The 114032-nt window shown below is 72.5% G+C and carries 96 protein-coding genes, 2 tRNA genes and 5 pseudogenes (2 of these 103 cut by a window edge); 42 read left to right on the top strand and 61 right to left on the bottom strand.

Annotation, left to right across the window (positions count from 1 at the left end; translation table 11 throughout):
• The 3 genes from QHG49_RS20565 to QHG49_RS20555 all read right to left on the bottom strand — a co-directional run.
• A protein-coding gene (locus QHG49_RS20565) for a PQQ-binding-like beta-propeller repeat protein (RefSeq protein ID WP_301490626.1) crosses the window boundary here: on the bottom strand, positions 1 to 900 show its 5' end (the start). The gene continues 990 nt to the left of window position 1, outside the view; 900 of the gene's 1890 nt are visible here — the first part of the coding sequence; it begins with the start codon at positions 898 to 900; its stop codon lies beyond the left edge, outside the window.
• Between the two features lie 76 nt (positions 901 to 976).
• The gene (locus QHG49_RS20560) at positions 977 to 2995 is read right to left on the bottom strand and encodes a PQQ-binding-like beta-propeller repeat protein (RefSeq protein WP_301490625.1); all 2019 of its coding nucleotides are present in this window, start codon (positions 2993 to 2995) and stop codon (positions 977 to 979) included.
• A gap of 271 nt (positions 2996 to 3266) precedes the next feature.
• Positions 3267 to 5075, bottom strand: coding sequence for an ABC-F family ATP-binding cassette domain-containing protein (locus QHG49_RS20555; protein WP_301490624.1), 1809 nt, complete (start codon positions 5073 to 5075; stop codon positions 3267 to 3269).
• A gap of 170 nt (positions 5076 to 5245) precedes the next feature.
• On the opposite strand from QHG49_RS20555, the gene QHG49_RS20550 reads away from it, so the two are divergent.
• Positions 5246 to 5851 (top strand): Uma2 family endonuclease, encoded by a 606-nt coding sequence (locus QHG49_RS20550; RefSeq protein WP_301492866.1) that lies wholly within the window; start codon positions 5246 to 5248, stop codon positions 5849 to 5851.
• Between the two features lie 4 nt (positions 5852 to 5855).
• Here the strand turns inward: QHG49_RS20550 and QHG49_RS20545 are convergent, their stop codons facing one another.
• From QHG49_RS20545 to rsmI, 6 genes are all read right to left on the bottom strand, one after another.
• Positions 5856 to 6749: a 4-(cytidine 5'-diphospho)-2-C-methyl-D-erythritol kinase gene (locus tag QHG49_RS20545; RefSeq protein WP_301490623.1), complete on the bottom strand. Its 894-nt coding sequence runs from the start codon at positions 6747 to 6749 to the stop codon at positions 5856 to 5858.
• Between the two features lie 31 nt (positions 6750 to 6780).
• Positions 6781 to 7650 carry a 16S rRNA (adenine(1518)-N(6)/adenine(1519)-N(6))-dimethyltransferase RsmA gene (gene rsmA / locus QHG49_RS20540; RefSeq protein ID WP_159702172.1) on the bottom strand — a complete coding sequence of 290 codons (870 nt, stop codon included), beginning with the start codon at positions 7648 to 7650 and terminating at the stop codon, positions 6781 to 6783.
• A 134-nt stretch (positions 7651 to 7784) separates the two neighbouring features.
• Positions 7785 to 9038, bottom strand: coding sequence for a resuscitation-promoting factor (locus QHG49_RS20535; RefSeq protein ID WP_301490622.1), 1254 nt, complete (start codon positions 9036 to 9038; stop codon positions 7785 to 7787).
• A 41-nt stretch (positions 9039 to 9079) separates the two neighbouring features.
• Complete coding sequence (locus QHG49_RS20530) at positions 9080 to 10036, bottom strand: TatD family hydrolase (RefSeq protein ID WP_301490621.1); 957 nt, start codon at positions 10034 to 10036, stop codon at positions 9080 to 9082.
• A 59-nt stretch (positions 10037 to 10095) separates the two neighbouring features.
• Positions 10096 to 10500 carry a hypothetical protein gene (locus QHG49_RS20525; RefSeq protein ID WP_301490620.1) on the bottom strand — a complete coding sequence of 135 codons (405 nt, stop codon included), beginning with the start codon at positions 10498 to 10500 and terminating at the stop codon, positions 10096 to 10098.
• A gap of 260 nt (positions 10501 to 10760) precedes the next feature.
• Positions 10761 to 11609, bottom strand: a complete 849-nt coding sequence (rsmI, locus tag QHG49_RS20520; RefSeq protein WP_301490619.1) for a 16S rRNA (cytidine(1402)-2'-O)-methyltransferase — start codon at positions 11607 to 11609, stop codon at positions 10761 to 10763.
• Between the two features lie 105 nt (positions 11610 to 11714).
• Here rsmI and QHG49_RS20515 point away from each other — a divergent pair, with 105 nt between their 5' ends.
• The 3 genes from QHG49_RS20515 (at position 11715) to QHG49_RS20505 (ending at position 15487) form a co-directional block, all read left to right on the top strand.
• Positions 11715 to 13463, top strand: a complete 1749-nt coding sequence (locus QHG49_RS20515; protein ID WP_301490618.1) for a dolichyl-phosphate-mannose--protein mannosyltransferase — start codon at positions 11715 to 11717, stop codon at positions 13461 to 13463.
• A 26-nt stretch (positions 13464 to 13489) separates the two neighbouring features.
• Entirely contained in the window at positions 13490 to 13672 is a 183-nt protein-coding gene (locus QHG49_RS20510; RefSeq protein WP_301490617.1) for a hypothetical protein, read from the top strand.
• Positions 13673 to 13822: 150 nt separating this feature from the next.
• A complete protein-coding gene (locus QHG49_RS20505) occupies positions 13823 to 15487 on the top strand; it encodes a penicillin-binding transpeptidase domain-containing protein (RefSeq protein WP_159702187.1) in 1665 nt (554 codons plus the stop codon).
• A gap of 21 nt (positions 15488 to 15508) precedes the next feature.
• Here the strand turns inward: QHG49_RS20505 and QHG49_RS20500 are convergent, their stop codons facing one another.
• Positions 15509 to 15847, bottom strand: coding sequence for an SsgA family sporulation/cell division regulator (locus QHG49_RS20500; protein WP_145490756.1), 339 nt, complete (start codon positions 15845 to 15847; stop codon positions 15509 to 15511).
• Positions 15848 to 16008: 161 nt separating this feature from the next.
• Here QHG49_RS20500 and QHG49_RS20495 point away from each other — a divergent pair, with 161 nt between their 5' ends.
• The 4 genes from QHG49_RS20495 to QHG49_RS20480 all read left to right on the top strand — a co-directional run bounded on the left by QHG49_RS20495 (position 16009) and on the right by QHG49_RS20480 (position 19915).
• Entirely contained in the window at positions 16009 to 17055 is a 1047-nt protein-coding gene (locus QHG49_RS20495; protein ID WP_159702190.1) for an energy-coupling factor ABC transporter permease, read from the top strand.
• A 1-nt stretch (position 17056) separates the two neighbouring features.
• Positions 17057 to 17818, top strand: coding sequence for a cobalt ECF transporter T component CbiQ (gene cbiQ / locus QHG49_RS20490; protein WP_159702193.1), 762 nt, complete (start codon positions 17057 to 17059; stop codon positions 17816 to 17818).
• Between the two features lie 7 nt (positions 17819 to 17825).
• On the top strand, positions 17826 to 18653 hold the full coding sequence (locus QHG49_RS20485) for an energy-coupling factor ABC transporter ATP-binding protein (protein WP_159702196.1): 828 nt from the start codon (positions 17826 to 17828) through the stop codon (positions 18651 to 18653).
• 74 nt (positions 18654 to 18727) lie between these two features.
• Positions 18728 to 19915 (top strand): serine hydrolase domain-containing protein, encoded by a 1188-nt coding sequence (locus QHG49_RS20480; protein ID WP_145490747.1) that lies wholly within the window; start codon positions 18728 to 18730, stop codon positions 19913 to 19915.
• A gap of 18 nt (positions 19916 to 19933) precedes the next feature.
• Here QHG49_RS20480 and QHG49_RS20475 read toward each other — a convergent pair whose 3' ends face one another.
• Together QHG49_RS20475 and QHG49_RS20470 are read right to left on the bottom strand one after the other, a co-directional pair.
• Complete coding sequence (locus QHG49_RS20475; RefSeq protein ID WP_145490874.1) at positions 19934 to 20209, bottom strand: DUF1876 domain-containing protein; 276 nt, start codon at positions 20207 to 20209, stop codon at positions 19934 to 19936.
• A gap of 112 nt (positions 20210 to 20321) precedes the next feature.
• Positions 20322 to 21221: an NAD(P)-dependent oxidoreductase gene (locus tag QHG49_RS20470; RefSeq protein WP_301490616.1), complete on the bottom strand. Its 900-nt coding sequence runs from the start codon at positions 21219 to 21221 to the stop codon at positions 20322 to 20324.
• A gap of 76 nt (positions 21222 to 21297) precedes the next feature.
• Between QHG49_RS20470 and QHG49_RS20465 the strand changes: the two genes are divergently transcribed.
• Positions 21298 to 21774 carry a hypothetical protein gene (locus tag QHG49_RS20465; protein ID WP_301490615.1) on the top strand — a complete coding sequence of 159 codons (477 nt, stop codon included), beginning with the start codon at positions 21298 to 21300 and terminating at the stop codon, positions 21772 to 21774.
• A gap of 9 nt (positions 21775 to 21783) precedes the next feature.
• Here QHG49_RS20465 and QHG49_RS20460 read toward each other — a convergent pair whose 3' ends face one another.
• The 6 genes from QHG49_RS20460 to QHG49_RS20435 all read right to left on the bottom strand — a co-directional run bounded on the left by QHG49_RS20460 (position 21784) and on the right by QHG49_RS20435 (position 26631).
• Entirely contained in the window at positions 21784 to 22296 is a 513-nt protein-coding gene (locus QHG49_RS20460) for a YbaK/EbsC family protein (RefSeq protein ID WP_301490614.1), read from the bottom strand.
• Positions 22297 to 22336: 40 nt separating this feature from the next.
• Complete coding sequence (locus QHG49_RS20455) at positions 22337 to 22528, bottom strand: DUF397 domain-containing protein (RefSeq protein WP_136100871.1); 192 nt, start codon at positions 22526 to 22528, stop codon at positions 22337 to 22339.
• 4 nt (positions 22529 to 22532) lie between these two features.
• Positions 22533 to 22724, bottom strand: coding sequence for a DUF397 domain-containing protein (locus QHG49_RS20450; protein ID WP_159702211.1), 192 nt, complete (start codon positions 22722 to 22724; stop codon positions 22533 to 22535).
• Complete coding sequence (locus tag QHG49_RS20445; RefSeq protein ID WP_301490613.1) at positions 22721 to 23566, bottom strand: helix-turn-helix transcriptional regulator; 846 nt, start codon at positions 23564 to 23566, stop codon at positions 22721 to 22723. The genes QHG49_RS20450 and QHG49_RS20445 overlap by 4 nt, the downstream gene beginning before the upstream one ends.
• Positions 23567 to 23715: 149 nt before the next feature.
• Complete coding sequence (locus QHG49_RS20440) at positions 23716 to 25926, bottom strand: MMPL family transporter (RefSeq protein ID WP_301490611.1); 2211 nt, start codon at positions 25924 to 25926, stop codon at positions 23716 to 23718.
• 111 nt (positions 25927 to 26037) lie between these two features.
• On the bottom strand, positions 26038 to 26631 hold the full coding sequence (locus QHG49_RS20435) for a TetR/AcrR family transcriptional regulator (RefSeq protein ID WP_145490730.1): 594 nt from the start codon (positions 26629 to 26631) through the stop codon (positions 26038 to 26040).
• 221 nt (positions 26632 to 26852) lie between these two features.
• Between QHG49_RS20435 and QHG49_RS20430 the strand changes: the two genes are divergently transcribed.
• On the top strand, positions 26853 to 30140 hold the full coding sequence (locus tag QHG49_RS20430) for a S41 family peptidase (RefSeq protein ID WP_301492864.1): 3288 nt from the start codon (positions 26853 to 26855) through the stop codon (positions 30138 to 30140).
• Positions 30141 to 30295: 155 nt separating this feature from the next.
• Here QHG49_RS20430 and QHG49_RS20425 read toward each other — a convergent pair whose 3' ends face one another.
• From QHG49_RS20425 to QHG49_RS20410, 4 genes are all read right to left on the bottom strand, one after another.
• Complete coding sequence (locus QHG49_RS20425; protein WP_301490610.1) at positions 30296 to 30550, bottom strand: hypothetical protein; 255 nt, start codon at positions 30548 to 30550, stop codon at positions 30296 to 30298.
• A gap of 95 nt (positions 30551 to 30645) precedes the next feature.
• Positions 30646 to 31530: an SDR family oxidoreductase gene (locus QHG49_RS20420; protein WP_145490723.1), complete on the bottom strand. Its 885-nt coding sequence runs from the start codon at positions 31528 to 31530 to the stop codon at positions 30646 to 30648.
• A complete protein-coding gene (locus tag QHG49_RS20415; protein ID WP_159702217.1) occupies positions 31527 to 32477 on the bottom strand; it encodes an alpha/beta fold hydrolase in 951 nt (316 codons plus the stop codon). The genes QHG49_RS20420 and QHG49_RS20415 overlap by 4 nt, the downstream gene beginning before the upstream one ends.
• Complete coding sequence (locus tag QHG49_RS20410) at positions 32474 to 34057, bottom strand: NAD(P)/FAD-dependent oxidoreductase (RefSeq protein WP_301490609.1); 1584 nt, start codon at positions 34055 to 34057, stop codon at positions 32474 to 32476. The genes QHG49_RS20415 and QHG49_RS20410 overlap by 4 nt, the downstream gene beginning before the upstream one ends.
• Positions 34058 to 34203: 146 nt before the next feature.
• Here QHG49_RS20410 and QHG49_RS20405 point away from each other — a divergent pair, with 146 nt between their 5' ends.
• Positions 34204 to 34884, top strand: coding sequence for a MerR family transcriptional regulator (locus QHG49_RS20405; RefSeq protein WP_159702223.1), 681 nt, complete (start codon positions 34204 to 34206; stop codon positions 34882 to 34884).
• Between the two features lie 44 nt (positions 34885 to 34928).
• On the opposite strand, the gene QHG49_RS20400 is transcribed toward QHG49_RS20405, so the two are convergent.
• Positions 34929 to 35723 carry an exodeoxyribonuclease III gene (locus tag QHG49_RS20400; protein ID WP_167532419.1) on the bottom strand — a complete coding sequence of 265 codons (795 nt, stop codon included), beginning with the start codon at positions 35721 to 35723 and terminating at the stop codon, positions 34929 to 34931.
• Between the two features lie 85 nt (positions 35724 to 35808).
• Here QHG49_RS20400 and QHG49_RS20395 point away from each other — a divergent pair, with 85 nt between their 5' ends.
• Positions 35809 to 36285, top strand: coding sequence for a GNAT family N-acetyltransferase (locus QHG49_RS20395; RefSeq protein ID WP_145490712.1), 477 nt, complete (start codon positions 35809 to 35811; stop codon positions 36283 to 36285).
• A 161-nt stretch (positions 36286 to 36446) separates the two neighbouring features.
• Here the strand turns inward: QHG49_RS20395 and QHG49_RS20390 are convergent.
• From QHG49_RS20390 to galU, 7 genes are all read right to left on the bottom strand, one after another.
• Positions 36447 to 36520, bottom strand: a tRNA-Ala gene (locus tag QHG49_RS20390).
• 90 nt (positions 36521 to 36610) lie between these two features.
• Complete coding sequence (gene glpR / locus QHG49_RS20385; protein WP_301490607.1) at positions 36611 to 37783, bottom strand: gephyrin-like molybdotransferase receptor GlpR; 1173 nt, start codon at positions 37781 to 37783, stop codon at positions 36611 to 36613.
• Between the two features lie 121 nt (positions 37784 to 37904).
• Positions 37905 to 38513: a GNAT family N-acetyltransferase gene (locus QHG49_RS20380; RefSeq protein WP_301490605.1), complete on the bottom strand. Its 609-nt coding sequence runs from the start codon at positions 38511 to 38513 to the stop codon at positions 37905 to 37907.
• A gap of 20 nt (positions 38514 to 38533) precedes the next feature.
• Positions 38534 to 39034, bottom strand: a complete 501-nt coding sequence (locus QHG49_RS20375; protein ID WP_159702226.1) for a molybdenum cofactor biosynthesis protein B — start codon at positions 39032 to 39034, stop codon at positions 38534 to 38536.
• The gene (moaC, locus tag QHG49_RS20370; RefSeq protein ID WP_159702229.1) at positions 39031 to 39543 is read right to left on the bottom strand and encodes a cyclic pyranopterin monophosphate synthase MoaC; all 513 of its coding nucleotides are present in this window, start codon (positions 39541 to 39543) and stop codon (positions 39031 to 39033) included. The genes QHG49_RS20375 and moaC overlap by 4 nt, the downstream gene beginning before the upstream one ends.
• Positions 39544 to 39647: 104 nt before the next feature.
• Positions 39648 to 40970 (bottom strand): gephyrin-like molybdotransferase Glp, encoded by a 1323-nt coding sequence (glp, locus tag QHG49_RS20365; protein ID WP_145490705.1) that lies wholly within the window; start codon positions 40968 to 40970, stop codon positions 39648 to 39650.
• Entirely contained in the window at positions 40967 to 41878 is a 912-nt protein-coding gene (gene galU / locus QHG49_RS20360) for a UTP--glucose-1-phosphate uridylyltransferase GalU (protein ID WP_301490601.1), read from the bottom strand. Before galU ends, glp begins: the two co-directional genes overlap by 4 nt.
• Before the next feature lie 122 nt (positions 41879 to 42000).
• On the opposite strand from galU, the gene QHG49_RS20355 reads away from it, so the two are divergent.
• Positions 42001 to 42615 (top strand): 5-formyltetrahydrofolate cyclo-ligase, encoded by a 615-nt coding sequence (locus tag QHG49_RS20355; protein ID WP_370530489.1) that lies wholly within the window; start codon positions 42001 to 42003, stop codon positions 42613 to 42615.
• Between the two features lie 67 nt (positions 42616 to 42682).
• Here QHG49_RS20355 and QHG49_RS20350 read toward each other — a convergent pair whose 3' ends face one another.
• Positions 42683 to 45598 carry a penicillin acylase family protein gene (locus tag QHG49_RS20350; protein WP_301490598.1) on the bottom strand — a complete coding sequence of 972 codons (2916 nt, stop codon included), beginning with the start codon at positions 45596 to 45598 and terminating at the stop codon, positions 42683 to 42685.
• Between the two features lie 215 nt (positions 45599 to 45813).
• On the opposite strand from QHG49_RS20350, the gene QHG49_RS20345 reads away from it, so the two are divergent.
• The 6 genes from QHG49_RS20345 to mscL all read left to right on the top strand — a co-directional run bounded on the left by QHG49_RS20345 (position 45814) and on the right by mscL (position 51778).
• Complete coding sequence (locus QHG49_RS20345; protein WP_301490596.1) at positions 45814 to 47391, top strand: potassium/proton antiporter; 1578 nt, start codon at positions 45814 to 45816, stop codon at positions 47389 to 47391.
• 290 nt (positions 47392 to 47681) lie between these two features.
• Positions 47682 to 48977: an MFS transporter gene (locus QHG49_RS20340; RefSeq protein WP_159702238.1), complete on the top strand. Its 1296-nt coding sequence runs from the start codon at positions 47682 to 47684 to the stop codon at positions 48975 to 48977.
• A gap of 67 nt (positions 48978 to 49044) precedes the next feature.
• Positions 49045 to 49362 carry an FmdB family zinc ribbon protein gene (locus QHG49_RS20335; RefSeq protein ID WP_159702241.1) on the top strand — a complete coding sequence of 106 codons (318 nt, stop codon included), beginning with the start codon at positions 49045 to 49047 and terminating at the stop codon, positions 49360 to 49362.
• 114 nt (positions 49363 to 49476) lie between these two features.
• Complete coding sequence (locus tag QHG49_RS20330) at positions 49477 to 50310, top strand: S-methyl-5'-thioadenosine phosphorylase (protein ID WP_145492524.1); 834 nt, start codon at positions 49477 to 49479, stop codon at positions 50308 to 50310.
• Between the two features lie 244 nt (positions 50311 to 50554).
• Complete coding sequence (locus QHG49_RS20325) at positions 50555 to 51181, top strand: hypothetical protein (protein ID WP_301490591.1); 627 nt, start codon at positions 50555 to 50557, stop codon at positions 51179 to 51181.
• A 138-nt stretch (positions 51182 to 51319) separates the two neighbouring features.
• Positions 51320 to 51778 (top strand): large conductance mechanosensitive channel protein MscL, encoded by a 459-nt coding sequence (gene mscL, locus QHG49_RS20320; RefSeq protein ID WP_159702244.1) that lies wholly within the window; start codon positions 51320 to 51322, stop codon positions 51776 to 51778.
• Positions 51779 to 51794: 16 nt separating this feature from the next.
• Here the strand turns inward: mscL and QHG49_RS20315 are convergent, their stop codons facing one another.
• Positions 51795 to 51971: a hypothetical protein gene (locus QHG49_RS20315; protein ID WP_145492520.1), complete on the bottom strand. Its 177-nt coding sequence runs from the start codon at positions 51969 to 51971 to the stop codon at positions 51795 to 51797.
• 94 nt (positions 51972 to 52065) lie between these two features.
• Between QHG49_RS20315 and QHG49_RS20310 the strand changes: the two genes are divergently transcribed.
• From QHG49_RS20310 to QHG49_RS20295, 4 genes are all read left to right on the top strand, one after another.
• Positions 52066 to 53316 (top strand): low temperature requirement protein A, encoded by a 1251-nt coding sequence (locus tag QHG49_RS20310; protein WP_145492519.1) that lies wholly within the window; start codon positions 52066 to 52068, stop codon positions 53314 to 53316.
• Between the two features lie 140 nt (positions 53317 to 53456).
• Positions 53457 to 54482, top strand: a complete 1026-nt coding sequence (locus QHG49_RS20305) for a P1 family peptidase (protein ID WP_301490590.1) — start codon at positions 53457 to 53459, stop codon at positions 54480 to 54482.
• Between the two features lie 150 nt (positions 54483 to 54632).
• Positions 54633 to 55847: an Ig-like domain-containing protein gene (locus tag QHG49_RS20300; protein ID WP_301490589.1), complete on the top strand. Its 1215-nt coding sequence runs from the start codon at positions 54633 to 54635 to the stop codon at positions 55845 to 55847.
• A 157-nt stretch (positions 55848 to 56004) separates the two neighbouring features.
• Positions 56005 to 56751 carry a DUF6227 family protein gene (locus QHG49_RS20295; protein ID WP_301490588.1) on the top strand — a complete coding sequence of 249 codons (747 nt, stop codon included), beginning with the start codon at positions 56005 to 56007 and terminating at the stop codon, positions 56749 to 56751.
• A 70-nt stretch (positions 56752 to 56821) separates the two neighbouring features.
• Here the strand turns inward: QHG49_RS20295 and QHG49_RS20290 are convergent, their stop codons facing one another.
• Positions 56822 to 57070: a hypothetical protein gene (locus QHG49_RS20290; protein WP_086808321.1), complete on the bottom strand. Its 249-nt coding sequence runs from the start codon at positions 57068 to 57070 to the stop codon at positions 56822 to 56824.
• 177 nt (positions 57071 to 57247) lie between these two features.
• Here QHG49_RS20290 and QHG49_RS20285 point away from each other — a divergent pair, with 177 nt between their 5' ends.
• Positions 57248 to 58225, top strand: a complete 978-nt coding sequence (locus QHG49_RS20285) for a YafY family protein (RefSeq protein WP_201300584.1) — start codon at positions 57248 to 57250, stop codon at positions 58223 to 58225.
• A 543-nt stretch (positions 58226 to 58768) separates the two neighbouring features.
• On the opposite strand, the pseudogene QHG49_RS20275 reads toward QHG49_RS20285, so the two are convergent.
• The 3 genes and pseudogenes from QHG49_RS20275 to QHG49_RS20260 form a co-directional block, all read right to left on the bottom strand.
• Positions 58769 to 59162, bottom strand: a pseudogene (locus QHG49_RS20275) (TetR/AcrR family transcriptional regulator); the annotation flags it as partial.
• Positions 59163 to 60032: 870 nt separating this feature from the next.
• The gene (locus QHG49_RS20270) at positions 60033 to 61034 is read right to left on the bottom strand and encodes an RNA polymerase sigma factor RpoD/SigA (RefSeq protein WP_159702256.1); all 1002 of its coding nucleotides are present in this window, start codon (positions 61032 to 61034) and stop codon (positions 60033 to 60035) included.
• A gap of 466 nt (positions 61035 to 61500) precedes the next feature.
• Complete coding sequence (locus tag QHG49_RS20260; RefSeq protein ID WP_159702259.1) at positions 61501 to 62295, bottom strand: dioxygenase; 795 nt, start codon at positions 62293 to 62295, stop codon at positions 61501 to 61503.
• A gap of 95 nt (positions 62296 to 62390) precedes the next feature.
• Between QHG49_RS20260 and QHG49_RS20255 the strand changes: the two genes are divergently transcribed.
• Positions 62391 to 62900, top strand: a complete 510-nt coding sequence (locus QHG49_RS20255) for a MarR family winged helix-turn-helix transcriptional regulator (protein ID WP_159702262.1) — start codon at positions 62391 to 62393, stop codon at positions 62898 to 62900.
• A 37-nt stretch (positions 62901 to 62937) separates the two neighbouring features.
• On the opposite strand, the gene QHG49_RS20250 is transcribed toward QHG49_RS20255, so the two are convergent.
• Together QHG49_RS20250 and QHG49_RS20245 are read right to left on the bottom strand one after the other, a co-directional pair.
• The gene (locus tag QHG49_RS20250) at positions 62938 to 64473 is read right to left on the bottom strand and encodes an MFS transporter (RefSeq protein WP_145492509.1); all 1536 of its coding nucleotides are present in this window, start codon (positions 64471 to 64473) and stop codon (positions 62938 to 62940) included.
• Between the two features lie 193 nt (positions 64474 to 64666).
• Positions 64667 to 65326 carry a TetR/AcrR family transcriptional regulator gene (locus QHG49_RS20245; protein ID WP_301490586.1) on the bottom strand — a complete coding sequence of 220 codons (660 nt, stop codon included), beginning with the start codon at positions 65324 to 65326 and terminating at the stop codon, positions 64667 to 64669.
• A 321-nt stretch (positions 65327 to 65647) separates the two neighbouring features.
• On the opposite strand from QHG49_RS20245, the gene QHG49_RS20240 reads away from it, so the two are divergent.
• Positions 65648 to 66958: a M6 family metalloprotease domain-containing protein gene (locus QHG49_RS20240; protein WP_145492506.1), complete on the top strand. Its 1311-nt coding sequence runs from the start codon at positions 65648 to 65650 to the stop codon at positions 66956 to 66958.
• A gap of 74 nt (positions 66959 to 67032) precedes the next feature.
• The gene (locus QHG49_RS20235; RefSeq protein ID WP_159702265.1) at positions 67033 to 68193 is read left to right on the top strand and encodes an alpha-hydroxy-acid oxidizing protein; all 1161 of its coding nucleotides are present in this window, start codon (positions 67033 to 67035) and stop codon (positions 68191 to 68193) included.
• Between the two features lie 81 nt (positions 68194 to 68274).
• Here the strand turns inward: QHG49_RS20235 and QHG49_RS20230 are convergent, their stop codons facing one another.
• The 6 genes from QHG49_RS20230 to QHG49_RS20205 all read right to left on the bottom strand — a co-directional run bounded on the left by QHG49_RS20230 (position 68275) and on the right by QHG49_RS20205 (position 77889).
• Positions 68275 to 69537 carry an MFS transporter gene (locus tag QHG49_RS20230; RefSeq protein ID WP_301490584.1) on the bottom strand — a complete coding sequence of 421 codons (1263 nt, stop codon included), beginning with the start codon at positions 69535 to 69537 and terminating at the stop codon, positions 68275 to 68277.
• A 59-nt stretch (positions 69538 to 69596) separates the two neighbouring features.
• Complete coding sequence (locus QHG49_RS20225; RefSeq protein ID WP_301490582.1) at positions 69597 to 71756, bottom strand: AMP-binding protein; 2160 nt, start codon at positions 71754 to 71756, stop codon at positions 69597 to 69599.
• Positions 71753 to 75247 carry an FAD/NAD(P)-binding protein gene (locus QHG49_RS20220; RefSeq protein WP_301490581.1) on the bottom strand — a complete coding sequence of 1165 codons (3495 nt, stop codon included), beginning with the start codon at positions 75245 to 75247 and terminating at the stop codon, positions 71753 to 71755. The genes QHG49_RS20225 and QHG49_RS20220 overlap by 4 nt, the downstream gene beginning before the upstream one ends.
• Positions 75244 to 75705 carry a cobalamin B12-binding domain-containing protein gene (locus tag QHG49_RS20215; RefSeq protein ID WP_201300585.1) on the bottom strand — a complete coding sequence of 154 codons (462 nt, stop codon included), beginning with the start codon at positions 75703 to 75705 and terminating at the stop codon, positions 75244 to 75246. Before QHG49_RS20215 ends, QHG49_RS20220 begins: the two co-directional genes overlap by 4 nt.
• 145 nt (positions 75706 to 75850) lie before the next feature.
• On the bottom strand, positions 75851 to 76738 hold the full coding sequence (locus QHG49_RS20210; RefSeq protein ID WP_159702274.1) for a DMT family transporter: 888 nt from the start codon (positions 76736 to 76738) through the stop codon (positions 75851 to 75853).
• 113 nt (positions 76739 to 76851) lie between these two features.
• On the bottom strand, positions 76852 to 77889 hold the full coding sequence (locus QHG49_RS20205; protein ID WP_268982712.1) for a LysR family transcriptional regulator: 1038 nt from the start codon (positions 77887 to 77889) through the stop codon (positions 76852 to 76854).
• A gap of 157 nt (positions 77890 to 78046) precedes the next feature.
• Here QHG49_RS20205 and QHG49_RS20200 point away from each other — a divergent pair, with 157 nt between their 5' ends.
• Both QHG49_RS20200 and QHG49_RS20195 read left to right on the top strand, forming a co-directional pair.
• The gene (locus QHG49_RS20200) at positions 78047 to 78676 is read left to right on the top strand and encodes a TetR/AcrR family transcriptional regulator (protein WP_167532466.1); all 630 of its coding nucleotides are present in this window, start codon (positions 78047 to 78049) and stop codon (positions 78674 to 78676) included.
• Positions 78677 to 78749: 73 nt separating this feature from the next.
• Positions 78750 to 78825 (top strand) — tRNA-Arg (locus tag QHG49_RS20195).
• 80 nt (positions 78826 to 78905) lie between these two features.
• Here QHG49_RS20195 and QHG49_RS20190 read toward each other — a convergent pair.
• Together QHG49_RS20190 and QHG49_RS20185 are read right to left on the bottom strand one after the other, a co-directional pair.
• A pseudogene (locus QHG49_RS20190) lies at positions 78906 to 79247 on the bottom strand (UTRA domain-containing protein); the annotation flags it as partial.
• 236 nt (positions 79248 to 79483) lie between these two features.
• Positions 79484 to 80140, bottom strand: a complete 657-nt coding sequence (locus tag QHG49_RS20185) for a hypothetical protein (protein WP_301490579.1) — start codon at positions 80138 to 80140, stop codon at positions 79484 to 79486.
• Positions 80141 to 80412: 272 nt separating this feature from the next.
• On the opposite strand from QHG49_RS20185, the gene QHG49_RS20180 reads away from it, so the two are divergent.
• A complete protein-coding gene (locus tag QHG49_RS20180; protein WP_301490578.1) occupies positions 80413 to 82956 on the top strand; it encodes an amino acid permease in 2544 nt (847 codons plus the stop codon).
• On the opposite strand, the pseudogene QHG49_RS20175 reads toward QHG49_RS20180, so the two are convergent.
• Positions 82910 to 83569 (bottom strand): annotated as a pseudogene (locus QHG49_RS20175) (MFS transporter); the annotation flags it as partial. The gene QHG49_RS20180 and the pseudogene QHG49_RS20175 sit on opposite strands and share 47 nt — an antisense overlap.
• On the opposite strand from QHG49_RS20175, the pseudogene QHG49_RS20170 reads away from it, so the two are divergent.
• The 3 genes and pseudogenes from QHG49_RS20170 to QHG49_RS20160 all read left to right on the top strand — a co-directional run.
• Positions 83553 to 83828: pseudogene (locus QHG49_RS20170) on the top strand (ArsR/SmtB family transcription factor); the annotation flags it as partial. The pseudogenes QHG49_RS20175 and QHG49_RS20170 overlap by 17 nt on opposite strands.
• A gap of 44 nt (positions 83829 to 83872) precedes the next feature.
• The gene (locus tag QHG49_RS20165) at positions 83873 to 84361 is read left to right on the top strand and encodes a glutathione peroxidase (RefSeq protein ID WP_145485971.1); all 489 of its coding nucleotides are present in this window, start codon (positions 83873 to 83875) and stop codon (positions 84359 to 84361) included.
• Between the two features lie 77 nt (positions 84362 to 84438).
• A pseudogene (locus tag QHG49_RS20160) lies at positions 84439 to 84976 on the top strand (MerR family transcriptional regulator).
• Between the two features lie 129 nt (positions 84977 to 85105).
• Here QHG49_RS20160 and QHG49_RS20155 read toward each other — a convergent pair.
• The 3 genes from QHG49_RS20155 to QHG49_RS20145 form a co-directional block, all read right to left on the bottom strand.
• Positions 85106 to 85297, bottom strand: coding sequence for a DUF397 domain-containing protein (locus tag QHG49_RS20155; protein ID WP_159702303.1), 192 nt, complete (start codon positions 85295 to 85297; stop codon positions 85106 to 85108).
• Positions 85298 to 85487: 190 nt separating this feature from the next.
• Positions 85488 to 86345 (bottom strand): helix-turn-helix transcriptional regulator, encoded by an 858-nt coding sequence (locus tag QHG49_RS20150; protein ID WP_145485969.1) that lies wholly within the window; start codon positions 86343 to 86345, stop codon positions 85488 to 85490.
• A 271-nt stretch (positions 86346 to 86616) separates the two neighbouring features.
• Complete coding sequence (locus QHG49_RS20145) at positions 86617 to 87369, bottom strand: GPP34 family phosphoprotein (protein WP_145485968.1); 753 nt, start codon at positions 87367 to 87369, stop codon at positions 86617 to 86619.
• Positions 87370 to 87550: 181 nt separating this feature from the next.
• On the opposite strand from QHG49_RS20145, the gene QHG49_RS20140 reads away from it, so the two are divergent.
• Positions 87551 to 90379, top strand: coding sequence for a D-alanyl-D-alanine carboxypeptidase (locus QHG49_RS20140; protein ID WP_301490574.1), 2829 nt, complete (start codon positions 87551 to 87553; stop codon positions 90377 to 90379).
• Between the two features lie 194 nt (positions 90380 to 90573).
• Positions 90574 to 92454 carry an MFS transporter gene (locus tag QHG49_RS20135; RefSeq protein ID WP_186337742.1) on the top strand — a complete coding sequence of 627 codons (1881 nt, stop codon included), beginning with the start codon at positions 90574 to 90576 and terminating at the stop codon, positions 92452 to 92454.
• A gap of 16 nt (positions 92455 to 92470) precedes the next feature.
• Here QHG49_RS20135 and QHG49_RS20130 read toward each other — a convergent pair whose 3' ends face one another.
• Complete coding sequence (locus QHG49_RS20130) at positions 92471 to 93583, bottom strand: ADP-ribosylglycohydrolase family protein (RefSeq protein WP_159702309.1); 1113 nt, start codon at positions 93581 to 93583, stop codon at positions 92471 to 92473.
• Positions 93584 to 94053: 470 nt separating this feature from the next.
• Entirely contained in the window at positions 94054 to 94902 is an 849-nt protein-coding gene (locus tag QHG49_RS20125; RefSeq protein WP_301490573.1) for a helix-turn-helix domain-containing protein, read from the bottom strand.
• A 426-nt stretch (positions 94903 to 95328) separates the two neighbouring features.
• Between QHG49_RS20125 and QHG49_RS20120 the strand changes: the two genes are divergently transcribed.
• The 3 genes from QHG49_RS20120 (at position 95329) to QHG49_RS20110 (ending at position 96992) form a co-directional block, all read left to right on the top strand.
• Positions 95329 to 96141 carry a helix-turn-helix transcriptional regulator gene (locus QHG49_RS20120; RefSeq protein WP_159702315.1) on the top strand — a complete coding sequence of 271 codons (813 nt, stop codon included), beginning with the start codon at positions 95329 to 95331 and terminating at the stop codon, positions 96139 to 96141.
• Entirely contained in the window at positions 96138 to 96326 is a 189-nt protein-coding gene (locus tag QHG49_RS20115; RefSeq protein WP_370530488.1) for a DUF397 domain-containing protein, read from the top strand. The genes QHG49_RS20120 and QHG49_RS20115 overlap by 4 nt, the downstream gene beginning before the upstream one ends.
• A gap of 138 nt (positions 96327 to 96464) precedes the next feature.
• Positions 96465 to 96992 carry a DUF2165 domain-containing protein gene (locus tag QHG49_RS20110; protein WP_145485964.1) on the top strand — a complete coding sequence of 176 codons (528 nt, stop codon included), beginning with the start codon at positions 96465 to 96467 and terminating at the stop codon, positions 96990 to 96992.
• Here QHG49_RS20110 and QHG49_RS20105 read toward each other — a convergent pair.
• Positions 96985 to 97551: a hypothetical protein gene (locus tag QHG49_RS20105; protein ID WP_159702318.1), complete on the bottom strand. Its 567-nt coding sequence runs from the start codon at positions 97549 to 97551 to the stop codon at positions 96985 to 96987. The genes QHG49_RS20110 and QHG49_RS20105 overlap by 8 nt on opposite strands.
• A gap of 124 nt (positions 97552 to 97675) precedes the next feature.
• On the bottom strand, positions 97676 to 100264 hold the full coding sequence (locus tag QHG49_RS20100) for a bifunctional FO biosynthesis protein CofGH (protein ID WP_301490572.1): 2589 nt from the start codon (positions 100262 to 100264) through the stop codon (positions 97676 to 97678).
• A 124-nt stretch (positions 100265 to 100388) separates the two neighbouring features.
• On the opposite strand from QHG49_RS20100, the gene QHG49_RS20095 reads away from it, so the two are divergent.
• A complete protein-coding gene (locus tag QHG49_RS20095; protein WP_301490571.1) occupies positions 100389 to 101921 on the top strand; it encodes a CehA/McbA family metallohydrolase in 1533 nt (510 codons plus the stop codon).
• Between the two features lie 92 nt (positions 101922 to 102013).
• Positions 102014 to 102406 (top strand): nitroreductase/quinone reductase family protein, encoded by a 393-nt coding sequence (locus tag QHG49_RS20090; protein ID WP_159702324.1) that lies wholly within the window; start codon positions 102014 to 102016, stop codon positions 102404 to 102406.
• 41 nt (positions 102407 to 102447) lie between these two features.
• Here QHG49_RS20090 and QHG49_RS20085 read toward each other — a convergent pair whose 3' ends face one another.
• From QHG49_RS20085 to QHG49_RS20060, 6 genes are all read right to left on the bottom strand, one after another.
• Positions 102448 to 104037 carry an aldehyde dehydrogenase family protein gene (locus tag QHG49_RS20085; RefSeq protein ID WP_159702327.1) on the bottom strand — a complete coding sequence of 530 codons (1590 nt, stop codon included), beginning with the start codon at positions 104035 to 104037 and terminating at the stop codon, positions 102448 to 102450.
• A complete protein-coding gene (locus QHG49_RS20080) occupies positions 103932 to 105662 on the bottom strand; it encodes an amidohydrolase family protein (protein WP_301490570.1) in 1731 nt (576 codons plus the stop codon). Before QHG49_RS20080 ends, QHG49_RS20085 begins: the two co-directional genes overlap by 106 nt.
• 15 nt (positions 105663 to 105677) lie before the next feature.
• Positions 105678 to 106796, bottom strand: a complete 1119-nt coding sequence (locus QHG49_RS20075; RefSeq protein ID WP_159702333.1) for an LLM class flavin-dependent oxidoreductase — start codon at positions 106794 to 106796, stop codon at positions 105678 to 105680.
• A gap of 85 nt (positions 106797 to 106881) precedes the next feature.
• A complete protein-coding gene (locus QHG49_RS20070; protein ID WP_301490569.1) occupies positions 106882 to 107649 on the bottom strand; it encodes an SDR family NAD(P)-dependent oxidoreductase in 768 nt (255 codons plus the stop codon).
• A gap of 11 nt (positions 107650 to 107660) precedes the next feature.
• Positions 107661 to 108602, bottom strand: a complete 942-nt coding sequence (locus QHG49_RS20065) for a TIGR03619 family F420-dependent LLM class oxidoreductase (RefSeq protein WP_370530487.1) — start codon at positions 108600 to 108602, stop codon at positions 107661 to 107663.
• Positions 108584 to 109819, bottom strand: coding sequence for an amidohydrolase family protein (locus QHG49_RS20060; protein ID WP_159702342.1), 1236 nt, complete (start codon positions 109817 to 109819; stop codon positions 108584 to 108586). Before QHG49_RS20060 ends, QHG49_RS20065 begins: the two co-directional genes overlap by 19 nt.
• Positions 109820 to 110007: 188 nt before the next feature.
• Here QHG49_RS20060 and QHG49_RS20055 point away from each other — a divergent pair, with 188 nt between their 5' ends.
• Positions 110008 to 112971 carry a BTAD domain-containing putative transcriptional regulator gene (locus tag QHG49_RS20055; RefSeq protein ID WP_301490567.1) on the top strand — a complete coding sequence of 988 codons (2964 nt, stop codon included), beginning with the start codon at positions 110008 to 110010 and terminating at the stop codon, positions 112969 to 112971.
• A 204-nt stretch (positions 112972 to 113175) separates the two neighbouring features.
• On the top strand, positions 113176 to 113382 hold the full coding sequence (locus QHG49_RS20050) for a hypothetical protein (RefSeq protein WP_145485956.1): 207 nt from the start codon (positions 113176 to 113178) through the stop codon (positions 113380 to 113382).
• A 402-nt stretch (positions 113383 to 113784) separates the two neighbouring features.
• Here QHG49_RS20050 and QHG49_RS20045 read toward each other — a convergent pair whose 3' ends face one another.
• Positions 113785 to 114032, bottom strand: the 3' portion of a protein-coding gene (locus QHG49_RS20045) for an XRE family transcriptional regulator (protein WP_145485955.1). It continues 91 nt past the right edge of the window; only the last 248 of its 339 coding nucleotides appear in the window; its start codon lies beyond the right edge, outside the window; its stop codon occupies positions 113785 to 113787.

The raw sequence follows: 114032 nt of genomic DNA, 5'->3' as shown, positions 1-114032 counted from the left end.
CTTGTTCGTCGGCTGGTAGGTGATCGCGGTCTTGTCGTCGTCGGTGATGTGCCGGCTGGCCGCGCAGACCGGGCCGGGCAGCTCGACCGTCCACAGCTTGGTGCCCTTGACCGGGTCGTAGCCCACGATCTCGTTCACGCCGGTCTTGGCGTACACCTTGCCGGTCAGCCAGGAGCCGGAGGTGCTCACCGTGTCCTTCACCGAGGGCGAGGGGACCTGGAAGAGGACCTTGGCCGCCGTGTTCGCCGGCACCTTCTCCTTGCCGCCGGTCGAACCGCCGGAACCCTTGTCCTGACCGCCGCCGTTGCCGCCGCCGGAGGAGGCGGTGCCCTGCTTGGTGCCGCCGTCACCGGAGCCCGCGTACCAGATGCCGCCGCCCACGATCAGCGCGATGACGACGACCGCCGCGATGACGATGTACAGCGCGGTGTTGTTCCGGCCGCCGCCACCGCCCTGCTGCCGCATCGGCATGGTCGGGGGCTGGCCCGGATAGCCGTAGCCCGGCTGCCCGGACTGCTGCATCGGCTGGGTGGGCATGGCGTACGGGTTCTGCTGCGGCGCCCCGTAGGGGGCGGGGGGCTGCTGGCCGTACGGGTTCGGGGGCGCGGCGGGGTAGCCGTAGCCGGCCGGCGGGGGCGCCTGCTGGGGGTAGCCGTAGCCGGGCGCCGGCTGCGGGGGGCCGGGCGGCGGGGTCTGCTGGGGCGGCTGCGGGGGCTGCCCGCCCGGGCCGTCCTGCGGGGGCGGCGGGGTCGGGGCGCCCTGCGGGGGCGGCGGGGCCGCGGGGGGCTGCTTGTCCAGCGAGGGCGAGGGGGTGGACGGCGCCGGCTGCGACGGGGGCGGCGGGCCGAAACCCCCCTGCTGCGGGGGCTGGTTCGGCGGGGGCGGGGGCGGCTGGGTCATGGCTCGGGTACCTCGGTGACACTCGGAAGGCCGGACGGCGGACGGATCGGGCGGAGAGCGGGGAAGCGGGCCGGGCTCAGTTGCCGAAGGCCATGATCAGCTTCTCCTTCGACTCGTCGTTTCCGTTCAGCCGGCCGGCCGAGATGATGAAGCGCCCGTCGGCCCAGTCGACGACGCCGTTGTAGAAGGTGTCCTCGATCTCCGCGGTGCCCTGCGGGTTCTGGAGCAGCTTCGTGGGGGTGTGGGCGGAGCCGGCGGTCGGGATCGAGACGACCTGGCCGCCCGCGTCGTACGACGGCTGCACATACGCGATGAGCTTGCCGCCCTCGACCTTCATCGGGGCCATCGGCTCGTCCGCCGGGGACTTGACCCGCCACTTCGCGGTGCCGGTGGAGAGGCTGATCGCGACGATCTCGTTGGCGCTGGAGGTCGCGGACGTGGGCAGGTAGAGCGTGTCGGCGTCGGCCGCGACGCCCTGGCAGCCCTGGAGGTCGCGCTCCAGGATCGCCCAGCCGCAGCTCGGGGAGAACTTCTCGTCGACCTTGACCTGGGAGCGGAACTTGCCGGTCGAGGTGAAGGTGGAGATGTTCCACGTCTTCTTGTCCTGGTTGGTCAGATAGACCACGAGCGGGTTCATCGAGTACACCCGGCTGACCTGCCAGCCCTTCTTGAGGGACTGGGTCCACTTCACCTTGCCGGTGGCCGGGTCGAGTTCCCGCAGCTCGTCGTGCTCGGTGCTGGTCGAGGCCGCGCAGGACGCCACCTGGACGAGCCGGCCGGCGCCGCCCGCGTACCCGGCGGGGAAGCAGGCGTTGCCGTAGCGCTTCTTGTCGTACAGCTTCTTGCCGCTGTCGATGTCGTAGGCGGTGCCCGACTCGGAGCGGCCCACCATCAACGTGCTGCCCGCCACGCTGAGTTCGACGTTGAGCGCGCTGTCGAACAGCCCGCCGTCGGCGACCTGGGCGCTCCAGCCCTTCTTGCCGGTGGCGAGGTCGAGCTGGGTGAGCTGGTTGCACTTGGCGTTGTCGCCGGCGCCGTTCATGTACGCCACGACGACCTTGCCGTCGTCCGACTTCTGCGGGGTCACCGCGCAGATCTTCTGCGGGAAGGCGAGGGGCCCCCAGGGGGAGGAGCCGTTGCCGGTGTCGTACGCGAAGACCTGCTTGTACGCCGCCTTCACCACGGTGTTCCCGGCGATCCACATGCCCGGGGCGTCGGCGCCCGCGCCGGGGGCGTCCGGTGCCGACTTGTACCAGAGCACCTTCGCCTCGCCGGACGCGCGGCCCTTGTTGAGGTCCTCGGGGTCGTCGCCGCCGGTGGCCGGCGAGGAGGCCGAGGGGGCGCCGGACGAGGTCGGCGCGCCGCTGCCGCTCTGCTCGGCCACGGGCTTCTTCTTGCCGTCGCCGCCGCTGGTCACGGCGTAGACGGTGCCGGCTATGACGAGCAGCGCGGCCGCCGCGGCGCCCACGATCAGCACCGTCTTCTTCTTGCCGCCGCCGCCCTGGGGCGGGAAGGGGCCGCCGGGGGCGGTGCCCGGGGCGCCGGGGTACGGCGGCTGCGGCGGGAAGCCGTAACCGGGCTGGGGCTGCTGCCCGTAGGGGCCCGGCTGCTGGGGCTGCTGCGGGTAGCCGTAGGGGCCGGGGGTTCCGGGGGCGGCGGGGGCGGCGGGGGCACCGTAGGGGCCGGGGGCCGCGGGGGTTCCGTAGGGGCCGGGGGTGCCGGGTGCCGTGGGGGCGCCGTAGGGGCCGGGCTGCTGCGGGTAGCCGTAGCCGGGCGCCGGCTGCTGCGGGGGCTGGGGCGGCTGCCCCGGCTGCGGCGGCGGGCCGGGCTGGGCCTGGGGCGCGGGCGGGACCGGGGCCGCGGGCGGCTTGGAGAGAACCGTCGGCGGCGGGGCGGCCGGGGTCGCGGGTGCGGCGGGCGGCTGGGCCGGGACCGGAGGCTGGTTCCCCGGGCTCTCCGGACTCCCAGGACTTCCCGGGCTCCCAGGACCTCCAGAACTTTCCGGATTCCTCGGGTCCCGGGGGTCCCTGGGATCTCTCGGATCCTGCGGTGCTCCGAAGCCGCCGCTGGGCGACTGGTCGGGCGGCTGAGTCATCAGCGCTCTTCCCCCTCGTTCACTGATTTTTAGCCACGCCCTGAGGTTCTTGACGGACCCAAGGTCGTTGTGGAGACAGTTTTCAGACGGCTCTTTCTATCACCCGGTACGGACAGCACAACGGGCCGGATCCGCCCTGTTCCCAAGGGAGAACCGGCCCGTGATGCCTCCGTTACGCGTCTTCACGCCCCCTTCACCCGGCGCACGCGCTCCCCGGTGCGCGCCGGGGAGCGGCCGTCCGCCGCACTGGCTGATTCGCGGCGGCGAAGTGCTACGCGTCCTCGGCCAGTTCCAGCCAGCGCAGCTCCAGTTCCTCGCGCTCGCCGGCCAGCGACCTCAGCTGGGCGTCCAGTTCGGCCACCTTCGCGAAGTCCGTCGCGTTGTCCGCGATCCGGGCGTGCAGCTTGGTCTCCTTCTCGGAGACCTTGTCCAACTGCCGCTCGATCTTCTGGAGTTCCTTCTTGGCGGCGCGCTGGTCGGCGGCGCTCTTCTCCTGCGTGGCCGGCTTCGGCGCCGCGGCGGCGTTGCGCTCGGCGACCGCCTCCTCCATGCGCTGCCGCCGCTCCAGGTACTCGTCGATACCGCGCGGCAGCATCCGCAGGGCGCCGTCGCCGAGCAGGGCGAACACCCGGTCCGTGGTGCGCTCCACGAAGAACCGGTCGTGGGAGATGACGATCATCGAGCCGGGCCAGCCGTCGAGGACGTCCTCCAGCTGGGTGAGGGTCTCGATGTCGAGGTCGTTGGTGGGCTCGTCCAGGAAGAGGACGTTGGGCTCGTCCATCAGCAGCCGCAGCAGCTGGAGGCGGCGGCGCTCACCGCCGGAGAGGTCGCCGACCGGCGTCCACTGCTTCTCCTTGGTGAACCCGAAGGTCTCGCAGAGCTGGCCCGCGGTCATCTCGCGGCCCTTGCCGAGGTCGACGCGCTCGCGCACCTGCTGCACGGCCTCCAGGACCCGGCAGGCGGGGTCGAGTTCGGCGACCTCCTGGGAGAGGTAGGCGAGCTTGACCGTCCGGCCGACGGCGACCCGGCCGCCGGCCGGCTGCGCCTCGCCCTCGGTGCGGGCGACCTCGGCCATCGCGCGCAGCAGCGAGGTCTTGCCGGCGCCGTTCACGCCGACCAGGCCGATCCGGTCGCCGGGGCCGAGCTGCCAGGTGACGTGCTTGAGCAGCACCTTGGGGCCGGCCTGGACGGTGACGTCCTCCAGGTCGAAGACCGTCTTGCCGAGCCGGGAGGAGGCGAACTTCATCAGCTCGCTGCTGTCGCGGGGCGGCGGCACGTCCGCGATCAGCTCGTTGGCGGCCTCCACCCGGAAGCGGGGCTTGGAGGTGCGGGCGGGCGCGCCGCGGCGCAGCCAGGCCAGCTCCTTGCGGATCAGGTTCTGCCGCTTGGCCTCTTCGGTGGCGGCGATGCGCTCGCGCTCGGCACGGGCGAAGACGTAGTCGGAGTAGCCGCCCTCGTACTCGTACACGTCGCCGCGCTGGACGTCCCACATGCGGGTGCAGACCTGGTCGAGGAACCAGCGGTCGTGGGTCACGCAGACGAGCGCCGAGCGGCGGTTCTGGAGGTGCAGGGCGAGCCAGGAGATGCCCTCGACGTCGAGGTGGTTGGTGGGCTCGTCCAGGACGAGCAGGTCCTGGTCCTCGATCAGCAGCTTGGCCAGCGCGATGCGGCGCCGCTCACCGCCGGACAGCGGGCCGATGACCGTGTCGAGCCCCTTGGGGAAGCCCGGCAGGTCCAGGCCGCCGAACAGGCCGGTCAGTACGTCCCTGACCTTGGCGTTGCCCGCCCACTCGTGGTCGGCCATGTCGCCGATCACCTCGTGGCGGACGGTGGCGGCGGGGTCGAGCGAGTCGTGCTGGGTGAGCACGCCGAGGCGCAGCCCCCCGAGGTGGGTGACCCGGCCGGTGTCGGCGTCCTCCAGCTTGGCGAGCATCCGGATCAGGGTGGTCTTCCCGTCACCGTTGCGGCCGACGACCCCGATCCTGTCCCCTTCCGACACACCGAGCGAGACGCCGTCCAGCAGGGCACGGGTGCCGTACACCTTGCTGACGTTCTCGACATTGACCAGGTTGACGGCCATTTCACTCCTGCTCGCGGGGCGGTATCGACATGCGGCTCCGCCGCGTGGGTCAGCCTTCTAGCGTAGGGCCTCGGGGGCGGGGGGTGACGCGCGAGGGGATGGTCACTCTTTGTGATGACGTGATCGGGAATTGGCCGCTATCCCCAAGGGCGGGCGGCAAGATCCCGTTCATGGGAGAAACCAGGACCGCTGAGTCCGCAGGGCACCCGGTCCACTGGCCGGTGCCGCCGCACGATGGCTACACCGTGGACGACTTGTTCACACTGCCTGATCTCCCGCCACACACCGAGATGATCGACGGGATCCTGGTTCTCGTGAGTCCGCAGCGCTACTTTCGCGTCGCAGTCATCGACCTGCTGGTCAGCGGCCTGCGCCGCACGCTGCCGTCCGACATGAGGGTCGCGCGGGAGATGACCGTCGTGCTCGACAAGCACAACGGCCCGGAGCCGGATATCTGCGTCGTCCGTGGCGAAGCCCTCACCGACCGGCGCCAGACTCGCTTCGAGGCGGCCGACGTGCTGCTCGTCGTCGAAGTCGTCTCACCCGACTCCGAGGCCCGCGACCGTGACACCAAGCCGCGCAAGTACGCCGCGGCAGGTATCCCCCACTTCTGGCTGGTCGACATGGCGGGCGAGGACGACCACCCCGTCGTCCAAGTCTACGAACTCGGCAAGGCCACCGGCACGTACGCCCTGACCGGCATCTACCACGACCACGTCAAGATCACCGTCCCCTACGACATCGACATCGACCTGACCGAGATCGACGCCCTCTGAGGCCCTAGAGAACCGTCGCCCCCGCCACCGGCCCCGCCGCCACCCGCACCGCGCGGCAGGTGCCGGAGGCGGTGAGGGCCCCCGCGACCTTCTCGGCCGTGGCGGCGTCCCGGGTGAGGAAGGCCGTCGTGGGGCCCGAGCCCGAGACGAGCGAGGCGAGGGCGCCCGCGGCGCGGCCCGCCGCCAGGGTGGCCGCCAGCTGCGGGAAGAGGGACAGCGCGGGCGGCTGGAGGTGGTTGACGACGGCCGCGGCCAGCGCGTCGGCGTCGCCCTTGGCCAGCGCGTCCAGCAGATCCTGCGAGGCCACCGGCTCCGGGATCTCCCGGCCTTCGGCCAGCCGGTCGAACTCGCGGAAGACCGCCGGCGTGGACAGCCCGCGCTCGGCCATCGCGAACACCCAGTGGAACGTACCGCCGACATCGAGGGCGGTCAGCCGCTCACCGCGGCCGACGCCCAGCGCGGCCCCGCCGACCAGACTGAACGGCACATCACTGCCCAACTCGGCGCAGATCGCGAGGAGTTCGGCCCGGGACGCACCCGTGCCCCACAGCCTGTCGCAGGCCAGCAGCGCACCCGCGCCGTCCGCGCTGCCGCCCGCCATGCCGCCCGCGACGGGGATGTCCTTGTCGATGTGGAGGTGCACGTTCGGCTCGATGCCCCGGCGCGCGGCGAGCGCGAGGGCGGCGCGGGCGGCGAGGTTGGTGCGGTCCAGGGGGACCTGGGCGGCGTCCGGGCCCGCGCAGGTGACGCGGAGTTCGTCGGCGGGGGTGACCGTGACCTCGTCGTACAGGCCGACGGCGAGGAAGACGTTGGCGAGGTCGTGGAACCCGTCGGGGCGGGCCGCGCCCACCGCGAGCTGGACGTTGACCTTGGCGGGGACGCGGACCGTGACGCTCACTGCGCTCCTTGGGCTGTGCGGACGGCCGGCGTCAGGCGCCGGTCTGGGCGTGCTCGGCGATACGGGCGAACTCCTCGACCGTCAGCGACTCGCCGCGGGCCTGCGGGGAGATCCCGGCGGCGACGAGGGCGGCCTCGGCGGCGGCCGCGGAACCGGCCCACCCGGCGAGCGCGGCCCGCAGGGTCTTGCGGCGCTGCGCGAAGGCCGCGTCGACCACCGCGAACACCTGCCGCTTCGTGGCCGTCGTCGCGATCGGCTCGGTGCGCCGGACCAGGGAGACGAGCCCGCTGTCGACGTTCGGCGCGGGCCAGAAGACATTGCGGCCGATGGCGCCGGCCCGCTTGACCTCGGCGTACCAGTTGGCCTTCACGGACGGGACGCCGTACACCTTCGAACCGGGCGCGGCGGCGAGGCGGTCGGCGACCTCGGACTGCACCATCACCAGGGTGCGCTCGATGCTCGGGAAGGTGTCGAGCATGTGCAGCAGCACGGGGACGGCGACGTTGTACGGCAGGTTCGCGACGAGCGCGGTCGGGGCGGGGCCCGGCAGCTCGGCGACGTGCATCGCGTCGGAGTGGACCAGCGCGAAGCGGTCGGCGCGGGCGGGCATGCGGGCGGCGACGGTCGCGGGGAGCGCGGCGGCGAGGACGTCGTCGATCTCCACGGCGGTGACCCGGTCGGCGGCCTCCAGCAGCGCGAGGGTGAGCGAGCCGAGCCCGGGTCCGACCTCCACGACGGTGTCGTCGGGGCGGACCTCGGCGGTGCGGACGATACGGCGGACCGTGTTCGCGTCGATCACGAAGTTCTGGCCGCGCTGCTTGGTGGGGCGGACACCGAGCGCGGCCGCGAGCTCGCGGATGTCGGCGGGGCCGAGGAGGGAATCGGGGGCGGGGCTACTCACGGGACAAGGGTACGGGGCGCCGGGGGCGGCCCTGACAAACGCCCCTGCGCGGCAGCGCCCCGGACCGGGCGCGGGAAACGGCGCGACCGGCCACGACGCGCCCGCACCCGGGATCCCGCAGGTCTGCCCCGCGCCTACCCGTGCAACCGCTCCCCGCAATGCGGCCAGGGGCTCTCCCCCCGTCGCGCGTACAGCTTCTTCGCCCGGTACGTCTGTTCCGACTCCGACGCGTCCTGGGGCAGCCCCGTGCCCCCGAGCGTGTGCCACGTATGCGCGTCGAACTGGTACAGACCCCCGTACGTCCCCGAGGCGTCCACCGCGTGCGGATCACCGCCGGACTCGCACTCCGCGAGCCCCTGCCAGTTCAGCGCGTCGGCCCCCGCGACCGAGCGCGGCGCCGCCTTCGTGCCGACCTTCACCACCTGCCGCCGCGGCCGCCGCACCACCTCCGCCCCCTCCCGGCGCGGCTCCTGGCGCACCCCGTTGACCGTGCGCAGCAGATACGTGATCCGCCGCAGTCCGGGGCGCCCGGGGCTGGCGACGACCTCGGTGCCCTTGAGCAGCGTGGGGTCGTACGTCCGCTCGGTGTGGAACGGGATCTCCTCCTCGCGGACCTCCCGCCCCCCGGTCACCCGCATCACGGTGACGGTCTGCCCGTCGCGCGGGAAGCTGTCGGCGGGGACGGAGAGCGTGTCGTCGGCGCCCAGGGTGACCCCGGCCTCCTCCACGGCCTCCCCGACCGTCGCCGCGTTGGTGCGGATGGTGCGGGCCCGCCCGTCGGCCATGACCGTGACCGTCCGCTCGGTGCGCACATCGAGCGCGAGCCCGGCGCGGCCGATGCTCTGGGAGCGCGATGCCGACAGATACGCGCCCTCGGCGCGCACCCCCAGTTCCCTGAGCGCCCCGTCCACGGTCTGCGCCGTCGTCCACACCTGGTGCCGTCGGCCGTCCAGGGTGAGCCGCACGGGGCGGCCGTAGCGCACCGCGATCGCGTCGCCGCCGGCCAGCGGTGTGTCGGGGGCGGGCGCGACCAGGTCGTGCTCGCCCACCCGCACGCCCTCCTCGGCGAGCAGCGCGTCCACGTCGTCGGCGAAGGTGTGCAGCGCCCGCGGCCGGCCGTCGACGTCGAGCCGGATCGCCCGGTCCTGCGCGACGAACGCGGTGGTGCCGCCGGCCAGGAAGGCCACCACCAGGGCCTGGGGCAGCAGCCGGCGCAGCACGGAGTCCGGCCGCTCGGCCGCCCGCGCCCCGCGCCGGCGCGCACGCCTGCCACCGCGCCGTTCCGGCGACGCGCCCGTCTCCAACCGCCGTTTACCGCTCACGCCGACACGCTCCACAGGGGCCGAAAGGTCCGGATCGGGGGCAGAACCTAGCCGAGCCCCGGTCACTCTCCAAAGCGACGCGGCTGCGAAACGTGACGAAAGAGTGACTACGCGGGGTAGTCGAAGGCGCGGGCCGTGTTCGCGTTCAGGGCCGTCGCCAGCGCGTCTTCGTCGATCCCGCGCACGGCGGCCATGGCGCGCACGGTGACCGGAACGAGGTACGGCGCGTTGGGCCGTCCGCGGTACGGCGCCGGGGTGAGGAAGGGCGCGTCGGTCTCCACGAGGACCAGTTCCAGCGGGGCGACGGCGAGGGCGTCGCGCAGATTCTGGGCGTTCTTGAAGGTGACGTTGCCCGCGAAGGACATGAAATAGCCCTCGCGGGCGCAGATCCGCGCCATCTCGGCGTCGCCGGAGTAGCAGTGGAAGACGGTGCGCTCGGGGGCGCCCTCCTCCTTGAGCACGCGCAGCACGTCGGCGTGGGCCTCGCGGTCGTGGATGACGAGCGCCTTGCCGTACCGCTTGGCGATCTCGATGTGCGCGCGGAAGGACCGCTCCTGGGCGTCCTTGCCCTCGGGGCCCGTGCGGAAGTGGTCGAGGCCGGTCTCGCCGACGCCCTTGACGTGGGGCAGCGCGGCGAGCCGGTCGATCTCGGCGAGCGCCTCGTCCAGCGCGGCCTGCCCGCCCGGCTCCCTGGCCTCCTTGCGGGACCATCCCGCCCGTCGCCCACCACCACCCTTGTCCGAGTCGCTGCGCGACGCCCCTTCCATCGGGTCGCCGTGGACGATCCGCGGCGCCTCGTTCGGGTGCAGGGCGACGGCCGCGTGCACGTTCTCGTACGTCCGCGCGGTCTCGGCCGCCCACCGGGAGCCGTCGAGGTCGCAGCCGACCTGGACGATCCTGGTGACGCCGACCGACGCGGCCTTCGCCAGGCCCTCCTCGACGGTGCCGGACTGCATGTCGAGGTGGGTGTGGGAATCGGCGACGGGCACCCGCAGGGGTGCGGGCAGCGGCGGCGCCGCGTTCTTGTCGCCCGGGGAGCCGTTCTGGCCGGCGTTCGAAGGCATGTCCCGATCCTACGAAAGGGACACGGACCCGGGCTCCGGCGCCCGGGGCCGGGCGGCGGTCAGCTCGCCTTGCGCTGGAAGGGGTGCAGCAGGTCCGACAGGTGCCAGTGGTGCTGCGTCGCGGCCGCGGCGCCCGGCACCGGCGGCACCTCCACCGGACCGGCGAGCGGCGCACCGCGCCGGCCCGCGTTCGCGTCCCGGACCGACGACACCTGTCCGGCGCGCATGATCCGCAGCACGTGGCCGTCGCAGTTCTGGCAGCTGGGGCTGCGCAGCGGCGACGGCACGACCTGCCCGTCGGCCACGTACCGCACGTACTGCTGCCCGTCGGCGTCCGCGTGGTGCTCTATCTCGTACGACTGCTCCCAGCCGTGCCCGCAGCGCATGCAGGCGAATGAATACGACTCGTGAACAACGGCTGTGGCCGTACCGCGGAGGCCGGTCTGCCCTGCGATCTCACTCATGCCAGCTCCTCGTTTCCGCTGGACGAGCACCCCTGAGCGGGGTCCCTTCGACCAGTGGACGCCTTCGCCGACGCGAATGCAGCAGGGCTGTCGAGTGTTGGAGCCGATTTGAGTCTTCCTTGCCGAAAAGCCCCCGCGGACCGCCTGTGCGCTTTGCCAACGGCGACAGCCTTTTGCCGCCCATTGGCCGAGTCGCTCATCCGAGAAGATCCCTGCTCAGAGGGCAGTTTTTACTCAAGCCCCCCGCCTGAGCAGACCCCTCACTGATCGGCTCGCTTCGCGGCGACAACGGCGTCGAACACGACCCTCTTGGGCAACCCCGCCTCCACCGCCACCGCCGCGATCGCCTCCTTGCGCCGCTCCCCGGCCTCCTCGCGCACCCGCACCCGGCGCACCAGTTCCGCCGCGTCCAGCTCCTCCGGGCCGGTCTCGGGCGCGCCCTCGACCACGACCGTGATCTCGCCGCGCACCCCCTGCGCGGCCCAGTCCGCCAGCTCGGCCAGCGGACCCCGGCGCACCTCCTCGTACGTCTTCGTCAGCTCCCGGCAGACCGCGGCCCGCCGCTCGGCGCCGAAGACCTCGGCCATCGCGGCGAGGGTGTCGTCGAGGCGGTGCGGGGCCTCGAAGTAGACCAGCGTGCGCCGCTCGCCCGCGACCTCGCGCAGCCGGGAGAGCCGTTCGCCCGCCTTGCGCGGCAGGAAGCCCTCGAAGCAGAACCGGTCCACGGGCAGCCCGGACAGGGCGAGCGCGGTGAGCACGGCGGACGGGCCGGGCACGGCGGTGACCCGGATGTCCTTCTCGACGGCCGCCGCGACCAGCCGGTACCCGGGGTCGGACACCGACGGCATGCCCGCGTCCGTGACGAGCAGCACCCGCGCCCCGCCGGTCAGCTCCTCGACCAGCTCGGGCGTGCGCGCCGACTCGTTGCCCTCGAAGTACGACAGCACCCGGCCGCCCGGTGTGACGCCGAGCGCCTGGGTGAGCCGGCGCAGCCGCCGGGTGTCCTCGGCGGCGATGACGTCCGCGGTCTCCAGCTCCTTCACCAGCCGGGGCGGCGCGTCCGCGATGTCGCCGATGGGGGTACCTGCGAGGACAAGGGTTCCAGTCACGCCCCCATCCTCGCAGGGGTCCGCGAGCCGGAGGAAAACGACCGCTTCGCGGCCCGCGCCGCGCATGCACGGGACTCGCACAGCACCGTTCCCTACGATGGCGCGGTGACCAGTACCGCGTCCTCCATGGATCTGAGGCAGGGCCAGGCGCCGCACGACCGGCGGCCGCCGTGGCAGCAGCGGCTGCGCCGGTTCGGGTACGCGCCGGCGAAGGACACGCCCGAGGGCGATGTCCGGGACCGGCTGGTGCCGCCGTACACGCAGCCCGGTCCCCGGCTGTGGCGGGCGCTCGGCGCCCCGCCCGTCCTGGCCGACCGGATCACCCGCTGGTCGGGCTGGGCGGGGCCGCTGCTGGTGACGCTGGTCGCGGGCCTGCTGCGGTTCTGGAACCTGGGCAGCCCGCGGGCGGTGATATTCGACGAGACGTACTACGCCAAGGACGCGTGGGCGCTGGTCCACCGCGGCTTCGAGGTCAACTGGGACAAGAACGCCAACGACCTGGTCCTCCAGACGCACGGGCATCTCGCGATCCCGGCGGACGCGGCGTACGTGGTGCATCCGCCGGTCGGGAAGTACGTGATCGGGCTCGGCGAGCTGATGTTCGGGTTCAACCCGTTCGGCTGGCGGTTCATGACCGCGCTGCTGGGCACGCTGAGCGTGCTGATGATCTGCCGGATCGGGCGCCGGATGTTCCGCTCGACGTTCCTGGGCTGCCTGGCGGGCGCGCTGCTCGCGGTGGACGGGCTGCACTTCGTGATGAGCCGCACCTCGCTGCTCGACGGCGTGCTGATGTTCTTCGTGGTGGCCGCGTTCGGCTGTCTGCTCATCGACCGGGACCGGTCACGGGCGAGACTGGCCGCCGCCCTGCCCGTCGGACCGGACGGCCTGGTCCGCCCGGACGCGGCGGTCGCGGACTCCGTCCGGCTCGGCCTGCGCCCCTGGCGCTGGGCGGCCGGGCTGATGCTGGGCCTGGCCATCGGCACCAAGTGGAACGGCCTGTACATCCTGATGGCGTTCTGTGTGATGGCGGTGCTGTGGGACGTGGGCGCCCGCAGGGTGGCCGGCGCCCGCCGTCCGCGCCTGGCGGTCCTGAAGCACGACCTCGGCATCACCTTCCTGGCGACGGTCCCGGTCTCCGTCGCCGTCTACCTGCTGTCCTGGCTGGGCTGGATCCTCTCCCCCACGGACGGCACCGGCGGCTACTTCCGCAACTGGGCGCTCACCGACGGCCGGGGCGGAACCTGGTCCTTCCTGCCGGACTGGCTGCGCAGCCTGTGGCACTACGAGCACGAGGTGTACGAGTTCCATCTGCACCTGGACTCCCCGCACACCTACCAGTCCAACCCGTGGAGCTGGCTGGTGCTGGGCCGCCCGGTGTCGTACTTCTACGAGTCCCCCTCCCCCGGCACCGGCGGCTGCCCGGCGGACGCGGGCCAGAAGTGCGCCCGCGAGGTGCTGGCCCTCGGCACCCCGCTGCTGTGGTGGGCGGCCTGCTTCGCGATCGTGTACGTCCTGTGGCGCTGGGCGTTCCGCCGCGACTGGCGGGCCGGCGCCATCGCCTGCGCGATCGCGGCGGGCTATCTGCCGTGGTTCCTGTACCAGGAGCGGACGATCTTCTTCTTCTACGCGGTCGTCTTCGTGCCGTTCCTGTGCCTGGCGGTGGCCATGATGATCGGCGCGATCATCGGCCCACCGGGCTCCGGCGACACCCGCCGCGTGATCGGCGCCACCTCGGCGGGCGTCCTGGTCCTGCTGATCGCCTGGAACTTCATCTACTTCTGGCCCCTGTTCACCGGCACGGCGATCCCGATCGACAGCTGGCGGGCGCGGATGTGGCTGGACACCTGGGTGTAGCTGGGCAGGGTCGGCGCGTCGGGCTGGTGGAGCCGTTGGACGGCACGCCGGTGTGGGAGGTGCCCAGGGCCCGGGTGGCGCGGGTCGGGCGGCGGGCCCGGTTCCGGCTGGTGGCCCGTTTCCGGGTGCACTACGCCGACGGTTCCTGGTTCGCCTTCCGCACCATGCGCCGCCGGAACATCGAACGGTTCCGCTCGCTGCTCGGCTGAACTGCCCTCCGCGCGGGTCCGATTGTCGCAACCGCGCTACGAAATGACCGGGGACGTCACCCGCCCCGCTCAGGACTTTAGGGTGAGTGCCGTCGTTGGGGAGTCGAGGGGCCGCGGGGGACCCTGGGCAAGGGTGGAGGAACAGAGGCTGTGGGGAAGAGAAGACGGGCCGCCGGACGGCGCACGGCCCCGCCCGGCGTGATAGGCGGAGTCGTCGCCCTGGTCGCCTGCGGCGCCGGACTCACCGCCTACGCGCTGTACGACGGCGGTTCGGCGGCCGGCGAGACGAGCGCCACCGCGCACCACCGGCAGGTGAAGACCGGCCCCCTCAGCGCGGCCGAGGTGCACACCGCGGCCACCGCCTTCCTCACCTCCTGGCAGCACGGCCGGGTCGCCGACGCGGCGGCCGCGACCGACGACGCCCCGGCCGCCACCGCCCTGCTCACCGGCTACGGCGAGGACGCCCACCTCATGGGCGTCACGCTCACCCCGGGCACCGCCACGGGCGCCGAGGTGCCCTTCTCCGTCAAGGCGACGCTGGCGTACAAGGGCGTCTCCAGGCCGCTGGCGTACGGCAGTTCGCTCACCGTCGTACGGCGGGCGAGCGACGGCAAGCCCCTGGTCGGCTGGCACGCCTCCGTCGTACAGCCGGATCTGCGCGACGGTGACACGCTCGTCACCGGCCATGCCGGCACCCCGCCCGTCAAGGCCCTGGACCGCGACGGCGGGGAGCTGACGGCCGCCAAGTACCCCTCCCTCGCCACCGTGCTGGACGGGCTGCGGGAGAAGTACGGCAAGAAGGCGGGCGGCACGGCGGGCGTGGAGCTGCGCGTGGTGCGCGGCAAGGCGTCGCAGAAGGCGAAGCTGTCCGACAAGACGCTGGTGACCCTGAGCCAGGGCACCCCGGGCACGGTGAGGACCACCCTGAGTCCGGCCCTCCAGGCGGAGGCCGAGGCGCAGGTCGGCAAGCGGGCGCACGCCTCCGTGGTCGTCCTGCGGCCGTCCACCGGCGAGATCCTCGCGGTCGCCAACAGCGAGCACGGCTTCAACGTCGGCTTCCAGGGCTCGCTGGCGCCCGGCTCCACGATGAAGATCGTGACCTCGACCATGCTGTTCGAGAAGAAGCTGATCACCCCGGACGCCTCGCACCCCTGCCCCAAGACGTACAAGCTCGCGGGCTGGACGTTCCACAACGACGACGACTCCGAGATCAAGAAGGGCACCTTCAAGACCGCCTTCGGCGCCTCCTGCAACAACGCCTTCATCGACTTCGCGCCCAAGCTGTCGAACAGCGATCTGACCGAGGAGGCCCAGCAGGTCTACGGCCTCGGCCTGGACGACTGGGCCATCGGCGTGCCCTCCTTCGACGGCTCCGTCCCGGTGCAGAGCGGCGCGCAGATGGGCGCCTCGCTGATCGGGCAGGGCGGGGTGCGCATGAACCCGCTGAACATGGCCTCCGTCGCGGCCACCGTGCAGTCGGGCCGCTTCCGCCAGCCCTACCTGGTCTCCCCCGAGGTGGACCACCGCACCCTGGCGACGGCCGCGCGCACCATGTCCGCCAGGACGCGGTCCCAGCTCAAGGAGGTCATGAAGTTCACGGCCGACTACGGCACCGCCGCCAAGGCGATGGCCGGCCTCGGCCCGGACTACGGAGCGAAGACCGGATCGGCCGAGGTCGACGGGCAGAAGAAGCCGAACGGCTGGTTCACCGCCTACCGGGGCGACCTGGTGGCCGCGGGCGTGGTGCAGGCCGGCGGGCACGGCGGCGACACGGCGGGCCCGATCGTGGCGGACCTGCTCAGGAAGGGCGGCTGACGGAGCGGCCGACCGGACCGGTCAGCTGTGCACGGGCACGGCCGTGTAGGTCCGGCGCAGGAAGCGGATCAGCGCCTTGGAGTCGAACTGGAGCACATCGACCCCGTGGTCGGAGTGGAACTCCACGACCGCCTGGACCCGGCCGCACGGCCACACCCGTACGGAGCCGCTCTCGGCCGGCGCCCGCAGCCCGCGCTCCAGCAGGGACCGGGAGAAGGTCCACTCATGGGCGCCGGGCAGATCGATCCGGACCGAGCGCGGATCGCCCTCGGGGTCGTACCGCAGCCGGACCGGGACGGCGCCCGGGTCCTCGTCATCCGTGACGACATGGGCGCGCGCGTACTGCTCGATCACAGACATGGGAACGCCCTTTCACACTGAGTGACCCCTATGAAAGCCACTTCATCCGCTTTCAACCGTTTCCCCTCCAATGTCGCACATTTCACCCGGACCGCTCCCGGAGCGGGAGGCGAGTACCCAGTACTTGCAAAGGGTTCGCAACAGGCGTCTAAAATCGAACGGTGCATGTACCTGACGGATTCATCGACGCCCCCACCTCCGCCGTCACCGGAGTGGTCGCCGCCGGCGCCCTCGCGGTGAGCCTGCGCGGTGCCCGACGGGAACTGGACGAGAAGACCGCGCCGCTGGCCGGTCTCGTGGCCGCGTTCATCTTCGCCGTGCAGATGCTGAACTTCCCGGTCGCGGCCGGCACCAGCGGCCATCTGCTGGGCGGGGCGCTGGCCGCGATACTCGTCGGTCCCTACACCGGTGTGCTCTGTGTGTCCGTGGTGCTGCTGATGCAGGGCGTGCTGTTCGCGGACGGCGGCCTGACCGCGCTCGGCGTCAACATCACGGACATGGCGCTGGTCACCACCGTGGTGTCGTACGCCGTCTTCCGGGGCCTGCTCGCCGTGCTGCCCCGGGGGCGCCGCTCGGTGACCGTGGCCTCCTTCGTCGCCGCGCTCGTCTCGGTGCCGGCCGCGGCCTGCGCCTTCACCCTGATCTACGCGGCCGGCGGCACCACCGACGTCTCGATCGGCAAGGTCGCCACCGCGATGATCGGCGTCCATGTGCTGATCGGTGTCGGCGAGGCGGTCATCACCGCGCTGACGGTCGGCGCCGTGATCGCCGTGCGCCCGGACCTGGTGCACGGCGCGCGCGGGCTGCGGCAGCGGCTCCGGCTGCGGGTGGACGGCGAGCTGGTGGACGCGCCCGCCTCGCCCGTCACCCCCGCGACGGCGCCCGCCTCGCGGCGCAAGGTGTGGGTGACCGGCCTCGTCGCCTCCCTCGTCCTCGCCGGCTTCGTCAGTTTCTACGCCTCCGCGAACCCCGACGGCCTGGAGAAGGTCGCGCACGACAAGGGGATCGACACCAAGGCGAAGGAGCACGCCTCGGCCGGTTCCCCGCTGGCCGACTACGGCGTCAAGGACGTCTCCGACGCGCGCCTGTCCGGCGGGCTCGCGGGCGTGATCGGGGTCGGGGTCACGGTCGTCGCGGGCAGCGCGGTGTTCTGGGCGGTGCGCAGGCGCCGCGACACGGACGTCTCGCCCGTCGGCCACGGCCTCTGACATGGGTGCGGGCCACGCCCATCGCCTCTACCGGCACGCGGACTCGCCCGTGCACACGCTCCCGCCGCACACCAAGCTCGCGGCCGCCTTCCTCTTCGTGCTGGTCGTGGTCTCGACCCCGCGCGAGGCGGTGTGGGCGTTCGCGGTGTACGCCGTACTGCTCGCGGCCGTGGCGCGCGGCGCCCGGGTGCCCGCCGGGTTCCTGCTGCGGCGGCTGCTGATCGAGGTGCCCTTCGTGGCGTTCGCGGTGCTGATGCCGTTCGTCGCGGAGGGCGCGCGGGTGCACGTCCTCGGCCTCTCGCTGAGCGTCGACGGGCTGTGGGGCGCCTGGAACGTGCTCGCCAAGGGCACCCTCGGCGTCGCCGCCTCCGTGCTCCTCGCGGCCACCACCGAACTGCGCCAACTCCTGCTGGGGCTCGAACGGCTGAAGCTGCCGCCGCTGCTGGTGCAGATCGCCTCCTTCATGATCCGCTACGGCGACGTCATCACCGACGAGATGCGCCGGATGCGGATCGCCCGCGCCTCCCGGGGCTTCGAGGCACGGGGCGTACGGCACTGGGGGGTGCTCGCCAAGTCCGCCGGCGCGCTGTTCATCCGCTCCTACGAGCGCGGGGAGCGCGTGCATCTGGCCATGGTGAGCCGGGGGTACGCCGGTTCGATGCCGGTCATCGACGACGTGACCGCGTCCCCGGCGCAGTGGCGCCGCGCCCTCGCGCTCCCCTGCTCGGCCCTCGTCGTCTGCCTGTTGGGATGGACCCTGTGAATCCGGGATGGACCCTGTGAGTACGACCAGTACGACCGGTACGACCACCGCCTCGCTGGAGGTCTCCGGTCTCGCCTTCGCCTACCCCGACGGCCATCAGGCCCTGTTCGGCGTCGACTTCACCATCGGGCGCGGCGAACGGGTCGCGTTGCTCGGCCCCAACGGCGCCGGCAAGACCACCCTGGTGCTGCACCTCAACGGCATCCTCGGCGGCGGCGCCGGAGCGGTCACCGTGGCCGGACTGCCCGTCGGCAAGCGGCACATGGCGGCGATCCGGCAGAAGGTCGGCATCGTCTTCCAGGACCCGGACGACCAGTTGTTCATGCCGACGGTGCGCGAGGACGTGGCGTTCGGCCCGGCGGCGGCCGGGATCAAGGGCGCCGCCCTGGAGGAGCGCGTACGGGGCGCCCTGGACCGGGTCGGCATGGGGGACTTCGCGGACCGGCCGCCGCACCACCTCTCCTTCGGGCAGCGGCGACGCGTCGCGGTGGCCACCGTGCTGGCGATGGAGCCGGAGATCCTGGTCCTGGACGAGCCGTCCTCCAACCTCGATCCGGCGTCCCGCCGCGAGCTGGCCGACATCCTGCGCTCGCTGGACGTCACGGTCCTGATGGTCACGCACGACCTGCCGTACGCCCTGGAGCTGTGCCCGCGCTCGCTGATCCTCAGCGACGGCGTGATCGCGGCCGACGGACCGACGGCGGACCTGCTGGGCGACGAGGAGCTGATGCGGGCGCACCGCCTGGAACTGCCGTTCGGCTTCGACCCGCGCGCGGCAGGCCCCCGGGTGGCACAGCAAACGCGGGTGACAAAGGCATCAAAAACGGACGCCTGATCCCGCCGAGGAATCGCAGGCCCACGCCCGCTGTTGCACCCACTGTCGCAGGCGAGCGGAAGGGAACGCGGGACATGGAGGGCGGGGACGTGATCGTGAACGGCACGGTGGCCGAGGGCTTCGAGCCGGTCAGGGAGGCGTTCGCAGCGAACTTCGCCCTGCTCGGGGAGCGCGGCGCGGCGGTCGCCGTGTACCGCGACGGACGGCGGGTGGTCGACCTGTGGGCGGGCACCAGGGACGTGGCCGGTACGGCTCCCTGGGAGTCCGGCACCGCCCAGATCGTGCGCTCGGCCACCAAGGGCGTCGTCGCCGCCGGGCTTCTGCTGCTGCACCAGCGCGGGGAGCTGGACCTGGACGCGCCGGTCGGCACGTACTGGCCCGAGTACAAGGCGGCGGGCAAGGAGCGCACCCTCGTACGCCATCTGCTCGCGCACCGCGCGGGCGTGCCCGTCCTGGACCGTCCGCTGACCCCGGCCGAGGCCGCCGACCCGGACCTCGGCGCGGCGGCCGTCGCGGCCCAGGCCCCGGTGTGGGAGCCGGGCGCGGACCACGGGTACCACGCGCAGACGTACAGCTGGCTCACCGGGGAACTGGTCCGGCGGGTCACCGGGCGCCCGGTGGGCGAGTGGCTGGCCGAGGAGATCGCCGGGCCGGTGGGCGCCGACCTGTGGCTCGGGCTGCCCGAGGCCGAGCAGGGCCGGGTCGGGCGCGTGGGGGACATCGAGGCGCCGCAGTCGGCGGGCGCGCTGAAGCTGCGCCCCAAGCGCGCGGTGTCCGCGGCCTACGCCGACCCGGACTCGCTCACCCGCCGCGCCTTCGGCGCGATCACCCCGCTCCCGGACGAGAACGACCCCGCCTACCGCGCCGCCGCCCTGCCCGCCTCCAACGGCATCGCGACGGCCGACGGACTGGCCCGCGTCTACGCGTCGCTGATCGGCGAAGTGGACGGCGGGGTACGGCTGTTCACGCCCGGGACGATGGAGCTGGCCCGCGCGGAGCAGTCGGCGGGCCCCGACCGGGTCCTCGTGGTCGGCACCCGCTTCGGCCTCGGGCCCATGCTGCACGGCAGCGCGTCCCCGCTCCTGTCCCCCGGCTCCTTCGGGCACCCGGGCCGCGGTGGCGCCCTCGGGTTCGCCGACCCGGAGTCGGGCATCGCGTTCGGCTATGTCACCAACGGCTTCCGCAAGAGCGTGACGGCGGACCCGAGGGCGCAGGCGCTGGTACGGGCGCTGAAGGTGGCGCTGGGGGCGCTGGGAGCGTGAACCGGCCGGGCCCGGGGCTCAGACGTGGATCGGGTGCGAGGTACGCCCCGAGTCCGCGTCGATCTCCATGTGCGCCTTGTTCAGCAGTTCCATGGCGATCTGGTTGAGGGCGCGGGCGCCGGCGATCTCCTCGCCGACCCTGGGCTGGTCGTTGTCGATGTGATGGCGGCTGGCGTGTCCGTGCCCCCGGACCTCGCTGCCGTCGGGCAACCGGACCAGGGCCGCCGCGCGCGTGTGCTGACCGTCCTCCTCGAACTCCAGCTCGACATGCCACCCGACAGCGGTGTGCATCATGGTCTGCGTCTGCTGCATGGTCTGCGTCATGTCGGCCACCTCCGGGCAACGCACGTTCCGGCTGTCTCCAGGGTGCTACCGGCCGCGGCGCGCGTCATCTCGGCGGCCGGGCTCAGTCCCCGTCCTTCTCCTCGAACTCCTCGAAGCTGGCGAAGTACGCGGCGGCCATGTCCTCCTCGCCGTGTCCCCGGGCGGCCGCGCGGGCGAGCCGTTCGGCGGTGGCCTCGGCCACGTCGAGGCGTACGCCGTTCCCCTTGCCCGCGGCCACGATGAGCCGGGCGTCCTTCTCGGCGGTGGTCACCGCGAACGACGCCGGGGTCAGCTTGCCCTCCAGCAGCACCTGGGACTTGGCCCGCAGGTACCCCATGTCGAGCGGGCCGCCGCCGATCAGCTCGAAGAACTTCTGCGGGTCGACGCCGAGGCCCTTGGCGAGGGCCAGCGTCTCGCCGGTGGCCGCGGTGACGGCGAGCACCCAGCTGTTGGCGACCAGCTTCAGCCTGCTGGCGCTGCCCTCGGCCCCGTCCTCGCCGGTCCACAGGGTCTTGGCGCCGACCGCGTCGAACACCGGCGTGACCGCCGCGCGCCCCTCCTCGGGCCCGGCCGCGAGCACGGTGAGCTTCCCGGCCTCGGCGGGCTCCTTGGTGCCGAGCACGGGGGCGTCGTAGAAGAGCAGCCCGTGCGCGTCGGCGAAGGCCGCCAGGTCGCCGGTCAGCTCGGACCCGGCGGTGGTGGACTGCGCCCAGGCGGCCCCGCGGCGCAGGGCGGGCGCGGCCTCCCGCATGACCTCCAGGACGGTGTTGCCGTCGTAGAGCATCGTCAGGACGACATCGGCGCCCTCGACGGCTTCGGCGGGGGTGCCGGTGACCCGGGCGCCGTCGGCGGCCAGCGGCTCGGCCTTGTCCCGGGTGCGGTTCCAGACGCGCACCTCAAGCCCCGCCCGGCACAGATTGCGGGCCATGGCGGCGCCCATGATGCCGGTACCCAGGACGCTGACGATCGGCTTGTCGCTCATTGACGCTCCCTGTAGTCATATCGTGTGGTTCCCAGCTTCCCGTACCACGGGAGGCTCCGCAGGAATCGGAGAACGGATGCGACGGCGCGGACGGGTGTGGCTCCTCGGATGTGCCCTGACACCGGCGCTCCTGCTCACCGCCTGCACATCGAACGCCGACCCCGCGCCCGTGGCGACACACCGGGGTGGCGGCGACGCCCAGGCCGAGAAGAAGCTCACCGATCAGGCGCAGTCCGCGCTCGACGCCGTCACCGATCAGGGCAGCTCCATGGTCGAGTCGGGCGTGGAGCGGGTCTCGGACGGGGTGCACACGCGCCCCGGCCTGGCCCACGGCGCGGCCTACAAGCTGACCGTGGTGTGCGCCGGGGAGGGGGCCGCGGAGATCGTCGTGGCACCGTCCGGCGCGGGCGGGCGGAGGGCGGTTCCCTGCGACGGGTCCGTGGTCTTCGAGCGTTTGACGGCCGAAGGCGCGCTCAAGGTCGATGTGCGGGGGACGCCCGGTGCGGCGGGCATGATCGCCTGGCGGATCGACAAGGTCGGTTCGCAGCCCTGACCGGAGGTGTCATGAAGTCTGCTCGCGCACATCCACGAGCGTGGCCTGTGCGTGGGTGACGAGTTCCTTCGGTTCGATCGGGAAGACGGCGTACGGCGTGCCCGCGGCGGCCCACACCACGTCGTGCGCGAGCAGTGAGCGGTCGGCGAGCACCCGGGTGCTGGTGCGGTGTCCGAAGGGCGGCACGCCCCCGATGGCGTAGCCGGTGACCTCCCGCACCGCCTGCGCGTCGGCCCGCCCCACCTTCTCGACCCCCAGCTCTTCCCGGACCCGGTCCACGTCCACCCGGGACGCCCCGTCCATGAGCACGAGCACCGGCACCCCGTCGGCGGCGAACACCAACGACTTGCAGATCTGGCTGAGTTCACATCCCACGGCCGCGGCGGCCTCCACGGCGGTCCGGGTCCCCTCGGGAAACCTCCGGGCCCGCCCGAGCACCTCCTCCAGGCCCAGCTCCTTCAACGCTTGCGCGAAACGCGGGTGCGCTCCCGATCCGTCGGCGTCGGTGGCGGCTGTCGTCATAGGGGGCACGCTAGCGCCGACCGTGATGCGGAGCGACCGATCACGCCTTCGCGACAGCACACTTCAGAAAATCCGACCAGGCAGCCGGGGTAACGGTCAGATGCACGGTGTGGGGGGTCTTCGAGTCGCGGACGTGCACCATGGCGGGGGTGACAGCCACCTCGACGCAGTCGCCGGGCTCGCCACTGCTGCTGTAGCTGCTCTTGAACCAGTGCAGCTCCGCGGTGCTCATGGTCCTAGCGATGCCCACCGACCTGGGCGACGAAATCCACCCAGGCGGAGGGGGCGACGGTCAGGTGCGCGGTGTGGGGGGTCTTCGAGTCACGGACGTGGACCGTGGCGGGAGTGGCGGCCACCTCGACGCATTCGCCGGGCTCGTTGCTGCTGCTGTAGCTGCTCTTGAACCAGTGGAGTTCCGGCGTGCTCATAGTCTCCCCAGCGCGTGCTCGATGAAGGCCCTTGACTCCCTTGGTGGGAGCGCCTGCGTGCGGATCATCCCATAGCGCAGCTCAAGGATCCGAAGGTCCCGGGGGCTTTCGACCGGGCGTCCGTTGAAGGCTCCGTCGGACCGGCCGATCGCGGTGCCGTCGGCGAATTTCAGCACCTCCAGCGGGCCGTGCATCCCGGCGTGGTCCTCCCGTTCGGTAGGCATGACCTGGATCGAGACGTTGCGCAACTGGCTGATCTCCAGCAGGTGTTCAAGCTGATGACGCAGCACCATTTTCCCACCGATCGGGCGCTCCAGCGTGACCTGTTCCTGGATGAAGCTGAGCGACGGAACCGGTTCCCGGCCGAAGACCGACTGGCGTCCCGTGCGCCCGGCGACCTCCCGCTCGATGACGTCCCGCGCGAGTGGAGGCTGCCGTACCTCGTAGAGCGCGGTCATGTACTCGGCCGTCTGCAACAGCCCATGGATGTTGTGGTTGCTGTACAGCAGCATCTCCACGGCCCGGTCCTCCAGCTCCTTCAGCTGGCGTACCTTCTTCGGGTACCGGGCCCGTCTCATGTCCTCCATGAAGGCCCGGAGATGGCCGTTCGCGTGCAGGACATGGTCGGCCTTGTCCAGGAACTCCGGGCGTGGGATGCGCTGGCCGCGCTCGATCTTCCGGATCAGGTCCTCGCCGTACCCGAGCACTTCCGCCAGCTCACCGGGGCGCAGCCCCGCCGCCTCCCGGCACACCCTCAGCAGCCGCCCCACCGCCTGCACCACCGGTTCGATCTCGTCACCGGGCTCGACGTCCCAACCGGCCTCGTCCACACCGTCGTTCACGTGCCACCTCCCGTCGTCGCCGTACCCGTACAACGCACGCGACAGCCAGGACAGCACGGGACAGACCCCGGACAAGAAAGAAGCCGGTGAGGGTGCAGCCCCGTCCCCACGGGCACCCTCACCGGCCGTTCACAGGCGGCAGCCGTACGTCAGGCGCGTACCAGCTCCCGCTCGTCCTCCTTGCCGTCGGCGGCCAGGGTGCGCAGGCCCTCGCCCTCGACGTCCACGTTGGGCAGGATCCGGTCCAGCCACTTCGGCAGCCACCAGGCGCGCTTGCCCAGCAGGGCGAGGACAGCCGGGACGATCGCCATGCGGACGACGAACGCGTCGAAGAAGACGGCGATGGCGAGGCCGAAGCCGATCATCTTGACCATGGACTCGCTGGAGCCGATGAAGCCGGAGAAGACGGCGATCATGATGACAGCGGCGGCGGTGACGACGCGGGCGCCGTGCCGGAAGCCGGTCACCACGGCCTGGGTCGGCTTCTCGCCGTGGACGTACGCCTCCCGCATCCGGGTGACGAGGAAGACCTCGTAGTCCATCGCGAGCCCGAACACCACGCCCACCATGAAGATCGGCATCATCGACATGACCGGGCCGGTCTGCTGGACGTTCATCAGGCCGGACAGCCAGCCCCACTGGAAGACCGCGACGACCGCGCCGAGCGCCGCGAGCACGCTGAGCAGGAAGCCCAGGGCCGCCTTCAGCGGGACGAGGACCGAGCGGAAGACCACGATCAGGAGGAGGAAGGCGAGGCCGACCACCAGGGCGAGGTAGGGCAGCAGCGCGTCGTTCAGGCGCTGGGAGACGTCGATGTTCATCGCCGTCGAGCCGGTCACCAGGAGCTTGGCGTCCGTCTTCGCGGTGATGTCCGCGCCCTTGCCGCGGATCGCGTGCACCAGGTCCTCGGTGGACTTCGAGGACGGCTTGGACTTGGGGACGACCGTGATGATCGCCGTGTCGGCCGCCTTGTTGGGCGTGGCCGGGGTGACCGCGACGACGTCCTTGAGGCCCTTGATCTCCTTGCCGACCTCGCTGAAGGCCGTCTTGGGGTGGGCGCTGCCCTTGGCGTCGACGACGACCATCAGGGGACCGTTGAAGCCGGCGCCGAAGCCCTCGGACAGCAGGTCGTAGGCGCGGCGCTGGGTGGTGGAGGTGGGCTGGGAGCCGTCGTCGGGCAGGCCCAGTTCGAGGGAGGAGACCGGGACGGCCGCCGCGCCGAGGCCGATCACGCCGAGGAGGAGGACCGCGACGGGGCGTCGTACGACGAAACTCGCCCAGCGGGTGCCCATGTTGGGGCGGCCCGGCTTCTTCGCCGGACGGCCGCCGCCGAGCAGCCTGCTCTTCTCACCGGCCGGCTTGACCTTGCGGCCGGCGTAGCCGAGCAGCGCGGGGATCATCGTGAGCGCGATCAGTACGGCGATGGCGACCGTGCCCGCCGCCGCGACGCCCATCTTGGTCAGCATCGGGATGTTGACGACGGACAGGCCGACCAGGGCGATGACGACGGTCAGACCGGCGAAGACCACCGCGGAGCCCGCCGTGCCGACGGCGCGGCCCGCCGCCTCCTCGCGTTCGCGGCCCTCGGCGAGTTCGGCGCGGTAGCGGGAGACGATGAACAGGGCGTAGTCGATGCCGACCGCGAGGCCGATCATCATCGCCAGCGTGGAGGTGGTGGAGCCCAGATCGAGGGCGGAGGCCAGCGCGGTGATGGAGGAGACGCCGATGCCCACGCCGATGAGCGCGGTCAGCAGCGGCAGCCCGGCCGCGAGCAGGGAGCCGAAGGTGATGACGAGGACGACGGCGGCGATGCCGATGCCGATCAGCTCACCGGCGCCCTCCTCGGGCATCGCGGTGAGCGCGTCGCCGCCGATCTCGACGGTCAGCCCGGAGGCCCGCGCCTGCTGTGCGGCGTCCTTCAGCGCGTCGCGCGAGGAGTCCTTCAGCTCCATGCCGGAGACCTTGTACTTCACCGAGGCGTAGGCGATGGAGCCGTCCCGGCTGACGGCGTGCCCGGTGTAGGGGTCGGCGACCGAGGCGACCTCGGAGCCGTGGCCCAGCTCGCGCACGGTCTTGTCGACGGCGGCCTTGTTGACCTTGTCGGTCATCTTCTCGCCGGCCGGCGCCTTGAAGACGACCCGGGCGGTGGCGCCGTCGGCGCTCATCCCGGGGAAGCGCTGCTCCAGCAGGTCGAAGGCCTTCTGGGCCTCGGTACCGGGGATCGAGAAGGAGGAGTTGCCGGCGGTCGGCGCGGAGGCGGCGCCCACCCCGGCGAGGGTGAGCAGCGCGACCCATATCAGGGCGACGAAATGCCGTCGCCGGAAGGCGAGCCGGCCGATTCGGTACAGGAATGTGGCCACGGGGGCGGACTCCCGGTCAGGTCGTGGGGTTCATCAGGGCAGGGGTGATCAGCCCGACGACGTGAGCGGTGACGTCAGACGGTGGGCTTGATGGGGAGTGTGCGAGGAGGGTCAGGCGCCGAGGGCGGGGAGGACCACGGCGTCGATGTACGAGGTGAGGAAGTCCTGGGTGGGCGGCTGGTCCTCCAGGAGGGTCCTGGTGGCGAAGCCGCCGACCATCATGTGCACCATGAAGTCGATCGCCGGGCAGTCCGGGCGGACCTCGCCCCGGTCGATGGCCCGCTGGAGCATCTGCCGGCCGCTGACGATCTCCGCCTCGACGATCTGCGCCCGGAACGTCTCGCGCAGATCCTCGTGGCGGTGCATCGCCATGGCGATGCCCCGCATCAGGGCGGAGTTCTGCTGCATGGTGCAGTCGTCCTCCCTCGCCACGAGGGCGTGCAGGTCGCCGCGGAGGGAACCGGTGTCGATGTCCCCGAGGTGGCCGCGCTTGTTGTGCCGCAGCGCCTTGACCACCAGCTCGGCCTTGCCGCCCCACTGGCGGTAGAGCGTGGCCTTGCTGGACCGGGTGCGGGTGGCGACGGCGTCCATGGTCAGGGCGTCGTAGCCGACCTCCCGGAGCAGGTCGAGCACGGCCTCGTACAGCTCGGCCTCGCGCTCGGGGGTGATGCGGCTTCGACGTGCAGCCGCGACGGCCTCGGTCATGTCGCTCACCCTTCCGCGCCGGGACTTCTTTCCGGGACCTGTTTCCAGGACTTCTTTCCGGAACTTCCTTGTGTACGTCCATCTTCGTACGTCCATGAAGATACCCCCACCCCGAAGCGAAACGAAACCGTTTCGTACGTGGGCTCCGTCACGAACGTGAGGAACGGATAAGAAGGGCATATAAGTTGCCCGCCCCCAGCGGGCGGAAAAGCATGGGGAGGGTGAGCTATCTGCGCTTCCCCCACCTCAGCGGCGACCTGCTGTGCTTCGTGGCCGAGGACGACCTGTGGCTGGCCCCCCTGGACGCCCCCGGCCGCGCCTGGCGGCTCACCGCGGACCGCACCAAGACCGGGCACCCGCGCTTCTCCCCCGACGGCGGCCGGATCGCGTACACGAGCTGGCGCAGTCTGGTCCCCGAGATCCATCTGGTGGACGTCACCGGCGGACCCGCGCGCCAGCTGACGTACTGGGGCAGCACCGACACCCAGGTGTGCGGCTGGTCCCCGGACGGCGACATCCTGGCGGTGGCCTCGCACGGGCAGCCGTTCTCCTACTTCACCTGGGCCTACAAGGTGACCCCCGACGGCGATCCGGGCGGCCGGCTGCCCTGGGGCCCGGTCACCGAGATCCAGGTCGCCGACCTCGACGGCGAGCGCAGGACACTGCTGCTCACCGGCACCCCGCCGCACGAACCCGCCTCCTGGAAGCGCTACCGGGGCGGCGCCATGGGCCGGCTGTGGCTGCACGGCGAGCGCCTGCTGCCCGACCTCGGCGGCCATCTGGCCAGCCCCATGTACGTCGCCGGGCGGATCGCCTTCCTCTCCGACCACGAGGGCGTCGGCAACCTCTACTCCTGCGCCTACGACGGCACCGACCTGCGCCGCCACACCGACCACGACGCCTTCTACGCCCGGCACGCCGCCAGTGACGGCACCCGGGTGGTCTACCAGTGCGCGGGCGACCTGTGGCTCGTCGACGACTTCTCGCCGCGCGGCACCCCGCGCAGGCTCGACGTCCGCCTCGCCGGGCCCGCCGCGGGCCGGCGCCGCTACCAGGTGCCCGCCGCGCAGAACGTCGACGGCATCTCCGTGGACGAGACCGGCCGGGCCAGCGCGGTCGTGGTGCGCGGCAGCCTGTACTGGCTCACCCACCGCGACGGCCCCGCCCGCACCATCGCGGACACCCCCGGGGTGCGGGTCCGGCTGCCGGAGATGCTGGGCTCCATGGGGCAGGTGGCCTATGTGACCGACGCCGAGGGCGAGGACGCGGTGGAGATCGCCCAGCTGCCCCGCGCCACCGGCGACCGCCCGCCCCGCAGGCTCGCCCAAGGCGCCCTCGGCCGCGTCCTGGAGATGGTCCCCGACCCGGACGGCGAGCGCCTGGCCGTCGCCTCCCACGACGGCAGGCTGCTGCTGATCGACGTGCCCGAGGAGCCCGGCGCCGGGGTCCCCGAGGCGCCGGGCACCGGCGTCGGCGAGCAGACCGAGGAGGGCGCGGTCACCGAGCTGATCCGCTCCGTCAACGGCCCCGTGCGCGACCTCGCCTTCTCCCCCGACGGCAGCTGGCTCACCTGGTCCCACCCCGGCATCGGCCGCTCCCTGCGCCAGATCAAGCTGGCCCGCATCAAGGACCGGCTGATCGTGGACGTCACCGACGGCCGCTTCGAGGACGAGACCCCCGTCTTCACCCGCGACGGCCGCTACCTCGCCTTCCTGTCCTGGCGCGGCTTCGACCCGGTGTACGACGTCCACACCGGCGATCTGTCCTTCCCGCTCGGCAGCCGCCCCTACCTGGTCCCGCTGTCCTCGGCGACCCCCTCGCCGTTCGCCCTGAACCCCGAGGGGCGCCCGGCGGCGGGCGGGCTCGACCCGCTGGAGGACGAGGAGACCGGGGAGGCGGGCACGGTGACGGTCGAGGTGGAGGGCCTGGCGAGCCGGGTCACCCCGTTCCCGGTGATCGCCTCCAAGTACTCCTCGCTGCACCCGGTCGCGGGCGGCGGCCTGGTCTGGCTGCGCTGGCCGATCTCCGGCGCGCTCGGCGAGACCTTCGCCAACCCCGCCGACACCAGCGGCCGCCCCACGCTGGAGTACTTCAACATCGCCAAGGGGAAGAAGTCCGAACTCGTCGGCCACCTCGACTGGTTCGCGGTGAGCGGCGACGGCACCCGGCTGGTCGTGGTGGACGAGGGCGAGCCGCGGGCGGTGCCCGCCACCGAGACGGGCGACTCCGACAGCACCGTCTGGATCGACCTGCGCCGCATCCTGCACGAGGTGGACCCGCCCGCCGAGTGGCGCCAGGCGTACGACGAGGCGGGCCGGATCATCCGCGCCTACTTCTGGGACCCGGGCATGAGCGGCATCGACTGGGACGCGGTGCTCGACCAGTACCGCCCGCTCGTCGAACGGGTCGCCTCCCCCGACGAGTTCGCGGATCTGCTGCGCGAGGTCCTCGGCGAACTCGGCACCTCCCACGCCTATGTCACCGCCGCCCGCCGCAACGAGGGCCCGCCGCACTACCAGCGCTGGCAGGGCCTGCTCGGCGCCAACCTGGTGCACCGCGAGGACGGCTGGACGGTACGGCGGATCCTGCCCGGCGACTCCTCCGACTCCAAGGCCCGCTCCCCGCTGGCCGGCACGGGCATCCGCGAGGGCGCGGTCCTCACCCATGTCGACGGCCGCCCGGTCGACCCCGTCAGGGGCCCCTTCCCGCTGCTGGCCGGCGCGGGCGGTACGACGGTGGAGCTGACCTTCACCCCCGCCGAGGGAGCGGGAAGGCCCCGCCGGGTCGCCGTCGTCCCGCTGATCGACGACCGGCCGCTGCGCTACCAGGACTGGGTGGCCAAACGCCGGGACGTGGTGCGGGAGTTGAGCGGCGGCAAGTGCGGCTATCTGCACATCCCCGACATGGGCGGCTCGGGCTGGGCCCAGTTCAACCGCGATCTGCGCATGGAGGTGTCCCGGCCCGCGCTGATCGTGGACGTGCGCGGCAACGCGGGCGGCCACATCAGCGAGCTGGTCATCGAGAAGCTGACCCGGACGATCCTGGGCTGGGACCTGACGCGCGACGCCCAGCCGGTGTCGTACACCTCGAACGCCCCCCGGGGGCCGGTGGTGGCGCTGGCCGACGAGGCGACGTCCTCCGACGGCGACATGATCACGGCCGCGTTCAAACTCCTCGGCCTCGGACCGGTGGTGGGGCAGCGCACCTGGGGCGGGGTCGTCGGCATGACCGGCCGCCACCGCCTCGGCGACGGCACCGTCATCACCGTGCCCATGAACGCGGCCTGGTTCGACGCCTACGGCTGGTCCATCGAGAACCGCGGCGTCACCCCGGACCTGGAGATCCTGCGCACCCCCCTGGACTGGGCCGAGGGCCGCCACGCCCAGATGGACGACGCGATCCAACTCGCCCTGAAACTCCTCGAATCCGACCCGGCCGCCGTCCCCCCGGACTACTCCGACGCCCCGAACCGCTCCCGCCCGAAACTGCCACCGAGGGCAACTTCCTGAGAAGGGCCGCGTACCGAAGGGGCGCGGGGAACCGCGCGACAAGCCCCGACGCGCCCGCACCCGACCACCCGGCGGAGCCGCCCCGACAACCGAACGCGGGGCACCCCTCGAAGCGAAGGGCGCCCCGCATACCCGGCCAGGGCCGAGCGCCGCGGCTACGCGTCGTAGTCGTGGTCCATCCGGTCCTGCATCTCCGTGTCGTCGATGTCCTGACGACCGCGGTTGGGCTGCTGGCCCTGCTGGGGGCGCTCGCCGCGCTGGGGCTGGCCGGGCTGGCCGCCACGCTGGGGCTGGCCGGGCTGGCCGGGCTGGCCGGGCTGGCCGGCGCGCTCACGCGCCTGGTCCATCTTGCCCTTGCCCTTCTGCTGCCACTGGCCCTGGTCCTGGCGCTGCTGGTCCTTCATACCCATGTGGGTTCACTCCTGTGGTGAGTGAGAGTGGGGAAGTCGGCCCCTCAGCGGGGCCACGACCAGATTCACACGGCCCCTCACGCCCCGCATGTGGATCAGTCACGTACCGTGACCCGTGCCGCCTCGTCCGCCTCCCCGCCCGCGCCGACCAGCCCGGACCGCATCCCCTCCAGGCGCGGCCCGAACCGCTTCATCTCCCGTTGCCCCACCGACCCGATGAGCCCCGGGAGATACCCGCGCACGCTCTGCATGCCCCGCAGCCACCACTGCGCGTACACATGCGAGGACCGCCGCTCGATCCCCGCGACGATCCGGTCCACCGCGGGCCCCAGCGGATACGTCTTGTTCGACGGCCACGGCAGCCGCTGCCGCAACTCCCGCATGACGTCGTCCTGATCGGCCCCGCGCACCATGTCGGTGTCGGTCCACGAGAGATACCCGACGCCGACCCGCACCCCCTGGTAGCCGACCTCGGCCCGCAGGCTGTGCGCGTACGCCTCCACACCGGACTTGGAGGCGCAGTACGCGGTCATCATCGGCGCCGGGGTGATCGCCGCGAGGGAGGCGATCTGGAGCAGATAGCCCCGGCTCTCCACCAGCACCGGCAGGAACGCGCGGGCGGTCACCGCCGAGCCGATGAGGTTGACCTCGATCACCCGGCGCCAGGCGTCCGGGTCGGAGTCGATGAACGGACCGCCCGTCGCCACACCGGCGTTGGCGACCACGATGTCGACCTTCCCGAACCGCGCCTTCACCTCCCGCGCCACCCGGGCCATCGCCTCGTGGTCGGTGACATCGGCGTACCAGTGGGCGCTCTCGCTGTGCAGCCGCCCGGAGACCTCCTTCAGGGCCTCCTCCTCCAGGCCGACCAGCGCCACCTTCGCACCGCGCGCGGAGAGCTTGCGGGCGAGCAACTCGCCGACGCCGCGCGCCGCTCCGGTGACGACCGCGACCTGTCCCTCCAGATCGACCCTGCTCATGCGCCCTCCTTGATCCGCTGGGGAGCGGGTTCGCCGGCCCCCGTGACATACGTGCTGACGAGTTCCCGGATCCGGCCCGTGACCCGCTCGGGCTCCTCGACCGGGGTCATGTGGCCGGCGCCGGGCAGCTCGGTGAGCCCGACGCAGCGCGGGAGTTCGGCGACCAGGGCGTGCGCGTGCACCGGCGGCACGAGGCGGTCGGCCGTGCCGTGCAGGACCGCGGTGGGCAGGTCCAGCCGCCGTACGCCGTGGTCGAGATCGAGCGAGGCGAGCACCTGGGACCAGGCGTGCCGGGCCCCGGTCGGGCAGCCGTGCACGATCCGCGCGCACGCCTCCACCATCTCCGGTGTCGAACGGGCGCCCATCGTGCCGTACTTGAGGATCCGCCTGGCGAGCGGGGTGACCGGTCCGAGCGGGGCGCGCGAGCCGAGGATCCCCGCGCTGAGCCGGGTGCGCAGCGGCCCCTCGCGCAGCGGCAGCACCCGGGCCTCCGCGACCAGCCGCGCACTGCCGGTGCTGGCCAGCAGGACGGCCGCCGCGTGGGCGCGGAAGCGGGGCCGCCCGGCCGCCGCCATGACCGTCATGCCGCCCATGGAGTGCCCGACGACCAGGGCCTGTTCGCCGTCCGCGAGTGTCGCGGCGAGCACCGCCTCCAGGTCGTCCGCGAGCGCGCGGGTGGTGCACACGGGGCTCGCGGCGCTGCGTCCGTGGCCCCGCTGGTCGTACACGATCACCCGGTGGTCCCCGGCCAGTTCCCGGATCTGCGCCGCCCAGAAGGCGGTCGAGCAGGTCCAGCCGTGGGAGAGGACGACGGCGGGCGCGCCCTCGGGCCCGTGCACCTCGGCGTACAGCCGCGCGCCGTCGGTGGAGGGGACGGTGAGTTCCCGGGCGGGGGCGGGCGGGGCGTAGGCGCCGGAGGTCATGTGGGTGAGGCGGGGACGGCTCATGCGGCGACCTCGTCGCTCTTCGAGGTCTTCGAAGCCTGCGCGTCCGGGCTGGACTTGGCGTTCTTCGCGCCCTCGGGGGACTTCGCGCCCTCGGGGGCCTCGCGCGGCTCGGGCGCCCGGATCACCTCGTACTCCCCGAGGTCCACCTGCCGGGTCGCGCGCCGGAACTCGGTCGTCGTACCGGGCCACACGGTGGTGTTGCGGCCGCTGGCGTCGAGGTACCAGCTGGTGCAGCCACCGGTGTTCCACACGGTCCGCTTCATCCGCTCCTGGACCTTGTGGTTCCAGGCCGCGACGGCGCCGGGCCGGGCGTCGAGGGCGGCACGGCCGCCGAGGACGTCGAGCTGGCGCAGATAGTCGGCCATGTAGTTCAGCTGGGACTCGATCATGAGGATCATCGAGGAGTTGCCGAGGCCGGTGTTGGGCCCGATGACCGTCATGAAGTTCGGGAACCCGGTGGCGGTGGCGCCGCGCAGCGCCTGCATGCCGCTCTTCCACGACTCGGCGAGGGTGATGCCCTCCGCGCCGACCACGCGTTCGGCGATCGGCATGTCCGTGACGTGGAAGCCGGTGCCGAAGACGATCGCGTCGACCTCGGCCTCGGTGCCGTCGGCGGCGACCAGGGTGGAGCCCCGCACCTCGCTGAGCCCGCTGGCGACGACGTCCACGTTGGGCCGGGCCAGCGCCGGATAGTAGGCGTTGGAGAGCAGGATCCGCTTGCAGCCGATGCGGTAGTCGGGGGTGAGCCGGGCGCGCAGGGCCGGGTCCTTGATCGCGCGGGCGATGTTGCGCTTGGCGAGCTGCTCGACCAGGCCGAGTTCGTCGGGGTGCTTGGTGAACGCCTGCACCTGGAGTTCCCGGATGCCCCACAGCAGGCCGCGGCGCAGCTGGGTGGTCAGCGGCAGGGAGCGGTGCAGCCAGCGCTCGGCGGGGCTGATCGCGCGGTCCACCCGGGGCATCACCCAGGGCGGGGTGCGCTGGAAGAGGGTGAGCCGGCCGACCTGCGACTGGATGGCGGGCACGATCTGGATGGCGGAGGCGCCGGTGCCGACCATGGCCACGCGCTTGCCGCGCAGGTCGTAGTCGTGGTCCCAGCGGGCGGAGTGGAACACCTTGCCGGGGAAGGACTCAAGGCCCGGGATGTCGGGCACCTTGGGGTCGGACAGCGGTCCGGTGGCGGAGACGACGACATCGGCGGTCAGCGATCCGCGCGTGGTCTCGATGTGCCAGCGCAGGTTCTCCCGGTCCCAGCTGAGCAGCCTGACCTCGGCGCCGAAGCGGATCTGCGGGCGCAGTCCGAAGACATCGGTGACGTGCTCCAGGTAGGCGCGGATGTGCCGCTGCCCGGAGAAGGTGCGCGGCCACTCGGGGTTGGGCGCGAAGGAGAAGGAGTACAGGTGGGAGGGCACGTCGCAGGCGCACCCGGGGTAGCTGTTGTCCCGCCAGGTGCCGCCGACGTCCTCGGCCCGTTCCAGTACGACGAAGTCGGTGATCCCCTCGCGGCGCAGCCGCACGGCGGCGCCCAGCCCGCCGAAGCCGGACCCGATCACCGCCACCCTCACATGCTCGTGCTCGGCCATCCCGGAGCCTCCACGCCTCGCCTTGAAATGCCGCCCGTCAATGCTGCCAGTGAACACTGGCACGATGGGACTGTAGAGCAGCTCCGTACCGAGCGGTAGGGGGCGCGGGAAGGAAAGTTACCGGCGGTACACCATAGGCTTCGGGCGTGGCAGCAGACACCGAACACCCGCAGGCGGCCCGTCGGGGCCCGCGCGAGTACCGCACCGAGGAGCTGGCGCGGCTGGCCGGCATCACCGTGCGCACCCTGCGCTTCTACCGCGAACGCAAGCTGCTGCCGCCACCCCGCCGCGAGGGCCGTATCGCCTGGTACGACGACCACCACCTGGCCCGGCTGCGCACCATCGGCGCCCTGCTGGAGCGCGGCCACACCCTGTCCGGCATCGCGGAGCTGGCCGAGGCCCTGGACCAGGGCCGGGACGTCGCCGATCTGCTCGGCGTCGGCACCCCCACCGAGGAGGAGCCGGTCCGCCTCACCCCGGAGGAACTGGCCGCCCGCTTCGAGGGCGAGGTCACCCCGGACAACCTGGCCGCCGCCATGGAGCTGGGCTATCTGGGCACCGACGGCGACAAGATCGTGCACATCAGCCGGCGCCTGCTGGACGTCTCCTCCGCCCTGGTCCGCGAGGGCATCCCGCTCGCCGAGGTCCTCACGGCCGGCGCCCGCGTCCGCGAACACGCCGAGGCCCTGGCCACCCTCTTCTCCGACCTGATCCTGCGCCACGCCCCGGAGGAAGACCTGCACCGCCTGCGCCCGCTGGCGCGCAGCGTGGTGGAGGCGGAGCTGTCCCTGGCGATGGACAGACAGCTGAACAAGACCGACGGCTGAAGAAAGGGACCGCCGAATAAAGGGGACCACTAAGACAAAGGGGACTAGGCGCCGTAGGTCACGGTCACCGGCGCGTGGTCGGACCAGCGCTCGGCGTGCGAGGCGGCCCGCTCGACCCGCGCCTTGAGGGCGCGCGCGGCGAGGCCCGGGGTGGCCATCTGGTAGTCGATGCGCCATCCGGAGTCGTTGTCGAACGCCCGCCCCCGGTACGACCACCACGTGTACGGGCCGTCGACGTCCGGGTGCAGGGCCCGTACGACGTCGACGTAGCCGCCCTCCTCGGGGGCGAGGACCCGGCCGAGCCAGGAACGTTCCTCGGGCAGGAAGCCGGAGTTCCTGGTGTTGCCGCGCCAGTTCTTGAGGTCGGCCTCGCGGTGGGCGATGTTCCAGTCGCCGCAGACGACCACCTCGCGCCCCTCGGCGGCGGCGCGTTCGCGCAGCGCCCCGAGGTGGTCGAGGAACTCCGCCATGAAGCGGATCTTCTCGTCCTGCCGCTCGGTGCCGACCTCACCGGAGGGGAGGTAGAGGGAGGCGACGGTGACGCCGGGCAGGTCGGCCTCGACATAGCGCCCGCTGCCGTCGAACTCGGCGGATCCGAAGCCGATCCGCACCCGGTCGGGCTCGCGCCGGGTGTACAGGGAGACGCCCGCGCGCCCCTTGGCGGCCGCCGGGGCGTGCACCACATGCCAGCCTTCGGGCTCGCGCACCTCCTCGGGCAGCTGGTGCGGCTCGGCGCGCACCTCCTGGAGGCAGACGACATCCGCCTCCGTCCCGGCCAGCCACGGCACGAAGCCCTTCTTGGCGGCGGCCCGCAGCCCATTCACGTTCACCGAGGTCACAGTCAGCACCGGAGCACGATACCGGCACACTGGACGGAGCCCTCACGAGCGAGGGGTCCCTCCCGCACGGAAGCGCGATGCCCAGATGAACATTCGCCGCGTAGGTTTCGACCACCCCGACGCCATGAAGCTCAACGACGCGGTGCAGGCCGAATACGCCCTCCGTTACGGCGACGACGGCGATGAAACCTTCCTCACCCCGCAGGACTTCCTCCCGCCCCGGGGCGTGTACCTGATCGCGTACGACGAGTCCGACCGCCCGGTGGCCACCGGCGGCTGGCGCAGCCAGGATCACAACGAGGAGGGCTACTCGGACGGCGACGCCGAGCTGAAGCGCATGTATGTGATCGAGGAGGTGCGCGGCCGGGGTCTGGCCCGCCGGATCCTGAGCGCCCTGGAGGAGGACGCCCGCGCGGCCGGGCGGCGGCGGATGGTCCTGGAGACGGGCACCAAGCAGCCGGAGGCCATCGCCCTGTACACCTCCAGCGGCTACACGCTCTGCCCCAAGTTCGGTTTCTACCGCTTCCACGAGGAGAGCCGCTGCTTCGCGAAGGACCTGTGAGCGGGGCCCTGGACGCGGCGGGGCCGGAGCGACGGACGCGAAGGCCCCCGCCACGGCCGCCGGGCAGGTCCCGCCACGGCTGCCGGTTCAGCGCGGTCGGCGAAACGGTCGTACAAATGTCAAAGCCCCGGTCGGTTTCCCGACCGGGGCTTTGAGCTGCGTGGACCTGAGGGGATTCGAACCCCTGGCCCCCTCGATGCGAACGAGGTGCGCTACCGGACTGCGCCACAGGCCCTTGCAACGAGTGAAACTCTAGCACCCTGATCGGGGTGCTTGGAAATCCGTTCCCGAACTGGTCAGGGGCGGCTTCCGGATGCGACGGCCGTCACTCGTTGGCGGCGCGCGGACGGTCGCCGTCCTCGTACTGGTCGAAGAGCGGCGTGCGGCCGCGCTCACGGGAGCGGCGGGCGGAGGCGGCACGGCGCGCGCCGCCGCGGCCGTCGGCCGGCCGGTCCGCCGCCGGGGACGCCGGCTCGCTCTCCTCGGCCGCGGGCGCCTGGCCCGTCTCCTGCTCCGGGGCGACCGAGCTGGACCGCGCCGAGCTCCAGGTGTCCGGGCCGCCGAGGTCGACGCCGGAGGTGGCACGCGGCGCGACCGGCGCGGTCACGTACGTGGGCAGGGGCACCGGCACCGGGTCCCAGCTGTCGCCGTGTCCGGGCCGCCGCTGCCGCTCGCGCTGCTGGTCGACCCACTCGGCGTGGTCGGTCTGCTCGACCAGGGCGCGCCGGTCGGCGGCGAGCGTGGAGAGGCCGGGGTCCGTGTCGGTCCCTGTGGCCTCCTCCGGTTCGTCGGTGGCGCGGGCGGCCTCCGGGGTCGCGCGCCGGCGCGGCTGGCGCTCACGCAGTCGCTGGGCGGCGGCCTCGGCGCTGCGGCGGTCCATCTGGTAGGCGAACCGGCGGCGTTCCTGGGCGCGCAGATAGGCGATGTACGCGCTGAGGAGCACGGCGGGCGCGGCGGGCGCCCACAGGAAGGCGAGGCCGCCGACGGCGGCGACGATCGCGCCGACGGTGAAGGCGAGGAAGAGCAGCACGGTGGTGCGCCGACGGCGGGCGAGCACCTTCGTGCGCCGGGCGCGCGCCGCGGCCGCCTGTGCCGAAGGCGCCGAGGGGGCGCGCCGGGGTGCCGGTGCCTGCTGCTGCGCCGGGATCGCGGGGGCGTGGCCCCGGTCGGTCTCCGGGCTCCGGAACGCCTCGGGCTCGGCCTCCACCGGAATCTGACGGCGGGTCGGGGGCATGGCGAAGGCCCGGACGTCCACCGAATCGGTGACGGCGTCCGGATCGACGGCGCCCTGCTCCCCCTCGTCGGTGGAGCGCGCCCGCAGGTCCTTGGCGTATCGGCGCTCCATCCCCGCCCGTCCGGAAAGCAGCCGGATGGCGGTGCTGAAGCGTTCCGTCGGACGGGCCTCGTTCAGCTCGTCCTGCCTACGGAGCCACATCGGCACCAAGTAGGCGGCCCAGGCCCCGACAATGACTGCGTAGATGAGGCCGCTGCTGCTCACGACTCACACGGTAGAGGGGTTTGACCGAAGGTATCCGCCAATTGAGCCGGTGTGTCGCACGATCTGGCTGATATTTCCAGCATTTTTTGCGACCCTTAGGATCAGAATTTCGAACGCATATTCAATTTCTCGGTCCTTGTGCCGCCGACCGCGCCCGCCGCCACCGTCCGAGCAGCCCGTCCGGCACCTCCTCGGCGGTCAACGCGAAGACCAGATGGTCGCGCCAGGCGCCGTCGATGTGCAGATAACGCGGCCGGGGCCCCTCCTCGCGGAATCCGAGCTTCTCCACCACCCGGCGGCTGGGCCGGTTCTCGGGGCGGATGCACACCTCGATGCGGTGCAGTCCGACGGCGTGGAAGCAGTGGTCCACCACCAGCGCGACGGCCGTGGGCATCACCCCGCGCCCGGCCACCGACTCGTCCACCCAGTAGCCGATGTGCCCGGAGCACATGGACCCCCAGGTGATCCCGGCGACCGTCAACTGCCCGACCAGGCGCCCCTGGTACTCGATGACGAACGGCAGCATCCGGCCCGCGTGCGCCTCGCGGCGCAGATGCCGGACCATCTGCCGGTACGTCGGCCGGTGCGCGACCGCACCGCTCGGGGTGGGCGGCGGGATCGTGGCCTCCCAGGGGCGCAGCCAGTCGCGGTTGCGGCGGTTCACCTCGCGCCACTCGCGCTGGTCGCGCAGCTTTATCGGCCGCAGGACGACATCGCCGTCCACCAGCACGACCGGCCAGGTCGACCCGTTCAGTTCGCACCCCCCGAGCTGGGTCTGGCGTGGTCGCCGCCGTGGATCTGGTCGACGGCGTGGGCCAGCAGGGGCTCCAGGACGGCCAGTCCGTCCTTCACCCCGCCCGTGGACCCCGGCAGGTTGACGATCAGGGTCCGGCCGGCGACCCCGGCCACCCCCCGGGACAGCGCGGCGGTCGGCACCTTCTCCCGGCCGAACGCCCGGACGGCCTCGGCGATGCCCGGCACCTCGTGGTCGATGACCGCGCGGGTCGCCTCGGGGGTGCGGTCGGTCGGGGTGAGGCCGGTGCCGCCGGTGGTGACGATCGCGTCGTACCCGGCGGCCACGCCCTCGCGCAGGGCCGCCTCGACCGGCTCCCCGTCGGGCACGACCCGGGGGCCGTCCACGGCGAAGCCGAGGCGGGTGAGGCCGTCGGCGATCAGCGGGCCGCCCCGGTCCTCGTAGACGCCCGCGGCGGCCCGGTTGGAGGCGGTGATCACCAGGGCGCGGTAGCTCATGCCCGGCTCCAGTCGCCCGACTTGCCGCCCGTCTTCTCCAGCACGCGTACGTCCGTGATGACCGCTCCCTTGTCGACCGCCTTGACCATGTCGATCACGGTGAGCGCGGCGACCGTCACCGCGGTGAGGGCCTCCATCTCGACACCCGTGCGGTCCGTGGTCTTCACGGTGGCCGTGATCTCCACGGCGTCGTCCGCGACCGACAGATCCAGTTTCACACCCGCCACCGACAACGGGTGGCAGAGCGGGATCAGGTCCGGGGTGCGCTTGGCGCCCATGATGCCCGCGATCCGCGCGGTGGCCAGCGCGTCACCCTTGGGCACCCCCTCGCCGCGCAGCAGTTCGATCACGCGGGGCGAGACCAGGACACGGCCGCCGGCGCGTGCGGTGCGCGCGGTGACGTCCTTGCCGGAGACGTCGACCATGCGGGCCGCGCCGGCCGCGTCGAGGTGCGTGAGGCGGTCCTGGGCGGGGGATCCGGGGGTCTGCCCCCGGGACGGTTCGGTCATGCTGTGCGGCGCTCCCGGTCCGGGCCCGCGCCGTGCGGTGCGCGGGCCTGCTGTGCGCGACACGGTACCGCCAAGTAGCCGCGCGCAGCCGCCCCGGACCTGCCTCAGCCGAGCGGTACGACCTCCACCTCGGTGCCGGGCTCGACCGCCTCCATGTCCTCGGGTACGACGATCAGCGCGTCCGCGTGCGCCAGCGCCGCCACCAGGTGGGAGCCCGCGCCGCCGACCGGGGTGACCTCCCCGTCGGCGTACCGGCCGCGCAGGAACTGCCGGCGGCCCTTCGGGGAGCGCAGCGCCTTGTCGGCGCTGAGGGTGGCCCGCACCACCGGCCGGTGCAGATCGGTGAGGCCCATGAGGGCGCGGATCGCGGGGCGGACGAACAGCTCGAAGGAGACGTACGACGACACGGGGTTGCCCGGCAGCGCGAGCAGCGGTGTGTGGTCGGGGCCGATGGAGCCGAAGCCCTGGGGCTTGCCGGGCTGCATGGCCAGCTTGCGGAACTCGATGCCGCTGCCCGGCACGTCCTCGTCGCCGATGTCCGCCAGCGCCTCCTTGACCACGTCGTACGCCCCGACGCTCACCCCGCCCGTGGTGACCAGCAGGTCGGCGCGGATCAGCTGGTCCTCGATGGTCGAGCGCAGGGTCTCGGCGTCGTCGGCGACGGCGCCCACCCGGTAGGCGATGGCGCCCGCGTCCCGCGCGGCGGCGGTGAGGGCGAAGCTGTTGGAGTCGTAGATCCGGCCGTGGCCCAGCTGCTCGCCGGGCTGGACGAGTTCGCTGCCCGTGGAGACGACGACCACGCGCGGGCGCGGGCGCACCTTCACCGTGCCCCGGCCGATCGCGGCGAGCAGGGCGATCTGCGGCGGGCCGAGGATCGCACCGGCCTGAAGGGCGCGGTCGCCGGCCTTCACGTCGCTGCCCTCGGCCCGTACGTGCGCGCGTGCCTCGACGGGCCGGTGCACGCGCACCTGGCCCTCGGCGTCCTCGGGGGCGAGGCTGCGGGCCCGCATGCCGCCGGCCGGGCCCTCGCCGAGCCCGCCGTCGGTCCACTCGACGGGGACGACGGCCTCGGCGCCGGGCGGCAGCGGGGCGCCGGTCATGATCCGGGCGGCCTGGCCCGGTCCGACGCGCACCGGGTCGTCCGCGCCGGCCGCGACGTCCCCGACGACCTCAAGGGCGGCCGGGAACTCCTCGCTGGCGCCCTCGACATCGGCGACCCGCACCGCGTACCCGTCCATCGAGCTGTTGTCGAACGGCGGCAGCGACACCGGCACCGTGACGTCCTCGACCAGGACACAGCCCTGGGCGTCGAGCAGTTGGAGTTCGATGGGCTCCAGGGGCTGGACCGTGGTGAGGATGTCCTCCAGGTGCTGGTCCACCGACCACAGGTCGTCTTCGCCGGTCGGGCGGGTCGCGGCGCTGCTCAACTCTGCTGCATCTCCTCGGCTACGTAACTGCGGAGCCAGGTCCGGAACTCCGGGCCCAGGTCTTCACGTTCGCATGCGAGTCTGACAATGGCACGCAGATAGTCGCCGCGGTCGCCGGTGTCGTAGCGGCGGCCCTGGAAGACGACGCCGTGCACCGGGCCGCCGGCCTTCTCGTCCTCGGCGAGCTGCTGGAGCGCGTCGGTCAGCTGGATCTCGCCGCCGCGGCCCGGTTCCGTCGTGCGCAGTATGTCGAAGACGTGCGGGTCGAGGACATAGCGGCCGATGATCGCGTAGTTGGAGGGGGCGTCGGCGGGGTCGGGCTTCTCGACCAGTCCGCTGATCTTGACGACGTCGCCCTCGGCGGTGGCCTCGACGGCGGCGCAGCCGTAGAGGTGGATCTGCTCGGGCGCGACCTCCATGAGGGCGATCACGCTGCCGCCGTGCTGCTCCTGGACCTCGATCATGCGCTGGAGCAGGGGGTCGCGGGGGTCGATCAGGTCGTCGCCCAGGAGGACCGCGAAGGGCTCGTGGCCGACGTGCGGGGCGGCGCAGAGCACGGCGTGGCCGAGGCCCTTGGGGTCGCCCTGGCGGACGTAGTGCATGGTCGCCAGGTCGCTGGACTCCTGCACCTTCGCGAGCCGGCTCGCGTCGCCCTTCTTCTGGAGGGCGGACTCCAGCTCGTAGTTCCGGTCGAAGTGGTCCTCCAGGGGACGCTTGTTACGACCGGTGATCATCAGGACGTCGTCGAGCCCCGCGGACACGGCCTCCTCGACCACGTACTGGATCGCGGGCTTGTCGACGACCGGCAGCATCTCCTTGGGAGTGGCCTTGGTCGCCGGCAGGAACCGGGTACCAAGACCCGCCGCCGGAATGACAGCCTTGCTGATCCTGGGGTGCGACTGAGTCATGCCCGCCACCTTAACCGGCGGCCCTTGGCGCGACCTGGGGCCGCGCTTGGCCCACCCTTTGACGACGACCTGGACGACATCGACGCCGTGAACGGCAGACGGAAAGGGTGCGGGAACGACCCGTGGAACACGACGGACGCGTGGACGAGCCTGACAAGAGGACGTTGCGGCAAGGCCTCCTCGCGATGAGGAACGGGCTGCCGGACGATGACGTACGGGAGTCCGGCCGGGCGCTGGCCGCGCGCGCCCTGGAACTGCCCGAACTGGCCGGGGCGCGCACGGTCGCCGCGTACGTCTCCGTCGGCGCGGAACCCGGCACCGGCGCACTCCTCGACGCCCTGCGCGCGCGGGGCACGCGTGTCCTGCTCCCCGCGCTGCTGGCGGACAACGACCTGGACTGGGGCGAGTACACCGGTCCCGGCTCGCTGACGGAGGTCCGGCACGGCACGAAGATGGCCCTTCTCGAACCCTCGGGCCCGCGGCTCGGCCCGGACGCCGTGACGGGCGCGGACGTGGTCCTGCTGCCCGGACTCGCGGTGGACGCGCGCGGAATGCGGCTGGGGCGCGGCGGCGGCTCGTACGACCGCGTCCTGGCCCGCCTGGAGCGCGCGGGCGCGCGGGCCCGTCTCGTGGTGCTGCTCTACGACACGGAGGTCGTCGCGCGCGTCCCGGTGGAGGGGCACGACCGGCCGGTGCACGCGGTGGTGACGCCGTCCGGGGTCCGCCGCCTCACCTGAGGCCCGCGCCATATGGAACGGCCCTCCACGCGCGCGCGGAGGGCCGTTCCGTATGCCGGTGCGGGAGTCACGGCTTGAGGACGAGGGTGTCGCTCGTGCTCTTGTCGACCGCCTTCGAGGAGTACGACCAGGGCAGCAGCTCGCCCTTGGCCCACTTGTCCGTCTGGTCCGTGTAGTGCGCGCTGAACGCGTGCCCGGAGGCGCCGGTCAGGTTGATCCACTTGGACTTGTCGAGGTCGGCGAGGTTGACGACCATCCGCATCGAGGGCACCCAGACCACGTTGTAGCCGCCGGCGGCGTTCCAGCCGGTCGCGTCCACGGCCGCCTCACCGCCGTTGAGCTTCCAGGGGCCGCGGTTGAGCAGGTACTGGAGCACCTTGGGGCCGTCGGTGCCGAGCGTCTGGTTCTTCAGGAACAGGCGGTGCAGCCGGCCCCAGCTCCAGGTGTCGATGTCCTTGCCGAGCTTGGCGGTCAGCTCCCAGCGGGCGTCGATCATGGCGCGCGCGAAGAGCTGGTCCATGTTGTCCGCCGCCGGGCGGGTGCCCTGCTTGGGCGTCTTCCACCAGTCGCTGTCCGGCTTGTTCATCAGATCGCGCACGACCTCGAACCAGCGGTCGCCGCCGTCCGGCTGCGCCTGGTCCGCGGCGCGCATGCCGCACTCGCGCACCTTGGTGTTGTCGTCCACCGGGCCGGTGCTGTCGATCTTGTCGACCCACAGGCACTGGCCCTTGACGCGCAGCTCCTTGGGGAGCTTGTTGCCGAAGGCGAGCTTGAGGACGTTGCGCCAGACGGCGTTGAAGTAGGCGGCGGCCGCGGAGTCGGAGTCCTGGGTGTAGTCCCAGCCCTCCAGCAGCTTCTGCGCGTCGCGCACATTCTTGTCGGACAGGTTGATCTTCAGCAGCTTCGGCACCATGAGCTTGGCGATCTCGCTGCTGTCGTCCAGCTGCATCTGCCGCATGTCGTCGGTGGAGATCTTGCCGCCGCCCTTGATCTTGGACTCGATCAGGTCGGTGATCCGCTGGCTGCGGGTGCCGTAACCCCAGTCGGTGGTCAGGGTGTACGGGTACTTGTCCTTGTCGACCACGGCCTGGTTGGCGGTGACGATGTAGCCGCGCTTGGGGTTGTACTCGTACGGCAGCTCGCCCTGCTGGATGTAGCCGGTCCAGCGGTACTTGGAGTCCCAGCCGGGCGCCGGGACGGAGCCGTCGTCCGCGGCGGAGCGCGTCGGGATCCTGCCCGGCAGGGTGTAGCCGATGTTGTTGCGGGTGTCGGCGTAGATCAGGTTCTGCGAGGGCACGTCGAACTCGGCGGCAGCGGCGCGGAAGTCCTTCCAGTCGCCGGCCTTGTCGAGCGCGAAGATGGCGTCCATGGAGGCGCCCGGTTCGAGCGCGGTCCACTTCAGGGCGATGCCGTAGCCGTCGCCGCGGTCGGGGGCGGCGGAGGTGACGGTGGCCCTCTTGCCGACCTGGACCAGCTCGTCGTCGCGGTCCGACAGGAGCGGCATCCCGTCCTGGGTCTCGCGCACGACGATCGTCTTGGCGGCGCCGCCGGCGACCTTGATGGTCTCCTGGCGGGTCTTGAAGGGCCGCACCTTGCCGTCGTACAGGTAGCCGCCGGCGGTGACCTTCTCCAGGTAGAGGTCGCTGACGTCGACCCCGGAGTTGGTCATGCCCCAGGCGATGTCGGCGTTGTGACCGATGATCACACCGGGCATCCCGGCAAACGTGTAACCCGTGACGTCGTACTGGCACTTGGCCGAGACGGTCCGGCAGTGCAGGCCCATCTGGTACCAGACGCCCGGCAGGGACGCCTCCAGGTGCGGGTCGTTGGCGAGCAGCGGCTTGCCGCTGATGGTGTGCCGGCCGCCGACCACCCAGGAGTTGGAGCCGATGCCCTGGCCGTTCACGCCCACGGCGGTCGGGAGGTCGTCCAGGGAGTTGTAGAGGCCCCCCAGTTGGCTCGTGAGGCCCGAACCGGAGGCGCCCGAGGTTCCGGAGCCGGTGGCGCCCGCGGTGCCCGCAGACGACCCCGTGGCGCCGGTGGTGCCCGTCGTACCGGTCGTCCCCGTTGTACCGGTCGTACCCGTTGTACCGGTGGTGCCCGTGGTCCCCGTCGTGCCGGTGTTCGTGCCCGTGCCGGTCGTCGTGCCGGTGCCCACGGGCGTGCCCGCGGCGGCGCTCTGCTGGAAGCTCTTGGTCAGCGCGTTGTACTGACCCTCCTGCACGATCGGCTTGTTACGGCTGTACGGGTACTCCGGGTACAGATCCTGGATCTGCTGCGGGCCGAGCCGGCTCGTCATCAGGGCGCGGTCGATCTCGTCCTGCATGTTGCCGCGCAGGTCCCAGGCCATCGCCTTCAGCCAGGAGATCGAGTCGACCGGCGTCCACTGCTGCGGCGTGTAGTCGTTGGTCAGGTTGAGAGCGGCGTACTCCAGGGAGATGTCCTTGCCGCTCTTGCCCTTCAAATACGCGTTGACGCCCTTGGAGTAGGCGTCCAGATAGCTCTTGGCGGAGGCCGACAGCTTGGTGTCGTACTCCTGCTTCGCGACCCGCTGCCAGCCGAGGGTGCGCAGGAACTCGTCGTTCTTGACCTGGCTCTTGCCGAACATCTCCGACAGGCGCCCCGCCGTCATGTGCCGGCGCACGTCCATCTCGTAGAACCGGTCCTGCGCCTGGACGTAGCCCTGCGCCATGAACAGGTCCGCGTCGGAGGACGCGTAGATCTGGGGGATGCCGTTGCCGTCCCGCTTGACGTCGACCGGGCCGGACAGCCCGTCGAGCGTGATCGAGCCCGTGGTCTGCGGGAGGGAGGCGCGCACGGCGCTGACCGACCAGTAGCCGCCGTAGGCGATGCCCGCGATGACGGCCAGGACCAGCAGCAGGACGAGCAGTCGGGCTTTGCGCCCCTTCTTCCTGCCTGACTTGGCGGGCGCGGCACCGGTGGTGGCGGTGTCACCCGTTGTGGCGGTGGTGTTCGGGGGCATCGCTGTCCTTGCTGTCCTAACGCGAGCGGCAGGTCGGGCCATGACTTTGAATGAGCGCTGGAGCAACCATAGGCGCAGGACCCTGTGCGCCTTGACGCGGAGTCGGGAACCGGCACGCACGAGCGTTCGGTCTTCTCCCTCTAACGTCAAGAAAGCGTCAAGACTTAGGTAAGGTAACGAAGTACTGGATGCGGTGCGCCGCAGCCTCGGATCTTGTGTTCGCGCGTCCGCGCGCCCCGCGCCCGGGCCAAGGAAGGGAACCGCCGCTGACTGTTCAGCACCTCAACCAGCTTCTGCTCGTCTGCTCCCTCGTCCTGCTGGTCGCCGTCGCGGCCGTGCGGATCTCCTCGCGCAGCGGGCTCCCCAGCCTGCTCGTCTACCTGGGGATCGGCATCGTCATGGGCCAGGACGGCCTGGGGCACATCCACTTCGACAGTGCCGCCGTGACACAGGTCATGGGCTATGCGGCCCTGGTCGTGATCCTCGCCGAGGGCGGCCTCGGCACCAAGTGGAAGGAGGTACGGCCGGTCCTGTCCTCCGCCGCCGTCCTCGCCACCGCGGGCGTCGCGGTCAGCGTCGCGGTCACCGCGGCGGGCGCGCACTATCTGGTCGGGCTGGACTGGCGGCAGGCGCTCATCATCGGCGCGGTGGTGTCCTCGACGGACGCGGCGGCGGTGTTCTCCGTGCTGCGCAGGATCCCCCTGCCCGCACGGGTGACGGGCACCCTGGAGGCGGAATCGGGCTTCAACGACGCCCCGGTCGTCATCCTGGTCGTCGCGTTCTCCACGGCGGGACCGGTCGAGCACTGGTACATGCTGATCGGCGAGATAGCCCTGGAGCTGGCCATCGGCGCGGCCGTCGGACTCGCGGTGGGCCTGGTCGGCTCCTGGGGACTCAAGCACGTGGCGCTGCCCGCCTCCGGCCTCTACCCGATCGCCGTCCTCGCCATCGCCATCTCCGCGTACGCGGCCGGCGCCCTGGGGCACGGCAGCGGCTTCCTCGCGGTCTATCTGGCCTCCATGGTGCTCGGCAACGCCAAGCTGCCGCACTGGCCGGCCACCCGCGGCTTCGCGGAGGGGCTCGGCTGGATCGCCCAGATCGGCATGTTCGTCCTGCTCGGCCTCCTGGTCACCCCGCACGAACTGGGCGACGACGTCGTGCCCGCCCTGGTCATCGGCCTGGTGCTGACCATGGTGGCCCGCCCGCTCAGCGTGGTGCTCAGCCTGACCCCGTTCCGGGTGCCCTGGCAGGAGCAGACCCTGATGTCCTGGGCGGGGCTGCGCGGCGCCGTGCCCATCATCCTGGCGACGATCCCCATGGTGAACGGCGTCGACGGCAGCAGGCGGATCTTCAACATCGTCTTCGTCCTGGTCGTCGTCTACACCCTCCTCCAGGGGCCGACGCTGCCCTGGCTCGCGCGCAAGCTGCGCCTGGGCGAGAAGGGCGAGGCGGCCGACCTCGGCATCGAATCGGCGCCCCTGGAGCGGCTGCGCGGGCATCTGCTGTCCGTGACCATCCCCGAGGAGTCGCGGATGCACGGTGTGGAGGTCGCCGAGCTGCGGCTGCCGTCCGGATCCGCCGTGACGCTCGTCGTGCGCGAGGGGAAGTCCTTCGTACCGCTGCCCAGCACGGTGCTGCGGCGCGGCGACGAACTCCTGGTGGTCGCCACCGACCCGGTCCGCGACTCGGCGGAGGCGCGGCTGCGCGCGGTCGCGCACGGCGGCAAGCTGGCGAGCTGGCTGGGCACGGACGGGGCGGACGCCAGGGGCTCGAAGGCCGGGGGCTCGCGTTAAGAACGGGTTTCCTATGGTTCACACCTGGCGCACGCGCCGCGGAATCCCAGGTGACCGACCCGATGGTGCTCGTTTTCACAGCCCTCGCGGGGGTGGCCCCTGTACGATGAAGGGGCACCCTGATCGAACCAACTCTGCCTGACGCAGAGCTGGCGCGACCGTATGGCGGCCGTGACGCCCCCCACCTTGCCGTGGGCGCCGGTATCTACCGCAGTCCGCGCAAGAGGACAGCTCTCGGCGCCCGGGCCCCACACGGGACGCGCGCTACCAGGCGGCAGAAAGGCACGGCCGTGGGATCCACGGTCACCGACGAATCGGCGAAGACCTCGACGGCCTCCTCCCGCCCCGGATACGGAGCACTGCTGCGCACCCGCGGCGCCTGGACCTTCCTGCTCCCCGGCTTCGCGGCACGCCAGCCGTTCGCGATGCTCACCCTCTCCATCGTGCTGCTGGTGCAGCACACCACCGGCTCGTACGGCGCCGCCGGCGCCGCCGCGGCCGTCACCGGCGTCTCCATGGCGCTGTTCGCGCCCTACAGCGGGCGCCTGGCCGACCGCTACGGCCAGCGCGCCGTGCTGCTCCCCGGCGTCCTGGTGCACACCCTGGCGGGTCTGTCCCTGACGGCGCTCGCCCTGGCGCACGCGCCGCTGTGGGTGCTGTTCCTGGCGGCCGTGCCGACCGGCGCCTCGGTGCCGCAGGTCGGGCCCATGGTGCGGGCGCGCTGGGGCGTGAAGCTCCAGGGCTCGCCCCTGATGGGCACCGCGGCCGCGTTCGAGTCGGTCACCGACGAGCTGACCTTCGTCTTCGGGCCCCTGCTGGCGACCGCCCTGTGCACCGCCGTCACCCCGGCGGCCGGTCTGCTCACCGAGGCGGCGCTCACCCTCGTGGGTGGTTTGCTGTTCGCCGCGCAGAAGAGCACGCAGCCCGCGGTGACGGCCACGGGCGGGTCCGCGCGCGTGGAGCACGGCTCCGCGCTCCGGGTCCCCGGTGTGCGGGTGCTGATCGTGACCTTCCTCGGCATCGGCTCGGTCTTCGGCGGCATGCAGGTCTCCCTGGCCGCCTTCACCCAGTCGATCGGCGAGCCCGGTCTGAACGGCGTCCTGTACGGCGTCTTCGCCGCGGGAAACATGCTGTCCGGCGTCGTCTGCGGCGCGATCGCCTGGAAGACGGCGCCCCAGCGGCGCCTGGTCGTCGGCTACGCGGCGCTCGCGCTGACCGCGTCCGCGCTGTGGACGGCGCACTCGGTGCTGCTGCTCGCCGCGCTCGGCCTGCTGGTCGGCATGTGCATCGCGCCGTCGCTGATCACCGGCTACACGCTGGTCGAGGCCCTGGTCCCGGCCGGGGCCCGCACCGAGGCGTTCACCTGGCTGACCGGCGCGGTCGCGCTCGGCCAGGCGGCCGCGGTCACCGTCGCGGGACAGCTGGAGGACCGGCTGTGGGGCGGCTCGGGATTCCTGGTCCCGATGGGCGGTACGGTGCTCGCCCTGCTGACCCTGGTGGCGCTGCGATCCGCGCTGATCGCACGCCAGGAGACGCAGGCCGTGGCACGTGGCGTCGGTCACCGCTCGCCGGTGACGGTGGACTGATCCCCGGGAATACGTCACTATGGAGCGTCGTTAGCACTCAATGAGTGAGAGTGCCAGGAGGAAGACAGTGCCGACCTACCAGTACCAGTGCACCGAGTGCGGCGAGGGCCTCGAGGCGGTGCAGAAGTTCACCGACGATGCCCTGACCGAGTGCCCCAACTGCAACGGGCGCCTGAAGAAGGTGTTCTCCGCGGTCGGCATTGTCTTCAAGGGCTCCGGCTTCTACCGCAACGATTCGCGCGGCTCCACGTCGAGCAGCAGCCCGGCGACCAAGTCGTCCGGCTCCTCGTCGTCCGACGCGAAGCCCGCCTCGACCTCGTCGTCGTCCGACTCGAAGTCGTCGTCGACGTCCACGTCGAGCTCGGCCGGCACGTCCGCCGCCTGAGGCCGTACGCCCCGTCTCTCTTGACGCCCGCCCCGCCGTCCCCCGACGGTGGGGCATCCGGCGTTCTCCGGCAAGGTCTCCTGCGCGGCGTCACGGCCAGCTAATGTCTTGGCCATGGCGAACGCAGAGATCGGCGTAATCGGCGGCTCGGGCTTCTACTCGTTCCTCGACGACGTCACCGAGGTACAAGTGGACACCCCCTACGGGCCGCCCAGCGACTCCCTGTTCCTCGGCGAGATCGCCGGCCGGCGGGTGGCCTTCCTGCCCCGGCACGGCCGCGGCCACCATCTGCCGCCGCACCGCATCAACTACCGCGCCAACCTGTGGGCGCTGCGTTCCGTCGGCGTCCGGCAGGTCCTCGGCCCGTCGGCGGTGGGCGGCCTGCGCGCCGAGTACGGCCCCGGCACGCTGCTGGTGCCGGACCAGTTCGTGGACCGTACGAAGTCCCGGGCCCAGTCGTACTTCGACGGGCTGCCGCTGCCCGACGGCACGGTGCCGAACGTCGTGCACGTGTCCCTGGCCGACCCCTACTGCCCCACCGGACGGGCGATCGCGCTGAAGGCCGCCCGCGGCCGGGACTGGGAGCCGGTGGACGGCGGCACGCTGGTCGTGGTCGAGGGGCCGCGCTTCTCCACCCGCGCCGAGTCGCTGTGGCACCAGGCGCAGGGCTGGTCGGTGGTGGGCATGACCGGTCACCCCGAGGCGGCGCTCGCCCGCGAACTGGAGCTGTGCTACACCTCCATGACCCTGGTCACCGACCTCGACGCGGGCGCCGAGACCGGTGAGGGCGTCTCCCACGAGGAGGTCCTCCAGGTGTTCGCCGCCAATGTGGAACGGCTGCGCGGGGTGCTCTTCGACGCGGTGGCCGCGCTGCCGGCGACCGGGGAGCGGGACTGCCTGTGCGTGAACGCGCTCGGCGGGATGGACCCGGGGTTCGAGCTGCCGTAGCGGGCGGGGGACCGTGGCGTGGCGGGGCGGACGGCCGTGGCCGGGAAGGACGGCGGGACGAGGGACCGACGAGGGGCTGTGGACAAGTCGCCGTAGCCGGAGTGGACCGCCCAGCGGAATCACCCGTTCGGGTGGGCGGGATATCCACAACCGGGCGGTGGTCCACCGGCCCCGGCGGGATCCGGCGCGAGGCGTCATCGTGGGCATCGCAAGCCGACGTCCCTCGTCCCAGGCGGTGACCCCGATGCCTCTCCCCCTCACCTCTTTCCCCTCGCCCGCTCCCACCCCGGCCGCCCCGCGCGCCGCGTTCCCCCCTCCCCCGCGCCTGCCCCACCCGCCGGGCACGGACGCACCCGCGACCTGCGAGGTGCCGCCGTTCCCACCGGTGCGGGTGCGCGGCGGGCGGTACCGGGTGCAGCGGCTCGTACGGCACCGGGGGCGGGCGGTGGCGGCCGGCCTCGCGGTGACCGCGGCCGCGCTGGTGGCGGCGGGCCCGGGAACCTCGGCGCAGGCGCACCGCACCGACGCGGCACCGCGGCCCGCCCGGTCCGCGCGCGGACACCCGCCCGCGACTCCCCTGCGCCCGTCCCGCCCGGCACGTCTGGTCGCGGCGCCGGTGCGGATCGCCGACGCGGCCACGGTCCGGCTGCTGCGCCCCGGCGACCGGGTCGACGTGGTCGCCGCGCAGGATCCGTCCAGCGGGGGCGGCGCCCGGGTGCTCGCGCGCGGGGTGCGGGTGACACGGGTGCCGGAGCCGCTCGACGGCACGGCCGAGACCGGCGCGCTCGTCGTGCTCGCGGTGCCGCGTGCCCTCGCGGCCGGGCTCGTCGGGGCGAGTGCCACGGCACGGCTGGCGGTGACGCTGTGCTGAACCGTGCCGGACTTTTTCCCGGCGGCGCGCTGTCAAGTCCCTCCTTCGGGGGACTGGATTGGACACTATGGCCGTACGGTGACGTAGGTTGCGGAGCGTTTTGTTCCACAACTTGTGCATGCGAGGAGCGTCCCCGAGGTGAGCGCGAAGAACGAACCGAGCGTCCTGCAAGGCTTCAAGGCCTTCCTGATGCGCGGCAATGTCATCGACCTGGCAGTGGCGGTCGTCATCGGCGCAGCCTTCACCAACATCGTCAACGCGCTGGTGAAGGGGATCATCAACCCGCTGGTCGGCGCGATCGGCACCCAGAACCTGGACAACTACAGCACGTGCCTGAGCGACTCGTGCCATGGCACGCACGGCATCCAGCTGATGTGGGGTTCCGTCCTCGGCGCCGCGCTGTCCTTCCTGATCACCGCGACGGTGGTGTACTTCCTGATGGTCCTGCCGATGTCGAAGTACCTGGCCCGGCAGGCGGCCCGCAAGGCGGCACGGGAAGGCACCCACGAGGTCATGGAGGTGTCCGAGCTGGAGGTGCTCAAGGAGATCCGCGACGCCCTGGTCGCCCAGCGCGGCACGGGCCACGACGACCACTAGGGCAGGTCCCGGGGCCTCAGATGTGGTGGGGCGGCTTCTCGTCGAGGAAGCGCTTGAGGTCGGCGGCGCTGTCGCCGGCCGGCCGCTCGCCCCAGCCGCGGTCGGTGTCGTCCGAGGACTGCTGGTCCAGCGGATCGTCGAAGACCAGCGCGGGCCTCGGGTCGCGCGGTCCGGGTGCGGGGGCATCGCTCATGCGTCCAGGGTACGGCCCCCGTCCCGGTGGACCGCCGGCCGCCGGTGAGCGCCCGCGCAAGCCTCCCGCCCGGTTTTCTGCTGTGCTGAGAGGCATGACACCGAGTTCCACCCCGGCTCCCGCGACTCCGGGCGCATCCCACCCCGCATCCCACGCCTCCGACCCCGTGCGACGGCTCACCGCGCGCGGGCGGCACGAGGCCCATCGGGTCTCCTCCCCGCTGGAGCTCCTCTTCGACCTGTGTTTCGTCGTGGCGGTCTCGCAGGCGGGCGTGCAACTGGTGCACGCCGTCTCCGCCGGCCACGCCGGCACCGGGGTCCTCAACTACGCGATGGTGTTCTTCGCCATCTGGTGGGCCTGGATGAACTTCTCCTGGTTCGCCTCGGCGTACGACAACGACGACGTGCTCTACCGGGTCGTCACCCTGGTGCAGATCGCCGGCGTCCTGGTGCTGGCCGCCGGTGTCTCCCGGGCCTTCGAGCAGCACGACTACATGACGGTCTGGCTCGGCTATGTGATCATGCGCCTCGCGATGGCCACCCAGTGGCTGAGAGCCGCGCGGACCGCCGAGGGCACCGAGCGCAGAGCCGCGCTGCGCTATGCGGGCGGGGTGCTGCTGTGCCAGGTCGGCTGGGCCGGTCTGGTGGTGCTGCCGCAGCCGGCGCGGCCCTGGGTGTTCCTGGTGATGGCGATCGCGGAGATGTGCGTACCGCTGTTCGCCGAGCGGGACTACGAGACCTCGTGGCATCCGCACCACATCGCCGAGCGGTACGGACTGTTCACGATCATCGTGCTCGGCGAGACGATCGCCTCCGCCACGGTCGCCGTGAAGTCGGCCGTGGACGAGCACTCCGCGCTGGGCGAGCTGCTGCCGATCGCGGCGGGCGGCCTCCTGATCGTGTTCTCCGCCTGGTGGATCTACTTCGTGGTGCCCATCCACGGTCATCTGCGCTCCAGCGGACGGGCGTTCCTGTGGGGGTACGGCCACTATCTGATCTTCTCCTCGGCGGCGGCGATCGGCGCGGGCCTGGAGGTGGCCGTGGAGGAGGCGGTCGGCTCGGCGCACATCTCCACGGCGGCCGCGTCGGCGGCGGTGACCCTGCCGACGGCGCTGTATCTGCTGACCGTCTGGGCGCTGCACGCACGGCACTTCAAGGTGGGCGTCGCCCAGCAGCTGGTGCTGCCGGTCACCGCTCTGCTGGTGCTCGGCTGCACCTTCCTGGGCGGCTGGTCGGTGCTCGCGGCGGGCCTGGTCTGCGCGGCGGCGGTGGCGACCGGGGTGACCCTGACGGCCCGCATGGTCCGAAGGGAGCGCGCGGCGGGCGCCGGGGCACCGGCGGGCTGAGCCCTTCAGTGGCCGGTTGAGCCCTTCGGCGGTCGGCCCGGCCCCTCGGCGGTCGGCCCGGCCCCTCGGCGGTCGGCCGGGCCCTTCGGTGGTGGGCCGGGCCCTTCGGTGGTGGGCGGGGCTCGGGCAGACTGGCGGCCATGACAGTTGACGCGCTGACAGATGTCGCCGGGCTGCGGGTCGGACACGCCACCCGGACCGGGGACGGCCGGCTCACCGGGACCACCGTCGTACTGGCACCGGAGGGCGGGGCCGTGGCCGCCGTGGATGTGCGCGGGGGCGGGCCCGGCACCAAGGAGACCGACGCGCTCGATCCCCGCAATGTGGTCCAGCGGGTCGACGCGATCGTGCTCACCGGGGGCAGCGCCTACGGGCTCGACGCGGCGTCCGGGGTGATGGCCTGGCTGGAGGAGCGGGGGCGGGGCGTGCGGGTGGGGCCGGATCCGGCGCATGTCGTGCCGGTGGTGCCCGCGGCCTGCGTCTTCGACCTGGGGCGCGGCGGTGACTTCCGGGCCCGTCCGGACGCGGCGACGGGACGGGCGGCGGTGGAGGCGGCGGCCGCGAGTCCGGTGGGCGCCCCGGTGCCGCAGGGCTGTGTGGGTGCCGGCACGGGCGCGGCGACCGGCCGGCTCAAGGGCGGCGTCGGCACGGCGAGCACGGTCCTCGACTCGGGGATCACCATCGCCGCGCTCGTGGTCGCGAACGCGGCGGGTTCCGTGATGGATCCGGAGACGGGGGTGCTGTACGGGGAGTTGTACGACGGCCGGGTCGCGTACCCGCAGAAGGAGATGCACGAGGCGGCGCTGCAGCGGCTGGAGGAGTCCGGCGCGGGGCGTACCCCGCCGCCGCTGAACACGACGCTGGCGGTCGTCGCCACCGACGCCGAACTGACCAAGGCCCAGGCCCAGAAGCTGGCCGGCACCGCGCACGACGGCATCGCCCGTGCCGTCCGCCCGGTCCATCTGCTGCACGACGGCGACACGGTCTTCGCCCTGGCCACCGGCGCCCGGCCGCTCGCCGCCCACCCGCTCGCCCTCAACGAGCTGCTGGCGGCGGGCGCGGACCTGGTGACCCGGGCGATCGTGCGGGCGGTGCGCGCGGCCGAGCCGGTCGACGGGCCGGGCGGAGCGTGGCCGTCGTACGGGGAGTTGTACGGGCGGTCGTGAGGGGGACGCGTCGTCGCCGGACGCGGATTGTCGCGGTTCTGTCACGTCGTGGCCTTACGAGGACTTGAGGGGAACCTCAAGGACTGTTTGCGCACTCTTTCTCAGCGCATGGGAACGGACCACGCACACCACACGAACCTGGAGCAGCCCGTGACAACGCCGGACATTGCAGCGCGGCGCGCACTCGGGGCCTGTGCCGCCCTGATGGTCGGCGCCCTCACCCTGACCGCCTGCGGCGGCGACGCCAACGCCTCGAACAAGGACGGCGGCAAGGACTCCCCGAAGACCTCGACGGCGAAGATAGCGATCTCGGCGAAGGACGGCGCGACGGACGCGTCCGTCAACGCGACCGGGGTGAAGGTCAGCGACGGCACGCTGACCGACGTGAAGATGACCGTGTCGGGCTCGCAGCAGGCCGTACCGGGGGCGATATCGGCGGACGGCCGCAGCTGGAAGCCGAAGCAGCGCCTCGAACTCGGCACGAAGTACCAGATAGCCGCGCGGGCGAAGGACGCCGAGGGACGGCCTGCGGCGGCCAACGCCATCTTCAGCACCGTCAGTTCGGCGAGCAGCTACATCGGCACCTACACACCGGACGACGGCAGCACGGTCGGTGTGGGCATGCCGGTGTCGTTCACCTTCAACAAGTCGATCAGCGACAAGAAGGCCGTCCAGTCGCACATCACGGTGAACTCCAGCAGCGGCCAGCAGGTGGTCGGGCACTGGTTCGGCGACCGGCGCCTGGACTTCCGGCCGAAGGACTACTGGAAGGCCGGCTCCAAGGTCAAGATGAAGATCGACCTGGACCATGTGCAGGGCGCCCAGGGCCTGTACGGCGTGCAGAAGAAGACCGTCACCTTCACCGTCGGGCGCTCGCAGGTCTCCACGGTCGACGTCGGCACGCAGACGATGACCGTGGTCCGCGACGGCCAGACGCTCAAGTCGGTGCCGATCTCCGGGGGCAGCCCGGAGCACACCACGTACAACGGGCAGATGGTGATCTCCGAGAAGTTCACCCAGACCCGGATGAACGGCTCGACGGTCGGCTTCGGCGGGGAGTACGACATCCCGGACGTGCCGCACGCGATGCGCCTGACGTCCTCGGGCACCTTCATCCACGGCAACTACTGGTACAACAAGGGCAATCCACCCTTCGGCCGGCAGGGCACCAGCCACGGCTGCGTCGGCCTCGCGGATGTGCAGGGCGCGCAGGGCGACACCCCGGCGAAGTGGTTCTTCGACAACACGCTCGTCGGCGACGTGGTGATCGTGAAGAACTCCCCCGACACCACCGTGGCCCCGGACAACGGCCTCAATGGCTGGAACATGTCCTGGAGCGCCTGGACCGCCGGAAGTGCCGTCTGACCGACGGGTTTTGACGGGTTTTGGGGCCGCGCGGGAACATCTCGCGCGGCCCGCGCGTTTTTCCGGTGTTCGTTTTCCCCATTCCCGGACATGACGTCCGATCGAGGGGCTACGGTATGCACCCACAAGGTGACATGCAGCAACGCCGGGAGATGCCTTGAGCGTTCCGTACGAGACGGCAGCGCCCGAACCAGCCGAGTCGCCCGAGTCGCCCGAGGAACACCTCGCGCGACTCCTCGGCCGCGCCCTGAACTCCTTCGAGCTGCCCGACGAGGTGATACGACGGCTCGACTGCGCGCTGGCGTACGACAGTTCGCTGCACTCCGCGCACCACAGCGCGGGGCTGCACCGGGAGACGTACCGGCACACCTGGCTGCTGGCCGACGGCTCGGCGGTCACCCTGTGGGAGCTGGCGCACAACACCACCCCGGGCGGCCCGCCGGACCACGAGGTGTACACGGACGAGGAGGAGCTCCAGACGGCCACCTCGCGGCTCGGATTACCCCCGGACGCGCCCGAACTGGAGCTGCCCGCGCCGACCTGGCTGTGGGCGGTGCCCGCTCCCCGGCACGTGTTCGCCTGCGGCGACTCCGCCGACCACGCCCGCCGGCTGCTGCGCCGCGCGGAGAACGCGGACCGTCCCAGCGACCGCACGGCGGACCTGCTGGCCACGGCGACGGCGCACGAGATCACCCAGGCCTTCGGCCGTCCGGGCCGGGCGGGCCGCTCGGGGCTGAGTTATGTGCTGTACGAGCACGCGTTCCTGCTGCCGGACGACAGCGAGATCTCCCTGTGGGAGGTCGAGCACACGGCGACGCCGGACGGCCGCCATATGTGCGAGGTGTACATGTCGGAGGACGCGGCCCGTTCCGCGATGGAGCGGCGCGCGGCACGACAGGGCTGACGGGCGGGCCGAGAGCGGAGCGGACGGCGGGGCAGGCGGCCCGGCCGGGTCGGTCGGCGGTGGCCGGGCTTCAGCGGTGGCCGAGCTGTCGTATCAGCCCGGCGAAGGCGTCCTGTTCGGCCGGGGTCAGCTCCACCGACTCCCGCGGCGGGCCGGTCCGCTGGGCGGGGAGGAACGGCAGGCGGGCGGCCGCGAGTTCGCGAAGCGCCTGAGCGCGGAACCGGCGCAGCAGACGCAGCACACCGATCGCCCAGACCACGCCGGCCAGGGTGAGGAAGACCGCGGCGACCAGCTGGAGAGTCGACAGATGCTCGGGCATACCCACCAGTACACACCACGGCGGGGCGCTTCGGGCCCGGACCGTGACGTATCTCGCAGGTGCCGTGAACAACACACACGGGATCAACCGGACCAACGGGACGTGCGGCGGTGGTGCGGTGAACGCCCGCGACGACTAGGTCAGGTGCCGTCCTGGGCGTGCGGCATCCTCGTACGCATGACGACCGCCACCCCGGCACGGCTGCTCCAGTTGCTCTCCCTGCTCCAGACGCCCCGTGAGTGGCCGGGCGGTGAGCTGGCCGAGCGGCTCGCGGTGTCGCGTCGTACCGTGCGGCGGGACATCGACCGGCTGCGTGAGCTGGGTTACCCGGTGGAGGCGACGAAGGGCTCGGACGGCGGGTACCGGCTGGTCGCGGGCAAGGCGCTGCCGCCGCTGGCGCTGGACGACGAGGAGGCCGTCGCCATCGCGGTCGGGCTGCGGGCCGGCGCGGGGCACGCGGTGGCGGGCATGGACGAGGCGTCGGTACGGGCCCTCGCCAAGCTGGAGCAGGTCCTGCCGGCCCGGCTGCGGCACCGGGTGGCCACCCTCCAGGCGGCGACGACCCCGCTGACCGCCGGGGACGGCGCGAGCATCCCGGCCGGGACGCTGACCCTGCTGGCCTCGGCCGTGGCGGGCCGGGAGCGGCTGCGGTTCGCCTATCGCGACAAGGAGGGCGGCACGTCCCGCCGGCTGACCGAGCCGCATCGGCTGGTGTCGACGGGGCGGCGCTGGTACCTGGTCGCGTACGACCTCGACCGCGCGGACTGGCGCACGTTCCGGGTGGACCGGGTGAGCGAGCCGTTCGCCACCGGAGTCCGGTTCGCGCAGCGGGAGTTGCCGACGGGCAGCGCGGCGGGGTATCTGCGGCGGTCGATCCAGCAGTGGCAGGAGGCGTACGACTTCGAGGTGCGGTTCGCCGCGTCGGCGGCGGAGGTCGCCGAGCGGCTCCCGGGGGCGTACGGGGCGCCCGTGGACGACGGCGAGGGCGGCTGCGTCCTGGCGGGCGGCACCGGTGACCCCCTGGAGTGGCTGTCGGTCCGGCTGGCGCTGACGGGGTTCGAGTTCACCGTGCGGGGGCCGGATGAACTGGCGGCGTGCGTACGGGGGTTGGGGGACAGGCTGAGCCGGGCCGGGGGTGGGCCGGGCCTCCCGTAAGCCCCTAGTACGCGCCGTCCCAGTCGAAGCCGCCCAGGGCCTTGAGGTTGCGCAGGGCCAGCGCGGCGGGGCCGTCCGGGCCGGTGGGCGGGGAGGCGGTGGCGGCCCAGGACTGCACCGCGACGCGTACGGCACTCCCGGCGACGGCGGCGGCGAAGCGCAGGTCGGGGGTGATCACGGGGACGGTAAGCGGCGCCTCGGCCGACTCCGCGCCGGGGACCGGGCCCGGCCCGGCGGGCGCGGCGAGCGGGTCGGGGGCGGCTCCCGGTTCCCCGGCGGTCCATGGCGCCCCCGCCTCCGTGGCGCCGACAGCCCCCGGGCCCCCCGCGAACGGCTCACCCGCAGGCGGCCCACTCGCGTACGGCTCACCCACCGACGCCCCGCCCACGTACGGCCCACCCGTGTACGGCTCCCCCGCAGGCGCCTCCCCCGCAGGCATCTCCCCCGCAGCCGCCCCTTCCCCACCAGCGTCCGCACCTTCCGCGTCCGCCCCTTCCGCGTCCGCCCCCTCCGCGCACGCCACCCCCCACCCCGGCGTCGCCAGCCGCCTCGCGAGGATGTCCGCCAGCGCCTCCTCCGACGTCTGGCCCACCTCGGCCCAGACCTTGCGCAGGGCGGGACTGGTGTCGGTCAGGCGGAGCAGGGTGCGGACCCATTCCCAGGAGGCGGCCGAGACCCCGGCGCCGGGGGTGAGGGTGTGCTCGACGGCGTGTTCCAGGGCCTGCTGGACGGTGAGCGCGGCCGGGGCGGTGCGGACGGCCTCGGCCCAGCGCTGGGCGCCGGCGGCGTAGAGGGGCGCGACCGCCTCCTCCTTGGTGGCGAAGTAGCGGTAGAAGGTGCGCGGCGCGATGCCCGCCCGCTGGGCGATGTCCTCGGCGCGGGTGGCCCGCAGCCCCTGGCGGACGAACAGGGCGGCCGCGGCCCGGGCGATCTCCATCCGGGTCTCGGCCTTGCGGCGCTCGGTGAGGGAGGGCGCCGGCGCGGTGCCGGAAGGAGACTGCGGGGTGGTGCCGGAGGTGGAACGGGGGGTAGGACTGGGGGTGGTGCTCATCTCGGCAGGCTATGCCCGTGTGGCAGAATCTGCCATCCGGCGGTTCACCCCGGGGTTCAGGTACGGGGTGGGCCGCCACTTGCCGTCCCCGCCGCCGTCGCACCGCTTCCCAGCCTCGCACGACCGGGCCGCTCCCGCAGGGGTTCAAGGGCCTCGGGACGGTACGGAGTTCGGGCCGTGCCGAGGCCGGCTCCCGGACCGCCGCCGTCCGCCCGCGGCTGCCGGGTCGCGCCGTGTGGCGCGGAAACGCCGTTGCGCGCCGGTGGACGTGGTACCCGCGAGGCCGCCGGGAGGCCGCCGGAATCTCCCGGCGACGCCCGTCCGCGCGCACGGGAGCACGAGCGCCCCGGCGGAGGGCCCACGGCCTCGCGGCAGAGGACGCACGGGCCACCCCGCCCGCCCACCGCAGAAGAAGCCGGGCTCCGGCGCCCGGGGGGGGTGAGCGCCGAAGCCCGGCTCTGGGAAGTCCCGGCGCCGGGGGGGATGTGCGCAGGGACATGGCTCGCGTGGGGTCGGCCGAAGGTGCGTGGGGTCGGCCGGGTGCGGATCGGTGTGTCGGCGGTGACGAGCTGGTGCGGCTGGTCCGTTGCTGACTCGGGGTGGGGAGTGCGGCGTTCACCGGGCCCCGCCTGGCGGGCCCGGAGAGGTTGTTCCCTCGGGCCCGGCGGTTGAAGCGGCCCCGGAGCGCCATGTTTGCGCCGTCTTTCGCCACCCGGCGTACGCGGCCCCCGGCCCCCTCACGCCGCCGCGTCGGACTTACGCCGCCGCGTCGAACCCGGTGTCCCGCGCCAGCTTCTTCAGCTCCAGCAGGGCGTGCTTCTCGATCTGCCGGATGCGCTCACGGGTCAGACCGTGCTCCTTGCCGACCTCGGTCAGGGTGCGCTCGCGGCCGTCCTCGATGCCGTACCGCATCTTGATGATGGAGGCCGTGCGCTGGTCCAGGCGGCCGATCAGGTCGTCCAGTTCCTCGCTGCGCAGCAGGGTCATCACGGACTGCTCGGGGCTGACCGCGGAGGTGTCCTCCAGCAGGTCGCCGAACTGGGTCTCGCCCTGGTCGTCCACCGACATGTTCAGCGAGACCGGGTCACGGGCCCAGTCGAGGACGTCGGTGACGCGCTCCGGCGTGGAGCCCAGCTCCGCCGCGATCTCCGTGGGCTCCGGCTCGCGGCCGTGCTCCCGGTTGAACTCGCGCTGCACCCGGCGGATGCGGCCCAGCTCCTCCACCAGGTGGACGGGGAGGCGGATGGTGCGCGACTGGTCGGCGATGGAGCGGGTGATGGCCTGGCGGATCCACCAGGTGGCGTACGTGGAGAACTTGAAGCCCTTGCGGTAGTCGAACTTCTCGACGGCACGCACCAGGCCCGCGTTGCCCTCCTGGATCAGGTCGAGCAGGGGCAGGCCGCTGCGCGGGTAGCGCCGGGCGACCGCGACGACCAGGCGGAGGTTGGAGCGGATGAACACGTCCTTGGCCCGCTCGCCCGCGGCGACCAGGGACTCCAGCTCCTCACGGGTGGCGTCCGAGGTGGTGTCCTCGAACCCGTCGAGAACCTGTCGCGCGAACACACCCGCCTCGATGGTCTGGGACAGCTCGACCTCCTTGGCGGCGTCGAGCAGCGGTGTGCGCGCTATCTCGTCGAGGTACATGCCGACCAGGTCGCGGTCCGCGATCTCGCCGCCATGAGCGCGAACACTGCTTGCCGAGTCGGCCGTCTCGCCGGAGGCGGCGGACTTACGACGGGCGACGGCACGGGTTGCCATGCGTGCTCCCTTGCGATGGTGGGCTGGCGGGTGGTCCTGCTGAACGCTCGGCTCTCCAGGGTGTGTCCTCGCGGACTCTCCTCTGAGTGCCCTGCATCCGATGGAAACAACGACTGGAATCAGGACAGAATTCCCAACCCGCCCCTCAATTTTTCTGATCATGCAGTACCCTGTTCCGCCGCAGGGAAGGCGCGATGGTGTCCGATCCCACAGAGGCGCAGGTCAGGCCAGGATTCGAGGGGGATCTCGTTGCCCTCACGGAGATCTGTGACCTCCATGTGCGCGAGACGGCCGTCACGTTCGACACCGTCCCTCTCACCCCGTGCTCACCCCGTGTGAGCGCCGGCCCTGGCCGCTCTCCCACCCGGAAGACGGCCCGCACCGCCTGATGGTTGCCACGGCGCCGGTCCCGGGTACCGGCGCCGAGCGGATCTCCGGAATTTCGGCCCTGAAACCGTCCCGGGAGCTACCCGAACTGCACGGACCGCTTCGCCAGCCCCATCCAGAACCCGTCGATCACCGACTTCTGCGCGTCCAGCTCGCCGCCCGCCTCCGCCGCGCCCATGGTGACGAAGAGCGGGGCGAAGTGCTCGGTGCGCGGGTGGGCGTAGCGGCCGGCCGGGGCCTTGCCCAGGAAGTCGAGGAGGGCGTCCCAGTCGCGGTCCGCGAGGGCCCGCCGGCCCCAGTCGTCGAACTCGGCGGACCAGCTCGGCACGCCCCCGCCCGGGTGGCGCAGGGCGGCGAGGTTGTGGGTGAAGAAGCCGGAACCGACGATCAGCACGCCCTCGTCGCGCAGCGGGGCGAGCCTGCGGCCGATCTCCATGAGCCGGACCGGGTCGAGGGTGGGCATGGAGATCTGGAGCACCGGGATGCCGGCCTCCGGGTACATCTCGACGAGCGGGACGTAGGCGCCGTGGTCCAGGCCGCGGTCGGGGATGTCCTGGACGGGCGTGCCGGGGGCGCGCAGCAGCTTGCGGACCGACTCGGCCAGCTCCGGCGCGCCGGGGGCGTCGTACCGGACCCGGTAGTAGTGCTCGGGGAAGCCCCAGAAGTCGTGGACCAGGGGAACGGTCTCGATCGCGCCGAGGGCGAGCGGCGCCTCCTCCCAGTGGGCGGAGACCATGAGGACGGCCTTGGGGCGGGGCAGCGTCGCGGCCCAGGCGGCGAGCTGGCCGGGCCACACCGGGTCGTCGGCGAGCGGCGGGGCGCCGTGGCTGAGATAGAGGGCGGGCATGCGCTCCTTGGCGGCGGCGACGGACATGCGGCGACTCCCGGATACTTTAACTCTCAAGCTTTATGAAACACCGTACGCCCAACTAGTTCAAGTTTCAAAAAGACCTTTCGTAAAGTGGACCCATGAACACGGCACCGGACTCCGCCGCACCGCACCGCTGGCTCACCCCCGGGGAACAGCGCGTCTGGCGCGCGTACCTGCACGCCACCACCCTGCTGGAGGACCACCTCGACCGGCAGCTGCAACGCGACGCGGGCATGCCGCACGTCTACTACGGCCTGCTCGTCACGCTCTCCGAGGCACCGAAGCGCCGGCTGCGGATGACCGAGCTGGCGATGAAGGCGAAGATCACCCGCTCCCGGCTCTCGCACGCGATCGCCCGGCTGGAGAAGAACGGCTGGGTGCGCCGCGAGAACTGCCCCTCCGACAAGCGCGGTCAGTTCGCGGTGCTCACCGAGGAGGGCGCGGCCGTGCTCGGCCGTACCGCCCCGGGCCATGTGACCGCCGTACGCCAGGCCCTGTTCGACCGGCTCAGCCCGGAACAGCAGAAGGCCCTCGGCGAGATCATGGAGATCGTCGCCGAGGGCCTTCAGCCGGACGAGGAGGGCGCGGACCTCCCCTGGCTCCGCTAACTCACCGAGTGCGCGAGGGTCAGTGGGCTCGATGGGCTCAGTGGGCCACCACCGGCACCGGCACCTCGTCCTCGGCGCCCGCGCCGGAGGCCACCTGGGTGGTGCCCGGACGGCCGGCGTTGACGAAGGTGAAGGCGATCAGCGCGGCGACGGCCAGGATGCCGACGGCGAAGGCGATCGCCGTGCTGTAGCCGTGCACCATGCTCTGCAGGCCCACCAGCTGCTGCTGCGGCTTGGTGGCGGCGCCGGCGATGTGGTCCTTGAGGTACGACGTCTTCGCGGACGCGGCGATGGTGTTCAGCAGCGCCGTGCCGATCGCGCCGCCCACCTGCTGCGAGGTGTTGACCATCGCGGAGGCGACACCGGCGTCCCGGGGCTCGACGCCCGTGGTGGCCAGGGACATGGCCGGCATGAACGCCGTACCCATGCCGAGGCCCAGCAGCACCATCGCGGGCAGCAGCAGGGTGGTGTACGACGAACCGATCTCCAGCTGGGTCAGCAGCAGCATGCCGAGACCCGCGACCAGGAAGCCGGGGCCCATCAGGAACCGGGCGCGGACCCGGGTCATCAGGCGGGCGCCGATCTGGGTGGAGCCGGTGATCATGCCGGCCACCATCGGCAGGAACGCGAAGCCGGTCTTGACCGGGGAGTACCCCTGCACGATCTGGAGGTAGTAGGTCAGGAAGAGGAACAGGCCGAACATGCCGATGATGGCGAGGCCGAGCGAGAGGTAGATGCCACCGCGGTTGCGGTCGCGGACCACGCGCAGCGGCAGCAGCGGGGCCTTGACCCGGGACTCGACCAGCACGAACGCCAGCAGCAGCACCGCGGACGCCACGAACATCGACACGGTCAGGGCGTCGCTCCAGCCGTCGGACTCGGCGCGCGTGAAGCCGTAGACCAGCGAGACCAGGCCGAGGGTGGACAGCAGGACGCCGGGGATGTCGAGCGGGGCGCGGTTGCGGCCGCCCTCCGGCTCACGGATGACCAGGGTGGCGCCGAGCGCGGCGACGATGGCGAACGGCACGTTGACGAAGAACGTCCAGCGCCAGTCCAGGTACTCGGTGAGGAAGCCGCCGAGGATCAGGCCGACGGCGCCGCCGCCGCCCGCGATGGCACCATAGATGCCGAACGCCTTGGCGCGCTCCCTGGCGTCCGTGAACATCACGGCCAGCAGGGACAGCGCGGCGGGCGCGAGCAGCGCGCCGAAGACGCCCTGGAGGGCGCGGGCGCCGAACATCATCGGGCCCGAGACGGCGAGACCGCCGAGCGCGGAGGCCAGCGCGAAGCCGATCAGACCGGTGAGGAAGGCGCGCCGGCGGCCCCACTTGTCGGCGATCCGGCCGCCGAACAGCAGCAGACCGCCGAAGGCGAGGGCGTAGGCCGTGACGACCCACTGCCGGTTGCCGTCGGATATGCCGAGGTCCTTCTGGGCCGAGGGCAGGGCGATGTTCACGATGGTCGAGTCGAGGACGACCATCAGCTGGGCGAGCGCGATGAAGACGAGCGCTTTCCAGCGGTTGGCGTCGCCGGATGGCGCGGCGACGCGGGGAGCCGTGAGGGCGTCGGACATGGGTGTACCCACTTCGGGACTTCGGGAGTTCACGAGTGCGGAGCTTCGTGACCAGGTGACGGAAAAATGACGAGAAATCGGCAGTGAACGGAACGCGTCAGGAAAACGGACTACTAAGGACGGCAAGGACGGCAAGGACGGCAGGAGCGAGAACGACGGAGGCGGCCGGCGTGGTGGGCGGGAGCGGGTCGGGCTATGCGGCCGTACCGCACTGACGGAGTTCCCCGACGGTGACGGCGGTGCCCGGTAGCACGGAGCGCGCGGGGGCCCGCAGGCCGTCGAGGAGAAGCTGGAGGTGGCGGTGGACGAACCGGTCGCCCTGCGGGCAGCCGGTGCCGGCCGGGGGCCGGCTCAGCTGGGCCACGGCGATCATCAGGTCGCCCACCCCGACGTCGGACCGCAGCTGACCGGCCGTCACGGCCCGCCCCATGACCTCTGCCACGAGGCTCTCGACGCGCTCGCGGGCGGCCTCCAGGTCGGGGTGGTGCCGGTCGAAGGTGGTGGAGACCATCGGGCACAGCGCGCTGATCCGCTCGTCGGCGCAGGCGTGCACGAAGTGCTCCAGCGCGGCGAAGGCGTCCCCGGTCTCTGCGAGGGCACCCTCGGCCGCCTCGGCCGTGCGGTCCATCACGGAGCAGACGACCTCGCGGACGAGGGCGTCGCGGTCGGGGAAGTTGCGGTACAGCGTGGCATTGCCGACGCCGGCCCGGCGGGCGATCTCGTCCAGCGGCACGTCCGGGCCGTGCTCGGTGAACATCTCCCGGGCGGCGGTGACGATCCGCTCCCGGTTGCGCAGGGCGTCGGCGCGGGGCCGGGTCACCTTGCGCGGCGCGGGGTGGGTGGCGGTCGTCACTGCGGGCTCCTCGGTCGGTTCGGTCGGTGCGATGTCGGTGGGCCCTGGTGATCCGGGGAACCGGTCCCCGTTTCGGGCGGACACAGTTCCAAACGGGGAGAGGGTCCCCACTTATTTCCGGTCCGCGAAAAGAGCGGCTGTGAGCTGAGCCACATGCGCCGGGGGCCGAATTCACCCTCCCACGCCCGCACTTCCCACGTTCGGTCCCGCCCTTCCCACGATCGGTCTCACCCAGCGCGCGCCCGCCACGGCCCCGGCACAGGGTGATCGCAAGGGCGCAGCCAGGAGTCCGGCGGCTGCCGTGGAGCGAAGGGTCCGTGCATGCAGCCGCAGTCGCCCCGCCGCATATCCCCCGACCAGGACCCCAGCGGTATATCCGGGCGCCGCATACCCTCGCGCCGGATGGCGCTCGCCGCGGTGACCGCGCTGACCCTCGCGATCAGCACCTCGGCGGGGACCGCCCGTCTCACGGCGCCCTCCACCGCCGGGCCGACCGGCCTGGCCCGCACCGCGGCCCTCTCCCCCTGCATGATCCACGGCGGCCCCGACGTCCAGATGACCGAGGGCGTGCCCACCCCGCACGGCTACGCCCGCTCCACCGGCACCGTGCACGCCCTGACCCTGATGGTCGACTTCTCCGACGCGCCCGGCGAGGGCAGCGCGATGGACCGCTTCCACGAGTTCTTCCCGCGCACCCAGGACTGGTTCCGCACCTCGTCGTACGGCCGCCTCGACTACCGGCCCGAGACACCGGTGACCGACTGGCTGCGGATGCCGAAACCGTTCAAGGCGTACGGCATAGAGCGCGGCGCGCCCTTCGACCCCGGGTACCGGCAGCTGGTGCAGGACATCGTGGCCGCGGCCGATCCCGAGGTCGACTTCCGCTCGTACGACCTGCTGAACATACTGGTCAGTCCGAACGCCGGTCCGTCCGCGCTGGACACGGTGCTGTCGGTGACCTTCGCGGGGAACGCGGACGCGCCGGTGGCCGACGGGGTGCCGGTCTCCAACGCCTCCTTCATCTACTCCCGCCAGGACGACGGTTCCGGTTCCTTCCCGCACACCGGCTTCCGGGTGCTGCCGCACGAGAACGGCCACACCTTCGGGCTGCCCGATCTGTACACCCAGGACGGCGGGGGCACGGTCGGGCACTGGGACATCATGAGCGAGGACTGGGGCGCCAACAACGACATGCTCGCCTGGGACAAGTGGAAACTGGGCTGGCTGGACGGCTCCCAGGTGGGCTGCGCGGCGAAGGGCGGCAGCGTCGAGTACGCCCTGACCCCGCTGTACAGGTCGGGCGGCGGCAAGCTGGTGATCATCCCGGTCGACGGCCACACGGCGTACGCCCTGGAGGTCCGGGCGCAGGGCGGCAACGACGAGGCGATCTGCTGCCCCGGCGTCCTCATCTACAAGGTGGACGCCACCGTCGACACCGGTCGGGGCCCCATCACCGTCTACGACGCCCACCGCGACAGCGGCGGCTGCACCCGCAGCCCCAACGTCCAGGCCGAACTCTCCGACGCCCCCTTCACCCCGGGCCAGAGCTTCAAGGACCCCCGGCACGGGATCGTGGTGCGGGTGGCGGGGGAGGACGACGGGACGTACCGGGTGCGGGTGACGCGGACGTGACCCTGTTCCCCGGGGCCGGGCCCGCGCTGTAGGGTCCAGCGGCTCGCACGCGGCGGGCCGGAGCAGGAGGACCCATGGCGTTCGCCGACTACCAGAACGAGATCTACTTCGACGGCCTGCGCGGGGTGGTGCCGCGGCTGCCGATGACCTTCGCCGAGCTGGAGCCGCCCGCGCTGGCCGCGCTGACGCCCTCGGTACGGTCGTACGTCGCGGGCGGCGCCGGGGACGAGCACACCCAGCGGGCCAACGTCACCGCGTTCGAGGAGTGGGGTCTGGTCCCGCGCATGCTGGTGGGGGCGAAGGACCGCGATCTGTCCGTCGACCTGTTCGGGATGCGGCTGCCCTCCCCGCTGTTCATGGCCCCGGTCGGGGTGATCGGCCTGTGCGCGCAGGACGGGCACGGCGATCTGGCCACCGCGCGCGCCGCCGCCCGCACCCAAGTGCCGATGGTCGCCTCCACCCTGACCGTGGACCCGATGGAGGAGGTGGCCGCGGAGTTCGGCGACACCCCGGGCTTCTTCCAGCTCTACACCCCCACCGACCGGGAGCTGGCGGAGAGCCTGGTCCACCGGGCCGAGGCGGCCGGGTTCAAGGGCATCGTGGTCACCCTGGACACCTGGATCACCGGCTGGCGCCCCCGCGATCTGGCCGTGAGCAACTTCCCCCAGCTGCGGGGGCACTGCCTGGCCAACTACACCAGCGACCCGGTGTTCCGCTCCCGCCTCGCCACGTCCCCCGAGGACGACCCCTCGGCCGCGGTCCTGCACTGGGCGCTGACCTTCGGCAATCCCCTCACCTGGGACGACCTGCCCTGGCTGCGCTCGCTCACCGATCTCCCGCTGATCCTCAAGGGCATCTGCCACCCGGACGACGCCCGCCGCGCCAGGGACGCGGGTGTCGACGGCATCTACTGCTCCAACCACGGCGGCCGCCAGGCCAACGGCGGTCTGCCCGCGCTGCATTGCCTGCCCGGTGTGGTCGAGGCCGCCGGCGACCTGCCCGTGCTGTTCGACTCCGGGGTCCGCTCCGGCTCCGACGTCGTCAAGGCGCTCGCCCTGGGCGCGCGGGCCGTCGGCATCGGCCGCCCCTACGCCTACGGCCTCGCCCTGGACGGCACCGACGGCATCGTGCACGTCCTGCGCACCCTGCTCGCCGAGGCCGACCTCCTGATGGCCGTCGACGGCTACCCCACCCTGGCCGACCTCACCCCCGACGCCCTGCGCCACCTCCGCTGAACCCTCGTTCCCGGGCCGTACACGCCGCCGCCCCGCCGCACGGTGTGCGGCGGGGCGGGCGGCCGGGAGCCGAGGGGCTCGCTACTTCCCCTCGCGGGGCATGACCACCGCCGACAGCACGGCGGGCACGGCCCCGATGAGCAGCATCACCACGGGCCAGCCGGTGGCCGAGAGGATCCCGGGGATGACCAGCGGGGTGAGGAAGGCGCCCGCGAACACCATCGTGTTCTCCAGCCCGAGGGCCGTCCCGGAGCGCTCCTTGCCCGCCATGATCGCGATCTCGGCGTAGTGCACACCGTGCCAGCCGCAGGACAGCAGACCGGCCACCACCATCAGCGCCGCCGCGATCCAGGCGGGCCCGGACTCGCACAGCGCGAGCCCGACGAAGCAGGCGGCGATGATCCAGCTGTAGGCGATGACGAGGGTACGGCGGTGCCGCCCGCCCCTGCTGTCCGTCCAGCGCCCGCTCCACACCCGGGAGACCGCGCCCAGGGCCTGGACGGCGAACAGCAGACCGGAGATGGCCGTGATGCCGACCCCGTGCACCTTGTGCAGATAGATCGCGGCGAACGACAGGACGGTGAACTGCGGGAAGTCCAGCAGGAAGGCGCTGAGCGAGATCCGCCAGATCTTCCAGCGGCGCAGCGGGCTGACGGTGGTGTTCTTGTGCCCGGCGGCGGGCAGCGGCGGCTCGTCCAGCCAGCAGACGATGACGACGGTGGCGACGAGCGCGAAGGCGGTCAGGAAGCCGAACACGCCCCGGAAGCCGACGCTCATGGCGAGGGCGGGCAGCGCGAGCGCGCCGATGGCACCGCCGAGCGGGACGGCCGCCACCCGCAGGCTGATGGCGAAGCCGTGGTTGCCGGGCGGGAACCAGCCGAGGACCGCCCGGCCGGAGGCGCTGTTGACGCAGCCGCCGAGGGCCCCGGCGAGCAGCAGCACGGCGGACAGCAGCCAGGAGGGCGGGGTGTAGCCGCCGGTCGGCACGAGGAAGGCGGTGGCCGCCGCGAGGCAGGCGGTGGTGCCGGCCAGTCCGGTGATCAGCACCATGCGCTCGCCGAAGCGGTCGGTGAGCAGCCCCCAGATGATCTCGGTGACGGCCGCTCCGCAGGTCAACGCGGCGAGGACGAGGCCGAGTTGGCCGGTGGAGTAGCGGTAGTCGCTCTGGAGCACGGCGCTGGCCATGGGGATGCCCTGGAAGGCCGCGCTGAAGGCCGCCTGCGCGATGATGCCGATGCCGAGGATCCCCCACTTGTAGCGGGGCGAGTGGGTCCTGCCCGACCTGCCGACGGGGAGGGGGGCCGCCACGGGGGCGACGGGTGACGTGGTGAGCTGCTGAGACATGGTCCTGAAGGGCTTTCTGTTCGGGGGTGCGGTGGCTGCGGGTTCGTGGACCGGGGCGGTCAGGAGGCGGGGACCGGGGCGCCCTCCAGGGCGAGGCCGGTGTCCGGGAGTTCGCCGGGCAGCAGGGCCTCGGTGCGCTTCTCCCGGACCACCAGGAGGGTGCAGCCGCGGGGGCTGCTGACCCGGTGCACGCTGCCGGGCTTCTCCAGCACCAGGCAGCCGGGGCCGTACACATCGCCGTTGTCGTTGTGGAGTTCGCCGTCCACGACCACGATCAGCTCGTAGCCGAGGTGGCGGTGGAGGTCTCCGTGGGCGCCGGCGCCGAAGCGGGCGAGGTAGGACTCGGCGCCGTCGGGGCCGGTCTCCTCGGCGGTGTACAGCCAGTGCACGTCGACCGCCTGCCGTCCGGGCTGGACGTACGCCTGCCAGGTCAGCCGGTCGAGGTTCGCGGTGTCGAGGAGTTCGCGTATGACGAGGACGTCGCGGTGCCGGGTCGCGGGGCTGGTCACGGACATGGGGGTGCCTTTCGGGTCGGCGGGGCCAGGGCCGTGCGCGGGGTCGGTCGCGGGGGCGCGCAGTCGTGCGCTCACCTCGGAGCGGCGGATCTTGCCGGACGTCGTACGGGGCAGCGCGTCGGTGAAGGAGGCGCTGTGGACGCGCAGGGCGCGGGTGACGTGCAGGTCGACATGGGCGAGGAGTTCGGTCTCGGTGGCGCGGGTGCCGGCTTCGAGTTCGATCACGGCGTGCGCGGCGAGCGTCAGCGCGGGGTGGGGCACCGGCACCACGGCGGCCGCGCGGACGGCGGGGTGGGTGCGCAGGATCGCCTCCAGTTCGTACGGGGAGACGCGGTGGCCGCCCGACTTGAAGACGTCGTCGCGGCGGCCCAGCAGCCGTACGTACCCGTCCGAGGAGAGGATCGCGGAGTCCCCGGTGGCGTAGCGGTCGGCGCCGAGGACCTCTCCGGTGCGCCCGGGGTCGCCGTCGTAGCCGGTCATCATGCCCACGGGCCGGCCGGCGAGTTCCACGTACAGCTGCTCGTCGCGCACCGTCAGGTCCCAGCCGGGCAGCGGCTTGCCCAGCCAGCCGGGCTTGCGGGCCAGTCCGGGGGTGGTGCCGACCAGGGCGGTCGTCTCGGTCTGGCCGTAGCCCTCGCGGACGGCCACGCCCCATTCGGCCTCGATGACCTCCGCCACGTGCAGGGCGAGCGGCTCGCCCGCGGTGGTGGCCTCGCGCAGCCGCGGCCGGGCGGTGGCGGCGTGCGCGGCGAGCCGGGTCCACTGGGCGGGCGGGGCGCACAGGCTGGTGATGCCGCGCTCCTCCAGCAGCCGGGGCAGCTGCCCGGACCCGATGTTCCCGGCGGGCGGGACGACGAGGGTCGCCTCGGCGGTGAAGGGGACGAAGAAGCTGGACCAGGAGTGCTTGGCCCAGCCGGGCTCGGAGATGTTCACATGCCGGTCGCCGGGCAGCAGCCCGTTGAAGTACAGGGAGGACAGGTGGCCCACCGGGTAGGAGGCATGGGTGTGGACGACGAGTTTGGGCGCCGAGGTGGTGCCGGAGGTGAAGTAGGCGAAGGCCGTGTCCGAGGCGGGGGTCGGGCCGGTCGGCAGGTAGGAGGTGGCGGCCTGGTACGAGTCGTCGTACGGCTGCCAGCCCGCGACCGGCGCGCCGACCGCGATCCGGGTCGTGGCGCCGCCCGTGCCGAGGTCGAGGCGGTCGAAGAGCGAAGTGAGTTCGCTGCGGCAGATCAGATGGCGCACCCGGCCCCGGCCGACCCGGTCGGCGGCCTCCCTGCGGGTCAGTGAGGTGTAGGTGGGGATGGCCACCGCCCCGGTCTTCAGACAGGCGAGCAGGGTCTCCCACAGCTCCACCTGGGTGCCGAGGACGATCAGCACCCGGTCGCCGCGCGCGACACCGCTGTCGGTGAGCCAGTTGGCGAGCTGGTCGGAGCGGGTGGCGAGGTCCTGGTAGGTGATCCGCTGGTCCCGGCCGTCGGGGCCGATCAGTTCGAGGGCGGTGCGCGGGTTGTCCCGGGCGATGACGTCGAACCACTCCAGCGCCCAGTTGAAGTGGGTGAGGCGGGGCCAGCGGAAGGCCCGGTGGGCGGCCTCGTGGTCGGCGCGCAGTTCCAGGAGCAGATCGCGGCCGCGCCGGAAGGCGGCGTGGGCGGGGGTGCGGCGCAGCGTGGCGTGGGCCGCGGCGCGGTCGTCTCGGGCGGTCATCGTCGGGTTCCTTCCAGCGTGCGGTGGGCGGCCGGCTCCGGGAGCGCGGCGAGGGCGTCCTGGGCGATGGCGTCGGCGTCCCGGGTGAAGTCGGTCCAGGGGCCGGGCCGGGCGGAGCCGACCTGCATGAACCAGCGCTGGCCCTCGGAGGGGATGCCGAGGACGTACACGCCCTCCGCCGCCGCTCCGGTCGCGGTCACGGGCCGGTACGGGCTCGCCGTCGTCGCCACTCCCCCGGCGACCCGGCCGCCGTCGCCCTGTTCGTTGGCCCAGGGCGTCCACAGGCCGCAGTCCAGCAGCTGCCGGGTCAGCGGCGCGGTGTCGCGGCCGAGGTCCGGGGCCGGGATACGGGCGTCGACGAGCACCTCGCAGTGCTCCAGGGACCCCCGGACCTGCGGGGAGCGGACGGTGAAGCAGCCGCTCGCCTCGTCCGCCGCGAACTCGGCCGAGGGCCCGGCCGCCCTCAGGACGCCCGCTTCGAGCAGCGCCCGGGTCTGCCGCAGCCGCTGCGCCGGGGGGCCCGCGGCCAGGAAGGAGCTGAGCGGGGCGAGCCGGCCCAGGAAGTCGTCGCGGTGCGAGGCGGCGGTGAGGCCGTCGAAGTCGACCGCGGCCCGGATGGTCCCCCGTACGTCGCGCAGCACGTCCAGGGCCGCCTTGCGGGGGCCTTCCAGGTTGCCCTGTCCGGCGTGTGCGAGATCCTCGTCGATCAACTCGCCGAGGGCCGCTGCGAATTCGGCGGGGCTGTCGAAGGTGCGGCCGGTGAAGGGGCGCGCCAGAGCGTCGATGTCCAGGGGGGCCGGGCCGTCGATGCCGAGGTCGGCGGCGGCGGTGCGGATGATCTTCTCCGCGCCGTCGGCTCCCGCCTCCTCGACAAGGGCGGCCGTGCGTATCAGGAAATCCCGTTCCCGGTCGGCGCCGAGTCTGGCGCGTACGGCGGTGGCGTAGTGGACGAGCTGCATCTCGGCGTGCAGCCAGGGCCAGATCTGGAGCCGGAAGTCGAGGGGGGTCCCGCTCGCGCGCAGGGCGGCGATCCGCTCGGGGGTGAACAGCCTGGCCGTGTAACGCCACAGCGGACCCTTCTGGTTGAGGCCCCGGGCCGGGAGCGGCACCCCGGACCGGGAGCCCGCCACGAGCACCGGCTCCAGACCGGAGGGCAGATACCGCAGCACCTTGCCCGGGCCCTCGCTGAACCGGCCGCCGCGGCTGGTGGTCAGCGCCGCGACGATGTCGTAGAAGGTGAGGCCCATCCCGAGGACCGCGACCCGGGCCCCCGGCGCGATGTGGTCCAGCGGCATGTCGGCCGCGCTGTCGCCGCGGATGTACGTCAGCTCCGGGCGGCAGGCTGCGAAGTCCGCGAACCGGCGCTGGTCGGCGGTGAGTTCGGTCAGGGGGTGCCCGGTGGCCAGCACGACCCGGTCGGCGTGCAGCAGTTCGCCGTCGGCGCAGCGCAACTGCCAGGCACCGCCCGCCCGTTGCATGGCGACGACGTGGCCCTCGTACTGCCGCAGGGTCGCGCGGGGCGGCAGGGAGTCCCGTACCGCCTGGAGGAAGAAGTGCAGGTACTGGCCGTACAGCGCCCGGGGCGCGTAGGCGTTGGGGCCGGGGTAGACGAGGTCCTCGGCGCCGGCCCACCACTGGCCAAGCGAGGGCCCCGCGCCCGCGCGGGCGGGGCCGCCGTCCGAGGGACCGGAGAACATGGTCACCTCGCCGCAGGCGGTGTTCATCAGGAAGGCCGGGTTCTGGTCGGTGCGCCAGATACGGCCCGCGCCGACCTGGTCCTTGTCGATCAGCGTGATCTCCACGGCCCGCCGCGGCGTCTCCTCGCGCAGCCGGGCCACCAGGCGTTCCACGACGGCGAGTCCGCGCGGACCCGAGCCGACGACCGCGATGCGGTGGGCGGCGGCACCTTCGGCGGCACTCCCGGCAGCGCTCCCGGCGGCGCCCTCGGCAGCGCTCCCGGCGGCGCTCCCGGCGGCTTTCTCGCGGCGGGCGGTGACGGCCTCGGCGCGCTTGCGGGTCAGGGCGGCCGCCGCCCGGTCGTGGGCGTCGGCGGTGTAACGCAGCATGCCCAGGAGCCGGCTCGAGGTGACGGCGTGCCGGGTGCCGCGGGTGACCGGCAGCGGCATGGCGCCCGTACCGGACCAGACGAGCCGGCCGTCGTCGCCGATCGCCCCGCGCGCCGCGCCCGCGTTGTCCCGGTGCAGGCAGAACGGCACGTCGAGGACGCCGGCCGCGAAGGCGGCGCGCAGGCCCGCGCCGATGTCGGTGCCGTGGTCGAGGACCGCGGTGATGAGCCGTAGCGCCTCGGTGTAGATCGTCTCGTAGTCGACCTGGCGGGCCCACGGCAGCGGGCAGTCGTCCTGGAGCGCCTGCCGGGACACCCGTGCCGCCCGCTCCAGGGCCGCGATGTTCTCGGGGACGGTGGGGATGCGGTGCGCCTCGGCGACGGTCTTGACGATCAGCCGCTGGGCGCCGCCGCGCACCGCGATCTGCGCGGAGGAGTCCAGGAGCAGCTCCGCACCGGCCTCGGTGGCGGGGTAGACGCCCATGTAGGTGTAGAGCACCACGTGCCGCGCGACACTGGCCGGCAGGAAGAGCTCCGCGAGGTGGTGCAGGGCCGCCAGCGCCTCGATGTCCTGCACCGCGTTGGTCTGCTGGGCGTACGACAGCGATACGGAGGTCACCCCGTTGCGGGCGAAGAACATCGCCTCCAGGACGCTGATCGCCACCAGCAGCGACGGCGGGCACATCTGCCCGAGCATGCAGCCGCCGAACGTCTCCAGGTGGGCGCGCATCCCCTGGTCGTCGGCCTGCTCGGCGAGCTGCTGGGTGGCGTCGGTCCAGGCGGGGACCGCCTCGGCCAGCGGGAGCCGGGAGTAGGGCAGGCAGTACGAGACCGGGCCGCCTTCGGAGGCGGAGAGGCCCGCCTGGATCATCGCCTCGAAGATATGGGCGGGCCGCGCGGAGCCGTGCCGGACCTGGACGGGGATGCCGTCGGCGGCCCGGGCGACCTCGGCGGTGACCCGGGGTCCGTGGTTGACGAGCGGGAAGCCGTTGAGCGCGCGGCCCTCGGCGAGGGCGGTCCCCGCGCCGGCCATGTCCTCGACCCGGGTGTAGGAGTCGATGGTGAGCGTGCCGAGGGTCCGCGCACGGGCCGCCGTGACGGCCGCGAGGCCCTCGGCCATGCGCGCCGGGTCCGACATGCCCATCCGGGGCTGTACGACCAACTGCCCGGCCTGCGCGGCGCGTTCGACGTAGCTCTGCATGTCGGGGCTGCGCTGGGTCTGCGTGTCGGGGCGGCTCCGGCCCTGCGTGCCGGGGCTGGTCTGGCCCTGCCTGTCGAGGTTGCGCTGGATCTGCGTGTTGGAGCTGGTCTGGCTCTGTGTATCGAGGTTGGTCCGGTTCTGTGCGTCGGAGCTGGTCCGGTTCTGCGTGTCGGAGCTGGTCCGGTTCTGCGTGTCAGGCCTGCCCTGGCGGCGGTTCGCGCTCATGCGACCGACCCCGCGATCTCGGGGCGGTGCCCGGTCATCCGCTGGAGCGCGCTGCCGAACTCGGCCGGGTCGGCGCCGTCCGTGAACACCGCGTCGAAGCCCGCGGCGGCCAGTTCGTCGGCGAGGTGCGGCTGGTCGGCTCCCTGGATGCCGAGCTTTCCGCCGATCATCACGGGGACGGCGGCCAGGGTCGCGTCACTGTCGTCCCGCAGCTTCCTGATCAGCCGCCGGCCGTCGATGTGGCCGTGGCCGTTCACCGAGGAGATGACCACGGCGTCGGGCCGCTGTGCGCGGATCTCCTCGATGATCTCGGCGTCGGGCACGCACGCGCCGAGGTTGGACACCTCGTACCCCCGCTCTTCGAGCAGCAGCTGGAGGAAGACCAGGTTCCAGGTGTGGGAGTCGGAGGAGACCGTCGAGAGCAGTACGCGGGTGGCTCTGGACTGGATGGGTGACACGGGAGAGACCTCCTGTCGATGTGCCGCGGCCTGCCGCGACACATCGAAGATCCCGGTTTCCGGCTCCGCGGCCCAGACCGATTCGGAGGTCCTGAACCGCTGTTCACGGATGCCGTACGGCCCACGGTTGCGACGTGAGGAGCAACTACGCTGTCTCTGCGTCCAGTTCGGCGACCGGCACTTCGTCCGGGACCCGGCGCCCGCAGACCACGACCCCGGTGACCACCAGCAGCCCGCCGAAGCACTGGAGGAGGGTCAGCGCCTGGCCGAGCCACGCATAGGCGATGACACTGGTGGCGACGATCTCGAAGGTGCCCAGCATGCTCACACGCGTCGGTCCGAGGGAACGTACGGCCGTCAGCACGAGCGCGAACGGCGCGGCCATCCCGAGCACCCCGATCAGCACCAGCGGCACGAGCGCCCCCGGCGCCCACGCCCCGCCCTCGATGCGCCACGGCGGCTGGACGCACGTCCAGGCGAGGGCCGCGACCAGCGATCCGTACATGGTGGAGGTGGCGGTGGGCACGGCGTCACCGATACCGCGCCCGCACACCAGGTACAGGATGTACGCGGCCGCGGTCGCCAGCCCGAACACGAGCCCGACGGCATCGAGTCGCCCCAGCGAGGCACCCCCGATGCCGACCATCAGGACGACACCGCCGAGCGTGAGCGGCAGCGCCACCAGCACGCTCACCGCCGGGCGGCGGCGCTGCCGTACGGCGTCGGCGGCGGTCAGCCAGACGGCAGCGCTGTACTGGAGCACCAGCGCGACGGCCAGGGGCAGCCGGGCGATCGCCATCGAGTAGCAGTAGATGAGCGCGGCCAGCGCCAGCCCGAAGCCGACCACCCGCGGCAGCCGCCGCCACGGCAGACGCAGCAGATCACGACGGGTGAGGGCGAGGACACCGAACAGACTCAAGAACCCGGCCGACATACGGAACTGAGTAACCGTCAGCGCACTGATCCCGTGGTCGATGAGCACGCGCGAGGCCGTACCGCTCAGCCCGAACAGCGTGCAGGCGGCGACGACCATGAGACAGCCGGACGCCCCTTTCGCGCCCGGAGCCCCGACACGCCCCTCCCCGGCCGCCCCCGCCATCCCGCCGTCCACGGGCCCCGCGCCCCCACGTTCTTCCCCCCTGAGGCTCAACTCGCTATGCCACTCGGGATGTACGAGGTGCCCGGCCGGGCGGGCTGGAGGGGACTCGGCGGGCGGAGCAGCTGGAAGTGCGGGATGACATGGGCGGGGGTGACCCCGGGGTTCCAGATGAGTTCGGACATCACCGGTGACAGCGCGGCGGGCTGCAGCTCCGTCAACTGCCCCGATTCCAGCTGCGGTCCGACCGCGATGGCCGGCACCACGCCCACGCCGATGCCGCCCAGCACGGAGGACTTCACGCCGTCGACGCTGCCCACCTGCTGGACCCGGACGCGCCCGAGGCGGGGCAGCACCTCCTTCTCGGCGATGTCCCGGTAGACACAGCCCGGCGCGGTGACCAGGAGCCGCTCGGGCCGCGCCGCCGACTCGGGCGTGCCCACGAGGACGGCCCGGTCGGTCCACAGATGCCGGCGGTCGCCGCCCTCCGCCGAGCGGATGCCCGCCGCCGGTAAGGGCGCCGAGTTGATGAGCGCGGCGGCCAGTTCGCCCCGGCCGACCTGGTCGCGCAGCTGGGCGACCGGGCCGACGAAGATCTGGGTCTCCAGGTTCGGCATGAGCCGGCGCAGCGTGCGCAGGAAGCTCGGCAGCCGGTAGGTGCACAGGGAGGCCGTCGCACCGATGCTCAGGGTGCTCGGCCGGTCCTCCGCCGCGGCGGCCACCGCTGCCTGCGCCTGGGCCAGCTTGTCGAGGATGTCCGTCGCGTACTCGAGGAAGCGGGTGCCGGCCCTGGTGAGCCGGTTCACCGCCGCCCCGCGCTCCAACAGCGATGCGCCCAGGCTGCGTTCGAGCGCCTGGAGGTGACTGGTGACCGTCGAACGCGCGTAACCGAGCCGCTCGGCGGCCTCGGCGAGGGTGCTGCTCTGCGCTACGGCCACGAATGTCTCGAGCCTTTGAACATCCACCTTGCAGTCTCCTTCCGGCCCGGCTCTCGCAGGGCGTGCTGCCTGCCATCCGACTCGGCACGAGGACGACCTTGAGTCAACTTTGAACCACGATACATCTCTGTTCCTCAGTTCATCCAGCATGCTCCCCGAACTCGCCCTGGCGCCATACATCGACTGTGAACCAACCATGTACTGTGGTATAAGAACGAGTGGGGGCGGGACGCCCGAGCGGGCGGCGCACTCAGCTGCGGCGCAGGTCTCTGTCCTGGTACCGGCATCGCGCGTACAGGAGGAAGAGATGAACACGTCCCCGGCCGAGAGCGAGGCCCAGCCCCTGGGGCGCCGCGGGCGCAACAAGATCAAGATAAAAGAGCGCCTGTACACCGCGGCGCTGGAACTCTTCGCCGAGCAGGGCTACGACCAGACGTCCGTCGACGAGATCGCCGAACGCGCCGACGTGGCCCGCGGCACCTTCTTCAACCACTTCCCGCGCAAGGAAGACCTGATCGGCACCTGGGGCGAACGCCGCCGGGAACGCCTGGTCGGCATCATGGAGGACGCCGTCCCCGACCGCACGGGCGCCGCGGACCGCCTGCGCCGCTGCATGACCGTCCTCGGCCACATCAACGAGGAGGAGCACGACCGCACGGCCGCGATGCTCGTCGCCTGGGTCAAGGCCGGCCGCCCTCTCCGCGAGGAGCCCTACGTCGCCGAACTCTTCGCCGAGATCGTCGAGGACGGCCGCCGCACCGGCGAACTCCGCGAGGACGTCGTCCCGCAGCAGGTGGGCAACGTCCTTCGTGACATATACCTGGGCACCCTGTACCGCTGGTTCCGCGAGGCGGAGAACGAACCCGGAGGCCGCCTGGCGCAAGAGCTGGTCCAGGCCTCGGAGCTCCTGCTGACCGGCATCGTGACCCGCCCCTGACCCCCTCCCCCTCGCCCCGACCGAACCCGGCATCCACCCGAGCCCCGATCCGGTACCCTGTGGGTCGAGCCCCGCCTTCGTAGCTCAGGGGATAGAGCACCGCTCTCCTAAAGCGGGTGTCGCAGGTTCGAATCCTGCCGGGGGCACCACCACAGAGGCCTCGGACCGATCACGGTCCGGGGCCTTTGGCGTCCCGGGGAAGGCTTTGCAAGGGCACCCCGGCCGGGCCTCAGGTCGCTGGAAGTTGGTACGACAGGACGTACGCGTCCGCCGCCATGACCGTGTCGCGGACCTCTACCGCCCCTCCGCCGATGTCGAAGGCGTGCGGACGAGGTGGATGACGGCAACGCCGGGGGCGAGCCGGAGTGTCTTCACCTCGGCCGGCCGGGGAGGGCATCCGGGCGCGGATCTCCTCTTGGAGTGGTCGAGGTGTCCGAGGCGGGCGTAGGTGCCGCCAGGGCTAAGGGCGGGTTCGGCGATGGGCGTCCCGGGCGATGCCGACGGGCAGGTAGGTGGTGGCGAATGCGACCGGTTTCCCGTCGGGCAGGTACCGGCGCCACCGTCCGAGGATCTGCCTTGTCGCTGTTCTGAGTTGGAGCAGCCCGCCGGTGGTGCGGGCAGGTGTTCGCCGGTTCATGGGACGACTGCCGTCAGGGCAGGTCACGACGCCGCGCACACGGTGGACACCGCCTTGTCCGAGGTGGTGTCCACTAAACGGTGGCACGCGTTACTCGGCGGAGGTCGTACCGGGACGGCCGTGCGGCACGGAGGCGGGGGAAGTCCTTTCGGAACATGCGGGGAGTTTCCTCAGTACCGCTCCGCCTTCGCCACCTCTGGCTTCAGGGTCGGCTGGGGTGGCTGGTGGCTGATGGCGTAGGGGTGGACCGTCTGGCCGGGGCGGACGTTCTGCGCGCCGACGTAGCGGGTCTCGACGACCTTGCCGTTCGGGTCGCGGAAGTCGACCTGGACGGCGAAGTTCGCGGTCTTGTCTGTGGAGTTGTGGATGTTGACGTGGGCGGCCTGGAGGTTGTTCACCTGGGCGCGGGGGATGCCGCTCAGCGAGACGTCGGAGGCGGCGTTGCCCCGGCCCGGTACCTTCGCCAGCCGGTCGTGGGCTTCCTGGTTGGCCCGTTCGGACTCCGCCGAGACCGAGGCCTCGAACTCGTCGGCCCGCGCGGAGGCGGAGGAGGCCGCGGCGGAGGCGGAGGCGCGGGCCGAGGCGGCGGCGGAGGAGGCGGCCGAGGAGAGGGGGGAGGGCGGGGTGCCCGTGAAGGACTCCGTGGCGGGGGGTGTGGGGCGGGGGCTGACGGTCGTACCGCCGCCGTTGTTGTTGCCGCCGCCGCAGGCCGTGAGGGTCAGGGTGCCCGCGGTGGCCAGTACCGCGACGGCCGCGCTCGCGCTCCGGAACCGCCGGAACCGCCGGAGACGCAGTCGCCGTCCGCCCCTCGACACGCCGCTGCCCATGGCATCCGTCCCTTCCGGCCGACCCCTCGGTGGCCGGTTGATCCGCGATCATCCGGTTACGGCCTCATGCTGCCCCACGGGGGACCCGCACGCGACCGGGGCGTGGGGGTCGGGGGACCGCCTCCCCCATCAGCCGCCCCTCTGTTTGCACCCCCGCCACCCCCGCGTTGGAATCGAATGTGAGGCTTTTCGGGAGCAGGGGCGTGTCCGGGGGGCGGCCCGCTCCGGGGTCCGGGGTGGGGCGGAAGGGGCTTCGCGGGGACGCGCTGGGGATGTTCTCCTCGGTCGTCATGGCGCTGGCGTCGACCGGACCGGCGTACAGCCTGGCCGCCACGCTGGGGATCATCGTGGCGGGGGTCGGGCTCCAGGCGCCGATCGTGACCATGCTGGCGTTCGTGCCGATGCTGCTGATCGCGTACGCCTTCCGGGAGCTGAACGCGAGCGACGCGGACTGCGGGACGACCTTCACCTGGGCGACCCGGGCGTTCGGGCCGCGGACCGGGTGGATGGGCGGCTGGGGGCTGATCGTCGCCAACATCATCGTCATGGCGAACCTCGCCACCGTCGCCGGGGCCTACGGGTTCCGGCTGGTGGGTCTCGACTCGCTGAGCCAGAGCCGGTTCTGGGTCACGGTCGCCGGCATCGTCTGGATCGGGGTGCTCACCGCGATCTGCTACGTCGGCATCACCGTCTCCGCGGCCGTACAGCGCTGGCTGCTGTGTCTGGAGGTCGCCGTCCTGCTGCTGTTCGCCGTCGCCGCGCTGATCCGCGTCCACACCGACCCGCCGCCGACCGCGATCCACGTCTCCTGGTCCTGGTTCAATCCCTTCGAGGTGTCGTCCGTACGGGCCCTGACCTCGGGCATCCTCGCGGGCGTCTTCATCTACTGGGGCTGGGACACCGCGGTGTCCGTCAACGAGGAGACCGTCGACAGCGCCCGCGTCCCCGGCCGGGCCGCCGTGCTCTCCCCCGTGCTGCTGCTGGTCGTGTACGGGCTGGTCGCCACCTCGGCGCAGTCCTTCGCGGGTGTCGGCACCACGGGCGTCGGGCTCGGCAACGCCGATCACCACGACGACGTGTTCTCGGGGCTGGGGGAAGCGGTCTTCGGCAGCCATGACGCGGGGCTGCTGCTGTCCCGGCTGCTGATCCTGATGGTGCTGACCTCGGCGCTGGCCTCCGCCCAGACCACCATCCTGCCGCTGGCCAGGACCGTCTTCTCGATGGCCGTGCACAAGGCGGTGCCCGCCCGGTTCGCCCGGGTGCACCGCAGATTCCTGACCCCGACCTGGGCCACGCTCGGCATGGGCGTGGCCGCCGTCGCGCTGCTCGTCCTGCTGTCCTCGTTCAGCCGCAACGTCCTCGCCGACTCCGTCGACTCCGTCGGCCTCGCGATCGCCTTCCAGTACGGCCTGACCGGCTTCGCCTGCCTCTGGTACCACCGCAAGGTCCTCACCCGCAGCCCCCACGACTTCATCTGCAAGGGCCTGATGCCGGGGCTCGGGGGGCTGCTCATGGTGCTGCTATTCGGGTACGCCGCCTTCGTCGTCTACGCCGAACCGGGGTACGGCGCCAGCAGCGTCGACCTCCCGGTGTTCGGGCGGGTCGGCGGGGTGACCGTTCTCGGGCTCGGCGCGCTCGCGATCGGCTTCCTGCTGCTGCCGGTCGTCACCCGGGGGCACAGCACCGCGCTCAAGCTCCAGCGCAGCCTGCTGCCGGGCCGGCTGCCCCCGCAGACCGCGTGCGAGACGGCGAGCCGCTATCTGCCCGCCGACAACGGGTCCGGGGTGGGCGGCGACTGGTACGACGTGATCCCGCTGTCCGGCGCCCGGGTGGGCCTGGTCGTCGGGGACGTGCTCGGGCACGGGCTGCCCGCCGCCGCGACCATGGGCCGGCTGCGCACCGGGCTGCGGGTCCTCGCCCGTCTCGACCTGGCCCCGGACGAGGTCCTCACCCGGCTCGACGACCTCGCCGAGCAGACCGCCCAGGAACGCGCGCCCGCCCGGAACGGCACCGCGCCGCAGCCCGCCGACGAGGCGATGGTGACCTGCCTGTACGCGGTGTACGACCCGGTCTCCGGATGGTGCAGCATGGCGCGCGCGGGCGGACCGCCGCCGGTGCTGGTGGCCGGGGACACGGGGGCCGTCCGGACCCTCGACGTGCCGCCGGGGCCGCCGCTGGGGGTCGGCGGCCTGCCGTACCAGAGCACCGAGCTGCGGCTCGCCCCCGGCAGCGTCCTCGCGCTGTTCACCGCCGGTCTGCTCCAGGCGGCCGACCGGCAGGACGCGGGGCTGCGCCGGCTCGCCGGGTCCCTCACCGCCCGCCGGGGGAGTCTGACCGAGCTGTGCGAGCAGACGGTGACCGCGATGCTGACCGGCGCGGTGGACGAGGACGCGACGCTGCTGCTGGCCCGCACCCGGCTGCTCGACCGGACCCGGCTCGCCCAGTGGGAACCGGCCGCCGACCCGGCCGCGGTCGCCGCCCTGCGCAGCGGCGTCAGCAAGCAGCTGGACGACTGGGGGCTGGACGAGCTGGCGTTCACCACCGAGGTCATCGTCAGCGAACTTGTCACCAACGCCATCCGCTATGTCGGCGGCCCCATCCAGGTGCGCCTGATCCGCGACCGCACCCTGACCTGCGAGGTCTCCGACGCCGGGCACACCACCCCGAATCTGCGGCACGCGGCGAGCGACGACGAGGGCGGCCGGGGGCTGTTCATCGTCGCTCAGCTGACCCAGCGCTGGGGCACCCGCTACACCCCCACCGGCAAGGTCATCTGGACCGAGCAGACCCTTCCGCCGCCGTCGGCGCAGGAGTGAGAAGCGGTCGGGGGGTACGGCGGCCCGCCGCGGCCAGGACGAGGGTCACGGCGACCGAGCCCGCCGCCATCAGGGCCATCCCCATTGCCCAGCTGGCCAGTTGGGCCACCCCGCCCGCGGCCGCCGCGCTCACGCCCTGCATGGTCAGCATCCCGGAGGAGTGCAACCCGAGGGCCTGGCCCGCAGGTTCGCCGGGGGTGAGGTCCATCAGCCGCTCCTGCTGGACGAGGCTCGCGCCGAAGCCGGTGGAGGCGAGGGTGACGCAGAGCGCGGCGAGCGGCAGCGGCGGGTGCGCGGCGAACACCAGGTAGGGCGCGGCGAGCAGGAGCAGCAGAGGGGTCGCCAGCCTCCGGCGCACCCGGGGCGGCAGCAGCCGGCCCACCGTGACGTCCCCGGCGAACATCCCGAGCGCCCCGCAGGCGAACAGGGTGCCGGCCGCGTGCGGGGCGTACGACACGTACAGGGACTCGCAGCCGACGACCATGCCGTTGGGGAGCCACAGGCCCAGATAGGTGAGGCGGCGCGAACGGTCGGACTAGCAGCGGGAGTTGGCGCGCCAGGTGGCCGAGGCGGAGGGGCGGCCCGCGCTGCGGGGCGGGGCCCGCGCGGTCCCGGCCGCCCTCGCCGCCCTGCTCGGCCCGGCCCGCGCGGGCGTCCTGGCCCTCCTCGGCTCCCCCATGACCACCAGCCAGCTGACGGCGGTGACCGGGCAGGGGCTGGGCTCGGCCGGCCGGCATCTGAAGGTGCTGCGGGAGGCGGGGCTGGTGGCGGGGCTGGCGGCGGGGCGCAGGACCGGGCGGTCGGTGCTGTACGGCAGGACGGCGGCCGGGGACGCGGTGGTGGCGGCAGCCGCACCCCCTGAGCCGGGGTGACCGGCGCTGCCCCGACGTCACCTCGGCCGCATACCATCGCGCCCATGACCACTGTGCTGAACACCGAGATCGGCGCCCTCACCGGCGGCGCCGCGAACCTGCCGCAGTACGCCGGGAAGGCCGTCCTCATCGTGAACGTGGCCTCCAAGTGCGGCCTGACCCCGCAGTACGCGGGCCTGGAGAAGCTCCAGGAGCGCTACGCCGAGCGCGGTTTCACCGTGCTGGGCGTGCCGTGCAACCAGTTCCTCGGGCAGGAGCCGGGCAGCGCCGAGGAGATCGCCGAGTTCTGCTCGGCGACGTACGGCGTGACCTTCCCGCTGACCGAGAAGGTGGAGGTGAACGGCGCGGACCGGCACCCCCTGTACGAGCGTCTGGTGGGCTTCGCGGACGCGGAGGGCCACAGCGGTGACATCCGCTGGAACTTCGAGAAGTTCCTGATCGGCCGGGACGGCAGCGTCGTCGCCCGGTTCTCGCCGCAGGCCGAGCCGGAGTCGGCGGAGGTCGTCGCGGCGATCGAGGCCCAGCTCGGCTGACCGCGCTTGACCCTGCCCCGGGGGCAGGGCGGAGCGTCGCTGTCGCCGGGCGGGAGGGAACCGCCCGGCGACGGAGGATGACATCGGTGCGCGAGGATCTGCTCACCATCGGGGCGTTCGCCGCCCGGGCCCGGCTGTCCGCCAAGGCCCTGCGGCGTACGACCGCCTCGGCCTGCTCGCCCCGGCGTACGTCGACGGATCGAGCGGCTACCGCTACTACCGTGCCGACCAGGTCGAGCGCGCCCGGCTGGTGGCCCTGCTGCGGCAGCTGGACATGCCGCTGGCCCGGATCGCCGAGGTGGTCGGGGCGGAGGCGAGGAGGCGTGTGTGCCGGTGGCCGACGAGGCGGCGGCGCGGGCCTGGGCCGGGCGGCAGGGGCGGGGCCGGGCGACCGGGGTGCGGGTGGAACCGGCGGCCCGGACGGCGTACGTGCGGATCGCCAAGGCGCAGGTGGCGCATCCGCAGATCCTCGCCGCGTTCGAGGCGGTGCGGGAGTGGCTGGGCCGCCAGGAGCTGGAGCCGGCCGGGCCGTGCCGGGAGATCTACTTCGCCGACTGGGCGGCGGGTCCCGAGGACCCGGTGTGCGACGTGGCGTTCCCGGTGCGCGCCCGCTGAGGCCGGCCCGGCCTCGATGGGGCCGGGCACGACCGAGCCCCCTCGGCGAGGACGGCGTCTGGTCGAGAGGGCTCTTGGGTGGTGCGTGTGCGGTTGTGTTCGTCGGAACGAGGGTCAGGGACGAGCCCCTTACGCCTTGACCGAGTCCACGAAGGCGTTCCACGCGGCGGCGGGGAAGGCCAGGATCGGGCCCTCGGCGACCTTGGAGTCACGGACGGCCAGTTCGGCGGTGACGGGCGACTTGACCTCCACGCAGGCGCCGTTGCCCGCGGAGTAGGAGGACTTCAGCCACGTCTCCGAAGCGCCCTGAATCAGTGCCATGTCCACTCCTGTGTGCGAGTTGCGATAGTGCGGGTTCACGCCAACCCCGATGTCCGATTGGCGTGATCGACGCTACCGGGCAACTGCGCCGCCTGGTGGGGGCGTTCACTCGACCGGATGGCATATTCCAACGTACCTTCCACGGGAGCGCGCCCACCCTGTAGGATCACGCGCCCACCGCGGCCGGCGCCTAGTCGGTGTACCGCTGCGCCGTCTCGTCGATCAGCTGCCGGGACGCCTCCACGCTGAGGGACTGGGCCCGCAGATGCTCGTACATCACGGCGTACTTCTGCACGTCCTGGGCCTTCTCCAGGTACAGGTCGCTGGTGACGCCCTCCAGGTAGACCACGCTGGAGTCGGCCGCGTCGGCGAACTCCAGGATGGCGTACTGGCCGTTGAGCCCCGGATGCGCGCCCACCTCGAACGGCATGACCTGCACGGTGACATGGGGCAGCTCGGACAGCTTGAGGAGGTGCTCCAGCTGCTCGCGCATCACGCGCTTGCCGCCGACGACCCGGTGCAGCGCGGCCTCGTCCAGGACGACCCAGAGCCGCAGCGGGTCCTTCTCGGTGGTGATCCGCTCCTGGCGGCGCATGCGCACGCCCACGCGCTTCTCGATCTCCGCGGCCGAGGTCTCGGGCAGCGCGCCGCGCACCAGCGCCTCGGCGTACGCCGGGGTCTGGAGCAGACCGGTGACGATCTGGGGTTCGTAGACCCGCAGCGACTCGGCGTCGGTCTCCAGGCCGATGTACACGCTGTAGGGGATGTCCCCGAAGGTGTGCCACCACCCCTGCTGTCTGGAGTCCCGGGCCATCTCCATCAGCGAGTCCACGACCCGCTGGTCCTCGACCTCGTAGACCCCGCACAGGTCGCGCACATCGCGCTGGCTGATGCTGCGGCGGCCGTTCTCCAGACGGCTGATCTTCGACTGGGACACGAGCAGACGCTCGGCGACCTCTTCGGCCGTCATGTTCTTCTGCTCGCGGAGTTTTCGAAGCTCCTGGCCCAGCCGGCGCCGCCTTACGGTGGGATTGACATTGGACGCCACGGGACGCGCACCTCCGGCTGCTGCCTGTACTGACACTTTCCGTATCTGCTGCTGAGCAGATTGCCACCAAGGCGCTTGCCTGCGCTGGGAAATGCTCGATATGCGGCACGCGTACGTGGCTGTTCGGGCGCCAGTTCGCGTGGACCGGCCGGGACGCGCGCCGCCGCCGGACACGGCCGAGCGGGGTGACGGGACCCGGAGGTCCCGTCACCCCGCTCGGCCTGCGGCTCCCGAACCGGGCCTGTGGGGACGGTCGTCGCGGCGCGGTGGATCAGTGGGCCACGGCGCGGGCCATGGACCCGTGGCGCGACTGCATCGGCACCCCGTGCGCGGGTTCGGCCGCGGTCCGGGGTCCCGGCGCCGGCCGGCCCGTGGCGGCCGGACCGCGGCGCGGCTGTGCGGCCGCGCCGTTCTGCACGTCCATCACGGCGTGCGCGACGAGCCCGCCCATCGGATCGTGCCGGATCAGATCCCGCAGCCGGGAACGGGACGATCGGCCCTCGTTGCCCGGATACAGATGCTTGCCGAGCCCGACGGCGTGCGCCAGGGCGGCGAGCGCCGCGGTCCGCGGGTCCGGCGGTACGCCGGTGCGGATCGCGGAGTCCAGCCGGCCGCGGATCTCCCGGCTGATGGCCGTGTCCGTCGCCTGGTAGCGCGTCGTCGGCAGCACCCCGCACATCTGGCCGGGCACCGCGGCGACCATGCCGCACCGCTCCAGATGCGAGAGGTACGTCTGGCGCAGCCCCAGCCGGGGCCCGCCGATCCAGTGGACGGCTCGCACCGGAGCGCCGCGCCTTCGCAGCAACTCCAACGCGCAGTCCAGAGTTGGATCTCCTGTCGGCCGTGGCACCACCACGGCGATACGATCCCCGTCTGGGGCTATCCGTCCGGCCAGCGCCAGCTCCACTAGCTGTGCACCGGCCAGACCGAGGTCGAGCGACTGCGGCTGCGCAGTGGTACCCGTGGTCGGGTCCAGTGCCAGCAGCAGAAGCTCCTCCGGAAGTGTTCTGCGGCTCCTGCCCATCCATGCCTCCCCGCGTGGATGAATGACAGGGTGACCCCTCTCACATTGGTCTGTCGAGGGCGCGTGACCGGTTCGTGAGGGAACCGGTAGGTATGTCGTTCTCGTCTACCGCAGGGGCCAGGCCCTCACACAGGACACTGGTACATGGTTCGGACAGGGCGCGCGCGTGGGCGCGCGGCGCATGGAGGAGGCATCGGTGGCGGGCGAGTCCCCCGACAGGTCGAAGCAGCGCGAGTCGTCGGCAGGAGCGACGTCGGGGAACGCGGATTCGGTTCCCGAGGCCCGTGATCCCCGCCTCGCGGTGGCCCGGGGCGGGTCCGGCGGGAGTGCGGGTTCCGGTGCCGGTGCGGGTGCGGGGCAAAAGGATTCCTCGAACGGCGGCACGGACACCGCGACGAAGGTGTTCCGCACGCGCGCCGCCGAGGAGGACACCGACCTTCGCGACGCGGTCTCGTCGTGGGTCCGGGACGCGGACGAGCCGGAGGCGTCGACGGACGCTGCCGCGAACGCCGCTGAGGGTTCCGGGGCCGAGGCGGGCGCGACGGGCGCGATAAGCGACGGCGCCTCCGGGAGCGGCACGGGCCCGGACGCCGGTTCCGGTGCGGACGCGAAGACGACCACCGAGGGCGACGACGCGGAGCCGGGCGCCGGTTCCGGTGCGAAGGGTGACGCCGAGGCTGACGCCAAGGCCGAGACCGGGTCCGAGGCTCCGGCGGGTGACGCGGACGCCGAGGCGAAGGCCGACTCCGGGCAGAAGGCTGCGGCAGGCGAGAAGGCCGCGCCCAGGGACGCGAAGGCGGGCACCGACGACGCCGAGGCGGAGGGCGAGGGCTCGAAGCCGGACGCCGACGTGAAGGCCGACGCGGGTGCGGAAGCCGGTGCGAAAGCGAAGGCCGACTCCGAGGCGAAGACCGGTGCCGGGGAGAAGGCCGGTGCCGAGGCGAAGGCCGGTGCCGACGCGAAGGCTTCGACGGGCGATGCCGCCGTTGCTGCCGCAACCCGCGCCAAGGCCGCCGCCGAGACGGCCGACGCCGAGGCGGAGGCCCTGGCGGACGACGCGGACGCGAAGAAGGCGGGCGCGGGCGCGGACGCGGGTGCCAAGGCCGACGCGAGCGCGAAGGCTCCGGCAGGCGCCGACCGCGCGGCCGACACGGGTGCGAAGGCGGACGCAGACGCGAAGGACGGCACCGACGCCGACGCGAAGGCTGACGCCGGTTCCAAGAGCGATGCCGGTTCCAAGAGCGACGCCAAGGCCGAGCGCGGCGCCGCGGCGAAGGCCGCCGACGGCGGAGCCGAGGCCGGGAAGGCGAACGGCGGGCACGCGGACGCCGACGGCGAGGAGGACCCCGAGGGGCCACCCGCGGCCGACGACGAGAGCCGCACGAGTGGTGCGGGCGGGAAGACGGCCGACGGCGGAGCCGAGGCACCGGCCGACGCCGGCGCCGCCGCCCGCGTGGACCAGCCGACCGCCATCTTCAAGGCCGTACGCCCCAAGGACCAGGTCGACCAGCCCACGACCATGCTCAAGGTCGGCACGGAGGGCAAGGAGGGCAAGGAGGGCACGAAGCAGGCCGAGTCCGAGGCCGAGCGCACCAGCAAGTTCGTCGCGCTCAAGGACGACGTCCGGCACAAGCCCAAGCCCAAGCCCGCGTCCACCGCCACGCCCGCCGACGAGACCACCGCCGTCCCCCAGGTCGGCCCCGAGCGCACCACCCAGCAGCCCCTGCCCCCCAAGCCCCCGCTCGACCTCCTCGCGGAGCTGACCAACACCCCGCCGCCCCCGGAGACCCCGGTCCGCACGGCCCTGCGGCGGGTCAAGATCTGGACCCCGCTGGTCCTGCTGCTGGTGATCATCTTCGCGGTCGTACAGACTCTGCGCCCCCTCCCGTCCCCCGCCCTCGCGCTGACCGCGAAGGACAGCTACACCTTCGCCGGCGGCCCGGTGAAGCTGCCGTGGCCGAACGAGGGCCAGGGCTGGATGGACGGCGACGGCATCGGCACGATGGACAGCTTCGGCAAGCAGACCCCCATCGCCATCGGCTCGGTCGCCAAGACGATGACCGCGTACATCATCCTGCGCGACCATCCGTTCAAGCTGGGCCAGGAGGGCCAGAAGATCAAGGTCGACCCGACGGCGGAGAAGGAGGGCGGCTACGACAAGAGCGACGACGAGTCCACGCTGAACACGGTCAAGGCCGGTGACTACCTCACCGAGAAGCAGGCCCTGTCGGCCATCATGATCCCGTCGGCGAACAACATCGCCCGCCTGCTGGCACGCTGGGACGCGGGCTCCGAGGCGGCGTTCGTCAAGAAGATGAACGCCACAGCCAAGCAGCTGGGCATGACGGGTACGACGTACACCGACCCCTCGGGTCTGAAGGAGACCACTGTCTCCACCGCCCAGGACCAGGTGAAACTCGGCCGTGCGGTCGTCAAGATGCCTGCCCTGGTCGCCATCACCAGCGCCGCCAGCTGGACCGACCCCTCCGGCAAATACCACGAGAACTACAACCACCTTCCCTACTGGACCGGCGCCATCGGCATCAAGACCGGCAGCACCACCGCGGCCGGCGGCAACCTCCTGTTCGCCGCCCGCAAGAAGGTCGGCGGCCAGACGGTGACCGTCGTCGGCGCGATCCTCGGCCAGCACAAGCCGTCGATCCTGGACACCGTCAACGCGGTCAGCAAGACCGCGCTGCTCGCCGCCGAGAACGCGCTGACCTCCGCGAAGGTCCTGAAGAAGGGCACCGTGGTCGGCTACGTGGACGACCAGCTCGGCGGCCGGACCCCGATCGTGGTCACCCGCGACGTCGCCGCGGCCGGCTGGTCGGGCCTGAAGGTCAAGCTGTCCTTCGCCTCCGACACCGTCCCGCACACCGCGAAGGCCGGCACCCGGGTCGGCACCCTCACGGTGGGCGACGGCACCGCGGCCGCCATCAAGGTCCCGGTGGCCCTCCAGCGGGATCTGGCCGAGCCCGGCTTCGGCGCGAAGCTCACCCGCATCGGCTGACGCCCGCCCCGCACACCCCGCGCACCCCGTCACGGCGCCCCACCCGGGAGCCCCGTGGCGGGGTGCGTGCTAGCGTCACGAATCGGGGCAGGTCGCCGGTTCCCGGGACACGGCCGCGAACTGGACGAGAAGCGGCCGGGACACCGAAGAAAACGGCCGAGAACAGAAGACGGGAACACGGGGAGTGCCTTCAGGTGGCCACTGCGGAGCCGACACGCGCCGACGACGCCGGACCGGGCCCGGAAAACGGCCCACGAATACGCCTGTCCACGCCTGACGCGGACACCGGCGCGAAGGGTCGTACGAGCGTCCCCGCGAGCGGTCGTACGACCGTACCCGGCGGCCGCCGCCTCACCCGCCTCCTCGCACCCCTCGAACCGCTCCGCGCCCGTATGCTGCGCCACCCCGTCCTGTGGGTCACCGCGCTCGCGGGCGTGCTGCACATCATCTGGTTCTTCACGTTCGCGAACAGCGGCGGCGATCTCGCGGCGCAGGACGCCTGGGCGGAGTTCGTCGGCCGGCACCCGGACTCGGCGTACAACCTCGCCTGGTACGGGGGCATGCACCCGGTGTCGTACAGCGTGGTGTCGCCGTACCTGATGGCCGTGCTCGGCGTCCGTACGACGATGATGATCGCCGGGACCGTCTCGGCGGGCCTGCTGACGCTGATCCTCATCCGCAGCCGGGCCGTGCGGAACCCCCTGTGGGCCTCGATGGCCGGGGTCTTCGCGCTGCTGTGCAACGCGATGTCGGGCCGGGTGACCTTCGGGCTGGGCACGATGTTCGCGCTCGGCGCGGTCGCGGCGGTGTTCTGCTGGCCGTACCGCTGGCGGCACAGACGGTGGGCGAAGGCGGCGGTGGCGGCTCCGCTGGCCGGGCTCTCCACCATGGCCTCGCCGGTCTCCGGGCTGTTCGTCGGGCTGGTCGCGGTCGCGCTGTTCCTGCAGAAGCGACGGCCGGGCGCGTGGGCGCTCGGGCTGGCACCGGCGGCGGTGGTGGCCGCGTCGTACTTCCTCTTCCCCTTCTCCGGCACGCAGCCGATGACGGTCGGCTCGGTGAGCCTGCCGCTGGTGTACGGCCTGCTCTGCCTGTTCCTGGTGCCGAAGGAGTGGATCACGGTCCGGCTGACGGCGGCCGTCTACAGCGCCATGGTGGTGGCGGTGTGGGTGGTCAGCTCGCAGATCGGTTCGAACATCTCGCGGCTGCCGATGCTGTTCGCGGGCGCGACGCTGATCGCGGCGCTGCCGTTCACCGTGCCGAGGTCGCGGAAGTGGTACGCGACGGTGGTGGCGTTCCTCGGGTTCGTCGGGTGGATCGGCTACAAGTCGGTCGACGACATCGTGCACACGACCCCGACCGCGTCCTGGGCGCACGAGCTGGCGCCGCTGGTCAACCAGTTGCAGAAGGTCGGCGCGGAGCGGGGGCGGGTGGAGGTCGTACCGGCGCGTTCGCACCGCGAGGCGTCCGCGCTCGCGCCGTACGTCAACCTGGCGCGGGGCTGGAACCGGCAGGCCGACATGGAGCGCAACCCGCTCTTCTACGACGACACGCTCAACTCGGCGAACTACCACGAGTGGCTCCAGCGGTGGGCCGTGCACTTCGTGGTGCTGCCCAAGGACAACCCGGACGGGGACGGCGGCGAGCGCGAGCGGCAGCTGCTGCGACGCGGGATGCCGTACCTCACGCAGATCTGGGGCGACGCCAACTGGCAGCTGTTCCGGGTGACCGACCCGACGCCGCTGGCCGAGCCGAACGCGCGGGTGGACCGTGCCGAGCAGGGCGAGATGACCCTGGACGTGCGCAGGGCCGGCCGCATCCTGATCCGGATCCCCTACTCCCCCTGGCTCAGCGTGGTCGACGCCCACGGCAAGAGCCTGAAGGGCCCGCAGGTGATCCCCTCGCCGCCGGGCACGGAGAAGAAGTACCGCAACGTCAACGGGTGCCTCATGGAGACCCCGCAGGACGCGAACGGCGACAAGTGGACGATGCTGGTCGCGCCGCGCGCGGGCACGTACCGGCTGGCCGCCCCGTACCAGCTGCCCCGGGGCACACCGTGTCCCGACGCCCTGAAGTAGGCCCCTGCCCCAGGCCCTACCTCGGATACCGGGCCAGCCAGCCCGGTGCCGAGCCCGCCGGGCCGTGCAGGGCGGGGCCCTGGGTCATCTCCATGGCGAAGTCGTCGGCGAGTTCGAGGACGGTGGGGCGGCCCTCCAGTTCGGCGAGCCAGGCCGGGGGGAGGGCGGTCTCGCCGTGGAGGGCGCCCAGCAGGGCGCCGGTGAGCGTGCCGGCGGCGGCGGAGGGGCCGCCCTGGTTGACGGCGAGGCACAGGCCGTGCCGTACGTCCTCGCCGACCAGGGCGCAGTAGACGGCGGCCGCGAGCAGCCCGTCGGCCATGCCGTCGCCGGTCAGTTCCGCCACCCGCGCGGGGCTCGGCATGCCCTGCCGTACCGCGCCGAGCGCGTGCCGGAGGGCGTCGGAGACCGGCTGGTGGCCGGGGCGGACGGCGAGCAGGGCGAGGGCCTGCCGCACGGCGCCGTCCAGGCTCTCGCCGCGGGCGAGTCCGTGCACGATCACGGCGAACGCGCCCGCCGACAGATACCCGACCGGGTGGCCGTGGGTCTGCGCCGCGCACTCCACCGCGAGCTGCACGACGAGCTGGGGCTCCCAGCCGACCAGCAGCCCGAAGGGCGCGGAGCGTGCGACCGCCTCCGGCCCCTGTTCGCCCGGGTTCTTGGGCTTGTCCAGCGTGCCCATCTTCTCGTCGCCGAACCCGATGAGCAGCGCCCTGCTCGGCTCCCGGCGGGCGTACAGCCACTCCTCGCGGGCCAGCCAGCCGTCCTCCGCGCGGCGCTCGTCCGGCCCCCAGTCCCGCTGGGTGGCGGCCCAGCGCAGATACGCGCGGTGCAGATCGGTCGGCGGGTGCCAGGCGCCGGTGTCGCGGCGCACCTGCGCGCGGATCAGCCCGTCCACGCTGAACAGGGTCAGCTGGGTGTGGTGGGTGATGGTGCCGCGCCGCCCGTGCCCGGCGGTGAGGTCGAGCAGCCCCTCGGGGCCGTGGGCCGCGCGGATCTCCGCCAGGGTGAGGGTGTCGACGGGCCCGCCGAGCGCGTCGCCCACGGCGGCCCCCAGCAGGGTGCCGCGCACCCTGCTGCGAAAGTCCTGCTGCTCGGCACGGCCCCAGACGGCACCGGTCGTCGTCGCCACCCAGACCCTCCTCAGGCACCGTCCGCCCGCACGACGGTCCGCACTCTAATCGACGGCGGAGAGGGCCCCCGGTGGGCCGGGGCGACCCTCACGGGTCATTCACGTCCACCGATGACCGCTTCGACACCATCCAGAATGCGATCCAGCCCGAATTCGAGCGGATCGACACCGTCCGGCCCCGGGAGGCGGCCCGCCGGTGATGTACTCCGCGCTCGGGTCGTAGTCCCAAGCCCAGTCCGTCACCGTCCGGCCTCCGCCTCGGCCGCATCGCGGATCGCCCGGATCTCGGTTGCTGAGCGTTGGTCGTGGCTTCGAAGAGGTGCTGGGTGGGCACGGGGAGCCGGCTCGGGGCCATACGCGCCACCGCCGCCCGCAGCGCGTCCGGGGTCAGTTCGGGCATGGGGATCAGCACCGGCGGAGCCGACAGTACGACGGTGACCCGGCGCTCGTCGTCGGTTCCGCTCCCGCCCTCATGCCACCGCCACGGACGTACGGCAGTCGCGGCAGCGGCCCGGTTCGGGTGCGCGGAAGGCACGTTCGCAGCCGTCGCAGGTCTGGAGGGGAGTTGGACGAGGTGCCGTGGCGGCGCGAGGGGGTGGGGCGGGGAGGTGCGGGGGGAGCTGGGTGGCAAGGCGGTGGGAGAGGAGGGCCGCCGGGTGTTTGATCGGGTCCTGGGGCAGGCCGGACGTCAGCAGGTGGGTGACCGCCGTCGGCGGCACACCACGCTCCAGCCACTCGGTGACGGCCGGAGCCAGTCGGTGCACGTCTCGTTCCGCCAGCAGAAGCCGTGGGTCGTGGGCACGCAGCCCTGCGAGGAGGTCGACCGCGGGCGTGCGCCGATCCGGGGCCGGGGGCGGACCGGGTGCGGACGCCGGTACGGCCGCGGGGGTGGGCGGGGGCGCGGACGCGGGCGCCGACCCGGGGTCGGCCTCGGGCTCGGCGAGGGGCGGCGCCGCCGCTCGCAGCGCGCTGCGGGGCTTGTTGTACGAGATCGCCCGGGTCCTCACTTGTCCCGATTGAAGACGCTCCCTGGGACGCGCGAGATATCCGTGTTCTTCCAGCTCCCGCAGCGCCGCCGCGATCCGGATCTCGCCCTCGCGGAACTTCGCCGCCAGCGCCTTGATGCCGATCGGGGTGCCCTCGGGCAACGACTGGATGTGCGTGGCCAGGCCGATCGCCGTCAGCGACAGTTCCGGGTGCTGGGCCAGGTGATTGCCGACGACGGTGAAGTTGTCGTGATGCGGCTCGTTCACATGGGTGACGCCCGACGAATGCCGGGGCGTGGGGCGCGAAGGCGCGTTACGCTGCTTGTCAGTCACGGGGAAGCCTGTGTTCTTCCTTGGTGATCAGGCCCTCGCATTGGGATGCCAGTCCCGGCGAGGGCCGATGCATGTCTACGGGTTGGCATCGCTGACGCTGCACCACAAATGCCCCGCCGCGCCAGTTTCGTCCGGCATATTCACTCCGCCGAGTGAGTGACGGGGGCGGTGGGGGCGGGTTCGGTTCTTTCCCCGGTTCTTTGGTCTTCTGGGATCGCGCCCCACCGGGTCATGGACCACCGCGTCCCGGCACGAGCCGCACCCGAAGGCAACCCTGGCCGCCGCCTCCCTGCCCACCGGATCGCGGAGCCCGAGGTCCCGGTCAGATGGGGGGTGGTCTCCCGAAGGTGATTTCTTCCGATCCGGCCATCCGGCTTGCTGACTCTCCCTAGCCTGGGCGTGACATGGGACACACGGAGGGTGAGCATGGAGGATGAGGAGGCCGCGGCCGTACTCAAGACGGTCGGGCGGCAGATCAAGCTGTGGCGCGAGGCAGCCGGGCTGAGGCAAGGGGAGTTGGGCGCGCTCATCGGGTACAGCGAGGAGATGGTCTCGTCCGTGGAACGCGGACGACGAGCTCCCAAGCCCGAGTTCCTGGACGCGACCGACGAAGCGGTCGGCGCGGGCGGGAAGTTGTCCGCGACGAAGGAGGACGTGGAGAAGGCCCGGTACCCGAAGAGCGTCCGGGATCTGAAGAAGCTGGAGGACGAGTCGGTCGAGCTGAGCGCCTACGCCAACCACTATGTGCACGGCCTGTTGCAGACCCCCGCCTATGCGAGGGCCATGTACAACACTCGGCGCCCGTCGTACACAGAAGAGGAGATCGACAGCCGCGTCGGTGCCCGCCTGGCACGACAGGAAGTCTTCGATCGGGTGCCGAGGCCGTCGATCACCTTCGTACAAGAAGAGGTGACCCTGCGGCGCCCCATCGGCGGTCGTGCGGTACTGCGGCAGCAACTGGAACACCTCTTGGAAATGGCCCAGTTGAGGCACGTAGAGATCCAGGTGATGCCAACTGATCGAGAAGACCACGCGGGCATGAGTGGGTCGTTCCGCCTGTTGAAGCTCCAGGACGGCACGACGGTGGCCCACGAGGAAGGGCAGGCTTACAGTCGATTGCTCAGCGATCCCAAGGAAGTTCAGCTCCTTGAGATCCGCTATGGAATCATCCGAGCGCAGGCTCTCCCGCCCCGGGAGTCGCTGACGTTCATCGAGAAGGTACTGGGAGAAGAGACGTGAGCACCCCCACTCTGATGTGGTTCAAGAGCAGCTACAGCAACAACGAGGGCCCCGACTGCGTCGAGGTGGCCGTCGCCCCCGCCACCGTGCACGTCCGCGACTCCAAGGACAAGGACCGCGCCCGGCTCACCGTCGGCGAGGCCAGCTGGGCGGAGTTCGTGGAGTTCGCGGCTCACTCCGCGTAACACGCCTGGATCGCGTCCCGGGCCGACTCCACAACCGCCAGGCGGAGGCGGTCGGTTCCGGGGGCGGTGTGGACCCCCTCTCCATGATGGCGCAATGGCAGTGCGTCATTCGGTCTGTCGCCAGGGGAGAATCCAGCCATGACCACCACCGACCCCACGCGGCGCTCCAGACTCTCCAGTCACGGGCTGGCCGCCGGTGTACTCACCGGGATACTCGCGCTGTACATCGCCCTCGTCGCGTTCGGCAACATCACGGACTTCGGGACGAACCAGCAGTTCGTACGGCATGTGCTGGCGATGGACAGCACCTTCAAGGACCACGATCTGATGTGGCGGGCGATCACCAGCACCGCGCTCCAGGACACCGCCTACGTCCTGATCATCGCGTGGGAGACGGTGGCCGCGCTGGTCCTGATCTGGGGCACGTACCTGTGGGTGGCGCGCCGGGACGAGGCGTTCGCGCGGCGCGTTTCCACCTATGGGCTGCTGATGCTCCTGCTGCTGTTCGGCGCCGGGTTCATCGCGATCGGCGGTGAGTGGTTCGCGATGTGGCAGGCGAAGGCGTGGAACGGCGAGGACTCCGCCACCCGCGTCTTCCTGCTCAGCGGGGTGGCGTTGATCGTCAATCACCTGCCGGGCAACGGCAAGGAAGCCCCTACTACTTGACCACCGTCACGTTCGTGCCCTGATCACCGAAGGACCACAGGGCGGCGCCGTCCTGCTTGCGCATGCGGATGCCGCCCAGTTTCTTGCCCTCCGCCGGGGGCGGCGAGGCGCCGTCCAGGGCGTTGGAGAAGGCCACGTTCACGCCGTCCACCTTCGTGAAGTACATGACGTGCTCGATCTCCACGCCGTCCGAGCCCTTGAGGGACTGGGTGCGGAGCGTGATCGAGTAGCGACCGGGGGCGGGGGGCACCGTGCCCGGCCACACCTCGAACGTCCTGATCTCCTTGCCGGTCGCGTCGACCAGCCACAGCCGCTTGGCCGCGAGCGAGTACACGATCCGGCGGCCGTCCCCCGAGTCCGCCGGCAGCGCGGGCGGCCCCGCCGGCGGCTTCGGCTCGGCCGAGCCGTGTGTGCTCGCCGACGCGGACGTGCTCGGCTTCACGCTGGCGGCCGTGGGATGCGGCCCGTGCTCCGCCTGCACGGCGAGGGCGACGACGGCCACGGTCGCCCCCACCGTCAGACCGGAGACCCAGGCCCAGGAGGGCAGTCGGGCAGCCACGGGTACGCATCTCCTCCGCTATGGGTCCCCCACACGGTCCGGGGGTCGGATCATCGTACTCAGTCGCCCCCGCGCCCCGTACCGGTCGCCCCCGCCCCGTGCCCCGGCACCACGGGCCCGGTGCTCAGTCGAGCACCGGCAGCAGCTCGGGGAGGTGGCCGTCGGAGGCCGCCGCCGCGTGCCGCCGCTCGTCCGGCACCTCGCCGTAGAGCGTCGTCCGCGGTTTCGCCGGGCGCCCGGCCGCCTCCGCGACGGCCACCAGGTCGCGGACGGACTTGTACGAGCCGTACGACGAGCCCGCCATCCGGGAGATCGTCTCCTCCATCAGGGTGCCGCCCAGGTCGTTCGCGCCGGAGCGGAGCATCTCCGCCGCGCCCTCGGTGCCGAGCTTGACCCAGCTGGTCTGGATGTTGGGGATCCAGGGGTGCAGGAGGAGGCGGGCCATGGCCGTCACCGCGCGGTTGTCGCGGGTGGTCGGGCCGGGGCGGGCGATCCCGGCGAGGTAGACCGGCGCGTTGGTGTGGATGAAGGGCAGGGTGACGAACTCGGTGAAGCCGCCGGTCTCCCGCTGGATCCCGGCCAGGGTGCGCAGATGGCCGAGCCAGTGGCGGGGCTGGTCGACATGGCCGTACATCATCGTGGAGGAGGAGCGGATGCCCAGCTCGTGGGCGGTCTTCACGACCTCGATCCAGGTGGCCGCGGGCAGCTTGCCCTTGGTGAGGATCCAGCGGACCTCGTCGTCCAGGATCTCCGCGGCCGTGCCGGGGATGGTGTCGAGGCCCGCCTCCTTCGCGGCCGTCAGCCACTCGCGGATGGACATGCCGGTGCGGGTGGCGCCGTTCACGACCTCCATCGGGGAGAAGGCGTGCACATGCATGCCGGGGACGCGCTCCTTGACCGCCTTCGCGATGTCGAAGTAGGCGGTGCCGGGCAGGTCGGGGTGGATGCCGCCCTGCATGCACACCTCGACCGCGCCGACGTCCCACGCCTGCTGGGCGCGGTCGGCGACCTGGGACAGGGAGAGGGTGTAGGCGTCGGCGTCGGTACGGCGCTGGGCGAAGGCGCAGAAGCGGCAGCCGGTGTAGCAGACATTGGTGAAGTTGATGTTCCGGGTGACGATGTACGTCACCTCGTCGCCCACCACCGACCTGCGCACGTCGTCGGCGATCCGGCACAGCGCGTCCAGCGCCGGGCCGTCCGCGTGCAGGAGGGCGAGGGCCTCGGCGTCGGTCAGCCGGGTGGGGTCGTCGGCCGCGGTGCGCAGGGCCTCGCGCACATCGGTGTCGATGCGCTGCGGCGCCATCCCGGGAGCGGCCGCCTCGCGCAGGGCGTCCCAGTCGCCGTACACCTCGTCGTAGTCGTCACGGCGGTCGGTCGTACGGCCCTCCGTGTCGATGGTGCGGTGCAGATCGGTGCGGCCGGTGGGCGTGAAGGTGTCCTCGGGCTCCTGCCAGGGCAGGCCGGTGGGCAGGGCGTCGGGGCGGGCCAGGCCGGTCTCCGGGTCGGCGAGCGCGGCGACGTGCGGACGCAGCCGGGGGTCCAGCCAGGGCTCGCCGCGCCGGACGAACTCCGGGTAGACGCAGAGGCGTTCGCGCAGCTCGAAACCGGCGGTGCGGGAGCGCCGCGCCAGCTCTTCGATCTGCGGCCAGGGGCGTTCGGGGTTGACGTGGTCGATGGTCAGGGGCGACACCCCGCCCCAGTCGTCGATGCCCGCGCCGATCAGCCGCTCGTACTCGCCCTCGACCAGGTTCGGCGGGGCCTGGAGGCAGCCGGCGGGGCCCATGATGTGCCGGGCGACGGCGATGGCAGCGACCAGTTCGTCCAGTTCGGCGTCCGGCATGCCGCGCATCGCGGTGTCCGGCTTGGCGCGGAAGTTCTGGATGATCAGTTCCTGGATGCCGTGGTAGGCGCGGGAGACCTTGCGCAGCGCGAAGAGGGACTCGGCGCGCTCCTCGTACGTCTCGCCGATGCCGATCAGCAGCCCCGAGGTGAAGGGGACGGAGGAGCGGCCCGCGTCCTCCAGCACCCGCAGCCGTACGGCCGGTTCCTTGTCCGGGGAGCCGTGGTGGGGGCCGCCGGGCTCGGACCACAGGCGGGTGGCCGTGGTCTCCAGCATCATGCCCATGCTCGGCGCGACCGGCTTCAGGCGCTGGAAGTCGGTCCAGCTCATGACGCCCGGGTTGAGGTGGGGCAGCAGGCCGGTCTCCTCCAGGATGCGGATGGAGATGGCGCGGACGTAGGCGATGGTGTCGTCGTAGCCGTGCGCGTCGAGCCACTCGCGGGCCTCGGGCCAGCGGTCCTCGGGCTTGTCGCCGAGGGTGATCAGGGCTTCCTTGCAGCCGAGCGCGGCGCCCTTGCGGGCGATGTCGAGCACCTCGTCGGGGGACATGAACATGCCGTGACCGGCGCGGCGGAGCTTGCCGGGGACGGTGACGAAGGTGCAGTAGTGGCACTTGTCCCGGCACAGCCGGGTCAGCGGGACGAAGACGCTCTTCGAGTAGGTGATGACGCCGGGACGGCCCGCCTGTCCGAGGCCCGCGTCACGCACCCGGGCCGCGGAGGCGGCGAGGTCGGTCAGGTCCTCGCCCCGGGCCTGGAGCAGCACCGCGGCCTCGGCGACGTCGAGGGCGACGCCGTCACGGGCGCGTTTGAGGGCGCGACGCATGGAGTTCTCGGTGGGACGGCCGGGTCCGGGGGTCGCGGAAGTCGTCATGGCTCCACGATACGTAGGGGATGATCAGGACGGACGGGGGACGAGGAGCGGCGCCGCGGGACGGCGGGGGCCCGGTCTCCTTTTCTTCCGGGGGAGTTCATGTACGGCGCGCACCATGAGGCCCATGTGTGACGACACGCACGATCACGCCCGGGGAATCGCCAGGCGCGCGCTGTTCGTGAGCGGCGCCGCCACTGCCCTTACGTGGGGAACCGTGAACTTCGCGGCGGCGGACGGCCAGGGCCAGGAGGGCCAGGGTCAGCAGACGCGGACGGTGCGGGGCACCCTGCCGCCCGGCGCCCCCGACTTCGTGTACGTACCGGTCGAAGTGCCCTCCGGGGTACGGGAGTTCAAGGTCTCCTACACCTACGACCGGCCCTCGGTCCCGGCCGGCACCCAGGGCAACGCGCTCGACATCGGCCTCTTCGACCAGCACGGCACCGAGCTGGGCGGCAAGGGCTTCCGGGGCTGGTCGGGCGGCGCCCGCACGGAGTTCTTCGTACGGGCCGACGACGCGACCCCGGGCTACGTACCGGGACCGGTGCGCGCGGGCACCTGGCACATCGCGCTGGGCCCCTACACGGTGGCGCCACAAGGACTGCCGTACGAGCTGACGATCACCCTGACCTATGGCGAGCCCGGCGAGACCCCCCGCCCGGTGTACCCGCCGTCCCGGGCCAGGGGGCGGGGGCGGGCCTGGTACCGGGGCGACTGCCATCTGCACTCCTGGTACTCCGACGGCCGCCGCACCCCCGCCGAGATCGCGGCCCTCGCGCGGGCGGCGGGCCTGGACTTCATCAACTCCTCGGACCACAACACCCATACGTCCCACCCCCATTGGGCGGACGAGGCCGGTGACGATCTGCTGATCATGCTCGGCGAGGAGATCACCACCCGCAACGGGCACGTGGTGGCGCTCGGCACCGAGCCCGGCACCTTCGTGGACTGGCGCTACCGTGCCCGCGACAACCGCTGGGCCCGCTTCGCCCGCGACATCCGGCGCGCCGGGGGCCTGGTCGTACCGGCCCATCCGCACGCCACCTGTGTCGGCTGCGGCTGGAAGTTCGGCTTCGCCGAGGCGGACGCCGTGGAGGTGTGGAACGGCCCCTACACGCCCGACGACGAGGTGACCCTCGCCGAGTGGGACAACCTCCTGGTCGCCTCGGTGCGGCAGGGCCGCCCCTGGCTCCCGGCGATGGGCAACAGCGACGCCCACCGCGACCCGGACGCGGTCGGCCTCCCCCAGACCGTCGTCCTCGCCGACGATCTGACCCGCCGGGCCGTCCAGGAGGGCATCCGCGCGGGCCGCTCCTACGTCGCCGAGTCCCGGCACATCACCGTCTCCCTCACCGCCACGGGCGGGCGGGGGCGGCAGGCGGGCATCGGGGAGCGGCTGGCGCTGCCCGCCGACGCCCCGGTGACCGTCCGGCTCGCCGTCACCGGCGCGCCCCGCTGCACCCTCCACCTCGTCACCGACGAGGGCACCCTGTGCACGAGCGACCCCCTGCCGGTGTCGGGCGCGGGCACGGTGGAATGGCGTACGACCCCCTCCTACGCGGCGTACGTGCGTGCCGAGGTCCGCCACGAGACGGCGGCGGGGCCGGTGCCGGGGGCGCTGGCCGCGTTCACCAACCCGGTCTTCCTCGGGGCTTCCTGAGGCGGCGCTTCCCGTGGAGGCGGGCGGCCGGCTGCGGCATCCTGGGCCGGGCGACCGCCGCCCCGCAGATCCCGCAGAAGGTTGTGGCAGCCATGACCGGCCGAGCAGACCGCAAGCACCGCATCGTGACCGGTTTCCAGCGCCGGCTGAATCCGCTGATCCGGCGGCTCCCGTCGCAGACCGTGCTGGAGACGACCGGGCGGGTGTCCGGGGTGCCGCGCCGGACGCCGGTGGGCGGGCGGCGGGTCGGCGGGGCGTTCTGGCTGGTGTCGGAGTTCGGGCGCAGGTCGCAGTACGTGCGCAACATCGAGGCGGACCCCAGGGTGCGGGTGCGGATCGCGGGCCGGTGGCACCACGGCACCGCCCGTCTGCTGCCGGACGACGACCCCCGCGCCCGGCTGCGGCGCCTGCCCCGGCTCAACAGCACGGCGGTACGGGCCCTCGGCACGGACCTGCTGACGATCCGGGTGGACCTGGCGGACTGACGGCGGGCCCGCCGGGCGGACCTGGTGGGCCGGGGGGTGTCTCACCCCGGCCAGACGATCGACTGCACCTCGCTGTACGCGTGCAGGGCGTACACCCCCACGTCACGGCCCACCCCGCTCCGTTTGAAGCCGCCGAAGGGGGCCTCCATGTTCCGGGCGACGGTGTTGATGCCGACGCCTCCGGCGCGCAGGCGGCGGGCGACGCGGAAGGCGCGGGCGATGTCGGCGGACCAGACGTAGTCGATGAGCCCGTAGTCGCAGTCGTCGGCCAGGGCGACGCCCTCGTCCTCGTCGTCGAAGGGGAGCACGCAGACCACCGGGCCGAAGATCTCCTCCCGGGCCACCCGCATGTCGCTCGTGCAGTCCGCGAGGAGGGTGGGCCGCACGTAGAACCCCCTTTCCGTGGCGGGGCGTTCACCACCGGTCACCATCACCGCGCCCTCTTTCCGGCCCAGTTCGACGTACGACTCCACGCGTGCCCGGTGCTCGGCCGAGATGAGCGGGCCGACGACCGTGGCCGGGTCGCGGGGGTCGCCGATCGGCAAGCGGCCCGCGTAGGCGGCCAGTTGCTCGACCAGCCGGTCGTACACCGGGCGCTGGGCCAGGACCCGGGTGGGTGCCGTACAGATCTGGCCGCTGTAGAAGGAGAAGGTGGTGCCGATGCCCGCGACGGCGGCCGGGAGGTCGGCGTCGGCGAACACCAGCGCGGCGCCCTTGCCGCCCAGCTCCATCAGCTGCCGCTTCATGTCCCGGCCGCACACCTCCGCGATGCGCCGGCCGACGGCGGTGGAGCCGGTGAAGCTGACCATGTCGACGTCGGGCGAGGCCACCGCCGCCTCGCCGACCGCGGCGGCCCGGCCCGAGACGACGTTCACCACACCGCGCGGCACCCCGGCCTCCGCCAGCGCCTCGGCCATCCGGTAGACGGACAGCGGGTCCTGCGGGGCGGGTTTCACCACGACGGTGTTGCCCATGGCGAGCGCGGGCGCGATCTTGCCCGCCGGGTTGGCCCAGGGGTTGTTGTAGGAGGTGACGCAGGTGACGACGCCCACGGGCTGCCGTACCGCCAGCGCGCTCACGACGGCCGCCCCGCCCATCGGCCCGGCCTCGTTGAGCTGCGGCGGCACGGGCCATTCGGCGGGCTCCACCCGGGCGTAGCGGCGGAAGCGGGCGGCGGCCACCTGGACCTGGAGGGCGCGGGCGGTGGCCGTGGTGGCCCCCGTCTCGGCGCGGGCGAGGTCGGCGTAGGGCACCAGGCGCGCCCGGATGATCTCCGCCGCCCGGCCGAGCAGCGCGGCCCGTTCCTCGGGGCGGGTCCGCGACCAGGGGCCGAACGCGTCGCGGGCCGCCGCGCAGGCCGCCCGGACCTGCTCGGGCGAGGCTTCGGGGGCGAGGCCGACGGTCTCCTCGGTGGCGGGGTCGGTGACCGGGTAGTGGCCGAGGTCCGGCTCGGCCCACTCCCCCGCGACGAAGAGCCGCTGGCCTGGTCCGGTGAAGGGCCGCCGGCCCGTGCGGGGCCGCTCGCTCACCGGGTGCCCACCGTCCGGGTGTCCCGCCCCGAGCGCAGCACCTTGCCCGGTACGGCCCCGCTCACCACGTCGTCCCGGATCGTCTCCACCCCGCCGACCCATACGGCCCGCACCCCGATCGCCCGCGCGTCCAGGCGGGGGCTGTCCCCCGGCAGGTCGTGCACCAGGCGGGCCTGCCCGGCGTCGATCCGCTCGGGGTCGAGGAGGACCAGGTCGGCGTGCCAGCCCCGCTGGATCCGCCCGCGCTCGCGCAGCCCGAACAGCCGCGCCGGGTCGTCGGTCAGCATCTTCACCGCCTGCTCAAGCCCGACCAGTTTCCGTCCGCGCAGGCAGTCCCCGAGGAAGCGGGTGGTGTACGGCGCCCCGCACATCCGGTCCAGATGGGCGCCCGCGTCGGAGCCGCCGAGCAGGACGTCCTCGTGCCGCCAGGTCTCGGCGCGCAGGGCCCAGGAGGCGGGGTCGTTGTCGGTGGGCATCGGCCACAGGACCGTACGCAGCCGGTCGTCGGCGCAGATCTCCACCAGGCAGTGGAAGGGGTCCTGCCCGCGTTCCGCCGCGATGTCGCGGACGGCCCGGCCGCCGAGCCCCCGGTTGGCCTCGCTGTAGGTGTCGCCGATGACGTAGCGCCCGAAGTCGGCCAGCCGCCGGAAGACGCCCGCCTCCTTGGAGCGGGCCCGGCGCAGCAGTTCGGCCCGGACGCCGGGGTCCCGCAGCCGCTCGATGCGTTCGGGGACCGGGAGCCCGAGGATCCCGCCCCAGCCGGGGATGAGGTTGAGGGCGCAGAAGGTGCCGAGGGACATGTTCATCGGGGTGAGGATCGGCATGGTGAGGGCGACGATCCGGCCGCCCGCCTTCCGGGCCCGTTCGCTCGCGCCGAGCTGCCGGGGCACGCGTTCGGGCACGGCGGCGTCGACGGTGAGGACGTTCCAGTTCAGGGGGCGTCCGGCGGCGGCGCTCATCTCGGTCAGCAGGTCGATCTCGGCGTCGCTGAACTGGTCGAGGCAGCCGGCGACGATCGCCTCGATCTGGGTGCCCTCGTGCTCGCCGACGGCCCGGGACAGCGCGATCAGCTCGGCGGGTCCGGCGTGCCGGGAGGCGACGGGGCGGCCGTCCCCGTCGGAGTGCGTACGGGACTGGGTGGTCGACAGTCCCCAGGCACCGGCGTCCATGGCGTCGCGCAACAGCCTTACCATCGCCGCCAGTTGCGCTTCGTCCGGCCGGCCGCCGACGGCATCCGGGCCCATGACGTACCGGCGCAGCGCGCAATGCCCCACCATGAAGCCGACGTTGACCGCCGTGCGCCCCTCCAGGGCGTCGAGGTAGTCCCCGAAGGTGTGCCAGTTCCAGGGCGCCCCCTGCTCCAGGGCGGCCAGGGACATGCCCTCCACCTTGGACATCATCCGCCGGGTGTAGTCGGCGTCCTCGGGGCGGCCGGGGTGCAGCGGCGCGAGCGTGAACCCGCAGTTCCCGGCGGCCACGGTCGTCACCCCGTGCTGGAGGGAGGGCGTGGCGTACGGGTCCCAGAACAGCTGGGCGTCGTAGTGCGTGTGCGGATCGACGAACCCCGGGGTGAGTACGAGCCCCCGGGCGTCCTCGCTGGTGCGGGCCTCGGCGTCGATCCGGCCGAGGGCGGCGATCCGGCCGTCACGGAGGCCGACGTCGGCGACGTAGGCGGGGTTGCCGGTGCCGTCGACGACGGTGGCGTCCTTGATGAGGTGATCGAGCATGTTCCCGGGCCCCCCTCAGACCGCCTGCCGGAACCGCGACGTCCGGTGCACCGGATCCGTGTCGATCTCCGGGATCACGTGCTCCCCGATCAGCCTGATCGTCCGGAGCGTCTCCTCCTTCGGCACCCCCACCGGCAGCCCGAAGCTGAGCTGGTCCGCGCCCGCCTGCTCCCAGCGCGCGCACTGCCGACGCACCTCCGAGGGATCGCCGCAGATCAGCAGCTCCTCCTCGATCAGCAGCTCCACGAACTCCGGGGTGTACGGGGGCAGCGTCTCGGGCCACACCGGGAAGCCCTCGGGCCGGGGGAACGTGTCGTGGTAGCGGAAGACCAGCGAGGGCAGATAGTGCAGCCCCCCGTTCACCGCGATCTCGATCGCCTCCGCGTGGGTGGGCGCGCAGATCGCCGTCGTCGTCACCATCACGTTGTCGTTGACGAACTCCCCCACCGGCTCGGCGTCCACGACCGCCGTCTTGTACTGCTCCAGCACCCACTCCATGTCGGCGACCTTCTGGATGCTGAAGCCGAGCACGCCGAGCCCCTTCTTCGCGGCCATGGCGTACGACGCCGGGGACCCGGCCGCGTACCACATCGCCGGGTGGGACTTCCCGTACGGCTTCGGCAGGACCTTGCGCGGCGGGAGCTGCCAGTGCTTGCCCTGGAAGCCCTCGTACTCGTCCTGGAGCCACATCTTCGGGAATTCGGCGATCGTCTCCTCCCAGATCTCCTTGGTGTGGTTCATGTCGGTGATGCCCGGCAGGAACCCGAGGATCTCGTGGCTTCCGGCGCCCCGCCCGCTGCCGAACTCGAAGCGGCCCCCGGTGAGATGGTCGAGCATGGCGACCTTCTCGGCGACCTTCACCGGGTGGTTGACCGGCGCGAGCGGGTTGAAGATCCCGGAGCCGAGGTGGATGCGGTCGGTGGCGTGCGCCAGGTAGCCGAGGAACACGTCGTTGGCGGACAGATGGGAGTACTCCTCCAGGAAGTGGTGCTCGGAGGCCCACGCGTACTTGAAGCCGGACCGGTCCGCCTGGATGACGTACTCGGTCTCCTCCATCAGTGCCTTGTGCTCGGCGAGCGGGTCGGTCTCGGCGCGCTTGCCGACGTATCCCTGTACAAAGAGCCCGAATTCCACGGCGGTTCACCGTCCCAGAGGTTGAGTGACGTTACCTGACGCTCCGTCAGATCGAGGCCGACTGTCGCACCGGCCACCGCGACCGTCAATAGCCGACGCCCGCCAGCCAGCAGCCGTCGATCACGAAGGGCTGTCCGGTGATGTACGAGGAGTCGTCCGAGGTGAGGAAGAGCGCGAGGCGGGCCACCTCCTCGGGCCTGCCCACCCGGCCGAGCGGCACGAGCTTGCGGTACAGCTCGTCCAGCGCCCGGTCCGGCTCCTCCGGGTCGGCGTCCGTATCCAGGCGGGCCGGGTTGGACATGGGGGTGTCGATGGCGCCCGGACAGATGGCGTTGACCCGTATCCGCCGGGCGGCCAGCTCCAGCGCGGCCACTCGGGTCAGCCCCAGGACGGCGTGCTTGGTCGCCGCGTACGCGCCCACGGCCGGCATGCCGGTGAGCGCCGTGCAGGACGCGGTGTTGACGATCGTGCCGCCCTCCGCAAGCTCCGGTGCCACCGTCTTGACGCCCAGGAAGCAGCCGACCTGGTTGACCCGCACCACCTGCGTGAACTCCTCCAGCGGGGTGTCCACGAGGGCGTTGAAGCGCAGGACGCCCGCGTTGTTGACCAGCCCGTCGATCCGCCCGTACGCCTCCTTGGCCGCCGCGACGGCCGCCCGCCAGCCCTCCTCGGAGCCGACGTCCAGGTGGACGTAGCGCGCCCCGATCTCCTCGGCCAGCGCCTCCCCCCGGTCGTCCAACACATCCGTGACGACCACCCGCGCGCCCTCCGCCCGGAAGAGCCGCGCCTCCTGCTCGCCCTGTCCGCGCGCCGCGCCGGTGACGACGACGACCCGCCCGTCCAGTTTGCCCATGACGCTCCTCGTCAGCCGGTGAGCAGCGGCGCGACGGTGGCCCCGAACGCGTCCATCTGGTCGATGAGTTCGGCGCGGCTGCGGCTGCGGAACCGCACCTGGATCTGGTCGACGCCCATCGCCGGGTACGCCCGCAGCGACCCGGCGATCTCCTCGGGTGCCCCGGTGAGGGTGCGCGGGCCGACCTCCCAGCCCGGCTCGCCCACGTACAGCGCCTCGGTGATCGCGCCGACGGTGAAGTCCCCGTCCAGGGCGGCCGCTTCGCGCAGCCTGCGGATCCGGGCGAGCTGTCCGGGCAGCCGTCCGCGCGGATCCCCCTGCGGCAGCCAGCCGTCCGCCTTCAGCGCGGCCCGGCGTACGGCGGCGGGGGACGAGCCGCCGACCCAGAGGGGGACGTGCCGCCGGGCCGGGCGGGGAAGCTGGCCGAGGTCGGCGAAGTCGTACCGTTTCCCGTGGTGTTCGGGGTACTCCTCGGGTCCGAGCGCGGCCCGCAGCGCGTCGATCGTCTCGTCCAGGACCGCGCCCCGCCGCTCGAACTCGGCGCCCAGGGCCTCGAATTCCTCGCGTACGTGTCCGGCGCCCACCCCGAGGATCAGCCGGCCGCCGCTGAGGTGGTCGAGGGTGGCGTACTGCTTGGCGGTGAGCAGGGGGTGGCGCAGGCCCACCACGGCGACATGGCTGAGCAGCCGGACGCGCGCGGTGACGGCGGCGAGGTGGGCGAGGGTGGCGACGGGGTCGTACCAGACCGTGCCCATGGCCGGGGCGAGGCGGCGCGGGATCGCCACATGGTCGCAGCAGGCCAGATAGGCGAATCCGGCGCGGTCGGCGGCCCGGGCGACCGCCACCAGGTCGGCGGTCCCGGCCCCGGCCTCCCACTCCTGCGCGTACCGGGTGCTCTGCGACTGCACGGGCAGCTGGATGCCGTAGGCGAGACTCACGCGGGCCCCTGCCACAGGCCGTCCGGGGTCAGCTCCAGCAGCTCGATCGCGTTGCCCCGCACGATCCGTGCCACCACCTCCGCCGGGAGGTGCCCCATCTGGGCCTCGCCGACCTCGCGGGACTTCGGCCAGGTGGAGTCGGAGTGCGGGTAGTCGGTCTCGTACAGGACGTTGCCGAGGCCGATGGAGTCGAGGTTGCGCAGGCCGAAGGCGTCGTCGAAGAAGCAGCCGTACACATGCTCGGCGAACAGCTCGGACGGCGGCCGGGTGACCTTGCCGGCGACCCCGCCCCAGCCGCGGTTCTCCTCCCACACCACGTCGGCGCGCTCCAGGATGTACGGGATCCAGCCGATCTGGCCCTCGGCGTACATCACCCTGAGGTTCGAAAAGCGTTCGAACTTGCCGCTCAGCAGCCAGTCCACCATGGAGAAGCAGCAGTTGGCGAAGGTGATGACGGAGCCGACGGCGGGCGGGGCGTCGGCGGAGGTGGACGGCATCCGGCTGCTGGAGCCGATGTGCATGGCCACGACCGTGCCGGTCTCGTCGCAGGCGGCGAGGAAGGGGTCCCAGGCGTCGGTGTGCACGGAGGGCAGGCCGAGGTGCGGGGGGATCTCGGAGAAGGCGACGGCCCGCACCCCGCGCGCCGCGTTCCGCCGCACCTCGGCGGCGGCCAGCTCCGCGTCCCACAGGGGGATGAGGGTGAGCGGTATCAGCCGGCCGTGCGCCTGCGGCCCGCACCACTCCTCCACCATCCAGTCGTTGTAGGCGCGCACGCAGAGCAGGGCCAGCTCGCGGTCGCGGGCCTCCGTGAAGGTCTGGCCGCAGAAGCGGGGGAAGGTGGGGAAACACAGCGCCGACTGCACATGGTTGAGGTCCATGTCGGCGAGGCGCGCGGGGACGTCGTACGAACCCGGGCGCATCTGCTCGTACGTGATGACCTCCAGCCTGACCTCGTCGCGGTCGACGCCGACGGCGGTGTCGAGGCGGGTCAGGGGGCGGCGCAGGTCCTCGTAGACCCACCAGTCGCCGAGCGGGCCCGCGTCGCCGGGCTCGCCCATGACCGGCCGGAAGCGCCCGCCGAGGAAGCTCATCTCCTTGAGCGGGGCGCGCACGATACGGGGGGCGGTGTCCCGGTGGCGCGCCGGCAGCCGGTCCAGCCAGACGCCCGCGGGCTCCACGGTGTGGTCGTCCACGGAGATGATCAGCGGAAACGTGCTCGCGTGGGTGTCCATGGCGCCCACCGTAGCGCTGATCTGACGGACCGTCAGCTGTCGGGAGGCCCCCTTCGGGTGCGAAGAGCGTGTGAGGGGTTTGTGGACTGCCGCCCGGCGGTCTGTGATCGGCGTCTCGCACGGCTGACGCAACCACCCGGAACAAGGCAAACTGACGGGGTTGTCTGTGATGCCTAGGGGGCGAACGCATGGACGGTCGGCCGCGAGTGCCTGAGCAGCGGCGTCCCGGCTCCGCGAGAAACGCGGAACCGGAGGCGCTGCGGTTCGGCGTGCTCGGTCCGGTGCGGGCCTGGCGCGGCGAGGAAGTCCTGAACACGGGCTCCCCCCAGCAGCGGGCCCTGCTGGCCGCCCTGCTGCTGCGCGAGGGCCGTACGGCCACGGCGGCGGAGCTGATCGACGCGCTGTGGGGGCCCGAGCCGCCGTCGCAGGCGCTGGCGGCCGTGCGCACGTACGCGTCCCGGCTGCGCAAGGTCCTGGGCTTCGGTGTGCTGGTGAGCGAGTCCGGCGGGTACGCGGTGCGCGGGCTCGGGGAGGGCGCGCTGGACCTCGTACGGGCGCAGGACCTCGGCGCGGAGGCGGAGAAGGCGCGCGGCACCGGGGATCTGACCCGGGCCCGCGCGCTGCTCAACGAGGCGCTGGACCTCTGGGACGGCGAGCCCCTGGCCGGTGTGCCCGGCCCCTACGCGGAGACGCAGCGGGTGCGCCTGGAGGAGTGGCGGCTCGGCCTGCTGGAGTCCCGCCTGGACATGGACCTGGAGCAGGGCTGCCACGCGGAGGCGGTGTCCGAGCTGACGGCGCTCACCGCCGCGCATCCCCTGCGGGAGCGGCTGCGCGAGCTGCTGATGCTGGCGCTGTACCGCAGCGGACGGCAGGCGGAGGCGCTGGCCGTGTACGCGGACACCCGCCGGCTGCTCGCCGAGGAGCTGGGCGTCGACCCGCGTCCCGGGCTGCGCGAGCTCCAGCAGCGCATCCTGCGGGCCGACCCGGCCCTCGCGGAGCCCTCCGCGCCGGTCGCGGAGCCGCCCGCGGCGCCGGTGCGCCCGGCCCAGCTGCCCGCGTCCGTACCGGACTTCACCGGCCGCTCGGCCTTCGTGGACGAGCTGAGCGCGGTGCTGGCGTCGGCCGGGGAGGCGGAGGGCAGCGTGATGGCGGTCTCCGCGATGGCGGGCATCGGGGGCGTCGGCAAGACGACGCTCGCGGTGCATGTGGCGCACCGGGCCCGGCCCTCCTTCCCGGACGGCCAGCTCTACGTCGACCTCCAGGGCGCGGGACCCCGCCCCGCCGAACCGGAGACGGTCCTCGGCTCCTTCCTGCGCGCCCTCGGCACGGCGGACTCGGCGATCCCGGACTCCCTGGAGGAGCGGGCGGCGCTGTACCGCTCCGTCCTCGACGGCCGCCGGGTCCTCGTGCTGCTCGACAACGCGAAGGACGCGGCGCAGGTACGGCCGCTGCTGCCCGGCACGGAGGGGTGTGCGGCGCTGGTCACCTCCCGGATGCGGATGGTGGGGCTGGCCGGGGCGCATCTGGTGGACCTCGATGTCATGTCCCCCGACGAGGCGCTGGCGCTGTTCAACCGGATCGTCGGCGCGGAGCGGGTGGGCCCGGAGCGGGACGCCGCGCTCGATGTGGTCGCCGCGTGCGGTTTCCTGCCCCTCGCCATCCGCATCGCCGCGTCCCGTCTCGCGGCGCGGCGCACCTGGACGGTCTCGGTGCTCGCCGCGAAGCTCGCGGACGAGCGGCGCCGCCTCGACGAGCTGCAGGCGGGCGATCTCGCGGTGAAGGCGACCTTCGAGCTCGGCTACGGCCAGCTCGACCGCGCCCAGGCCCGCGCCTTCCGCCTGCTCGGCCTCGCCGACGGCCCCGACATCTCCCTGGCCGCCGCGGCCGCGGTCCTCGACCTCCCCCCGGAGTCCACGGAAGACCTCCTCGAATCCCTCGTCGACACCTCCCTCCTGGAATCCGCCGCCCCCGGCCGCTACCGCTTCCACGACCTGGTCCGCCTCTACGCCCGCGCCTGCGCGGAACGCGACGAACAGCCGCCGAGCGAGCGGGGGGCGGCGATGTCGAGGCTGCTGGACTTCTATCTGGCGACGGCCGCGGGGGTGTACGCGATCGAGCGGCCGGGGGACCGGTTGGTGGATCATCTGGAGCCGACGCGGCATCCGGGGCTGTCCTTCGGCGATTCCAAGAGCGCCATCGACTGGCTGCACGCCGAGGGGGACTGCCTGCTGGCCTGTGTCCGGCAGAGCGCGGGCCAGGGCATGCTCAGACGGTCCGTCGACCTGCTGTGGGTGGCCAAGGACCTGGCCGAGTCGGGTGCCAACGCCTACCAGTACGAGACGACCGCCGTGGCCGTGCGGGACATGGCGCGTGACGCGGGCGACCAGCGGGCGGAGGGCCGTGCCCGCACCGCGCTGACCAACGCGCTGCTGGTGTCCGACCGGTTCAACCAGGCCGACGAGGAGGCGCGGCTGGCCATCCAGCTGGCCCAGGCGGCGAACGATCTCGCACCGTGCTGCTGGGTGCCCAACGACCGCGGGATCATCGCCCTCTACCAGGGCCGCAACGACGACGGCGCCCGGCATCTGCGGGAGGCGATCGCCAACTACCGGGCCGACGGCAACCTCCCCGGCGAGGCGAGCGCCCTGTGCAACCTCTCCCGGATCCACGTCAAGCTCGGTCGGCTGGACAGCGCGGTCGAGCTGGCGCGGCAGGGCCTGGCCGTCTACGACCAGCTCGGGATGACGCTGCGCGTGGCCAACGCGCGGCTCGCCCTGGGCATCGCGCTGAACGCGGCGGACCGGGGCGGTGAGGCGCTGGATCAACTGCACGAGGCGTTGCGGCTGTTCCAGGAGAACCGGCAGCGCCTGTGGGAGGGAACGGCCAACTTCCGTATCGCGGAGGCGCACTTCGCGCGTGGCCAGTACGCGCTGGCGGCGCGCCATGCCGAGCAAGCTCTTGCGCTGCGCGTCATCGGAGGTGATTGGATGCGGGCCAACGTCCTGACGGCGCTGGGGCAGACGCTCGACCGCCTCGGCCAGACGGACCGGGCGCGGGCGTGCTGGCGGGAGGCGCTGGCCGAGCACGAGCGGTCGGGCGCGGCCGAGGCCGAACAGGTGCGGGCGTTCCTCCGGCCCACCGCGGCGGCCTGACGGCGGCCCGGGTTCGGCGTTCATTGTTTGTTTATCGCCGCACGCCATCCTCATGAGTGCCGGTTCGTCGCGGCGGGGGGCCAGACGAACCGGCGCTTGGTCTCACCGTTAGGGTGACGGCCTCGAAATCCGTCCGGCGGCACCCGGGGGAGCCGCCGGACGGATCAATCGCCCTTTCAGGACGCCGACAGGAAGTTGCCGACGATGAGCGAGACCGCGAAGAAGAAGATCAGCACCATGGAGAACCACGCCGGCAGCCCGGACTCCGGCGCCACCGTCAAGCCGCTGGAGAACCACGCCGGCGCCGCGACGGGCAACGGCACCATCAAGCCGCTGGAGAACCACGCGGGCCTCGTGGCCGAGGACATCGTGAAGCCGCTGGAGAACCACGCCGGTTCCGAAAAGGCGTAGGCCCTTCCCCCGACGGGGGCGGTCCGGGGGGACCGCAGCGGGGGGGACGGTCCGGGGGGACCACAAAGGGGGAGCGGTCCGGGGGGACCGCGAACCGGGGGGACGGTCCTGGGGGGGGGACCGCAACGGGGGAATGGTCCGGGGGGACCAAAAAAAGGGGGGAACGGTCCAGGAGATCGCAACGGGGGGGGTACGGCCCGACGGGGGCCGTACCGGGGGGCGGTCCAAGGGGACCACAACGGGGGATCGGCCGCGGCGGCGCGGAGGGGGAGCCGTCGCGGCCGAGGTGTGTCCGGGGGCGGGGCCTTTCGGGGACGAGGCCCTTCGGGGACGAGGCCCTTCGGGGACGAGGCCCTTCGGGGACGAGGCCCTTCGGGGACGAGGCCCTTCGGGGGGCGGGGGTCAGGCCACCGTGTACTGCGTGTCCCCGAAGTCCGCGACCACACGCAACTGCCCACCGAGCGCCCGCACGTAGGAACGCAGGGTCGCTACCTCGGTGCGATCGATGTCACCGTGCTCGATGGCGGAGATCCGGGGGGTCGACACACCCATCGAGTCGGCGATCTCCCGCTGGGTGAGCTCCTGCTCCCGACGAATCTCGGCAAGCCGGTGAGCCCGCACCTCGGCGAGGAGGCGTTCCTTGGCTTCCT

The organism is Streptomyces sp. WP-1 (assembly GCF_030450125.1).
GTDB lineage: Bacteria > Actinomycetota > Actinomycetes > Streptomycetales > Streptomycetaceae > Streptomyces > Streptomyces incarnatus.
This window is presented reverse-complemented; position numbering and strand designations above follow the sequence as displayed.

Coding starts and splice junctions, on each gene's coding strand:
- QHG49_RS20110 (WP_145485964.1), top strand. CDS start 96,465: ATGACCACCACCGACCCCACGCGGCGCTCCAGACTCTCCAGTCACGGG.
- QHG49_RS20455 (WP_136100871.1), bottom strand. CDS start 22,528: ATGAGCACCGCGGAGCTGCACTGGTTCAAGAGCAGCTACAGCAGCAGT.
- QHG49_RS20080 (WP_301490570.1), bottom strand. CDS start 105,662: ATGCTCGATCACCTCATCAAGGACGCCACCGTCGTCGACGGCACCGGC.
- moaC (WP_159702229.1), bottom strand. CDS start 39,543: ATGACCGAACCGTCCCGGGGGCAGACCCCCGGATCCCCCGCCCAGGAC.
- QHG49_RS20085 (WP_159702327.1), bottom strand. CDS start 104,037: ATGGGTCGGCGGGGTGGAGACGATCCGGGACGACGTGGTGAGCGGGGC.
- QHG49_RS20090 (WP_159702324.1), top strand. CDS start 102,014: ATGACCGGCCGAGCAGACCGCAAGCACCGCATCGTGACCGGTTTCCAG.
- QHG49_RS20055 (WP_301490567.1), top strand. CDS start 110,008: ATGGACGGTCGGCCGCGAGTGCCTGAGCAGCGGCGTCCCGGCTCCGCG.
- QHG49_RS20270 (WP_159702256.1), bottom strand. CDS start 61,034: ATGGCAACCCGTGCCGTCGCCCGTCGTAAGTCCGCCGCCTCCGGCGAG.
- QHG49_RS20425 (WP_301490610.1), bottom strand. CDS start 30,550: ATGGGTATGAAGGACCAGCAGCGCCAGGACCAGGGCCAGTGGCAGCAG.
- QHG49_RS20450 (WP_159702211.1), bottom strand. CDS start 22,724: ATGAGCACGCCGGAACTCCACTGGTTCAAGAGCAGCTACAGCAGCAGC.
- QHG49_RS20325 (WP_301490591.1), top strand. CDS start 50,555: ATGCCTCTCCCCCTCACCTCTTTCCCCTCGCCCGCTCCCACCCCGGCC.
- QHG49_RS20305 (WP_301490590.1), top strand. CDS start 53,457: ATGACAGTTGACGCGCTGACAGATGTCGCCGGGCTGCGGGTCGGACAC.
- QHG49_RS20185 (WP_301490579.1), bottom strand. CDS start 80,140: ATGGGCAGCGGCGTGTCGAGGGGCGGACGGCGACTGCGTCTCCGGCGG.
- QHG49_RS20060 (WP_159702342.1), bottom strand. CDS start 109,819: ATGGACACCCACGCGAGCACGTTTCCGCTGATCATCTCCGTGGACGAC.
- QHG49_RS20375 (WP_159702226.1), bottom strand. CDS start 39,034: ATGAGCTACCGCGCCCTGGTGATCACCGCCTCCAACCGGGCCGCCGCG.
- QHG49_RS20155 (WP_159702303.1), bottom strand. CDS start 85,297: ATGGCACTGATTCAGGGCGCTTCGGAGACGTGGCTGAAGTCCTCCTAC.
- QHG49_RS20525 (WP_301490620.1), bottom strand. CDS start 10,500: ATGAGTGAGATCGCAGGGCAGACCGGCCTCCGCGGTACGGCCACAGCC.
- QHG49_RS20555 (WP_301490624.1), bottom strand. CDS start 5,075: ATGGCCGTCAACCTGGTCAATGTCGAGAACGTCAGCAAGGTGTACGGC.
- QHG49_RS20500 (WP_145490756.1), bottom strand. CDS start 15,847: ATGTCTGTGATCGAGCAGTACGCGCGCGCCCATGTCGTCACGGATGAC.
- QHG49_RS20470 (WP_301490616.1), bottom strand. CDS start 21,221: ATGAGCGACAAGCCGATCGTCAGCGTCCTGGGTACCGGCATCATGGGC.
- QHG49_RS20095 (WP_301490571.1), top strand. CDS start 100,389: ATGTGTGACGACACGCACGATCACGCCCGGGGAATCGCCAGGCGCGCG.
- QHG49_RS20435 (WP_145490730.1), bottom strand. CDS start 26,631: ATGACCGAGGCCGTCGCGGCTGCACGTCGAAGCCGCATCACCCCCGAG.
- QHG49_RS20395 (WP_145490712.1), top strand. CDS start 35,809: ATGAACATTCGCCGCGTAGGTTTCGACCACCCCGACGCCATGAAGCTC.
- QHG49_RS20240 (WP_145492506.1), top strand. CDS start 65,648: ATGCAGCCGCAGTCGCCCCGCCGCATATCCCCCGACCAGGACCCCAGC.
- QHG49_RS20285 (WP_201300584.1), top strand. CDS start 57,248: ATGACGACCGCCACCCCGGCACGGCTGCTCCAGTTGCTCTCCCTGCTC.
- QHG49_RS20480 (WP_145490747.1), top strand. CDS start 18,728: ATGGAGGGCGGGGACGTGATCGTGAACGGCACGGTGGCCGAGGGCTTC.
- QHG49_RS20145 (WP_145485968.1), bottom strand. CDS start 87,369: ATGGGCAGGAGCCGCAGAACACTTCCGGAGGAGCTTCTGCTGCTGGCA.
- QHG49_RS20550 (WP_301492866.1), top strand. CDS start 5,246: ATGGGAGAAACCAGGACCGCTGAGTCCGCAGGGCACCCGGTCCACTGG.
- QHG49_RS20255 (WP_159702262.1), top strand. CDS start 62,391: ATGAACACGGCACCGGACTCCGCCGCACCGCACCGCTGGCTCACCCCC.
- QHG49_RS20200 (WP_167532466.1), top strand. CDS start 78,047: ATGAACACGTCCCCGGCCGAGAGCGAGGCCCAGCCCCTGGGGCGCCGC.
- QHG49_RS20310 (WP_145492519.1), top strand. CDS start 52,066: ATGACACCGAGTTCCACCCCGGCTCCCGCGACTCCGGGCGCATCCCAC.
- QHG49_RS20180 (WP_301490578.1), top strand. CDS start 80,413: ATGTTCTCCTCGGTCGTCATGGCGCTGGCGTCGACCGGACCGGCGTAC.
- QHG49_RS20165 (WP_145485971.1), top strand. CDS start 83,873: ATGACCACTGTGCTGAACACCGAGATCGGCGCCCTCACCGGCGGCGCC.
- QHG49_RS20290 (WP_086808321.1), bottom strand. CDS start 57,070: ATGCCCGAGCATCTGTCGACTCTCCAGCTGGTCGCCGCGGTCTTCCTC.
- QHG49_RS20210 (WP_159702274.1), bottom strand. CDS start 76,738: ATGGTCGTCGCCGCCTGCACGCTGTTCGGGCTGAGCGGTACGGCCTCG.
- QHG49_RS20235 (WP_159702265.1), top strand. CDS start 67,033: ATGGCGTTCGCCGACTACCAGAACGAGATCTACTTCGACGGCCTGCGC.
- QHG49_RS20260 (WP_159702259.1), bottom strand. CDS start 62,295: ATGTCCGTCGCCGCCGCCAAGGAGCGCATGCCCGCCCTCTATCTCAGC.
- QHG49_RS20350 (WP_301490598.1), bottom strand. CDS start 45,598: ATGCCCCCGAACACCACCGCCACAACGGGTGACACCGCCACCACCGGT.
- QHG49_RS20530 (WP_301490621.1), bottom strand. CDS start 10,036: ATGCCTTCGAACGCCGGCCAGAACGGCTCCCCGGGCGACAAGAACGCG.
- QHG49_RS20415 (WP_159702217.1), bottom strand. CDS start 32,477: ATGAGCCGTCCCCGCCTCACCCACATGACCTCCGGCGCCTACGCCCCG.
- QHG49_RS20100 (WP_301490572.1), bottom strand. CDS start 100,264: ATGACGACTTCCGCGACCCCCGGACCCGGCCGTCCCACCGAGAACTCC.
- cbiQ (WP_159702193.1), top strand. CDS start 17,057: ATGGGTGCGGGCCACGCCCATCGCCTCTACCGGCACGCGGACTCGCCC.
- galU (WP_301490601.1), bottom strand. CDS start 41,878: ATGACTCAGTCGCACCCCAGGATCAGCAAGGCTGTCATTCCGGCGGCG.
- QHG49_RS20485 (WP_159702196.1), top strand. CDS start 17,826: ATGGACCCTGTGAGTACGACCAGTACGACCGGTACGACCACCGCCTCG.
- QHG49_RS20475 (WP_145490874.1), bottom strand. CDS start 20,209: ATGATGCACACCGCTGTCGGGTGGCATGTCGAGCTGGAGTTCGAGGAG.
- QHG49_RS20050 (WP_145485956.1), top strand. CDS start 113,176: ATGAGCGAGACCGCGAAGAAGAAGATCAGCACCATGGAGAACCACGCC.
- QHG49_RS20120 (WP_159702315.1), top strand. CDS start 95,329: ATGGAGGATGAGGAGGCCGCGGCCGTACTCAAGACGGTCGGGCGGCAG.
- QHG49_RS20225 (WP_301490582.1), bottom strand. CDS start 71,756: ATGACCGCCCGAGACGACCGCGCCGCGGCCCACGCCACGCTGCGCCGC.
- QHG49_RS20140 (WP_301490574.1), top strand. CDS start 87,551: ATGGAGGAGGCATCGGTGGCGGGCGAGTCCCCCGACAGGTCGAAGCAG.
- QHG49_RS20315 (WP_145492520.1), bottom strand. CDS start 51,971: ATGAGCGATGCCCCCGCACCCGGACCGCGCGACCCGAGGCCCGCGCTG.
- QHG49_RS20205 (WP_268982712.1), bottom strand. CDS start 77,889: ATGCTGGATGAACTGAGGAACAGAGATGTATCGTGGTTCAAAGTTGAC.
- QHG49_RS20070 (WP_301490569.1), bottom strand. CDS start 107,649: ATGGGCAAACTGGACGGGCGGGTCGTCGTCGTCACCGGCGCGGCGCGC.
- QHG49_RS20250 (WP_145492509.1), bottom strand. CDS start 64,473: ATGTCCGACGCCCTCACGGCTCCCCGCGTCGCCGCGCCATCCGGCGAC.
- QHG49_RS20420 (WP_145490723.1), bottom strand. CDS start 31,530: ATGAGCAGGGTCGATCTGGAGGGACAGGTCGCGGTCGTCACCGGAGCG.
- QHG49_RS20465 (WP_301490615.1), top strand. CDS start 21,298: ATGCGACGGCGCGGACGGGTGTGGCTCCTCGGATGTGCCCTGACACCG.
- QHG49_RS20560 (WP_301490625.1), bottom strand. CDS start 2,995: ATGACTCAGCCGCCCGACCAGTCGCCCAGCGGCGGCTTCGGAGCACCG.
- QHG49_RS20330 (WP_145492524.1), top strand. CDS start 49,477: ATGGCGAACGCAGAGATCGGCGTAATCGGCGGCTCGGGCTTCTACTCG.
- QHG49_RS20230 (WP_301490584.1), bottom strand. CDS start 69,537: ATGTCTCAGCAGCTCACCACGTCACCCGTCGCCCCCGTGGCGGCCCCC.
- QHG49_RS20410 (WP_301490609.1), bottom strand. CDS start 34,057: ATGGCCGAGCACGAGCATGTGAGGGTGGCGGTGATCGGGTCCGGCTTC.
- QHG49_RS20220 (WP_301490581.1), bottom strand. CDS start 75,247: ATGAGCGCGAACCGCCGCCAGGGCAGGCCTGACACGCAGAACCGGACC.
- QHG49_RS20460 (WP_301490614.1), bottom strand. CDS start 22,296: ATGACGACAGCCGCCACCGACGCCGACGGATCGGGAGCGCACCCGCGT.